We start from the raw sequence: 112902 nt of genomic DNA, 5'->3' as shown, positions 1-112902 counted from the left end.
GTGCGGGCTGGCCACGGAGCGGCCCGCACAGTCGACGGTGCGGCGCTCGCGGGCCGCGGCCTCGGCGTGGCGGAGGACGGCGCCGGGTGCGATGAGGACGCGGTGTCCGGCGGCGTGGGCGCGCCAGCACAGGTCCACGTCGTCGCGCATCAGGGGCAGCCGGCGGTCGAAGCCGCCGAGCTCCTCCCACACGTCGCGGCGGATGAGCATGCCGGCGGAGGAGACGGAAAGGACGGAGCGGACCTGGTCGTGCTGGCCCTGGTCCTGCTCGCGGCGGTCGAGTCCGGTCCAGCGGCGGCCGCTGTTGGCGATGGAGACGCCGGCCTCGAGCAGCTGCTTGCGGTCGTACCAGCCGCGCAGCTTGGGGCCGATGATCACCGCGTGTTCGTCGGAGTCGGCGACGCGCAGCAGTTCGGCGAGGGCGTCGGGGGCGGGCGCGCAGTCGTCGTGGAGCAGCCAGAGCCACTGGACCGGTTCGCCGTAGGGCAGTTCCGGCATGTCGTAGGCCTCGTCGCGCCAGGTCCTGCTCACCGGGTCCCAGCCGCTGGGGCGCTTCAGGTACGGCAGATCGTCGGGGGTGAGGACGGGCGCGGTGCGGGCGGCCTCGTCCACAGCGGCACCGAATCCGGTGCGGCGCGCGAGATGCAGCACCCGGTCGGCGCCGAGCGCCTCGGTGACCAGCCGCGCGGAGTCGTCGGCGCTGCCGGTGTCGGCCGCGACGACGTTCTGCACGGGGCGCTCCTGGCCGAGCAGCCCGGCGAGCGCGTCCGGCAGCCAGCGGGCACCGTCGTGCGAGACGAGGACGGCGGTGACGACGTGCCGCGGGCACTCGGGCGGCGTTGCGGGAACAAACACGGCGGTGGTGGCGGACATTGAGGTACGGGCCCTCCGGCCGGGGTCACCCCGCGAGGGGGCGCTGGAGCGTCTGGGACGGGGCCCCACACTAACGGCTGACAACGGAACGGTCCGCCGCCTGTGGACAGAGCCACGGGCGGCGGACCGCTCTTACGTACGGGTGTGTGCCGTTTGGTACGTACGGGTGGGTGCTGTCCGGCCGGACAGCTCGGTCGTCCGGCCGGAAGCCCGGACGGGCGGCCTGGCCGGAAACGACGGCCGGAAACGAGTGCCGGACAGGCCACCCGGATCAGCCGGATCGGGCAGATCGGGCAGATCGGCTAGCCGCGTGGGCAGCTCGGTCAGACGGCGGCCTTCTTGAGGCGGCGGCGCTCACGCTCGGACAGGCCGCCCCAGATGCCGAATCGCTCGTCGTTGGCGAGGGCGTACTCGAGGCACTCGGAGCGGACTTCGCAGGCGAGGCAGACCTTCTTGGCTTCGCGAGTGGAACCGCCCTTCTCCGGAAAGAAGGACTCGGGGTCGGTCTGGGCGCACAACGCGCGCTCCTGCCAGCCGAGTTCCTCTTCCGCGTCCTCGACCAGCAGTTGCTGGAACAGCTCGGTCATGTGCGCCCCTCGTCTGTCTTTGCGTCCCCGTGGTGTAGCCGTTACCGATTTCGGCCGAACGACACGAGTGAAATTACAAGTGTGTGGATCCGGGCCAGTCAAGCCGAGATCTGCTATTGGGCCCGGTATTCACTCTGCGGGACCAAGGCTATGCGGAAAGTGTTCAAATCATCAAAAACAAGACACATGCCACTGGCCTGTCCGTGCACACCCCACACCCTCCCCCTCCCCCGTCGCGGGGACCGGCGATCACCGGTCCTCACGAGGGAAGGACGCCGCACGGTTCGATCTTGTTGCGATACGGCCGCACAAGCGATCCGGATCACAGTCTGATCACGAGAGCACAACGGCGTTTGAGAGCGCGGTTGCTGCGCGATGTCTCCGGCCGAGCGGCTGCACAAACCTTTCTCCGACCGGAGTAACCGGATGAGGTGAAACATTGACGCCAAACCGGGCATCGAGTTGACATTCGGGACCGCGTTGGCCACCTTGGAAGGCATGCCAGCGACCACAGCGCCTTCCGCGACCCCCCTCCGTGGGTTCCGCAGTGCTGTCCAGGGTCGCTGTTGCTGTTGCTGTTCCAGCTGTTGATGCCGTAGCGCTCCAGCTCTTCCCCCTCCGCCCCTCCGGGCGAGGACTCGCGACACCCCAGCACTGACCTTTCTGTTTCTGCCGAGGAACCACCGCACCCATGAACAGCAGCAGCGACCTCCAGATCGCCGGCGACATCCTCGAGGTCCAGCACCTCCTCCAGCCCGCCAAGGAGCACCCCGCGACCGTGGCCGAGTTCGCCGGTCTCGCCCGCTCCATCGCCGACGACCGCGCCCAGTGGGCGCACCTCGTCCAGTACGACGCCACCTCCCGCTGGTACCACCGGCTGCGCACCGGCCCCGGGTACGAGGTCTGGCTGCTCTCCTGGGTGCCCGGCCAGGGCAGCGGGCTCCACGACCACGGCCCGTCGTCCGGCGTACTCACCGTGCTCGAGGGCGAGTTGACGGAGCGGACGGCCACCGCCGCCCGGTCCCTGACCGCCGGCGCCCAGCGCGTCTTCGCACCCGGATATGTGCACGAGGTGGTCAACGACTCGCTCGAACCGGCCGTGAGCCTGCACATCTACTTCCCGGGCCTGACCGAGATGCCCATGCACGCCTCGCACTGCTCCCCGGCCCGCGAGGACGTCGTCACCGCCTGACGGGCTCGCCCGACCAGCCCGTCCGTCGCCCCGCCCACCGCCCCTCGACGATCGGCCGACGGCTGACAGACTGTCGTTATGCGCATTGTGGTTCTGGCCGGTGGCATCGGCGGTGCTCGTTTTCTGCGTGGCCTCAAGGCGGCCGCCCCCGAAGCCGACATCACGGTCATCGGCAACACCGGTGACGACATCCATCTGTTCGGGCTGAAGGTCTGCCCGGACCTCGACACGGTGATGTACACGCTCGGCGGCGGCATCAACGAGGAGCAGGGCTGGGGACGCACGGACGAGACCTTCCAGGTCAAGAGCGAGCTCGCGGCGTACGGCGTGGGACCGGAGTGGTTCGGGCTCGGCGACCGTGACTTCGCCACCCACATCGTCCGTACGCAGATGCTGGGCGCGGGCTATCCGCTGAGCGCCGTCACCGAGGCGCTGTGCGACCGCTGGCAGCCCGGCGTGCGGCTCATCCCCATGACCGACGACCGCGTCGAGACCCATGTCGCCGTCGACGTCGACGGCGAGCGCAAGGCGATCCACTTCCAGGAGTACTGGGTCAAGCTGCGCGCCTCCGTCGACGCCCATGCCATCGTGCCCGTGGGGGCCGAGCAGGCGAAGCCCGCGCCGGGCGTGCTGGAGGCGATCTCCACCGCCGACGTCATCCTCTTCCCGCCGTCCAACCCCGTGGTGAGCGTGGGCACGATCCTCGCGGTGCCCGGCATCCGGGAGGCGATCGCGGAGGCGGGCGTCCCCGTCGTCGGCCTCTCCCCCATCGTCGGCGACGCGCCGGTGCGGGGCATGGCGGACAAGGTCCTGGCGGCGGTCGGCGTCGAGTCGACGGCAGCGGCCGTGGCGAAGCACTACGGCTCGGGCCTGCTGGACGGCTGGCTCGTGGACACCGTGGACGCGGGTGCGGTGGCCGAGGTCGAGGAGGCGGGGATCCGGTGCAGGGCCGTGCCGCTGATGATGACGGACGTCGAGGCCGCCGCCGCGATGGCGCGCGAGGCGCTGGCGCTCGCGCAGGAGGTACGGGCATGACGGGAGCGGAGAGCCTGACGGGGGCGCCGACCTCGCCGTCGTACCGGGCCTGGGCGCTGCCCGGGCTGCCCGAGGTCCGGCCGGGCGACGACATCGCCAAGCTGATCGCGGCGACCGAACCGGGGCTGGTCGACGGCGACGTCCTGCTGGTCACGTCGAAGATCGTGAGCAAGGCGGAGGGGCGGATCGTCGCGGCCGACGACCGCGAGGGCGCCATCGACGCGGAGACGGTACGGGTCGTGGCACGGCGTGGCGCCCTCCGTATCGTCGAGAACCGGCAGGGCCTCGTCATGGCCGCGGCCGGTGTCGACGCCTCCAATACCCCTGCCGGGACGGTGCTGTTGCTGCCCGAGGACCCGGACGCGTCGGCCGCGCGTATCCGCGAAGGGCTGCGGGACACGCTCGGCGTCGAGGTCGGTGTGGTCGTCACGGACACCTTCGGGCGGCCCTGGCGGACCGGGCTCACCGATGTCGCGATCGGGGCGGCGGGCGTGCGGGTGCTGGACGATCTCCGCGGTGGCGAGGACGCACACGGCAATCCGCTGAGCGCGACCGTCGTCGCCACGGCGGACGAACTGGCCGCGGCCGGCGACCTGGTCAAGGGCAAGGCCGCAGGGCTGCCGGTCGCGGTGGTGCGCGGGCTCGGCCATGTGGTCTCCGCGGAGGCCGAGGGGGCGCGGGCCCTGGTGCGGGTGGCCGAGGACGACATGTTCCGGCTGGGCACCTCGGAGGCCGTACGGGAAGCGGTGACGCTGCGGCGCACGGTGCGGGAGTTCACGGACGAACCGGTGGATCCGGGCGCGGTCCGGCGCGCGGTCGCCGCGGCCGTGACGGCGCCCGCACCCCATCACACGACGCCGTGGCGCTTCGTGCTGCTGGAGTCCGCGGAGTCGCGGATGCGGCTGCTGGACGCGATGCGGGACGCCTGGATCGCGGACCTCCGGCGCGACGGCAGGTCGGAGGAGTCGATCGCCAAGCGGATCAGGCGAGGCGACGTCCTGCGCAACGCGCCCTACCTGGTGGTGCCCTGCCTGGTGATGGACGGCTCGCACACGTACGGGGACGCCCGGCGGGACGCGGCGGAGCGCGAGATGTTCGTGGTCGCCGCGGGCGCGGGCGTACAGAACTTCCTGGTGGCGCTCGCGGGCGAGCGGCTCGGGTCGGCGTGGGTGTCGTCGACGATGTTCTGCCGCGACGTCGTGCGCGAGGTCCTCGGGCTGCCGCAGTCGTGGGACCCGATGGGAGCGGTGGCCGTGGGACGGCCCGCCGCTCCCCCGAAGGACCGGCCGGCGCGGGACGCGTCGGCGTTCATCGAGGTGCGGTGAGCAGGACGCCCGGTCCGCGCTGACACCGGCTCCGGACCGGCGAGCCGGGAGCCGGGCCGGCAGGCGGCCGGATCGGGCGGGTCGGCAGCGACGGACCGGGCTGGTCGGCAGGCCGGGCGTCTCGCCGGACGCATCGCGGGGATCCGCCGGTGCGCGCCCTCCGGGCGGACGGCCGGGGCCAGCCAGTTCCGGCCCGGCTCGCCGATGGCCGGTCGCTCACAGGGCGGCGATGTCGTGACGCGGCATCTTCGGCTGCCGGCGCGCAGGCACTCGTCCGCTCAGCAGGATCAGGCGGGCGGCGCGGTGGCGCTGGCCCGCGTAGGGCTCCAGGAGCTCGAGCATCGCGGCGTCGTCGGCGTTGCGGTCACCGGCGAGGGCGTAGCCGACGATGCCGGGGAGGTGGAGGTCGCCGACGGTCACGGCGTCGGGGGCGCCGTTGCTGCGCTGGACCGTCTCGGCGGAGGTCCAGGGGCCGATGCCGGGGATCAGTTCCAGGCGGGCCTGCGCCGCCTCGGGGTCCATCGCGGCGGCCTCCTCCATGCGGCGGGCGACGCGGACGGCCCGGAGGATCGTGGAGGCCCGCTTGTTGTCGACGCCTGCGCGGTGCCACTCCCAGGAGGGCACGAGGGCCCAGGTCCGGGGCTCGGGCATGACGTACATCCGCTCCGGCGCGGGGCCCGGGGCGGGCTCCCCGTACTTGCGCACGAGCAGCCGCCAGGCGCGGTAGGCCTCGTCCGTGGTGACCTTCTGTTCCAGGATCGACGGGATCAGGGACTCCATGACCAGTCCGGTGCGGGTCAGTCGGAGACCGGGTCGGCGGCGGTGGGTGTCCGCGACAAGGCGGTGGCGGGGCTCGAAGGCATCCGGGTCGTCGGACTCGCCGAGCAGCGCGGGAAGCTGCTCCTGCAGCCACTCGGCGCCGGGGCCCCAGGCCTCGGCGTGCACGGCACCGTCCCGTGCGGCGACACGGAGCGTCCCGGGGCCTGCGGGGGTACGGGTCGCCCGCCACACCGAGCCGTCCGGTGTCGTACGGAACGTGGGGTCCGCGGGCCCGCGCCGCAGCGGCCCCAGCACCAGCCCGAGGTCGAGCGGCCCCGGCGGCACGTACCGCCGTTCCCGGCCCGCGGGCGGACGCGCCGCCGCCCTGGGCGCGGGTACGGGCGCGGGTACGGCGACCTCGCCACCGCGTGTGGTGGTGCGGGTGACGGCGGGGCGGGGTTCGAAGCGTCCGGCCACAGGTGGGGTCCTCGGGGTTCGGGGTCCCTTCGAGGGTAGGGCCCGCACCGCCCGCCCGTGCGGCGAACCCGGCCCCGCGGCCCCGCCCGCCCGTGCGGCGAACCCGGCCCCGCGGCCCCGCCCGCCCGTGCGGCGAACCCGGCCCACCCGCGCGGCAGAACCGGGCCCGAGCGTGACTGTGAGCGCGACTACTGGTCCGACGAGAAGCGGATCGCCCCCGCGGGCAGCGTCGCGTCGCACCACACCCGGACGCCGTCCCGCAGCTCGTTGTCCGGCCCGATCGTCGCCCCGTCGCCGATGACCGCGCCGGAGAGGACCGTGCGCGCGCCGATGCGGGCGCGGGCGCCGATCAGGGAGTCGGTGACGACCGCGCCGGCTTCGACGACCGCGCCGTCCAGGACCGTGCTGCCCGAGACGCGGGCGCCCTCGCCGATCACCGCGCCGGCGCCGACGACCGTGCCCTCCGTCAGCTTGGCGTCGGGGGCGACCGTGGCGGTGGGCAGGACGAGCCGGTCGCCGCAGCGGCCCGGCACCGCCGGGGACGGCGCACGGCCCAGCACGAGGTCGGCGGAGCCGCGGACGAAGGCCTGGGGGGTGCCGAGGTCGAGCCAGTACGTGGAGTCGACCAGGCCCTGCAGATGCGCCCCGGCCGACAGCAGGTCCGGGAAGGTCTCCCGCTCGACCGAGACCGGACGGCCCGCGGGGATGCTGTCGATCACCGAGCGGCGGAAGACGTACGCCCCCGCGTTGATCTGGTCGGTGACGATCTCCTCAGGGGTCTGCGGCTTCTCCAGGAACGCCGTCACCCGCCCGCGCTCGTCCGTCGGGACGAGTCCGAAGGCCCGCGGGTCCTCCACCCGGGTCAGGTGCAGCGACACGTCCGCCCCGGACCGCTCGTGCGTCTCGACCAGGTCGCCGATGTCCAGACCCGTCAGGATGTCCCCGTTGAAGATGAGCACCGGGTCGTCGGGCCCCGACCGCAGCCGCGACGCCACGTTCCGGATCGCCCCACCCGTGCCGAGCGGCTCCTCCTCGGTCACGTACTCCAAGTGCAGCCCCAGCGAGGAACCGTCGCCGAAGTACGGCTCGAAGACCTCCGCGAGGTACGAGGTCGCGAGCACGATGTGCTCGACGCCCGCCGCGCTGGCCCGTGCCAGCTGGTGGGTGAGGAACGGCACGCCCGCCGCGGGGACCATCGGCTTGGGCGTGTTCACGGTGAGCGGCCGCAGCCGCGTGCCCTTGCCACCGACCAGGAGGATCGCTTCTTGGGCCTGAGTCAATGCCATCTCTGCTTCCTGCTGGGGCCGGGCGTTTTCGTGCGTATGACCGGCCAGTGTATGCAGCCTGTTCGTACGTACGTATGCGGCACCGCGGTACGACTTTTCAACGCCCCTGATACTTCGCCGAAGCGCTGCGCGCCACGCCGAGTTTGCTGTAGAGGAGGCTGCCCGGGCAGTCCGTCGCGAATCCGTCGCGGTGCCCGGAGATGACGTTGAGTCTGGCCTTCGTGCCCTTCGTGAACTTGTTGCCGCCGGCGGATGTCAGATAGGTCGTCGTCGTCGGATCCACCCCGTACAGACCCAGCTTCCAGGCGGTGAGCCTGGCCACCGCGGTCACCGCGACGGCCGGCGGGGTGGTCGCACTGTAGGTGCCGATGACCGCGATGCCCATGCTGTTGCTGTTGAAACCGCGTGTGTGGGCACCCAGGACGGCTTTGGCCACGCCCCCCGCGCGCCCTTCGTAGATGTTTCCGCACTTGTCGACGGCGAAGTTGTAGCCGAAGTCGCGCCAGCCGCTGCTCTGTACGTGGTAGCGGTAGATACTGCGGAGGACGGAGGGAGCCTGCTGGCAGGTGTACCGGTTGCCCGTCGCCGTGTGATGGACGAAGGCCGCTTTGACCCCGTTCGTGTAGACGAACTGCTTTTCGCGCAGGTTCTCGTCCGCCCCCCAGCCCTTGCGCGTGATGATCCGCGGCCGGGGACCGACGTACGGCTTCGCGACCCCGTACATCCTCGCTTCCGCCTCCGTCTGGGCCTTGGTCAGGGCGGGGATGACCCCGGCGCCGAGCGGCGCGAGCTCGGCGTTCACGGCGGAGGCGGCCGCGGCCTCCGGCGACAGGGCCGCGGCCTGGGCGTTATCGATGCCGGACTGGGCACCGGCGGCCGGGAGTTCCTCCTCGCCCGACGGCTCAGCCTCGGACTCGGGTACGGACTCCTCGGGTACGGACTCCTCGGGTACGGGCTCCTCCTCCGCCGCCTCGTCCGACACCGGGGCCTCTTCCTCCGCCCGGCCCGGGTCGACGAGCTCCAGCCGCAGCCCGCGCGGCAGCGGCGGGGTCAGCCCGCGGAGCAGCCCGGTCCCGGCGGGTTCCGGCCGTACGCGCACCTCCACGCCGTCCGAGTCGCCGACCCACAGCGGCGCGGTCGAGCCGCGCACCGGGCCGCCCTCGGTCCGCTCGGTCGAGCCGGGGTCGGCGCCGTGCTCGTGGTTGTGGGTCTCCACGTCCTGCCACGCGGACCACCCACCGGAGCCGGTGGCGCGCGTACGGACCTGGACCGTCCCGTGCAGTTCGGCGTCCACGTCGTCCCAGACGACCCCGAGGAGCGAGAACGGGCGGACGTCGCGCCGCGTCAACCCTTGCGCGACCGCCTCGCCGTCCGCCCGCAGCAGCCCGGGGAGCGGAGCCAGCGGCAGGGACTGCGTGGCGCCCGGCACGTCCGGCCCGGCCGGCGCCGCACCGACCGTCGCCGTCGCACCGGCCGGCAGCGCGAGCGCGGGGAGGACGAGCGCTGCGGTGCACGCGGCGCCGATCGAGGATGCAAGCAAGGCACGCATGTGCATGATCCTGGAGAGCCCGGGCGGCGTACGCCCCTCGGAAAAGTGACGGTCCGTCGGTCCGTCCGGGGGATCCGGTCACCGGTACGGACGCGCCCGCGCGGCCCCCGCGGCGTACCCTTGCGCGGGTGAACGCCAGCGACCGCACCCCCGCCGACCTGCTGCGATCCGCGCTCGCCGCGGACCCGGCCCGCCCCTTGGTCACTTTCTACGACGACGCCACCGGCGAGCGAGTCGAATTGTCCGTCGCCACCTTCGCCAATTGGGTGGCCAAGACGGCGAACCTCCTCCAGGACGGGCTGTCCGTCGAGCCGGGCGACCGGCTGGCACTGCTGCTGCCCGCCCACTGGCAGACCGCGGTGTGGCTGCTCGCCTGTTCGTCGGTCGGGGTCGTGGCGGACGTCGGGGGCGACCCGGCGGCCGCGGACCTGGTGGTGAGCGGCCCGGACAGCCTCGATGCGGCCCGCGCCTGCTCCGGGGAGCGGATCGCGCTCGCGCTGCGCCCCCTCGGCGGGCGGTTCCCGCAGCCGCCGGAGGGCTTTGCCGACTACGCCGTGGAGGTCCCGAGCCAGGGCGACCGTTTCTCCCCGTACGTACCGGTCGATCCGCACGCCCCGGCGCTCGGCGTCGCCGGTACGGACCTGACGGGCGCCCAGCTCGTGGAGCGCGCCCGTGCGGACGCCGCCGGACTGGGCCTGGGCGCCGGGTCGCGGCTGCTGTCGGGGCTTCCGTACGACACCTGGGACGGGCTGTCCGCCGGTCTGTACGCACCGCTCGCCTCCGGCGGCTCGGTGGTCCTCTGCCGGAACCTGGACCAACTGTCCCCGGAAGGGCTCGAGAAGCGCGTCGAGAGCGAGCGGGTCACCGGCACCGCGGTATGACGAACAGCTCGGGACGACGGGCGCTCTGAAGTCCACTCATACGGCTCACCGCGGGCCGAGCCCTCGGGCCTGAGGGTCGGCTCCGGGACATCATCGGCGGTACATACATAGACAAACTGCCGCGAGGATGGACCCAGAAGTGACCGACAGCGCTGGCACGCCCGCCGAACCGGACGAACCGGCCGCGCATCCGGCCGCGTCCCCGGCCACGGATCCGGCCGGGGACGCGGGCGACGAGGCGGACGACTGGGCGGCCGGGGACGCGGGCGACGAGGCGGGCGGGAGCGGTGGAACAGCCGGCCCCGGTGGGTCGGCCCCGGGGGGCGTGGTCAAGCGCGGGCGCCGCTGGCAGCGTTGGGCCGCCTGCGGGCTGTCGCTCCTCCTCCTCGCCGTCGCCGGGGTCAGCTGGTGGTTCTACCGCAAGCTCGACAGCAACATCACCACGGACATCACCACCGCCGAGGAACTGGAGCGGTACGACAGGGAGCGCCCGCTGCCCGCCGCCCACGGCGCGCGCAACATCCTCCTCATCGGCTCCGACACCCGCGCCGGATCCGCCAACCGCAAATACGGCCGGGCCAAGGGGCAGCGCTCCGACACCACGATCCTGCTGCACATCGCCGGCAACCGGCGCAGCGCGACCGCGGTGTCCGTGCCGCGCGACCTGATGGTGGACGTCCCCAGCTGCCGTACGGCCAAGGGCACGCGCACCCGGGCGCAGATCGCCCAGTTCAACTACGCCTACTCGTACGGCGGCGCAGCCTGCACGATCCGTACCGTCGAGCGGCTCACCGGGGTCCGGATCAATCACCACATGGTGATCGACTTCCATGGCTTCAAGGGCATGGTCGACGCCGTGGACGGGGTCCAGGTCTGCCTGAAGAGGCCGATCAACGACAAAGAGGCCCATCTCAGCCTGAAGGCGGGCAAACAGACCCTCAACGGCGAGCAGGCCCTCGGCTTCGTCCGTGCCCGCAAGACGCTGGGCAACGGCAGCGACACCGAACGCATGGACCGACAGCAGCAGTTCCTCGGCGCGCTCTTCAAGAAGGTGCAGAGCAACGGCGTCCTGCTCAACCCGACCAAGCTCTACCCGGTCCTCGACGCGGCGACCAGGTCGATCACCACCGACCCCGGCCTGGACTCCCTGAAGGACCTCTACGACCTGACGCGCTCGATGCGGGGCGTGCCGCCGGAGCGCGTGCAGTTCCTCACCGTTCCCCGGAAGCCGTACGCGGCGGACCCGAACCGGGACTCGCTCGTCGAGCCGGCCGCGAGCGAACTCTTCGAGCGGCTGCGCAGGGACGCGCCCGTGATCGTGGTCGCGCCTGATGCGACGCCGAGCACCGGGGCCGACACGGAGGGTGAGGAGAATGCGGGCTCCTCGAACCCGCGCCCGACGCCCACTTTCTCCGGCACGAACGCGGCTTCGGGCATGTGCAAGTAAAGCGATCCCCAAGGTGCGGTCGGCAGTCCATGAAGTTTGCGCGGAATGCCCAGTTGTAAGGCACGTGGAATTTGTCACGGACGTCGCTCGGCGCTGAACTGGGCGGATAGTGTGACGCGATCCGGTACATCCGGCCACGAGGCCGCGCACAACCGGATCGACGAACCGAGCGTCTCCCGGGGGAGAGACGCCTCGCGTGGCACCGACGGAGGACTCAAGCAACCGTGGACGCGCACAGCCGTGGACGGGCGGAGGACATCGACCCCGCCGACCAGTGGGTACTGAACCCGCAGACCGGCAACTACGAACTGCGACTGGACCGCTCCGCTGGGCAGTCGGTCGCAACCCGCTCCGCCGGCGTCTCCCCCTCGAGAACGGCCGGTCGCCGCGGCGCCACCCGGCCCGCGCCGCCGAGGACGGAGGTCCCCGGGCAGCGCACACGCCGCTCGAACCGTAGCGGGAGCGCAGAAGGGGGCGGGCACGACAACCTCACGCCCCCCGGTGGCCCAGGACGCCGTAAGCGCAAGCAGCGGAAGAGCCGCAAGAAGAAGGCGCTGCTGTGGATCGGCGGCACGCTCGCGCTGCTGATGGTCGGCACGGCGGGCGCCGGATACCTCTACTACGAGCACCTGAACTCCAACATCAAGTCCTACTCCGACGACGGAGCGGGCACCGGCGGCTTCAGCACCGACCGGGCGATCAACATCCTGCTGATCGGCACGGACAAGCGCACCGGCAAGGGCAACGGAAGCTACGGCGACAAGAACAGTCCCGGCCATGCGGACACCACGGTGCTGCTGCACGTGTCCAAGGACCGCACGAACGCAACGGCGTTGAGCATTCCCCGCGACCTCATCACGGACATTCCGGACTGTCCGACCGAGCAGGAGGACGGCTCCAGCAAGGTCATCCCGGGATCGCAGGGTGTCCGGTTCAACACGAGCCTCGGCCAGGCGGGCCGTACGCCGAGTTGCACCATGCGCACGGTCAAGGAGCTGACCGGCATCACCATGGACCACTTCATGGTGGCCGACTTCAACGCCGTCAAGACGCTGACGTCGGCCGTCGGCGGCGTACCCATCTGTCTGGACAAGGACATCAAGGACCCGGACTCCAAGCTCGATCTGCCGGAGGGCGAGCACGAGATACAGGGTGAGCAGGCGCTCGCGTTCGTCCGTACCCGGCATGCGGTGGGATTCGGCGGCGACCTCGACCGTATCAAGCTGCAGCAGCAGTTCCTCAGCTCACTCATGCGCAAGCTGAAGTCGAACGACACCCTCACCAGCCCCACCAAGCTGTTCAAGCTGGCGGAGGCCGGAACCCAGGCGCTGACCGTCGACTCCAAGATCAGCGAGATCAGCAAGCTCCGCGACCTCGGCCTGGAGCTCGGCAAGTTCGAGATGAAGAACCTGTCGTTCGCCACGGTGCCCGTCGTGGACAACCCGGCCGAGAAGGTCAAGGCCACGGTCGTTCTCGACGAGTCCAAGGCGGAGGAACTGTTCGCCACGGTCAAGAACGACATCTCGCTCACCGAGGTCGAAGCACAGAAGAAGGCCGCCAAGACCAAGCAGGACGCGCTCCTCAAGGGCTCGCGGGCCGACGCGTCGGACGTACGCGTCGACGTCTTCAACGGTGGCGGCCTGACGGGCTCCGCCCAGAAGACCCTCGACTGGCTGCAGAACTCCCAGGGAGTCCTCAAGTCCAGCAACAAGGGCAACGCCCCGGCCGATGTCGCCAAGACGCAGCTGGAGTACGCGCCCAACCAGGCCGACCAGGCCCGCAAGCTCGCGGATCTGATGGGCCTGCCGGCCTCGGCGCTGAAGCCCGGCACCGAGAACGCCGAAGGTCTGGAGGCGATGACGCTGACCCTCGGTCCCGATTTCAAGGGCGCAGGGGTGCCCATCAGCGGACCGGCGAAGGCGCCGAAGGTGGAGAAGGTCACAGCGGACGAACAAAAGTGCGCCCAGTGACGCCGCGATACGGCTCTCGGGGAGAGCCTGACAACAGGGGGATCTAAGGGTGGCGCAGAACAGCGTGCGTGGGGAGGGGACGCGAGAGCGCGTCCGGCACGCCGGTGAACGAGGCTGGGACGACAGCCTGTACGAGGACCACGGTGACGGCGCGGGCAGCACGGCTCCGGCCACCGCCGCCTCGTCGGGCGGCGGGCAAGGCCACGGGGAGGCCGGACGTCGCCACGGCGGCACGCCGGCCCGGCGCGGCAGGCGGGGCAAGCGGCGGATACTCCGCTGGGTCGCCTCCGTGCTCTCCCTGCTGATACTTGGCACGGCCGGCGCGGGTTACCTCTACTACAAGCACCTGAACAGCAACATCCGCAAGGGCGAGCGCGTCGCCGGTGACAGCAAGGCGCAGAAGTCGCAGCCGAACGCCGCCGGCCAGACGCCGCTCAACGTCCTGCTGATCGGCTCCGACAGCCGCAGCTCGGAGGCGAACCAGCAGCTCGGCGGGGCCCGGGACAAGGCGGACGCCCCGCCGCTGGCCGACGTCCAGATGCTGCTGCACGTCTCCGCGGACCGGAAGAACGCCTCGGTCGTGTCGATCCCCCGTGACACCCGGGTCGAGGTACCCGAGTGCGTGGACCCCGAGACCAAGCAGACGCACAAGGCGACCAGGACGCTGATCAACGAGACCCTGGGACGGGGCGGCCCCGGTTGCACCCTCCTCACCTGGGAGAACCTCACCGGGGTCTACATCGATCACTGGATGATGGTCGACTTCGCCGGTGTGGTGGCCATGTCCGACGCGGTCGGCGGCGCCGAGGTGTGCCTGAATCAGAACGTCTGGGACAAGCCCACCGCCATGGTGAAGGGCGGCTCCGGGCTCAAGCTGGAGCGCGGCCGGCAGACCGTCGAGGGCGAGACCGCCCTCAAGTGGCTGCGCACACGGCACGCCTTCTACAACGACTTCGGCCGGTCCAAGGCCCAGCACATGTACATGAACTCGGTGATCCGCAATCTGAAGGCGCAGAACGCGTTCAGCGACACCGGACAGCTGATGGACCTCGCCGAGACCGCGACCAAGTCCCTTCAGGTCTCGGAGGAGATCGGCACGGTCAGGGAGCTGTTCGATCTGGGCATGCAGCTCAAGGACGTGCCGACGGACCGAATCACGATGCTGACCATGCCGCGCATCGCCGACCCGTACGACAAGGACCGGGTGCTGCCGGCGCCCGGCAAGGCGGACGACCTGTGGCGCATGCTCCGGGACGACATCCCGGTGGACGGCAAGGGCCCCACCTCCAAGCCGAAGCCCGTCGCGGATCCGAACGATCCGGCGGCGCCGGCGAGCGAGATCGGGGTGATGGTGCAGAACGGCACTTACACCGCGCAGCTGGGCTCGGTAGGGGGCCGCGCCGGCGAGATCGCAGACGTCCTGAACGACAAGGGCTACGCCCTGGCCTCGGCGGACCGCACGAGCAACCCCATGGCGCACACTGTCGTCCGCTACCCCAGTGCCGAGCTGGAGGGGGACGCCCACGCGGTCGCCAAGTCGCTGGGAATCCCGGCGAGTTCGGTGAAGAAGTCCACGGACGTGTCGGGTGTGACCCTCGTCGTGGGTGCCGACTGGCGGACGGGTGAGAGCCCCCCGAAGGAGCCGGCGCCGACGGTGTCCAAGGAGGACACCGAAGCCCTCAACGGCGCCGACACCACGGAGTGCATGGACGTCTACGAGCCCTACCGCTGGTAGGGGACGAAGCGCGGCGGCGCGGCCGGTCCTCCTCGGGGGACCGACCGGGCCGCTTGTCCTTCAGGCGGGCCGTCAGGGCCGCCGCCGATGTCCCGCAGGGCGCCGTCCGGGAAGCAATCCGGGCGGCGCTTCCCTTTCCGGACGTGGCCCGTACAGCGGTTACTTCCACTGCGGCTGACCGCACCCTGACGACGTACGGGCTCAGGCCGCCGTCCGCACCGCCGGGCGGCGGCTCGCGATGACCTTCCGCGCGAGCGAGCGCGGGCTGGTCAGGAATCCGAAGCCCCACGACATGTGCATCGTGGCCAGCGCCACCGGGATCTGCAGCCGGGCCTTGAGCGGCAGGCCCTTGCCCGCCGGGACCGAGCCGGCGGTGATCGCGGCGAGATAGCCGGCCGGGATCACGAAACCCAGCGGGGTGACGGCGGCTCCCACGACGATGCCCGCGGTGATCACGCACACGGCGGCCGGCGGGGCGAGATAGCGCAGGTTGATCGAGCCCTGGTGGTAGCGGGCGACGACATGGCGCCAGCGGCCGTAGTCCTTGTACTGCTTGGCGAGCGCCTTCACGGAAGGCCGCGGCCGGTACTGGACCTTGAGCTCGGGCGAGAACCAGATCAGCCCGCCCGCCTCGCGGATCCGGAAGTTCAGCTCCCAGTCCTGGGCGCGGATGAACTCCTCGTTGTAGCCGCCCTGCTGCTCCAGCGCCTCACGGCGGAACACACCCAGGTACACGGTCTCCGCGGGGCCCGCCTGCCCGCCGGTGTGGAAGGCGGCATTGCCCACCCCGATCCTCGAGGTCATCGCGGCGGCGACGGCGTGCTCCCAGTCGTTCTCACCCTCGGCGTGCATGATGCCGCCGACGTTCTGCGCGCCGGTCTCCTCCAGGAGACGGACGGCGGTGGCGATGTAGTTCGCCGACAGCATGCCGTGACCGTCGACCCGTACCACGATCGGATGGCGGGAGGCCTTGATGGCGGCGTTGAGCGCCGCGGGCGTGCGCCCGGTGGGGTTCGGCACGGTGTGGACACGGGGGTCCTCGCGCACGAGCTCGGCAGCGATCTCGTCGGTACGGTCCGTGGACGGGCCGAGCGCGATGACCACCTCCATCTCGCCGTCGTACTCCTGCTCCAGGATGTGACGGACCGAGTCGCGCAGATGCCGCTCCTCGTTGAGGACCGGCATGATCACGGAGACGGCGGGGGCGGTGGGCATGTGTTCCTCGGGAGTCCGGGGTCCGGGGTCGTCCCCCGGAAGATCGGAGCCTCGGGGGCCGGGGGTCGCCCCCCGGGAGCTTGCAGCATCGCCCGCCACGTTACCGCGAACGGGGGACACCGGTGCGCGCCGCCCGGGGCCACAGATCGTATCGCCCTACAGTTCCGGGGATCCCGAATGCCGCCCGCGGAGGTGCCCCCCGTGCCCACACCGCCCCGCTCGCCCCGTCCGAGGCCCGCGGCCCGCGCACAGCCGCCGCGGCGCAGACCTCAGGCCCGGGTCGCGGTCCGGCAGCGGCCGCGCTGGGGGATCCGGATGGCGACGTCGCTGTCGATGCTCGTGCTGGGCGTCGGCGGCATCGGCCATGCGCTGGTGACGGGTCTCGACAGCGGGATCGGCCGGGTCGACCCGTTCAAGGACATGAAGAACCGGCCGGAGTCCGGGAACGGGACGAACATCCTGCTCGTCGGCACCGACGGCCGGGACCGGATCACCCGGGACGAGCGCCGCAAGTACCGGCTCGGCGGCGCACCCTGCCGCTGCACCGACACGATCATGCTGGTGCACCTCTCGGCGGACCGGAAGCGGGCGAGCGTCGTGAGCCTCCCGCGCGACTCGTACGCGGAGATCCCCACGCACACGGACGCGGTGACCGGGAAGCGTCACATGCCCCACCCGGTGAAGCTGAACGCGGCGTACGCGGAGGGCGGACCCGCGCTGACGGTGCGGACCGTCGAGCGCATGACGAAGGTGAAGGTCGACCACTATCTGGAGGTCGACTTCACGAGCTTCATGAAGACGGTGGACGCGGTCGGCGGGGTGCGGATCTGCACGGCCAGACCGATGAAGGACTCGTACACCGGTCTCGATCTCCCGGCGGGCAAGCACGAGCTGGACGGCGGGCGGGCCCTGCAGTACGTACGGTCCCGGCACGTCGACGGAGCGGCCGACCTGGGCCGGATGCAGCGGCAGCAGCGGTTCATGGCGGCGCTCGTCCAGCAGGCGACCGGCAGCGGGGTGCTGCTGAACCCGGTGAAGTTCCGCGAGGTCAGCAACACGGTGCTGAATTCGGTGCGGGCCGACAAGGGGTTCGGGGGCGATCAGATGCTGACGCTCGGGAAGGCGATGCGGGGCATCACGCTCGCGTCGTCGGAGTTCACGTCCGTCCCGGTGAGTGATGTCAGCCATCCGGTCAGGGGCATCGGGTCCACGGTGAAGTGGGACCCGGTGAAGTCCCAGCAGCTCTTCCAGGCGCTGCGCGAGGACCGGCCGCTGTCGCCGGAGCGGCCGAAGAAGCCTGCGCATCGCGGCACGGCAGCGGCTGCGAAGGTCGTCGTCGACGTACCGCCGGGGCAGATCCGGGTCCAGGTCTACAACGGCACCCGCATCGGCGGCCTCGGGGCGCGCGTGGACGCCGAGCTCCGCGCGACCGGTTTCGCGACGACCCGGAGGCCGATGAACAGCGACCGCCGTGACCTGCGCCGCACGGTCATCTCGTACGACCCCCGCTGGGACCGCTCGGCGAAGTCCCTCGCGGCCGCGCTCCCCGGCGCCGAGCTCCGCCCGGTCAAGGGTCTGGGCGCGACCCTCCACGTCAGGACGGGCACGGACTTCACGAAGGTCACCCCGGTCCGCGCGGAGACGCCGCCCAAGGGCAAGGGCAGGTTCGAGGCGATGACGGGGGACGAGGTGGTGTGCCCGTGAGGCCCGCACATTCCGGCCCGTCCGGGGGTCCCCCACGCCGCAGGGCGTAGGGGGAGTTCGAGGACGGACACACCGGCCGCCGCCGCGGTACCGGCCACGCATCCAGCCCGTCTGCCGGCCGCCGCCGCGGTGGGCGGCAGGCCGATGTCATCCACGGTGGTCGGCAAGCCGACATCACCTGCGCGGGGCGGCACGCAGGACCCCCACCCGGGAGCGCGAGGGCGTCAGTCCTCGTACCCCTCCGCCGCGCGCTTCTCGCGGAGCTCCTTGATCGCACGGCGCCGGGCCAGCCGGTGGGTGCGGCGGATTTGGGCCTCCTGGTAGCGGCGCTTGTCGCGTTCCGTCTCCGGTATCACCTGCGGCACGGGGCGGGGCTTGCCGTCCGCGTCGACCGCCGCGAAGACCAGATACGCGGAGCCGACCTGCGTGGCGGGCGTCGACTCGTTCCAGCGCTCGGCCAGGACCCTGACGCCGACCTCCATCGACGACCGTCCGGTCCAGTTGACCTGTGCCTTCACATGGACCAGGTCGCCGACCCTGACCGGCTCCAGGAAGACCATCTCGTCCATGGACGCGGTGACGGCCGGCCCGCCCGAGTGGCGGCCCGCGACCGCGCCCGCCGCGTCGTCCACCAGTTTCATGATCACGCCACCGTGCACCGTCCCGAGGAGGTTGGTGTCGTTGTGGGTCATGATGTGGCTGAGGGTGGTGCGCGACGACGCGGTGGGCTTACCCGGAATGTCGCCCTCCGGGTGCTGGGCCTGATCTGTCATGCCCTCCACCCTATGCGGCGACCTGCGGACCGGTGCATTGCATCAGCTTGGCAACAGCACCGAACCGATTCCCCACCCGCCCTGTCAGCGCCCGCACCCCGGCCTGCACACTGTTCCGCATGAATGAGTGGCCCGATGGATACGGACGTGGCAGCCAGGGTGAGCCCGAGGGCGCTCGCGCCATGCGTCATGTGCAGCAACGCCCGGTGCCCCAGCAGCAGTCGCAGGGGTACGACGACTACGCCCCGTACGACAGCGGCTACAGCACGGGCCAGGTCTACGGCACCCCGTCCGGTGGCGGAGGTCACGGCGGCGGTTACGACGACGACTACGACGAGCCGTACGGCCGCCCCGCACGCAACTGGGGCCGCCGCCTCAAGGTCGGGACGGTCGTCGTCCTCGTCACCGTGCTCGGCGTCTCCATAGGCACGTACTTCTGGGCCGATTCCAAGATGCGTCGCGAGGTCGACCTCTCCAAGGTCATAGACCGGCCCGAGGAGGGCGACTGCACGACGTATCTGATCGTCGGCTCCGACAGCCGCGAGGGCATGTCCGCCGAGGAGAAGAAGAAGCTCCACACCGGCTCCGCCGAGGGCAAGCGGACCGACTCGATGATGATCCTCGCGGCCTGCGGCAGCGGGAACACGATGATCTCGCTGCCCCGCGACTCGGACGTGGAGATACCGACCTTCGTGGGCTCCGAGTCCGGCAAGCGGTTCGAGGGCACGGGCCGCCGGGTCAAGCTCAACGCAGCGTACGCGGAGGACGGCCCCGAGCTGCTCGTCCGCACCGTCGAGCACAACACCGGCCTGCGCATCGACCACTACGCCGAGATCGGCTTCGCCGGCTTCGCGAACATCGTGGACGCCCTCGGCGGCGTCGAGATGGACATCCCGAAGGCCTTCAAGGACAAGAAGTCCGGCGCCGACTTCCAGGCCGGCAAGCAGACCCTGAACGGCGAGCAGGCCCTCGCCTTCGTCCGCACCCGCTACGCCTTCGCGGGCAGCGACCTGGACCGCACGAAGAACCAGCAGAAGTTCCTCGCGGCCCTCGCCAACCAGGCGGCCACCCCGGGGACCATCCTCAACCCGTTCAAGCTCTACCCGACGATGGGCGCGGGCCTGGACACCCTCGTCGTCGACAAGGACATGTCCCTGATCGACCTGGGCCAGATGTTCTTCGCGATGAAGGGCATCAGCGGCGGCACCGGCAAGTCCATGAACATCCCGATCTCGGACAGCCGCGGCGGCAACCTCGTCTGGGACAAGGCCAAGGTCAAGAAGCTCGTCCAGGAGATCAAGAACGACGACCCGGTCACGGTCACGTCCAACCGCTGACCGCCCCGCACACCGAACGGCCCCCGGCGTCGCCGGGGGCCGTGGTGTTTCGTGCGAGCCGGTCGCCTTACGGCAGGTTGCGGGCCATGACTATGCGCTGGACCTGGTTCGTGCCTTCATAAATCTGGGTGATCTTGGCGTCGCGCATCATGCGCTCGACCGGGTAGTCGCGGGTGTAGCCGTAGCCGCCCAGCAGCTGGACCGCGTCCGTGGTGATCTCCATGGCGACGTCGGAGGCGAAGCACTTGGCGGCGGCACCGAAGAAGGTGAGGTCGCCGTCGACGCGCTCGGACTTCGCCGCGGCCGAGTACGTCAGCTGGCGGGCGGCCTCGAGCTTCATGGCCATGTCGGCGAGCATGAACTGGATGCCCTGGAAGTCCGCGATGGCCTTGCCGAACTGCTTGCGCTCCTGGACGTAGCCCTTGGCGTAGTCGAGGGCGCCCTGCGCGATGCCGAGGGCCTGGGCCGCGATGGTGATGCGGGTGTGGTCCAGGGTCTTCATCGCGGTGGCGAAGCCGGTGCCCTCCGCGCCGATCATGCGGTCGGCCGGGATGCGGACGTTGTCGAGGTAGACCTCGCGGGTCGGGGAGCCCTTGATGCCGAGCTTCTTCTCCGGGGCACCGAAGGAGACACCCTCGTCGCCCTTCTCGACGACGAAGGCGCTGATGCCCTTGGAGCGCTTCTCGGGGTCGGTGACGGCCATCACCGTGTAGTACTCGGAGACGCCGGCGTTGGTGATCCAGCGCTTCACACCGTTGAGGATGTAGTGGTCGCCGTCCCGGACCGCCTTGGTCTTCATGCCGGCCGCGTCCGAGCCGGCGTCAGGCTCGGAGAGGCAGTACGAGAACATCGCGTCGCCCTTGGCGAGCGGGCCCAGGTACTTCTTCTTCAGGTCCTCGGAGCCGGAGAGGATGACCGGGAGCGAGCCCAGCTTGTTCACAGCGGGGATCAGCGAGGACGAGGCGCAGACGCGGGCGACCTCCTCGATGACGATGACGGTCGCGAGGGCGTCGGCGCCGGCGCCCCCGTACTCCTCCGGGACGTGCACGGCGTGCAGGTCGGAGGCGACCAGCGCGTCGAGGGCCTCCTGCGGGAAGCGGGCCTCCTCGTCGACCGCGGCCGCGAACGGCGCGATCTTCGCCTCGGCGAGCGAGCGGACCGTCTCGCGGAGCATGTCGTGCTCTTCGGACGGGCGGTACAGGTCGAAGTCAGGCACTGTGCATATCTCCCTTTGGCGCCAAGGTCTCTCGCTCCCCTGAGCGGCCGCTAACTACCGTTAAGTAATACAAATTTTAGTGGCCTGCCCCCGACCGGCATACGTGAGCTATCTGACAGCGGAAAAATGCCCCCGGCGCCACCCGACTATGCTCAGCCCGGCACTCCCCTCGTACCCCCTCAGGAGCACCGCATGGCCCTCAAGATCACCGTGATCGGCACCGGATACCTCGGCGCCACACACGCAGCGGCCATGGCGGAGCTGGGCTTCGAGGTCCTGGGCCTCGATGTCGTGCCCGCGAAGATCGAGATGCTGGCGGCCGGCCGGGTGCCGATGTACGAACCGGGACTCGAGGAGCTGCTGGAGAAGCACGTCGCGGGCATCGCCGGCGCGAGCGGGCGGCTGCGCTTCACGACGTCGTGGGACGAGCTCGAGGAGTTCGGCGGCGATGTGCACTTCGTGTGCGTGAACACCCCGCAGAAGCACGGCGAGTACGCGTGCGACATGTCGTACGTCGACGCCGCCTTCGACTCGCTCGCACCGCGCGTGAAGAGCGGCGCGCTGGTCGTCGGCAAGTCGACCGTGCCGGTCGGGTCGGCGGACCGGCTCGCTCAGGTACTCGCCGAGCGGTCGCCGGAGGGTGTGGAGCTGGCGTGGAACCCGGAGTTCCTGCGCGAGGGCTTCGCCGTCCAGGACACGCTGCACCCGGACCGGATCGTGGTCGGTGTGGCGAGCGAGCGCGCGGAGAAGGTACTGCGCGACGTGTACGCGACGCCGGTCTCGGAGGGGTCGCCGTTCGTGGTGACGGACTTCCCGACGGCGGAGCTGGTGAAGACCTCCGCGAACTCCTTCCTGGCGACGAAGATCTCGTTCATCAACGCGATGGCCGAGGTCTGCGAGGCCGCGGGCGGCGATGTGGCGAAGCTCGCGGAGGCGATCGGCTACGACGAGCGGATCGGCGCGAAGTTCCTGCGGGCCGGGATCGGTTTCGGCGGCGGGTGCCTGCCGAAGGACATCCGGGCGTTCATGGCGCGCGCCGGTGAGCTGGGCGCGGATCAGGCGCTGACGTTCCTGCGCGAGGTCGACTCGATCAACATGCGGCGCCGCGGGCACATGGTGGAACTGGCGCGGGAGGCCGTGGGCGGTGACTCCTTCCTCGGGAAGCGGGTCGCGGTGCTCGGCGCGACCTTCAAGCCGGACTCGGACGACGTACGGGACTCGCCCGCGCTGAACGTCGCCGGGCAGATCCACCTCCAGGGCGGCCAGGTGACGGTGTACGACCCGAAGGGCATGGACAACGCCCGTCAGGTCTTCCCGACGCTCGGGTACGCGGAGAGCGCGCTGGACGCGGTGCGGAGCGCGGACGTGGTGCTGCACCTGACCGAGTGGCGGGAGTTCCGCGAGCTCGACCCGGCGGAGCTGGGCGAGGTGGCGTCGCGCCACATCATGCTGGACGGGCGGAACGCGCTGGACGCGGCGTTGTGGCGCGAGGCCGGGTGGACGTACCGGGCGATGGGCCGGCCTCGCGCCTGAGCCTGCTCGGGTTTGAGCCTGCACGCGTCTGAGCCTGCTCGCGTCTGCTTTCGGGTTTCAGCAGGCGCAGAGGCAGAAGGGGTGGCCCGCCGGGTCCGCATAGACCCGCCAGGTGCGTGAGCGGTCGTCCGTGTCCAGCGGCTTGGCGCCGAGCGCCAGCACCTGAGCCTCGGCCTTGTCCAGGTCCTCGACGGTCAGGTCGAGGTGGAACTGCTGCGAGGCGTCGGGTGCGGGCCACTGCGGCGGTACGTGGCCGGGGGCGGCCTGGAAGGCGAGCCGTGTGCCCTCGTATCCCTTGAGCTGGACCCAGTCGTCGCCGTCGGCCTCCAGTTGGGCGCCGAGGATCTCGGCGTAGAAGGCGGCGAGGGCGCGGGGGTCTGGGCAGTCCAGGACGACGGTTCCCACAGTGGCGATGGCCATGGTGCTTCCTTTCGTACGGCTGCGGTGTTACCGGCTGCGGCTGAGTACCGGTAACGAGTTACCTCATAGTGGTGGCTCGGAGGTAACGTCGCAACCATGAATGACAGGGCGCCCGCACCCGGGGGTCTCGCGCTGATCGAGTCCCTGGTCAACACGCTGAACATCGAGACCGGCGCGGACGCCCTGGACACGGCGGACGGCCGGGTCGCGTTCGGTCTCTCGGAGGACCAGGTCCCCGGGGCCCGGGAGCTCCGCGAGGCGCTGCGCGCCGCGTGCCTGGCGCACGCCGGGCACCGCGCGCCAGGAGACGTGGCCGCGCTGGACCGGCTGCTGACGGGGGCACCGCTGCTGGTGGCCGTGGACGGGGCGGGCGAGGCGGCGCTCCGGCCCGCGGACCCGGCCTCGCTCGTGTCGCGGGTCGCCGCGGCCATCGCGACGGGGGCGGCGGACGGCACCTGGCTGCGGCTGAAGGCGTGCGAGGCCGATGACTGCCGTTGGGCGTACTACGACCGGAGTCCGGCCGGTCGGAGCCGGTGGTGCACGATGTCGGTCTGCGGCAGCCGCGCGAAGATGCGGGCGTACCGGGCCCGGCGGAGCCGGTAGTGCGGTACCGCCGGGGCGGGACGGGACGGGGTTGGCCCCCGGTGCCGCGGCGGCGGGGGGCAGGAGTCTCCCCCGATACCGCGGCGGCACCCGGTGTGTCCGTCCTCAAGCGCCGGAAAGGCCAGGAGTGTGCCCCGGCACCGTGGCGGCAGCCCGCGTGACCGTCCTCAAGCGCCGGACAGGCTCGAAGTGTCCTTCCGCACCGACGCGGTAGCCCCCGTGACCGTCCTCAACGCCGGACGGGCCGAAAGCTGCACCCGCCGCGGAAGCCGGACGGCTGCAAGTGCGCCCCGCACCGGCGCGGCAGCCCCCTCGTCCCTCGTCACACGCCGGACGGGCTGAAAGCTGCACCCGCCGCGGAAGCCGGACGGCTGCGAGTGCGCCCCGCACCGCCGCGGCACCCCCCTCGTCCGTCGTCACACGCCGGACGGGCTGAAAGGGACTCAGGCCAGAGACTCCAGCGTCGCGTTCGACGGGGCACGCGTCGCCTGGAGGTCCCTCGCCACCGATTCCGCGTCCCGGAGGACCCGGACCGCGTTCTGCCAGGTCAGCTTGGCCAGGTCCGTCGTCGACCAGCCGCGCCGCAGCAGCTCCGCGATCAGGTTCGGGTAGCCCGCGACGTCCTCGAGGCCCGCCGGGGTGAAGGCCGTGCCGTCGAAGTCGCCGCCGATGCCGATGTGGTCGATGCCCGCGGCCTCGCGCATGTGGTCGAGGTGGTCCGCGACCGTCGAGGCCGTGGCCATCGGGCGCGGGTTCGCCGCCTCGAAGGCCCGCTGGACCTTCATGCCCGCCTCGGTCGTGTCGAGGGGGTGCAGGCCGTGGGCGCGCATGTTCTCGTCCGCGGCGAGGGTCCAGGCCACCGCCTCGGGCAGGATGAACTTCGGCACGAACGTGGCCATCGCCACGCCACCGTTCGCCGGCAGCCGCTCCAGCACGTCGTCCGGGATGTTCCGCGGATGGTCGCAGATCGCCCGCGCCGAGGAGTGGGAGAAGATCACCGGCGCCGTGGACGTGTCCAGCGCGTCCCGCATCGTCGTCGCGGCGACGTGCGAGAGGTCGACGAGCATGCCGGTGCGGTTCATCTCGCGGACGACCTCGCGGCCGAACGCCGACAGGCCGCCGACCCGCGGCTCGTCGGTCGCCGAGTCCGCCCAGTCGATGTTGTCGTTGTGCGTGAGCGTCATGTAGCGGACGCCCAGCGCGTACAGCGCCCGCAGTGTGGCGAGCGAGTTGTTGATGGAGTGGCCGCCCTCCGCGCCCATCAGCGAGGCGATACGGCCCTCCCGGCGCGCCGCCTCCATGTCGTCGGCGGTCAGGGCGCGCGCCAGGTCCGCCGGGTAGCGGGCGAGCAGCCGGCCGACCACGTCGATCTGCTCCAGCGTTGCGCTGACCGCGTCGTCGCCGGCCATGTCGCTGCGTACGTACACCGACCAGAACTGCGCGCCGACGCCGCCCGCCCGCAGCCGCGGGATGTCGGTGTGCAGGCTGCCCGACTGGTCGGCGGCGATGTCGAGGCGGTCCAGGTCGTAGCGCACCTGCTCGCGCAGGGCCCACGGCAGATCGTTGTGGCCGTCGACGACGGGGTGGGAGGCGAGCAGGGATCGGGCCTCGGCGAGGAAGTCCACCGGTCGCCGCCCTACTTCCCGAAGCCGAAGGCCGCCGCGCCTTCGACCTTCGTACGCAGCCGCTTGCCCTTCTCCGTCGCCTGGTCGTTCAGCTCCTGCTGGAACTCCCGCATCCGGCTCATCAGGTCGGGGTCCTGCGTGGCGAGGATGCGGGCCGCGAGCAGGCCCGCGTTGCGCGCGCCACCGACCGAGACCGTCGCCACGGGCACGCCCGCGGGCATCTGGACGATGGAGAGCAGCGAGTCCATGCCGTCGAGGTACTTCAGCGGGACCGGGACACCGATGACCGGCAGCGGGGTGACCGAGGCCAGCATCCCCGGGAGGTGGGCCGCGCCGCCGGCCCCCGCGATGATCGCCTTCAGACCGCGGCCCTCGGCGTCCTCGCCGTACGCGATCATCTCGCGCGGCATGCGGTGGGCGGAGACGACGTCGACCTCGTACGGGATCTCGAACTCGTCGAGGGCCTGCGCGGCGGCCTCCATGACGGGCCAGTCGGAGTCCGAGCCCATGACGATGCCGATGAGAGGGGCCGAATCGAAGGGGGAGGTCATTCGGTGATCGTTCCTCTGAGGTAGTCGGCTGCGTGACGGGCGCGCTCCAGCACGTCGTCGAGGTCGTCGCCGTAGGTGTTGACGTGCCCCACCTTGCGGCCGGGCTTCACGTCCTTGCCATACATATGGATCTTGAGCTGCGGATCCCGCGCCATGCAGTGCATATATGCCGCATACATATCGGGATAGTCGCCGCCCAGCACGTTGCACATCACGGTCCACTTCGCCCGGGGACGCGGATCGCCGAGCGGCAGGTCCAGCACGGCCCGTACGTGATTGGCGAACTGGGACGTCACCGCACCGTCCTGGGTCCAGTGGCCGGAGTTGTGGGGCCGCATGGCCAGCTCGTTGACGAGGATGCGCCCGTCGGTCGTCTCGAACAGCTCGACCGCGAGGTGTCCGACGACATCGAGCTCCTTCGCGATCCGCAGGGCGAGCTCCTGCGCCTGGCCGGCCAGCTCGGCGTCGAGGTCCGGGGCGGGGGCGATCACGGTGTCGCAGACGCCGTCGACCTGCCGCGACTCCACGACCGGATAGGCGACGGCCTGGCCGTGCGGGGAGCGGACGATGTTCGCCGCCAGCTCACGGCGGAAGTCGACCTTCTCCTCGGCGAGGACCGGGACGCCCGCGCGGAACGGGTCGGCTGCCTCCTCCTCGCTCCGTACGAACCAGACGCCCTTGCCGTCATAGCCGCCGCGCACGGTCTTGAGGATGACGGGGAAGCCGCCGACCTCCGCCGCGAACGCCACCGCGTCCGCCGGGTCGGCGACGATGCGGTGGCGGGGGCAGGGCGCACCGATCTCGTCGAGCCGCGCGCGCATCACCCCCTTGTCCTGGGCGTGCACCAGGGCGTCGAGCCCGGGGCGTACGACGATGCCGTCCGCCTCCAGGGTCCGCAGGTGCTCCGCGGGCACATGCTCGTGATCGAAAGTGATCACGTCGCAGCCGCGCGCGAAGTCACGCAGCGTGTCCAGGTCGCGATAGTCGCCGACGACGACCTCGCTCACCACCTGGGCCGCCGAGTCCTGAGGGGTGTCACTGAGGAGCTTGAATCTGATGCCGAGGGGGATGCCCGCCTCGTGGGTCATACGGGCGAGCTGACCGCCGCCGACCATGCCGACTACCGGGAACGTCACCCTCTCAGGGTATCCGCCAAGCCGGACGGCCCAGCCATCTGGGCGATGTCACAGCCACGCGACACCTTTGCGATTGTCCACAGGCAACTCAGGGGGGTGCTGGTTAGAGTGATGGGGTTGACGTTTCGAGGATGCCGAACGACGCCGAACGGACGGGGCCAGCGATCACCATGAGCGAACGGGGCGCACTGCGTGTGCGACTGGACCGGCTCGCGCGCGAGGTCGCCAAATTCGGCGCTGTCGGCGCGCTGGGTCTGCTCGTCAATATGGCGGTGTTCAACCTGGTGCGGCACACCACCGAGATCCCGGTGGTGCGCGCGAGTCTCCTGGCGACCTTCATCGCCATCCTCTTCAACTATGTGGGCTTCCGCTACTTCACGTACCGGGACCGTGACAAGAGCGGCCGTACGAAGGAGCTGACGCTGTTCCTGCTGTTCAGCGCGGCCGGAGCGGTCATCGAGAACGGTGTGCTGTACACGGCGACGTACGGCTTCGACTGGGACGGCCCGCTGCAGAGCAACTTCTTCAAGTTCTTCGGGATCGGCGTCGCGACGCTGTTCCGCTTCTGGTCGTACCGCACCTGGGTGTTCCGGACGCTGCCCGCGCGCGAGGCCGTGCAGACGGCGGAATCGTTCCTGGAGCAGCGACGGGCGGAGCAGCCGGACCGCGTCGGCAGCTGAGGCAGCGCGGCACGGCCACTCACGGCACCGGGGTCCACGCCCCCTGGGCCCCGGTCCGCTCAGCGGATCGGGCGCTCGTGCTCCCTGGGGCCTTCCTTCAGGCGGCGCGCCTCCCGGCTCAGGAACAGCGCGAAGACCGGCGGCTGCTGCTGGAGCAGCTCCAGCCGGCCGCCGTCGGCCTCCGCCAGATCCCGGGCCACGGCCAGCCCGATGCCCGTCGAGTTCCGGCCGCTGATCGTCCGCTCGAAGATCCGCGCGCCGAGATCGGCCGGTACGCCCGGGCCCTCGTCGGTCACCTCGATGACCGCCTGATTGCCGGTGACGCGGGTGCGCAGGGCGACCGTGCCGCCGCCGTGCATCAGAGAGTTCTCGATCAGCGCGGCCAGTACCTGGGCCACGGCGCCCGGCGTGCCCACGGCCCGCATGCCCTGCTTGCCGGAGCAGACGATCGCCCGTCCCGCACTGCGGTATGCGGGGCGCCACTCCTCGATCTGCTGCTTGACGACCTCGTCGAGGTCGAAGGCGACGGCGGAGCCGGTGCGGGGGTCGCGGGAATTGGTGAGCAGCCGCTCGACGACGTCCGTGAGCCGCTCCACCTGGCCGAGCGCGACGCTCGCCTCCTCCTTCACCGTCTCCGGGTCGTCGGTGGCGGAGATCTCCTCCAGCCGCATGGAGAGCGCGGTCAGGGGCGTACGGAGCTGGTGCGAGGCGTCTGCGGCGAGCCGGCGCTCGGCGGTGAGCATCCGGGCGATCCGCTCCGCGCTGGAGTCCAGGACGTCCGCGACCCGGTCCAGCTCCGGGACGCCGTACCGCCGGTGGCGCGGTCGGGGGTCGCCCGAACCGAGGCGCTCGGCGGTCTCCGCGAGGTCGGTGAGCGGTGAGGCGAGCTTGTTCGCCTGCCGCAGGGCGAGAAGGACCGCGGCGACGACGGCGAGCAGGGCCACCGCGCCGATGATCATCAGCGTACGGCCGACCTCGCGGGTGACGGTGGAGCGGGACTCCTCGACGGAGACGCTCTCGCCCTGCTCCCCGGTGACGGTGGAGTGGATCACACTGCCCGACGGCTGCTCGCCGATCTCGACGGGGCCACTGCCGGGGATGCGGATCAGGGCGTACCGATCGGGCCCCATCTGCTCGGCGAGCGCGCCGGTGTCGACCGGCTCCCGCTCCGCGACCCGCGACTCGACGATGCTGAGCAGGCGCAGCGCCTCGGAGTCCACGCTCTCCTGGGCGCTGTTGCTGATGGTGCGCGTCTCGACGATGACGAGGGAGACCCCGAAGACGGCGATGACGACGAGCACCACGGCGAGTGTGGAACTGATGAGACGGCGGCGCACGGTGCTGCCCTCCGGGCGGGGTGACGCGATGACGAGTGCGACTTCGAGCGTACGGGGCCGTGGGGGGCGGCCCCGGTGTCCGTCCTCGAACGCCGGGTGTCCGTCCTCGAACGCCGGGTGTCCGTCCTGAACGCCCCCTACGCCCTGCGGCGTGGGGGGACCCACAGACGGGCCGTGCGTGTGCCCGGTACCGTCGCGGCGGCCCGCGTGTCCGTCCTCGAACGCCGGAAAGGCCGGGAATTGCGCCCCGCACCCTCGCAGCGGCCCGGATGCCGCCGGGTCAGCTCTTCTCGAAGCGGAAGCCGACGCCTCGCACCGTCGCGATGTAGCGCGGGTTGGCCGCGTCGTCGCCGAGCTTCTTGCGGAGCCAGGAGATGTGCATGTCCAGGGTCTTGGTGGAGGACCACCACGTGGTGTCCCAGACCTCGCGCATCAACTGGTCGCGCGTGACGACCCGGCCCGCGTCCCGCACCAGGACCCGGAGCAGGTCGAACTCCTTGGCCGTGAGCTGGAGCTCCTCGTCGCCCATCCAGGCGCGGTGCGACTCGACGTCGATCCGCACACCGTGCGTCGCGGGCGCGGCGGCCGGCTCCGTGGCGCCGCGGCGGAGCAGGGCGCGGACCCGGGCGAGCAGCTCGGCGAGGCGGAACGGCTTGGTCACGTAGTCGTCGGCGCCGGCGTCCAGGCCGACCACCGTGTCCACCTCGTCGGCGCGGGCGGTCAGCACCAGGATCGGCACGGTGTGCCCGTCGGCACGAAGGCGGCGGGCCACTTCGAGGCCGTCCATTCCGGGCAGCCCGAGGTCCAGTACGACCAGATCGACCCCGCCCTTGAGCCCCGCGTCGAGGGCGGTCGGACCGTCCTCGCGGACCTCGACCTCGTAACCCTCCCGGCGCAGCGCGCGCGCCAGTGGCTCGGAGATGGATGCGTCGTCCTCGGCGAGCAGTACACGGGTCATGGGCTGATGGTAGTCCGCGGGAGGGACGGGCTGGAGGGTGATCCACAAGGCCTGCGGCTGTGGGATGAGATCCTGTGTGGGACCTTCGATTCTGGGCAGACAGTTCCCCCAGAGCCTGTGATCCGCGTCTCAAGCCCTTCCATATCCCCTGGTGTCGTGGCGTATGGTGGCTTAACGCCTTTAGCACTACCCGGGGACCTTTGGCTGCATTCGCACCAAGGGTCTCTTTTCTGCACGGGCCCGGTCACCACCGGGCCCGGAACAGTGAATGACCTATGGGCCGGGCCCTTACGCGCGTCGCCGCGCGGCGGGGCGTGGATCCCGGTGCGAACGTGTCCCTCGCCTTCGTGTGCCAACGAAAGACGGGCCCCTCGGGCGTGGGGCGGGACCGCTCCGAGCCGGTGCCGGCCGCCCCCACCGGGCGCACAGAACCGCGTACGACGCGGCGCGTCCCGAGCAGCAAGGATCGACATGGCGTCCAGCCTGACGAGCGCTTCGACCGGCACCGCCGGCTACGAGAAGGCGTTCCTCGGCCACCCCCGCGGCCTGGCCAACCTGTTCATGACCGAGATGTGGGAGCGCTACAGCTTCTACGGCATGCGGGCCCTGCTCGTGCTCTACCTGGCCACCAACGTGGCCGACGGTGGACTCGGGATGAACGACGCGACGGCCGTCGCGATCTACTCCGTGTACAACGCGATGGTCTACCTGCTCGCCCTGCCGGGCGGCTGGCTCGGCGACCGTCTCTGGGGCGCGCGCAAGGCCGTCGCGGTGGCCGGTGTCATCATCATGACCGGTCACTTCCTGCTGGCGGTCCCGGCGCAGATCTCCTTCTTCATCGGTCTCGCGTTCATCGCGATCGGCTCCGGTGTCCTCAAGGCCAACATCTCCACGATGGTCGGCCACCTGTACCCGGACAAGAACGACTCGCGCCGCGACGGTGGCTTCACGATCTTCTACATGGGCATCAACCTCGGTGCCTTCGTCGCCCCGCTGACCATCGGCTGGGTCGGCCAGAAGGTCAGCTGGCACCTCGGCTTCGCCATGGCCGGTGTCGGCATGGCCATCGGTCTGCTCTTCTACTTCCTCGGCTTCCGCAACCTGAACCCGGAGTCCAGCCGCGTCCCGGCGCCGCTCGACGCCGCCGAGCGCTCCGCCGTGCTGAAGAAGGCCCTGATCTGGCTGGGTGTCGCCGCCGCCGCGTACGCCGTCATCGGCCTGGCCGGCGTCTTCACCATCGACTGGGCGCTGTGGCCGCTGACCATCCTGGGGCTGGGCCTTCCGGCCTGGTACCTGATCCGCGTCAAGCGGGACAAGGACCTCGAAGAGGTCGAGCGCAGCCGGATGTCCGCGTACGTGTGGTTCTTCGTGGCCGCCGCCGCCTTCTGGGCGATCTACGACCAGTCCGGCTCGACCCTGTCGCTGTTCGCCAAGAACAACACCGAGTCCACGCTGTTCGGCTTCTCCTTCCCGGAGAGCTGGTTCCAGTCGCTGAACCCGCTGTTCGTGATGGCTCTCGCCCCGGTCTTCGCCTGGGTGTGGGTGGCGCTGGCGAAGCGCTCCAAGGAGCCGAGCACGCTGACGAAGTTCGCCTTCGGCCTGGTCCTCATCGGCGCCTCCTTCGGCGTCATGATGCTGGCGCAGGGGGCGGCGGGCGACGCCAAGGTGACCCCGATGTGGCTCGTCTCGGTGTACCTCATCCAGACCGTCGGTGAGCTGACGCTCTCCCCGGTCGGCCTGTCGCTGACCACCAAGCTGGCACCGCAGAAGTACGCCTCGCAGATGATGGGCGTCTGGTTCCTCGCGGTGACCGCGGGCAACTCGGTCGTCGCACTGCTTCAGCTGATCGGCACCCCGACCGACACGCAGGGCTGGTTCGCCAGCCTGGGCGCGCTCGCCGCGGTCGCCGGTGTCGCGATCTTCATGTACCGCAAGAAGGTCCAGCCCCTCATGGGCGGCGTGCACTGACGCACTCCCCTTCACGGGACCACGGGACCGGCCCGGCACGCACTCGCGTGCCGGGCCGGTCCCGTTCGCTGAAGCGTGTCGTGAGACCGCCTTCGCCTACCGCGTGCCGCGCAGCCTGCGCCACGGTGTGAACGTGAAGACCGCGCCGCCCAGCAGGATCACCGTGCCCGCCGCGAGGGCGAGGGCGTGGAGGGCCTCGCCGTCCTCGGCGCCGGTGTCGGCCAGGCCGCCGCCCGAGGCGTCGCCGCCGCCCGCCGAGCCGGAGGCGGAGCCGCCCGATGCGCCGCCCGGCTGGGCGGAGGTGTCGAGTTCGAGCGAGACCCCGACATTCGCGGGCGGGGTACAGGTCGTCGTCGTACCGAGGGCCTTGACCGTGAGGACGCCCGGGCTGAGCGTGGACTTTCCACTGGCGCCCGGCTTGTACGTACCCGTCAGGTCGGGGATCTCGATCGGGTCGCCGGCCTTGATCTCCTCCTTGTTCGTGGGGCCCTCGACGTGGACGAAGCCCGTGTCCGCGCCGCCGAGCTTGACCTCCATGGACGGCTTGACCGAGTCGGGCGGGATGGTGGCCGGGCTGTCCATGACGGACTTGGAGAACTTCACGGTGAGGTCGAAGTCGCCGCCGTTCCTCTTGGCGTTGATCTTGACGGGGGACACGGCGTTCTTGTCACCGATGGGGGTCTTGCAGGAGTAGGCGACCTGGACCTCCTTGCCCTCGAAGTCGGTCTGGCCGCCACCGCCGCCGGTGCTGCCGCCGGACGTGCTGCCCCCGGAGTCGCTGCCGCCGGAGCTGCTCGTGCCGCCGGTGTCACTGCCGCCCGAGCTGGTGCCGCCCGCCGTCGAGCCGCCGGAGTCGCTGCCACCGCTGATCAGGCCGCCCGTGGTGGGCAGCCCACCGGTCGTACCGCCGGTCGTCGGCAGACCACCCGTCGTACCGCCGGTCGTGGGCAGACCGCCGGTCGTACCGCCCGTCGTGCCGCCCCCGCCCTCCGTCACCTTGATCGTCGCACCGGGCTGCACCGTCTCCTTCGGCGAGCACTTCGTGTCCGTCGAGATCGGCTTGGAGACGTTGATGTTGTACTTGTCCGGCGTCAGCGTGATCTCACCCGGCGCGGTCAGCTTCAGCTTGCCCTTCATGTCGGGCAGCACCATCGGGCTGTTCTTCGGGATCGGCGGGTTCTGCCGTGGTCCGTCCATCGCCAGGTCCCCGGTCTGCGCCCCGGCGACCTTGATCGTGCCGGTCGGTTTGACCGTGTCCTTCTCCAGGTCGAGGACGTCGGGGTTCTTGGACGCGGCCTCGACGGTCTTCCAGACCACCTCGATCTCGTCGCCGACCTTCGCCTCCGCGGGCGCGGTGATCTGCACCTTGGTGGTGCCCTGGACGGGCGGCAGGCCGGAGATCGCCGGGGGAATGCACTCCGTCTTGTACGACACCTCGGCGGCGTGGGCCGGTCCCGCGGTCAGCAGGATCCCCGCGCCGCAGAGCATGAGCGCGACCCCTGCCGCGCTCATCCTCCGTTGCGTGCTCACGTGTGTCCCTTCGTCGTGGGTCGGTTCTCTGACGGTGCGGAGTCCGGGGTGAACCACGGCAGTGCCACCGTGGTGGTGGGTACGGTCCGGCCGGCCGCCGGTGCCGGGCCCGGGGTGCCGGGCGGTGCGCTCCGGTGGCGGCCGCTGCCCCGGTGCGGCCGTACGCGGTCCACGACCGCCATACCGATCCGGAACAGCGCGGCCGGTACGACGACGGCCAGCAGCAGCCAGAAGAGCGTCACGCCCCACGGGCGGCCCACGCCCCAGGGCTGCTCGGCGAGCACCTTCGAGCCGTACTTCACGGAGACCTGGTAGTCGCCGTGCGCCCCCGCCGACAGCTGGACGGGCAGCTTGACCTGGGCCTTCTTCCCCGGCTGGATGGTGCCGCGCCACTGGCGCTCCTCCCACTGCGGGGCGAACACGCCGTACGCGGTGCCGACCTGGAAGACGGGGTTCTCGACCGGGGCCGAGCCGAGGTTGCCGACGGTGAAGACGAGCTCACGGCTCGGCGGGGCGCCGAACCACACGAGCAGCCCGCTCGAGCCGCGCAGCTCGACGGTCGCGAGCACCGCGAGCTTTCCGCCGCCGGTGGGCTGCGGAAGCGGGGCGGTGGGGTGGCCGGCGACGGTGAACGGAGCGTCCACGGTGGCCTGTTCCCCGGTGACGGTGGCCACGTGCACCACGCAGGGGCAGGGTTTGGGGGGCTCCGCGACCGGCACCTTCTTGCTGAAGGCGCCCTTGGCGTCGGTGGTGACGGCGCGGCCGTCGGCGTTGGCGCAGGAGTTGGTGCCGCCGATCACGCCTCTGTCGGGCGTGGACTGGCCGCAGATCAGCATCATCAGCAGGGCATTGGGGCGCCAGCCGGTGCCCCGGACGGTGATGTCGCCGCCCTTGCCTGCCTGTTGGGCGGAGAGGGTGACGGCGGGCTTGCTCTCGGCCGCGGCGGCGAGCGGAGCGGGGCCGCAGGCGAGGGCGAGCGCCGCGGTGAGGAGCGCGGTGAGCAGCACCGCGAGCGCGCGCAGGGGGCGCCGGCGGCGGGCCCCTCCCCTCCCCGGCCCTTCCCGCAGTGTCGACTTGCGGCTCCGCCGCGTGCGGGGGCAAGCCTCGAGCCCCCCTGAGAACGTGACCGGTACCGCCCGGTCGGCCCGCGTGTCCGTCCTCGGACTCCCCCTACGCCCTGCGGTGTGGGGGGACCCCCAGACGGGCTTGACCACGGGTCGCATGCGTGTGCCGCCGTTCACGGTTGGGCCCCCACCTTCGCCGGTCGCCGTTCGGTGCGCTTCAGTCGCAGGGCCGCCGTCCCGGCCGCCGCCGCGGCGAGGGCGAGCGCCGTGCCCGTCGCCGCGGCCCAGGGGACGTACACCGCGGAGGCCGTCGCCTCGCCGCGGGCGCCGCCCGACGCGGTCACCCGGAGGGTGACGTCGACGGAGTCGAGGGCGGGGGGATCGGGCCAGGGTTCGGTGAGTTCGACGCGCCGGCCGGGGAGGAGCTCCAGGGGCAGCGGGCGGGCCGGGCGCGAGAGCAACTCGCCCGTGAGCCCGTCGGCGCGGACGGCCAGACGCGGGGCGAGGACCGTGTTGCCGCGGTTGACCAGCGCGTAGTGGATGCGTCGGCCGTCCACGCGGACGTCCTCGACGGTGAGCGCGGCGAGCGTCGGGCCCGCGACCCGTACATGGACGCGTACGCCCACCTCGCGGCCGCCCGCCGTCGCGACGATCGCGGCGGGGTGGTCGCCGGGCGTCGCGGAGGCCGGAACGGTCACGGCGAAGGGCACATCGGCGCGGGTGCGCGGCGGCACGGTCACCTGTTCCGCGGCGAGCGCGATCCATCTGCCGGTGCCCGTGCGGGAGGAGGCGTCCACCGCGAACTCACCGTTCTTCGCGTTGTACGCGCCCGCCCCGCGCAGCCGTACGGTCAGCGGCTCGGCACCCCGGTTCGTCACGGACAGTCTGTCCTCCATCACCGTGCCGGGCGAGCCCTCCAGATAGACGTACGGTCTGCCGCCCGTCGCGGGCTCCGCCGTCCAGCCGGGCCCGGCGCCGGGCGCGGCGGACACGGGCGCGGGCGCGGGCGCAGGCGCTGTCGCTGTCGCTGTCGCGGACAGCACGCCCAGCAGAGCTGCGGCGGCAACAGTGATCACGGCTCCTCCGCGGTCAGCTCACGGACCGTGCGCCGCGACGGGTCAGCCACAGCACACCCGCCACACCGGAGAGCAGCACGGTGCCGCCGAGCGTGCCGAGCGCGACCGCCGAATCGAGCGGACCGGTCCTGGGCAGCTCGCCGGAGCCCGAGGCCGACTGCGCACCGCCCGCGCCGCCCGAGGCCTGGACGTCGAGTTCGAGCGACGGCTTCGGGTTGTTCCTGGGCGTGCACGTGGTGGTCGTACCGAGCGCCTTGATGGTCAGCACGCCCGCGGTGAAGGTGACCTTGCCCGTCTTCTTCGGGGTGTACGTACCCGTCAGGTCACTGATCTTGATGGGGGTGTTGGCGGGGATCGCCGCGGGGTTCGCGGGCCCGGACACCTTCACCGTTCCCTCGTCCGCACCGCCCAGCTTGATCAGCGCGCTCGGGTTCATCGCGCCCTTGCCGAGCTCGACCGGGCTGGACGAGACGCCCTTCTCGAACGTCATCGTGAGCTTGTAGTCGCCACCGCTCTTGACGGCCTTGATGTCGATCGGCGACACGGCACCCTTCGGTCCGATCGGCGTCTGACACTGGTAGTCCACGTCCACGACATCGGCATGGGCGACGGGGGCGGCCATCAGCACCACCGAGCCCGCCACCGCCGCTGCCAGCGTGAGAGCTGTCCGCTTCTGGTACGACACCTCGAGTTCCCCTCATGCCGGAAAGCCGCCTCACGTTACTGACGACACATCAGATCGGGCGCTCAAGGTACGCCTGGGCCCTGATGGAGGGAAGACAAAGAGCACGGCGGATCGCCGTGCTCTCACAACAGCTTCAAATACCGGTTCGAAGCGCGGCGTTACGGCCGCTACGAGGGAGCCGCCAGCTCCGCCCACACCGTCTTGCCGGGCAGCCCGGCGGTGCGCAGCACTCCCCAGTCCAGACACAGCCGCTGCACGATGAACATCCCGTGCCCGCCGGGCCGCCCCGCACGGTGCGGGGTGCGCGGCGCCGGCTGCCCGGTGCCGCGGTCGGAGACCTCGAGGCGCAGCACCTTCGCGTCGCTGGAGACCCGCAGCTCCTCCGGCCCCTCCGCGTGCAGACAGGCGTTGGTGACCAGCTCCGACACGACGAGCAGGACGTCCTCGGCGGCGGCTCTGCGGTCGGCGGACGCGGCCGGCAGCCAGCCCCAGTCGTAGAGGGCCTGCCGGGTGAAGTCGCGCGCGAGCGGCACGATGCCGCTGGCGCTGCCCAGGGGAAGAGTGCGCACCCGGCCGTGGGGCCCGCGGGACGGGGCCTCGACGGCGCTCGGCTCCGGGCCCTCGCCGTCCGACTCGTGGCCGCGGTCGCCCGGCGGATGCTGCCGGGTCGTGCTCATCAGCGCTTCACCTCACCGATTCACCGGTTCGCGATGGTTTCAGTACACAGAGTGCAGGAACCTGCACAGTCCGCGGGGGTCTTCTGCCCGGCCGTATCGCGACAACACCCGTCACGTGGCCCTCGGCGGTGATCAGTCGGTCAGTGCCGCTCCGAGCGAGTCATGGACGGTGAAGACCGCCTCGGCGCCGGTGATCTCGAAAACCCTGGCCACCACGGGAAGCATCCCTGCGAGGTGGACGCCGCCACCCGCCGCCTCGGCCTTCAGCCGGGCACCGAGGAGCACATTGAGTCCGGTGGAGTCGCAGAATTCGAGATGTGAGCAGTCCACCACCAGGCGTGTGCGACCTTGCTCCAGCGCTTCCTCGAGTGGCGCACGCAACAAATCGGCCGTGTGGTGATCGAGCTCACCTGCCGGTGTCACGACCTCACTCCGACCCTCGGTGCGAACTTCGACCCGAAGTCGGCCCCGATTCGCGCTGCCGACCGTCCCGCGGTCCATGAACGTCCTCTTCGCCGATGCCGTTGACGTTCGGAAAACATTACGCCTTCTCTACAGCCCATCGGTACCCGAACTCCCCCATAAACCAGACATATATGACATTTGACACTTGCAACCTTCGGCAAAGAGCGGGTAGGGCTAGTACGGACACCACCAACACGGCCGGCTTTGGAGGCGCCGCACACCGCAGCGACACGTACGGCATCGGCAGCCTTATGCCGACAACGATGGAGGACACCCATGTCACCCCGGCTCGACGAAACGCGTACCCCCCACGCGCCGTCGAAACGCCCGAAGCTTGACCCGGCAGAACCCACGCATCTCGAGCACGACGCGCACACCACGCACGCCGACCCCCTGGACGATCTCGAACTCCCGGCGATCCCGCCCTTCGACGAAGTCGGACCGGTGGACGCGCGGGCCCTCTCGAAGACGCTCTTCGCCCGCCTCGAAGTCCTCGAGGAAGGGACCCACGAGTACGCGTACGTCCGCAACACCCTCGTCGAACTCAACCTGGCCCTGGTCAAGTTCGCTGCCTCCCGGTTCCGGTCCCGCAGCGAGCCGATGGAGGACATCATCCAGGTGGGCACGATCGGCCTCATCAAGGCCATCGACCGCTTCGAGCTCAGCCGGGGCGTCGAGTTCCCGACCTTCGCGATGCCGACCATCGTCGGCGAGATCAAGCGCTTCTTCCGGGACACGTCATGGTCGGTCCGCGTCCCGCGGCGACTCCAGGAGCTCCGCCTCGATCTCGCGAAGGCCGGTGACGAACTGGCCCAGCAGCTCGACCGGTCCCCCACGGTCGGGGAGCTCGCCGACAGGCTCGGCATCAGCAACGACGAGGTCGTCGAGGGCATGGCGGCGAGCAACGCGTACACCGCGAGCTCACTGGACGCCCAGCCGGAGGAGGACGAGACCGAGGGCGCCCTCGCGGACCGCATCGGCTACGAGGACCACGGCCTCGAGGGAATCGAGTACATCGAGTCCCTCAAGCCGCTCATCGCCTCGCTGCCGTCGCGCGATCGCAAGATCCTCTCCCTCCGCTTCGTGGCGGGCATGACCCAGTCGGAGATCGGGGACGAGCTCGGCATCTCGCAGATGCACGTGTCGCGGCTGCTGTCGCGGACGCTGCGCAGGCTGCGCAAGGGCCTCACGGTCGAGGAGTGACCGCTGGGCCACCCCAGCGCACCGCACCCCTTCCGAAGGGCCCATTCCGTCAAGGGATGGGCCCTTCCGCCTTATTGACGGTGCGGTCCGGTATGGGCCACATTGAGCCCCGGGGCTCTGGGGGGACGACATGGCTTTTGGGGTGGGGTTACCGGCGCTGGAAGCGCGGATGCGCGAACGGCTCGGCAGGGAGTGTCTGTACGTGCCGTCGTGCCGTCTCGGGCTGTACGTGGCGCTGCGCCACTGGTGCCGGCCGGGCGGCCGGGTGCTGATGTCCCCGGTCAACGACGACGTCATCTTCTTCGTGGTGCTCGCCGCCGGGCTCCGTCCCGTCCAGGCACCGCTCGACCCACGGGACGGTTCCCTCGATACGGCAGCCGTCCCCGCATCCGTGTGGCGCGGACTGTCCGCGGTCCTCACCACGAATCTGTACGGGAATCCCGACCCGGCACCCGAACTGCGCGCCCGCTGCGATGCGTTGGGCATCCCCCTGCTGGAGGACGCGGCGCACGCGATCGGGTCGCGGGTCGGCGGCCGGCCGGTCGGAGCCTACGGAGACGCGTCGGTCTTCAGCCTCTCCAAGCACACGGCGGCGAAGACCGGCGGCTTCCTGGCCGTCGCCGACCCGGCGCTGCGGGGCGCGCTGGCGGAGGCGCGCGACGACCTGCTCGTACCATCGCGGCTCTCGTCCGAACTCGCCTATGCGTTACGGCCGTACGCGGAGGCAGGCGTGCGCGGCCTGCGGCTCGTGCGGGCCGCGCGGGCGGTGATGCGGCTGCTCGGGATGGAGGAGCGCGAGGAGATCCGCATGCCGCTGCGGGCGGGTGAGCTGAAGCAGGCGGTGCCGCAGGCGCCCGCGCTCGGGCCGTTCCACTCCTGGGTACGGGTCGACATGCACGACTACCGGATCGCTCCGGGACCCGCACGGCACAGACGCACCGCCCGGCTGCTGTACCGGCTCGACGACCGTCTCGCGGCCCATCTCGCCGGTACGGAACGGCTGGTGGCGAGCCCCTGGGGCGTACGCCGACCCGAAGCCGGCCCCACCCAGCCGCTGTTCCGCGTCCCCCTCCTCGTCGAGGACCGCGACGCCGCGATCGCCGCGCTGGCCCGCCACCGCATCACCACCGGCTACCTGTACGACCCGCCCCTCGACGACTACGCGTCCGAGCTCTTCACGGACCTGTCCCCGTCACCCGAACCGGCCCGCTGGTTCGCCCGCCACGCCCTGCCCGCGGACCCCCTCGATGCGGACCGGATCATCGCGGTGCTGCAGGAGTCGCGAGCGCGGCCGGCCGAGATCCCCTCCGCCTTCGGCGTCGCCGGGCCGACCGGTGGCTGATACGGCCCGGCTGCGCAGTCCGCAGGAGCTCGGGGAGGCACCGGCCGCACCGGAGACGGGCAGCGCGGGCAGCGGCGGGGACTCGATGTTCCGCAACGCCTACGCGCTGATGCTGTCGACCGGGGTGTCGGCCGCACTGGGGCTCGGGTTCTGGCTGGTGGCCGCCCGCTACTACACCGAGGAGGCCGTCGGGCAGGGCTCGGCGGCCATCGCCGCGATGAGGCTGCTCGCCTCGATCACGGCGACGACGATGATCGGCGCGGTGGTGCGGTACGTGCCGCGGGCCGGGCGGGCGACCGGACCGCTCGTGTGGCGGGCGTACGCGGCCAGTTCGGCCGTCGTGTGCGTCGCGTGCGCGGTCTTCCTGGTCACGCTGGACCTCTGGGGGCCCTCGTACGCCCCGCTGCGCGGACTCACCGCCGGGCTCGTCTTCACCGCCGCCTGTGTGGCCTGGGCGCTGCTGACCTTGCAGGACGGAGTGCTGACCGGGCTGCGCAAGGCGGTCTGGGTGCCCGCCGGCAACGCCGTGTTCTCGATAGGCAAGCTGCTGCTGCTCGCCGCGTTCGCCACCGCCATGCCCGTCCTGGGCGTCTTCGTCTCCTGGGCCGCGGCCATCGCCCTGTCCGTGCTCCCGCTCGGCTGGCTGGTCTTCCGCCGGCTCATTCCCCGCCAGGCCGCCGCCGACCGGGACCGTGAGCCGCCGCGGATGCGGGACATAGGGCGGTTCCTGGCCGGGGACTCGGTCGGGGCGCTGTTCTCGCTGGCGATGATCAACCTGCTGCCGGTGATGGTCGCCGTCCGTTTCGACGCCGCCCACAACGGCTTCTTCTACATCGCGTACACCGTCGGCGGGACCATGGAGTTCATGGCCATCAACATGGCCTCCTCGCTCACCGCGCACGCCTCGCACAGCCCGGAGACCCTCGCCGGGGGCGTGCGCGGGGCGCTGCGGCGGATGGTGATCCTGCTGGTGCCCGTCGTCCTGGTCCTCGTCGTGTTCGCACCGCAGATCCTCGCCCCGTTCGGCCCGGACTACGCCGACCACGGCGCGACCGTCCTGCGGCTGCTGGCCGCCGCCGCGCTGCCCCGCGTCGTCGTCGAGCTGTACATCGGGGTGCTCCGCGTCCAGGGGCGCACGGGTGTGCTGGCCGTGCTCCAGGGCGCGATGTGCACGCTGGTGCTGGGCAGCGCGGCGGTGCTGCTCGGGCCCGCCGGGATCTCCGGGGCGGGGCTGGCGATGGCGCTGTCGATGACGGTGATGGCCGTCGTGTCCGCACCGGGGATCAGGGCGGCGCTGGCGGGGCACGCCCCGGGGCCTTCCCGGACGGGCCGGATGTTCGCGCGGCGGCGCCCCGCTCCCGAGTACGGCACGACCTGGGCCCGCCGGGCCGCCGAGCGGCGGGTGGCCGTGGCCTCGGCCTCCGCCGCGGCCGCGGAGACCGGCGGATACGACGCGGAGTGGACGCGGGAGACCGTGTACCTGCGGGGCGTCCACGAGACGGCGACTTTGGCGTTCGGGATCCCCGTGCACGTGGCGGAACAGCCCTGTGATCCCGCCGGGCAGGCGGCGCGCGGAGACGAGTCCTGGCTCGCGACCTGGCTGTGGCTGCTTCTCGGGCTCGCCGCCGGGCTGTTCTGGATCCCGCTGCTGCGGGCCGACGACGTCACCGCCGGGCGGCTGTCCGGCACCGAACTGCTCCACGCTCTGCCCCCGGTCACCGTCACCGCAGGGGTCCTGCTGATCGTCGTCCACTGCGCCGCGGTGTCGCTGCAGCGGCTGCGGCCCGTGCTGCTCACCGCCGGCCTGCTGGCCACCGTCGCGGCGCTCCACAGCGCGCCGCTGCTGCTCGGCATCCGGCCCGAACCGGCCGGCGGGGCCTGGCTCGGGGCGCTCGCGGACCTGCTCGCGGACGTGGCCGGGCTGGACAGCCCGAAGGGCGTCCTGGCCGTCCTGCCGGCCGTGCTCCAGCTCCTGTGCCTGGCGCTCGCCGCCGTGTCGATGCACGCCGTCGGCGCACCGGAACGGCTCACGGCGGGCGCCATGTGGGTGCTGGCGGTGGCGGGCTGGGCGGCGCAGGACGCCGTCGCGGCGGCCGCGCTGCCGGTGTTCACCAGCTCCGTCGCGACGGCCGTCGCTTCGCTTGCGTACCGGCGCTTCAGCGGGTGGGGACGGGCTGCTCGAAATAGGGGTCCCGGCCGGCCGCGCGGTAACCCTCCAGGCCCGGGCCGCCGTTGACCGTCAGATCGCAGCCCGGGCCAGGCACCGCACGGTTCCAGTGCACCAGTGCCCGCACCCGCGGCAGGGTCGGGACGACCTCGGGGATACGGGCGTACCAGTCGCGCTGGCGCTGCGGCTGCGTCGGGTCGGGGGCGGTGGCGAACTCCGCCAGCATGACGGGCTTGCGGTCCGAGATGTTGGCACGCAGCCAGTCGTGGGAGGGGCGCTGGCTGCGGTCGAAGTCGAGCCAGTTCGGCGACTTGTGGCAGAGGTAGTAGTTGTACTGGTCCATGCCGATCCAGTCGACGTACTCGTCCCCCGGGTAGAGCTGCTTCATCAGCTCCGCGTTGCCGAGGTAGCCGGATACCGTCCACACCCACACCACGTTGTCGACGCCCAGCTCCTCGAACCGGTCGTGGAGGTGGCGGTAGGCGGCGACGAACTCCTCGGGGGTGCCCGCGCCCTCCTTGATGCGGAAGTCCGTCTCCTGGTCGAAGGAGACGAAGATGCGCTTGCCGTACGCCTTCAGTCGGCGGGCCTGCGGGTCGATGATGTCGCGGTCGTACTTCCCCGACGCGATGTTCTTCCAGCCGAGCTGGGTCTCGGTCCAGCCGTCGTGGTGCGGTTCCGTCCACACGGTGGACTCCCAGGCCAGCATCAGCAGCCGGTCCCGGCCGAGCTCCTGCTCGTCGGCGGTGAGCAGCTCTCCGTCGAGCGAGCTGTTCGACATGTCGTGGTAGTTGTAGACGAGATCGAGCTTGCGGCCGATCTTCTGCTCGAACGCGTGGACGGCTTCGGTGAGCGAGCCGCTCCGCGCGTACGGGACGTACGCCCCCCACCAGGCCCCGCACCGCGGCTCCAGCGTCTCCGTGGGGGCGCAGTCACCCTCCGGGAGCGTCCCCGAGGCCGCGTTGCCGGGCAGTCCATGGCCGCCCGGGGGCCCGGCATCGTCCTCCTTTCCGCCCCCGTCGGTCCGGGCGATCCAGACGCCGAGCCCGGCGAGCAACGCCCCGACGGCGGCCAGGACGAGCGCCGTGTACGTACTTCGGGACACCGTGGCGTGCCGCCCCGTCATCGGCCCCTCCAGGGGCCGGGCCGAGCACGCTCGGCCGCCCCTCTGGTGGCCGCGGGCAGCGGCACGCCGGGCAGCGCGGCGGCCACCGTCGCGAACGCGGCCAGCGACACCAGGAAGAGCGTCGCGGAGAACGCGTCCACCAGGAGCAGCGAGGTGGCGGTGAGCACCCCGAGCGACAGGCTGAGGGGCGCGCCCAGCGCCAGCGCCTCCAGCCGGGCGCCCGGGCGCAGCTCGCGCGGCTGCGGGAGCAGCAGCGCGAGCCCGGGTCCGAGGACGACGAACGCCAGCACCGGGATCCAGCGCAGCGGCGATCCGCCGGGCAGCGCGGTCGCGGCGAGTGCGACCCAGCCGGACGCGGCGAGCGCGGCTCTGGTCCATAGGTGGTTCGGCTGCATGGCGACCTCCACGTCACCGGGCGGATGCGGACGCAGGTACGTACTCGAGGACGAGCCCGTGCTCGCTCTCCTCCACCACGCGGAAGAGGGGGGACGCCTTCAGGCGGGCCGTGAGCGTGTCGAAGCCACCGGGGGGCAGATAGCCCTCGCCGGTGACCGCCTTCTCCTGGGTCGGGGTCAGGATCACGTACGCGATCCGGCCCTCGGGGATGCCGCGTGCCAGATAGCCCGCCGGGTCCTCGAGCATGCGCAGGTTCTCGGGCACGCCCTGCTCGGTGAAGAACCAGCGCTCGTAGTGGTCGTAGCGGTAGTACGCGCCCGGGAACGAGCCCGTCGTCGCGAGGACCAGCGCCCCGTCCGGGGCCCGGTCGTACGCCCGCTGCGTGAACGCGAGTTCCGCGGGCGGGGCGTAGTGCATGCCCTCCTTGCCGTAGTACGACGGCAGGAAGCCGGCCAGCAGGGCGGTGAGCGCGACGGGCAGGGCGACGACGGAGACCCGGCGCGCGGCCTTCAGGCCCCGCCCCGCGCCGCCGACCGCGGGGACGAGTGCGGCCGCCGCGAAGAACGCGGTCCCCGGCAGCCCGAAGAGGTAGACGCGGAAGAGCATTTCGCCGCCGTAGTCGTTGACGGCGAACATCGGGACTGGCGCGGCCACGGCCAGGAGCAGCGGCAGCGCGCTGCGGGTCAGCCGGCGCCGCAGCAGCACGGCCGAGCCGGCGAGCACGGCGAGCGCCACCACCATCAGGATGTTGGCGGTGCCGACGAGCTCGGGCCCGGGACCCGTCGGCTCGCCCGCGTACCCGGCACGGGAGTTGGAGAGCAGATCGCCCGCCGAGTCGCGCAGGGTGCCGAGCGTCTCCAGGAACAGCACCCGGCCCATCGTGAGGTCCCAGACCAGCATGATCAGTCCGGCGACGACGAGCAGCCCCCAGTTCCGGTAGCGGCGCGTGAGGCAGAGCGCGAAGAGCGTCGCGCACAGCATCACCGGTGTGAGCTGGTGCGAGGCGTTGATCGCGCCGATCAGCGGGGCGATGATCACGACCGCGACGGCTCGCTGCCGGGTGCCGGTGGGCGGTGGCACGGCGGCCGCGGCGGAGTCGAGCCTGCCGCGGTTGCGCAGCGGGCCCGCCGATCCGGGCCGGACGAAGTGCCGCACCACGACCGCGATCACGGTCAGGTAGAGCAGGTACGAGAAGCCCTGCGGGGAGAGATAGTCCTGGCCCACCCAGTTGGCGAGCTGGAAGATCCAGACGGCCGTCCACACGAGCCGCCAGTCGTCGCTGAAGGTGCGGTAGATCAGCACGAGCACCGGCAGGGTGAGCACGCCGAGCACGATGGGCGCCCAGTTGATGTACGAGGCGGCCCCCTCGACCCCGAAGGCCTTCACCAGGGCGGCGTTGAGGGAGAAGAAGCCCGGCCACTGGTCGTACGCGGACATGCCGCCGGACAGCTCGGCGCCCGGGTGGACCGCGCCCTCGGTGAGCAGCCGGGTGATCACCTCGTCGTGCTTGGAAGCCCAGGCGTAGCGCACGGAGTCGTACAGCACCGCGGGCGGTGCCTTGAGCGCGACGAGCATCGCGACGCAGTACGTGACCGGCCACCAGGGTGCGGTGCCGGCGCGCCTCAGGGCGACGAGGAAGCCGGCGGTGAGGAGGGCGAGCGCCAGATGGAAGGTGATCGGGAACCGGTCCAGCAGACCGTAGTCACCGATGTCGCGGAAGCCGATGCGGGGGACGGCGTGCAGCCACAGCCCCGCGGCCACGACCAGTGGCAGCCAGCTGAACAGGGTCTGCGGGCCGAACAGGTGGAGCCGTCTTCGGGCGGGCGGCGTGGGCGGCGCCCCGGTCGCGGTGTCGTCGTCCCGTTCGGCGGGGGGCAGCACGCTGCTCCCGGTGACCGGTGTGGGCACGCGTTGCTGCACGGTGCGACTCCCCCCACAGATGTGGTCGCGGCCGTCACGCCGCTGTCCCCTTCAGCGAAGTATAGGAACCTGGTTCGGTTTTGGGTGGCTCTCGCACATCTTCACCCGGCGAATTCCGGGCCCTTCACGGCCGCCCGCGCCCTCCGGTACAGCCGCCAGCCCATCGTCGGCAGCGAGTCCGGATACGGGGCGACACGCGCGCCCTCGCCGTCCATCCATGCCTCGACGTCGGCGACGGTGTGGCCGCGGCGCAGGATCAGCCGTGCGATGCGGTACGCCTCGTCCGTTTCCGAGCTGAGCGCGTGCCGCACGGCCACGGCGGACTCGTAGCCGGCGGCATGGGCGGCTCGGCGCACGGCCCGGCTGTTGTAGCCGTGCGGATAGGCCAGATGCCGCACCTCGTGGCCGAGGGTGTCCTCCAGGACCGCCTTGGAGTGGCGGAGCTCGTAGCGCAGCCGCCGTGCGCCGAGCGTGTCCAGCTGCGGATGCGTGACCGTGTGCCCGCCGACCTCCATGCCGTACTGCTCCAGCAGCGGTGCCTGCGCGAGCGTCATCATCGGCGCGGGTGGCAGCAGACTGCGCGGGCCGGGCGTGATGGCGCCGGTGGTGAGGTACGCGGTGGCGGGCAGCCCGCGTGATGCGAGTGCCTCGGCGGTGGGTCCCGGGAGATCGGCGAAGCCGTCGTCGAAGGTGAGCACGACGGGCCGGGGCGGCAGTTCGCCTCTCCCGGCGAGATGGTCGGCAAGCGCGCTGATCCTGACCGGGGTGCGGCCGCTCGCGACGATCGCGTCGAGCTGGGCGCCGAACTCCTTGGGGCCGACCGTGAATTCGGCGATCCAGTCGGGCGGGTCGTCCATGACGGCGTGGTAGAGGAGGACGGGGATGCACGGTGTCCGGCGGGTGGTTCGGCGTATGGTCATCGGCCCTCCCAGGGAAGCGGTGTGCCGCGTACCCGGCGCCGTGCCTTCACGTACCCGATCGGCCCGTACAGCATTCCCCGCCGCTCCAGGCGGGAGAGGCTGCGCGGCCAGGGGTGGCCGTGGGTGCCGTGCTCGCCGGGCACGCCGTCGCCGGCTTCACGGTGGGCGGTCATCGCCCGGGCGTGGGCGAGGCCGCGCGGGACCCGGGCGATGAGCGCCGGGAGCAGGGCGGGCCTGCGGGCGAGGAGCGCGGTGAGGTACGCGGTGAGCCCGGCGCCGTAGCCGTACGCCTGGTTCCGCAGGTCCTGCGGGGTCTCGCGGTGGTGGTGCCAGACGAGCGCGTCCGGGGTGTAGCGGAGCCGGTGCCCGGCGGCGAGGATCCGGACGAACGCGTACAGGTCGTCGCCCCCGCGGGCGGGCGTGCCGGTGCCGGTGGCGGGGTCGAAGCCGCCGACGGCCTTGAGCGCGCTCGTGCGGAACGCCATGTTGGCGCCGGAGCCGAAGCGGCCCGCGGTGAACGGGAACAGCGGCTCGTCGGCGGGCGGGCGCGCCGGATCGTAGGTGCGGGGCGCGAAGCCCTTGGCGAAGCCGCCGTGGCTCTCCAGCAGGATCTGCGCGGGCGTGGTGAGCCGCGCGGGGAGGATCAGGCCGGTGACGCAGCCGATGCGCGAGTCCTCGGCGAAGGCCGCGCTGAGCGCGGTGAGCCAGTGCGGATCGGCGATGACGTCGTCGTCGGTGAAGGCGATCACCGGGCCGCCGGCGGCTGCGATGCCCCGGTTGTGCGCGGCGGCGAGGCCGGGTACGGGTTCGCGCACGTAGCGGACCTGGTCGACGTACTTGTGCTCGACGAGGTCCCGGGTGGCGTCGGTGACGGGCGCGTTGTCGACGACGACGATCTCGAAGTCCGGGTGGTCCTGGGCGAGGAGGGAGTCGAGGGCGCGGGCGAGCTGCCCGGCGCGCTCACGCGTGGCGACGACGACGCTCGCGCGGGGCGGATCGCCGTACCACTCGGGCGCGGGCGCCCGCGTCCCGGCCAGCCGCTCCCGGGCGAGCGCGGCGAGCACATCGGCGGGGTCGGCGCCCTCGGGGACGGTGGCGGTGAAAGTGGCGACGGGCCGGCCGCGACGGCGCACGAGCACGAACGTGTCCCCGGCACCGAGCGGCGGCCCACCGGGCGCGGGCCGCAGCGCGAGCACATCATGGTCGGGCCGGCGGGCGGCCGTGCCCGCGACGGCGTCGGCGTCCGCGTCCGGGTCGGGCTCGCCGACGGCGTCGGCGCTCCGGGCTCCGCCTGTGCCGTGCGCGGCGGGCACGCCGGCCGGGCCGGCCTGCGTGGCCGTGGTGGCGTCGAGCGTGTCGAGGTCGAGTTCGGCGACCTGCATGCTGCGGAGTCCGTGCGGTCGGTGCGGGCTGTGCGGCATGTGCGTCCCCCCGATGCCGAGATGTGGATGCCGGTCAGCGGGCCCGCAGGCGGCCGACCTGGTTCAGCGTCTTCTGCGCGTAACCGGCGAGCCGTGGCCGGTTCCGTACGTAGCTGTGGGCGCGGCGGGCGGGCTCGCGGCTCAGCCAGTAGAGCGCCGCCCTGGCCCCGGGGCGCGTCGACGAGCCCTCGTGGACGCGGAGTTCGCCGGTCTTGAGAGATTCCTTGTACTCGGCGGCCCCCCGGCCGAGGTCGAGCATGCCGATGCCCTCGGCCGCGGCGGCCTCGGCCATCCGCAGATGCAGGACCAGCCCCGGCGAGTACTTGGCGAACTCGGTGTCGTACGACGGGAACCAGCAGCTCAGCACGGTGCGCGAGCGCAGCCCGAAGTGCGCGGCGACGGGCCGGTCCGCGGCGTACAGCACGGACAGCACTCCGGAGCAGCCGGGCGTCCGGGTCGCGTGGAGCCGCCGCACCAGCGTGCTGATCCACTCCTGCGCGAAGCGGTCGCGGCGGCCGGTCCTGCGGTACTGCGCGGACTTCCACTCCATGAGCGTCCGCAGCGCGGCCGGATCGCGCTCGTCGAAGACGAACCGCGTCTCCCCCGCCTGACGCCCGAGCTTGCGCTCCTTGGCGGTGGTCGTCCGGTGGAACTTGGGCGACTGGGCGCGCAGCCGCTCCTCGTACGCCGCGTACCCCTCACCGACGTCGATCACCGGAGAGGCGAACTCCTCGACGCCGTCCGGCACGAAGAGGGTCTGCCCCGCCTCCAGGTTGTCGAACTCCCACGCGGACAGCGCGCACGCGCGGAGCAGATCACGGGAGGCCAGCCGCAGCCCGGGACGCAGCACCGCGCCCTGGCAGTCGGACACGCCGAGCCCGATGGCCCGGCCGTGCCCGAACGGCCCTCTCTCGTAGGGGAAGAACCCGGCCGGCCCCCCGTCATCCGTGATGACCGCGACCCGCGCCCCGGGCCGTACACCCGCGACCGCCAGGGTGAACTCCGGCTCCATGAACGGATTGGCGGGGGACCCGGACTTGGCGCGCAGCTCGCGCCAGGACTCGATCTCCCCCTCGTCCAGCTCCCCGGGCTTCACGACACGAATGTGCACACCGCTCAACACGACCCCCCGGCCCCCGGTCTTCCCCCTTGAGCTTCCCCGGACAGGACGGTACCGGCCGAAATCCCCCTGGGATAGGGAGAGAAGGTCAAGCCGTGACCAAGCCGTGAAGCAATGTGAAGCTCTGTGAAAGGTGGGGCGAACGGGACGGAGTGCACGGGGTGCGGCTCACGCCCCCAGCGCCGCCCGCACGGCCGCCTCCGCATGCAGCCGGGTCGTCGCGAAGACCGGAACGGGACTGTCCTCGGGGCGGATCAGCAGCTCGATCTCGGTGCAGCCGAGGACGACCCCTTCGGCGCCACGGTCCACCAACTCGCCGATGACCCGCTGGTACGCGCGTCGCGACTCCTCCCGTACGACTCCGAGGCACAGCTCCTCGTAGATGACGCGGTGCACCTCGGCGCGGCCCGCCGCGTCCGGGGTGAGCACCTCGAGTCCGTGCCCGGCCAGCCGGTCCCGGTAGAAGTCCTGCTCCATGGTGAACGCCGTCCCGAGCAAACCCACCCGCTCGATCCCCGCACCCTTCACCGCCTCGGCGGTCGCGTCACCGAGGTGCAGCAGGGGAACGTCCACGGCGTCCGCGACCTGGCCGGCGACCTTGTGCATGGTGTTCGTACAGATGAGCAGCAGCTCCGCGCCGGCGGCCTCGAGCCCGCGGGCGGCCTCGGCGAGGATCTCCCCGGCCTTCTCCCACTCTCCCGCGACCTGCAGTTGTTCGATGTCGGCGAAGTCGACGGAGTGCAGGATGCAGCGGGCGGAGTGCAGCCCGCCGACCCGCTCGCGCACGAGCTCGTTGAGGAGGCGGTAGTACTCGGCGCTGGACTCCCAGCTCATGCCGCCGATCAGGCCTATGGTCTTCATGGCCTCACCCGATGTCCATCGTGAAGGTCGACGTGCTGCCGTCCTCGGCGGTCAACGTGACCGGCCCGAACGTGATGACCGGGATCGAGCTGCCACCCGACCCCCGGTAGAAGCCCGCGGCCTTGGTGATCCTGACGGCCAGAGCGGCGAGCGTCGCCGCCTGCTGCTCGTCGGCGTCGACCTTCGGCTCGGTGAGAGCGAGATGGCCGTGAGCCTCCGCCCAGTCGCGGACGGCGCGGGCGTCGCGGCTCATCTCGGGGAGGACGCTCTGGTTGGCCCATGCCCAGAGCCACGAGCCCGCCGCGGGGTTGTAACTGCCGAGGATCTGCGCCGGCGCGGTCGCGACCTTGTCGGGGAACGTCCAGGTGATGACACCGGTCCGCTGATCAAGCCCCCACCGGTCCGCCGAACCGAGCCCCCAGGACATGTGGGCGCGGGCCAGCTGCTCGATCATGTCCTCGCCCTGCAGGAGCAGGGTGGTCAGGTCTGCCTGATCGACCTGATCGACACTTGTCGCGGTGCTCTCCGGTTCCGGCTTGCGGGCTCGCTTGAACATTCCCATGCCGCGGAGTCTGCCAGGTCCCGCAGACGATCAAGGTCCAGTACCTCACACAACGTCGAACCACGGCTTGTTCGCGGCCCAGTGCCTGACCCACCCGGGGTCACCGGTGGTGGACCCGAACTCCGCTCCGAACGGCACAGCGCCCTCACCGCAGATGTTCCAGATGTGTCCTCGATGCGGTCCGGTCACGATGCGGTGCCAGTACATCCCGCAGCCATCGGTGCCGAGCACGACCGACCCGTGTCGAAGACCTGGTCGAGGACCGGCTCGATCTCCTCGAACGGCCGGGAGTCCTCCTCCCACAGCCACGCCTCGGTCAGCGGGAACGGCCGGCTCAGGTCACGCGCCGGACGGTCGTCTCCCCAGTCGTCCGGCAACTCGGCCAAGGCCACCAGGCCGTAATCGGGCGGCCCCGAACAGGACCCGTCGGTTATCTCCGCCACGAACGTCCGGTACGGCCCGGGCAGGACGACGCCGTGCTCGGCCTCGAAGGCGTGCACCGCCTCCCAGCCCAGCGCCGACTCCCCACCGTCGTCAACGCCGACGGCGGCGCGCAGCGCAGCAAGACCCTCAGGGGAAGCGTCGACCGGCCGGCGCGGACGAGCAGGTGAGGATGTCCCGTCCAACGAGAAGGAGAAACAACGCCTCGTGCCGGGCCGAGGCCGGTAAGCGGAACGGCCGGGGGTGGAGCTCTCACCCCCGGACCGTCAGCCCCTCTTCGTCAGAAGCTCGTTCGCCTTGGCGAGCGCCGACTTCCAGGTGTCACGGGCCGCGGACAGCGCCGTGACGTTCTTCTCGATGAGCTTGTTCTGGTGCTCGGCCTCCACCGCCGAGTGGACACCGACGTAGTCCACCCGTTGCTTGCACTTCACATCCGTGGAAGCGACGGTGATCTCCCGCGGCTTCGCCGTTCCCGCGGCGTCGCTGTCCTTGCTTCCCCCGCCCCCCTCGCCGGCCGTCCACGCCGGATCGCCGGCGGCCGCCAGCGGGTCCTTGTAGTGGTAGCCCGACTCCTTCATGCAAGCGGCCCAGCGCTGGTTGAGGCTGCTGACCCGGGGGTCGTTGGCCGCCTGCTGCGAGGCCTGGAGGTTCACCTTGTTCAAGGTGGAGTCGAGGGTGGCGGCATCACCCAGGCCCAGCTTCCGGCGCGTCTCACCGAGACATCCGCCCTGGGGGACGTTCTTGCCGTTCACCGACGCTGGGCCTTCGCCCTTGTAGAGCGTCATCGCGGCGGGCGAGACGTTCTCGTAGTGCGCGCGCTGCCTCACGGTCTCCTGCTCGGCCTGGCGGGCCGTCATCCCCTTGGGAAGCGGGGGATGGTAGCCGAAGACGGCCACCGACTCGGGGTCGGTCACCCCGTAGAGGCGGGCGTTGGAGTTCAGGTTCCGGGGGGTCGGCGGCAGTGGCGCCGGCCAGTCGAAGCCGTACTCCTTCATGCAGTCGCCCGCCAGGGTGGCGACGGCCTGGCTGAGCGCCTCCCGCTCCTGCGCGGTGACGGTGTACGAGTCCACGGGGAGGCTGATGGCGACGCCGCCCCAGGTCTTCGACGCCTGCAGCTTGTAGGGCTGCGCATCGGCGGCGGGAACCTGGGGCTTCTCGCTGGACGAGCACCCCACGGCCGTCCAGGTGAGAGCGGCGACGAGCAGCAGTCCGCCCGTTCTGGTGCGTGTGATCATCATCCGGGGCAGTAGGCGTTGTTCTCGAAGCAGTGGGAGGAGATCGCGTTGTCGTCGCCGAAGACCGCCATGTTCTCCAGGTCCAGGCCGGGGTCGGCATGCGTCCGAGCGCCCGTGTAGTTCTGGCCGGTGTAGACGTCGATCGCGTTGACGTAGTCGCGGTTCTTGACCGACGAGATCGTGTTGTCGATCAGCACCGAGGTGCCGTAGTAGGTGGAGCCGGGGTAGCTGGTCTTGCTGTAGAGCGTGTCGTAGATGCCGCCGCCGAAGTCGGCGTAGCGGTAGAGACAGATCTCGCCGCCGTTGCTGCTCTCGCAGGAGCCGTTGTAGCTGCCGGCGCTGGCGGTCCCGGTGGCGCCGACGACCAGCGCGCCCGCGGCGGCCAGGACCGCGGCGACCCTCTTGAAGTTCGTCATGGTGGATTCCTCCTCGGTCAGGCGGGTCAGGACGGGCAGTAGGCGTTGCTGCTGAAGCAGTGCGACGAGATCGCGTTGTCGGTGGCGCCGTCCCAGAAGACCGCCATGTCCCACAGGTCCAGGCCCGGGTCGGCGTGCACGCGCAGGCCGGTGTAGTTCTGGCCGGTCCAGACCTCGATGGAGTTGACGTAGTCGCGGTTCTTGACCGAGGAGACTGTGTTGTCGATCAGCACCGAGGTGCCGTAGTAGGTGGAGCCGGGGTAGCTGGTCTTGCTGTAGATCGTGTCGTAGATGCCGCCGCCGTAGTTCGCGTAGCGGTATAGGCATATCTCGCCGCCGGCGCTCTCGCAGGAGCCGTTGTAGCTGCCGGCGCTGGCGGTCCCGGTGGCGCCGACGACCAGCGCGCCCGCGGCGGCCAGGACCGCGGCGGCCTTCTTGAGGTTCTTCATGGTGGATTCCTTCGGTTGGATCGGTCAGATCGGGCAGTAGGCGTTGCTGCTGAAGCAGTGCGACGAGGCGATGTCATCGCCGTAGCGGAGCCACAGGCCGGCCGGGAGGTACTCCAGCGTTCCCGTGTAGTTCTTGCCGGCGTAGAACCCGACGTTGTTGACGGTGTCCATGTTCTTGGCCGACGACATGGTGTTGTCGATCAGCGTGGACGTGCCGTAGTAGGTCGAGCCGTCGTAGTTCGTCTTGCTGTAGAGCGTGTCGTACAGACCGCCGGCGAACTCGTAGTTGCGGTACAGGCAGATCTCGCCGCCGTTGCTGCTCTCACAGGAGCTGTTGTAGCTGCCGGCGTTGGCGGTCCCGGCGGCGCCGGCGACCAGCGCGCCCGCGGCGGCCAGGACGGCGGCAGCCTTCTTGAAGTTCTTCACGGTGGATTCCCTGGCTAAAACAGGCAGTAGGTGTTGCTGCTGAAGCAGTGCGACGAGGCGAGGGCGATGCTTCACACCTTTGGCATGAACTTGATCCTCTTAACGTCGGCGGTCGAGTAGACCAGTCGACAAACACATCTCTCAAGGGTGACTTTAAGCCAAAGTGGCGGGAAATAAACGACGTTGACGATCTTCGGAACGTGATGTTTCACTGATGGGTACTCATGCCGCTGATCGGCGGCTCATCCACGGTCAACGGCGGGGAGACGGTGTGTCGGACGAAGGTCGGCGAGGCGGTATCGCACGTCGGCGCAGGGCAGTGACCATCCTGGCCGTGGGCGCGTTCGCGCTCTCCGGTGCCGGCCTGTGGGGTGCCTCCCTCGTGCAGTCGCCGGCGCAGGCCGCGGCGGAAGCCGCGCCTCCCGTGCCCGATGTCCTGACCGCGCCCGTCGAACGCCGGATCGTCTCCGACACCGTGGTGACCCGGGGAACTGTCTCCGCCTCGCAGACCGTCGACATCGCCCCCGCGGCCTCCGCGGCCGAGGGCGGCAAGCCGGTCGTCACCAAGCTTCTGGTTCAGGCCGGCAAGACCTTCAAGGCGGGCCAGGTCCTCATGGAGATATCCGGCCGGCCCGTGTTCGTGCTGACCGGCACACTGCCTGTGTACCGGGACCTCAAGCCCGGTGCCCACGGGGAAGACGTTCGGCAGTTGCAGAAGGCCCTGGCCGGCCTCGGGCACAGCACGGGCGGCGACAGGAAGGGCGTGTACGGCCCCGGGACGAAGGCCGCGGTGGCCGCCTTCTACGCCTCCGTCGGCTACGACCCCGTACTCGTCGGTGGCGAGAGCGGCCCGGGCGGCGAGGGAGGCGATCCGGTCGAGGCGGCCCGCGACCAGGTGAAGGCCGCCGAACGCGCGCTCGCCAGGCTGACGTCGGGCAAGGCGGAGGGGGAGGCATCGGGCGACGATCTGAAGTACGCCCGCGAGGACCTCGCCGAGGCGCGGAAGAAACTGACCGACGCGGAAGCCGTGTCGGGCCCCATGGTCCCCGCGTCCGAGGTGGCCTACCTGTCCGGCTTCCCGGCCCGGGTCGACGTGGTCAACGCCAAGGTCGGCGGCGACGTCGGCGAGAAGCCCATGACCGTCTCGGCGGGCCGGCTCGTGGTGAAGGGCTCTCTCGCCGCCCACGAGAAAGGCCTGGTGAGGGCCGGGCAGAAGGTACGAATCCTCTCCGAGACCACCGGTCAGGAGGCCACCGGCGTCGTCGCCTCGGTCTCCGAGGAGCCCGCGGCAGCCGCCCCCGAAGGCGGACCCGCCGGCGACGCGGTGCAGGGGCAGGGGTACACCCTCGAGGTGCGCCCCGACAAGGACCTGCCGGCGACCCTCGCGGGCCAGGACGTACGGCTCACCGTCGAAGCGGCGACCTCGGTCGGCAAGGTGCTCGTGGTCCCCGTCTCCGCGGTCTCGGCCGGCGCCGACTCCCGGACCACCGTGACCGTCCTCCAGAACGATGGCGCGCGCCGCCGCGTCGAGGTCCGCCCGGGCACCTCGGGCGACGGATACGTACAGGTCACGCCCGTGGGCGGGACGCTCTCCGAGCAGGAGCGCGTGATCGTCGGCGTGGGTGCGGGGGCCGGTGCGGGAGCCGGTGACGGCGGCCTCGGGGCCGGCGGCGCTCCGGAGGTCCCGGGAGCCCAGAGGTGACCGATACCTCGAAGGGCGCCGCCGCGGACGCGGATCCCACCGCCGCCGACGTCCCCGTCATCGACTTCAGGGGCGTGACCCTCACCTACCCCGGAACGCCTCCGGTCGAGGCGCTGCGCCCTTTCGACCTCACGATCCACCGCGGTGACTACCTGACGGTCGTCGGGCCGTCCGGCTCGGGCAAGTCGACGTTCCTCAACATCGCCGGACTCCTCGACCGGCCGAGCGGGGGAACCTACCGGCTCGACGGTATCGACACCGCCGGGCTCAGGGAGAGCGAGCGCACCGGACTGCGCGGCAGTCGCATCGGCTTCGTCTTCCAGAGCTTCCATCTACTGCCCCACCGCTCCTCGCTGGAGAACGTCATGCTGGCCATGACGTACAACGGCATACCGCGAGCCGAGCGTGTCACCCGGGCGCGCGAGGCACTCCACCGAGTCGGTCTCGGCCACCGCGTCGACTCCGTCCCCACCCGGATGTCCGGCGGTGAGCGGCAACGCGTCGCCATCGCACGGGCGTTGGTGAGCCGACCGTCGCTGCTGCTGTGCGACGAGCCGACCGGAAACCTCGACACGACCACCGCGCAGCAGATTCTCGGACTGCTCGATGAACTCCACGCGGACGGCATCACCCTGATCGTCATCACCCACGATCCCGAGGTGGCCGCCCGGGGCAGGCGCACCCTGACCATCCGGGACGGCCTGTTGCACGAACGGATACCGGCATGAGGCGCCCCGCCCGCTCCGCGCTCCCGGGGCTCCGTCGGAAGCGCGCCACCGCGGTCCGTACTTCGCGGCTCTCCCCGCGCGACCTGCTGGCCGAGGCGACGGCCGGGATGCTTCAGCGCCCCGGCCGCTCGGCCCTGACCGCGCTCGGCACCGTCCTGGGCGTGGGTACCTTCGTCGCCGTGCTGGGCCTGACCTCCACCACCTCCCAGCAGATCGACGAGCGTTTCAACGCACTGACCGCGACCGAGGTGACAGTCGAGGACACCGGCGGTGAGCAGCCGGAGTACGTGCAGAACGCTTTCCCGGCCGACGCGGACGCCCGCATCGAGCGGCTGAACGGGGTGCGCGACGCGGGTGTCTACTGGTCGGTGCGGCTGCCGGAGGGGCGGGGGGTACGGTCCGCGCCCGTCGGCGAGGCCGGCGAGGAGACCCAGAGCCAGATCGTCGCGGCCTCACCCGGCGTCCTGGCCGCCGCGGGCCCGCACCTCCAACAGGGCAGGATCTTCGACGCGTACCACGACCGGGAGGCGCAGCAGGTCGCCGTGATCGGTTCCGGCATGGCGGCCCGGCTCGGCATCACCACCCTGGAGACGGCCCCCGCGATCTTCATCGGCGGAGACGCCTTCACGGTGATCGGCATCGTCGAGGAGGTCGACCGGAAGTCGGACGTGCTGCTCTCCGTCGTGGTCCCGCGCACCACCGCCGAGCGTGTCTGGGGCGGGCCCAGGAGCGGCAACCGCGCCAAGATGCTGATCTCCACGGAGCTCGGCGCCGCCCAGCAGGTCGCCGGCGAGACGGCCCTCGCACTCGATCCCGCACACCCCGACTACTTCCAGGCCGTTCCGCCACCCGACCCCAGGGGTCTCAGGACGGCGGTCACGTCGGACCTCGACCAGCTCTTTCTGCTCCTTGCGGCCATCTGTCTGCTGATCGGCGCGGTGGGCATCGCCAACACCACTCTGGTGGCCGTGCTCGAACGCACCGGAGAGATCGGCCTGCGCCGCGCACTGGGCGCCCGCGGTCGCCACATCACCCTCCAGTTCTTGGCCGAGTCGGGAGCGCTGGGCACCCTCGGCGGACTGGTCGGCACCAGCCTCGGCACCTTCGCCGTCATCGGCACCGCGATGGCGCGCGAATGGACCCCGGTCATTCATCCCGCCACTGTCGTGGCGGCCCCCGCCATCGGCCTGCTGACCGGGGTTGTCGCCGGGCTCTATCCGGCCTGGCGGGCCAGCCGTATCCAGCCGGTGGAAGCGCTGCGGCGCTAGGTCGGAGCCGGAGCGCCGGTGGACAGAGCTGGACAGAGCGCAGCCCCGAGTATCACGTCGGGGCTCCGTTCCGGTGGCGCGGGGTCAGCCGGGGCCGAACTCCGCTTCCCCCGGCTCCGTAGGTGACCGCCCGGACACGTACTAGCGGGTGCGCCGGACCACCTGAACGCCGCGGCGCCACACCTCCGTGACCAGGGGCACGCCGGGGCGGTACGCCAGGTGGACGTGCGACGGGGCGTCGAGGAGGGCGAGGTCGGCGCGGGTGCCCGGGGCGATGCGGCCGATGTCCGTGCGGCGGAGGGCCGCCGCGCCGCCGGCCGTGGCGGACCAGAGCGCCTCGTCCGGCGTCATCCCCATGTCGCGTACCGCGAGCGCGATGCAGAACGGCATGGAGGACGTGAAGGACGAACCCGGGTTGCAGTCGGTGGAGAGCGCCACCGTGACGCCCGCATCGAGGAGGCGACGGGCGTCGGGCCATTCGGCGCGGGTGGAGAACTCGGCGCCGGGGAGGAGCGTGGCCACGGTGTTGCCGCTCGCGAGGGCGTCGACGTCCTGCTGGGTGAGGTGGGTGCAGTGGTCGGCGCTGGCCGCGTCCAGCTCGACGGCGAGCTGCACTCCGGGGCCGTACGTCAGCTGGTTGGCGTGGACGCGCGGGGTCAGGCCCTTCGCCATGCCGGCGGTGAGCACCGCACGGGCCTGGTCCCCGTCGAACGCGCCCTTCTCGCAGAAGACGTCGACCCAACGGGCGTGGGGCGCGCAGGCGTCGAGCATCTCGCCGGTGACGAGGGCGACGTAGGCCGCCGGATCCTCGGCGTAGTCCGGGGACACGACGTGGGCGCCGAGATACGTCACCTCGTCCGTGTGCCGGGCGGCGATCCGGAGGGCGCGGGCCTCGTCCTCGACGGTGAGCCCGTATCCGGACTTGGTCTCGAACGTCGTCGTGCCCTGGCGCAGCGCCTCGTCGAGGTAGCGGACGAGGTTCGCCTCCAGCTCCTCGTCGGTGGCGGCGCGGGTCGCGGCGACGGTGGTGCGGATGCCTCCCGCGGAGTAGGCCCGGCCGGACATGCGGGCGTTGAACTCCTGGGTGCGGTCGCCGGCGAAGACGAGGTGGGAGTGGGAGTCCACGAACCCGGGGACGACGGCGCGGCCGCCGGCGTCGTACGACTCGTCGGCCTGAGGGGCATCGGCGGCGCGGCCCACCCAGGCGACGGTTTCACCGTCGAGCAGCAGCGCCGCGTCCTCGATGAGGCCGAGAGGGCTGCCGTCGCCGACGGTGGGGTCGTTGGTGACGAGGCTGCCGATGTTGCTGACGAGGGTGGTCTTCGTGGTGCTCATGGGTTCCTCTCCGTGCGGGCCGCGGGGTGGTTCCTTCCCCCACCCCGCCCCTTCCCGGCTGTGTTGATTTGCAGCTCCGCCGCGGGGGGCTTCGCCCCCGGACCCCCAGTCCTCAATCGCCGGACGGGCTCGTTCTGAGCCCGTCCGGCGATGGTGAGGCTCGCCGGGGTTGACCGTCACGACCGCAGTGCCGCGATCGCCTCCGTCAAAGCCGACGGCACGTCCGGGACCAGGGTGTGGACGCCGTCGCGGACCACGTGGCGGCCCCCCACGACGGTGTGCCGCACGTCCGCCGCCGTCGCCGCGAACACCGCCACCTCCGCGCCCAGCCTCGGCACCGGCCCCGCCGTCCGCACCGAGTCCAGCGCGACGGTCGTGAAGTCGGCGAGGGCACCCGTCTCCAGGCGGCCCGCCTCGTCCCAGCCCAGCGCCGCGTGGCCGTCCGCCGACGCGGCGCGCAGCAGGGCCGCCGCCGTCCAGTGGCCGCGGGTGCGCGAGCGCAGGCGCTCGTTCAGCTCCATCGCCCGCGCCTCCTCCAGGAGGTCGATCACCGCATGGCTGTCGCTGCCCAGCGAGAGCGGTGAGCCCGCCCGCTGCAGGGCGACCGCGGGGCCGATCCCGTCGGCCAGGTCCCGCTCGGTCGTCGGGCACATGCAGGTGCCGGTCCCGCTGCCGCCGATCAGCGCGATGTCCTCGTCCGTGAGATGCGTGTTGTGGATACCGGTCGTCCGCGGACCGAGCACGCCGTGGTCGGCGAGCAGCCGCGTGGGGGTGCAGCCGTGCGCGGCGAGGCAGGCGTCGTTCTCCGCCGTCTGCTCGGAGAGATGGACATGGAGAGGGGCGTTCCGGGAGGACGCCCACGCGGCGACCGTCGACAGCTGCGCAGCCGGTACCGCCCGTACGGAGTGGATCGCCGCGCCGATGCGCACCCCGTCCCGCTCCTTGAGCAGCGACACCCGCTCGGCCCATGCCTCGGCAGTGCCGTCGGAGAAACGGAGCTGGTGGTGGTTCGGGGGCTCACCGAAGCCTGACGACAGATACGCGGTGTCGAGGAGCGTGATCCGGATGCCCGCGCCCTCCGCCGCCGCGATCAGCGCCTCGCCCATGGCGTTGGGGTCGGCGTAGCGGGCGCCTCCCGGCGCGTGGTGCACGTAGTGGAACTCGCCGACCGCCGTGACCCCGGCCAGCGCCATCTCCGCGTACACGGCCCGCGCCAGCGCGTGGTACGACTCCGGCGTCAGCTGCGACGCGGCCTGGTACATGAACTCGCGCCAGGTCCAGAAGGTCCCCGATCCGACCTGGACGAGGCCGCGCAGCGCACGGTGGAAGGCGTGCGAGTGGGCGTTCGCCAGACCGGGGAGCGTGAGGCCGCGCAGCACCACGGCTCCCGGCTCCGGGGTCTCCACCCCGGTCCGTAGCGCCGCGGTCCGGCCCGCGGACACATCGAGGGCCACGCCCGGCTCGACGTGCGTGCCGAGCCATGCGTGTTCCAGCCAGTACGTGGTCACCTGCACGCGAGACCCTCCAGTACGTCGGCGAGTGCGAGGACCCCGGCGACGCAGTCGTCCTCGGCCGCGTACTCGGCCGGGGAGTGCGAGACGCCCGTCGGGTTCCGTACGAACAGCATGGCGGTCGGGACGGAGCCGGACAGGATTCCCGCGTCGTGTCCCGCTCCGGTGCCGAGCACGGGGACCTTGCCGCCGAGGATCCGGTTCAGCTCGTCGCGCAGCGCGTGGGCGAACTCGACGACCGGGGTGAACGACTCCCGTACGACCGCGAGGTCCACGCCGTCCCGCTGCGCGTGCTCCTTCGCGGCCTGCTCGATCGCGGCGACGACCGTGTCGAGGGTCGCCTGGTCGGCGGCGCGCGAGTCGAGCCAGCCGCGAACGAGGGACGGGATGGCGTTGACGCCGTTCGGCTCGACGGAGATCTTGCCGAAGGTGGCCACGGCACCCGCGAGTTCCGCCTCGCGGCGGGCGGCGACGACGGTCTCCGCGTACGTCAGCATCGGGTCGCGGCGGTCGACGAGACGGGTGGTTCCGGCGTGGTTGGCCTCACCGTGGAAGTCGAACCGCCAGCGGCCGTGGGGCCAGATGGCGCTCGCGAGCCCGACGGCGTCCCCCGACAGGTCGAGGGCCCGGCCCTGCTCGACATGCAGCTCGACGAACGCGCCGATCCGGGCCAGGCGCTCGTGGTCAGGGCCGATGGCGTCCGGGTCGTAGCCGGCCGCCTCCATGGCCTCGGGCAGCGAGATGCCGTCGGCGTCGCGGAGCTCGTACGCCTTCTCCTTGGTCAGCTGCCCGGCGGTGAGCCGGGAGCCGACGCAGGCGAGGCCGAAGCGGGCGCCCTCCTCGTCACCGAAGTTGGTGATGGCGACGGGCTTGGTGAACTCCGCTCCTCTGCGGCGGAGTTCATCGAGCGCGGCGAAGGCCGAGACGACGCCGAGGGGGCCGTCGAAGGCGCCGCCGTCGGGCACGGAGTCGAGGTGGGAGCCGGCGACGACGGCGTCCCCGGCGGTGGGGTCGCCGAGCCACGCCCACTGGTTTCCGTTGCGGTCGGTCTCGTACGTGAGGCCGCGGGCCTCGGCCTGCTCCTGGAACCAGGTGCGGCAGTCGGCGTCGGCGCCGGACCAGGCGAAGCGGCGGTAGCCGTTGGTGTCCGGGTTGCGCCCGACGGGCGCGAGGTCCGCCCACATGCGGTGGAAGGAGTCCCCGGCCCGGGGGCCGGGCGCAGCCCCGGCACGCGGGGCGCGCCCCGGGCCGGGGTCGCCGGAGGCGGTCACTGTTCCTCCCGCATCGGGATGCGGACACCCTTGGCCTCGGAGACCGACTCCGCGATGTCGTAGCCCGCGTCGACGTGCCGGATCACACCCATGCCCGGGTCGTTCGTCAGCACGCGCCGGATCTTCTCGCCGGCCAGCTTCGTCCCGTCCGCCACCGTCACCTGGCCCGCGTGGATGGAACGGCCCATCCCGACGCCGCCGCCGTGGTGGATCGACACCCACGACGCGCCGGAGGCGACGTTCACCATCGCGTTCAGCAGCGGCCAGTCGGCGATCGCGTCCGAGCCGTCGAGCATCGCCTCGGTCTCGCGGTACGGGGACGCGACGGAGCCGCAGTCCAGGTGGTCGCGGCCGATGGCCAGCGGGGCCGCGAGCTCCCCGCTCGCCACCATGTCGTTGAAGCGCTCGCCGGCGCGGTCGCGCTCGCCGTAGCCCAGCCAGCAGATGCGCGCCGGGAGGCCCTGGAAGTGGACGCGCTCGCCCGCCATCTTGATCCAGCGGGCCAGGGACTCGTTCTCCGGGAAGAGGTCGAGCATCGCGCGGTCGGTCTTCGCGATGTCGGCGGGGTCGCCGGACAGCGCCGCCCAGCGGAAGGGGCCCTTGCCCTCGCAGAACAGCGGCCGGATGTACGCCGGCACGAAGCCGGGGAAGGCGAACGCCCGGTCGTAGCCGGCCAGCTGCGCCTCGCCGCGGATCGAGTTGCCGTAGTCGAAGACCTCGGCGCCCGCGTCCATGAAGCCGACCATGGCCTCGACGTGCCTGGCCATCGACTCGCGGGCGCGGGTGGTGAAGCCCGCCGGGTCCTTCGCCGCGTACGACGCCATGTCGTCGAAGTCGACGCCCACCGGCAGGTACGAGAGCGGGTCGTGGGCCGAGGTCTGGTCGGTCACGATGTCGATCGGGGCGCCCTCGGCGAGCATCTGCGGCAGCAGCTCCGCCGCGTTGCCGAGCAGACCGATCGAGAGCGGGCGGCGGGCGTCCCGGGCCTCCACCGCGAGGTGGAGGGCGTGGGCGAGGTTGTCGGCCTTCACGTCCAGGTAGCGGTGCTCGATCCGGCGCTCGATCGCGCGCGGGTCGACGTCGATGCAGATCGCGACGCCGTCGTTCATGGTCACGGCGAGCGGCTGGGCGCCGCCCATACCGCCGAGGCCGGCGGTCAGCGTGATCGTCCCGGCGAGGGTGCCGTTGAACTTCTTGGCCGCGACCGCCGCGAAGGTCTCGTACGTGCCCTGCAGGATGCCCTGCGTGCCGATGTAGATCCACGAGCCGGCCGTCATCTGGCCGTACATGGTGAGTCCCAGGGCCTCCAGGCGCCGGAACTCCTCCCAGTTCGCCCAGTCGCCGACCAGGTTGGAGTTGGCGATGAGCACGCGCGGCGCCCACTCGTGGGTCTGCATCACGCCGACCGGGCGGCCGGACTGGACGAGCATCGTCTCGTCCTGCTTCAGGGTCTTCAGCGTGCGCACCATCGCGTCGAAGGAGCGCCAGTCCCGGGCCGCCTTGCCCGTGCCGCCGTAGACGACGAGCTTGTCGGGATGCTCGGCGACCTCCGGGTCGAGGTTGTTCTGGAGCATGCGCAGCGCGGCTTCCTGCTGCCACCCGAGGGCGTTCAGTTCCGTGCCACGCGGTGCCCGTACCGGGCGGGGTCCAGACATGCCGATGCCTCCTCCGACGTTGATTCTTCTATTCACATCCTTACGTGCTGAATAATTTCAGTCAACCACTGCGGCGGACGACTCCGGATGATTGGCTGGTTCACATGGCTTCAGACCGTCGCGATCAGGCCGTACGCGCGGCCGTGGAACAGGGCCTGCTCACCGAGACCGAGCCCGTCACCGCCCTGCTGGACGTCGCCGGCATCCGCGCCTCCGCCGCCGCACTGAGGGCCGTCTTCCAGGAGATCACCGATGCCCCGGTGCTGCACGCCTTCGCCGTGAAGGCCACCCCGCTGGTGCCCGTCCTCCGGCTCCTCCACGAGGAGGGCATCGGCGCGGAGGTCGCGAGCCCCGGCGAGCTGGCGCTGGCCCGCGCCGCCGGCGTACCGCCGGGGCGGACCGTGTTCGACTCCCCCGCCAAGACGCACGCCGAGCTGCACGCGGCCCTGACCCTCGGGATCGCCGTCAACGCCGACAACCCGCAGGAACTCGCCCGGATCGACGCCCTCGTCCAGGCCATGCCGCCCGGGAACGTCCGGTCCCCCATCGGTCTGCGCGTGAACGCACAGATCGGCGCCGGCGCCATCGGGGCCCTGTCCACCGCCACCGCGACCTCGAAGTTCGGGCTCGCGCTGCGTGACGAGGGCGCCCGCGACCGGGTCGTCCGCGCCTGTCTGGACCGGCCCTGGCTGACCCGGCTGCACACCCACTCCGGCTCGCAGGGGCTGCCGCTGGGCCTCCTGACCCAGGGCGTACGGGCCGTGTACGAGCTCGCCGAGGAGATCAACGCGGCCGCCGGGCGGCAGCAGATCGACACGCTCGACATCGGCGGCGGGCTGCCCGTGAACTTCGCGTCCGACGAGGAGACCCCCACCTTCGCCGACTACGCCCGGCTGCTGAGCCGGGAGGTCCCCGGGCTGTTCGACGGGCGGTACGGCCTGGTCACCGAGTTCGGCCGGTCGCTGCTCGCCAAGCACGGCACGCTCCTCGCGCGCGTCGAGTACACCAAGTCGGCGGGGTCCCGGCCCATCGCCGTCACCCACGCAGGCGCCCAGGTGGCGACCCGCACGGTGTACAACCCCGCCTCGTGGCCCCTCCGGATCGTCGCGTACGACGCCAAGGGTCGCCCCAGGACCGGGCAGGACATCGTCCAGGACATCGCGGGACCCGCCTGTTTCGCGGGCGATCTGCTCGCCGAGGCCCGGGGCCTCCCGCGGCTGGAGCAGGGCGACGTGGTGGCGGTGCTGGACACCGGCGCGTACTACTTCACCAACCACTACGCCTACAACAGCCTCGCCCGCCCCGCGGTGCACGGCTTCCGCACCGGCCCCGACGGGGTCGCCTTCGCGACCGTGCGGGACGCGCAGACCGTGGACGAGATCGTCGCCGAGTCCGGCGGGGCCCACTCGGAGGCACTGCTGTAGCGGGCGGCAGCCGGACCCCGGTGGTTCGATGGAGCCATGGCCAGCAGAACTGTCGTCGTCGAGCGCAGGATCGCCGCGTCCCAGGGGCGCATCTGGGAAGTCCTGACCGACCTTCAGGACGGGGAGCGCGTGCTCAGCGGCGTGACGAGGATCGAGGTGCTCACCGACGGGGGCTTCGACGTCGGCACGCGCTGGCGCGAGACCCGCCGGATGTTCGGCAGGGAGGCCACCGAGGAGCTGTACGTGACGGCGAGCGAGCCGCCCGAGCGCTATGTGGTGGAGGCCGACAGCCAGGGCACCCACTATGTGTCCGAGTTCGTACTGAGGCCCGACGGACCCGAGACGACGACGGTCCGGATGACGTTCTCGGCCGTGCCGCCCGGAGGCGTGGCGGGGCTGCTCGCCAAGGTGCTCGGCGGCATCGGCGCGCGGGCCGTCGCCAAGGCGATCGAGCGCGACCTCGCCGATGTGGCCCGCGCGGTGGAGTACCGCGGCGGCTGACCGCGCGCACGCGTGCGCACCGCAGGCGCTCGTACGCCCTCGTACGGCTGAACACGGCCGGCCCGTACGCATCCCGTCACAACGGCCGGGCAGGGGTGTCACATGGCGACCACATCCACTTCCACGGAACCACCGGACCACCAGCCGTCGCTCAAACGGGCCATCGGACCGAAGCTGATGCTCCTCTTCGTCATCGGCGACATCCTGGGCACCGGCATCTACGCCACGACGGGCAAGGTCGCGGGCAAGGTGGGCGGCGCGCTGTGGCTGCCGTTCGCGATCGGCTTCGTCGTGGCGCTCCTGACGGCAGCGTCGTACGTCGAGCTCGTCGGCAAGTACCCGAAGGCGGCCGGCGCCGCGCTCTACACCCAGAAGGCGTTCAAGGTCCCCTTCCTGACGTTCATCATCGCCTTCATGGTGATGTGCTCCGGGCTGTCGTCCGCGAGCGCCGCGGCCCGCGCCTTCGGCGGGGACTACTTCCAGGAGTTCACGGACGCCATCCCGACGACCGCCATCGCGATCGCCTTCATCCTCGTCCTCGCCGCGATCGCCCTGCGGGGCGTTTCCGAGTCCGTGAAGACCAACATGGTGCTGACGCTCGTCGAGCTGTCGGGGCTGCTCGTGGTCCTCGGCATCGGGGCGTGGGCCGTAATGACCGGCGGCGGAGAGCCGACGCGGCTGGGCGAGTTCCAGGCGGAGGGCACCGGATACGCCCTGCTGACCAGCGTGCTGGGCGCCACGGCGCTCGGTTTCTTCGCCTTCGTCGGCTTCGAGGACTCGGTCAACATGGCGGAGGAGACCAAGGATCCGGCCCGCACCTTCCCCCGCGCGATCTTCACCGGTGTCGCCGTCACCGGCACGATCTACGTGCTGGTGGCGCTGGTGTCCTCGCTGCTCGTCGACTACCGGGTGCTGCAGACGTCGAGCGGCCCGCTGCTGGAGGTCGTCAAGGCGGGCGGCGTCGCCTTCCCGCCGAAGCTCTTCGCGGCCATCGCGCTCTTCGCGGTCACCAACTCGGCGCTGATCAACATCATGATGGCGTCGCGGCTCTGCTACGGCCTGGCCAACGAGAAGGTCCTGCCGCGCGGCATGGGCCGCGTCCTGCGCCAGCGCCGTACGCCCGTCACCGGCATCGTCTTCGTCACCGTGATCGCCATCGGCCTGGTGTCCACGGGCGAGATCGAGGGGCTCGGCGACACCACGGCCTTCCTGCTGCTCTGCGTCTTCGCCGTGGTCAACGTGGCGGTGCTGGTGCTGCGCAAGGACCGCGTCGACCACCCCCACTTCCGTACGCCGACGGCGCTGCCGGTGCTCGGGGCGATCGCGTCGGTCATCCTGGCGAGCCCGCTGTCCGACCGGGCGGCGGACGTCTACATCCGGGCCGGAGTGCTGCTGGCGATCGGCATCGTCCTGTGGGCGGTCAACAAGCTGTGGATGAAGCTCCGCCACGAGGAGGAAGCAGCCAGAGGCTGAGCAACCGCCGGGGCCCCGCATCAGGGGTCGTCGGGGTGCGAACCCTATCGGAGCGGAGGCATGTTCCGGTGGAAAATGCCAGAACTTCCACCAGGCACCACTCCGGTGCGTAACCTCACGACTACGGACGTACGTCCGAACCGTTCGCACACGTGCCGGAGGGGGATTTCCGCGTGCCCGGAATCGACGAGTGTCTGCTCCACGCCATGCGGCTGCCCGGAGCTCGCGGCGCCGCACTCGTCGACTGGACCAGCGGACTCGCCCTCGGCACGGTCGGCGACGCGGCGGGCGACGACCACGAGACGGCGGCCACCGAGACCGCCGAGCTCGCGCGGATGGCGGCGGAGCACCCCACCTTCGCCCCGGCGCCGGGCGGGGAGGACACCGACGGGGCCTCGAAGAGCCCTCCCGTCGAGGACCTCGTCGTCACCACCCGCACGTGTTACCACGTCCTGCGCTTCGTCGAGACGAGCTTCGACAGCAGCGTCCTGATGCATTTGTGGCTCGACCGCGCGGAGGGCAACCTCGCGCTCGCGCGGCTGCGGATGCGGGACCTGACCGAGCGGCTGGTGCTGGAGTGACGGTTCCGGCCGGTGCAACAGGCTCGACCGGTGCAACAGGCTCGACGGATGCGACCAGCTCGACGGGTTCGGCCCTTCCGGGACGTTCGAGTCGTACGACGGTCTCACCCATGCTGCTGCGGCTCGCCGCTGAGCGGGCCACCGGAGCACTGTTACGGGACCGGGGAACGCTCTATCTCGTCGACGGGCAGGTCGTGCACGCCGAGAGCCCGGCCGCTCCGGGGATCGACGTCCTGCTGACCGCGGCCGGCCGGCTGCGGTCCGACAGCTGGCAGGGGGCGCTCCGCGAGGCAGGGGCGGACGGCAGGGTCGGCCGGCATCTCGTCGACAGCGGCCGGCTCTCCGGCGGCGAGCTGGAGATCTGCCACCTCGGGGCGCTGTTCGACGCCGCGTTCTTCGCGCTCGCCCCCAGCAGCGGCCCCGCGCGGTTCCGTTACGGGGTCGCCCACTGGATCGGGGCCGTGCGGCCCGTACCGGCGGAGACCGTCCAGCGCGAGACCCTGCGCCGCAGGGCACTGCTCGACCGGCTCTGGGCGCACCCGGAGACCGACACCGCGCCCGTCGTCCCCGCCACCCGGCGCCCCGGCGCCCGGGCCTCCCCGCGCCAGCGCGCCGTGCTCGAACTGGCGGACGGCACGCGGACCCCGGGCGACATCGCCCGCGCCCTGGGCAGGCCCGCCTTCCACACCCTCGTCGACGTACGCCGACTGGCCGCGGCCGGGCTCGTCGAGACCCCCGCCACCGCCGCCCCGCCCGAACCGCCACCCGAAGTCGTACGGGTCATGGAGATGTCCGCGGACCCGGACGTCGCCCTGCTCCGCCGACTGCGTGACGCCCTGGAGGCAACGCTGTGATGCGCACGCTGAGGCAGCGCGCCGAGAGGAGACAGCTGATGACCGCGAGCACCGGAGTCCTCGACGAACTCAAGCGGCTGAGGTCCCGGCTACCGCAGCTCACCGGTGCCTTCGCGGCCAGCGTGGACGGCCTCGTCCTGGCCCGGGACACCCCCGACGCGGAGGCGGAGACCGTCGCCGCGCTCACCGCGGCGGCCCTCGGCGTGGCCGTGCGGCTCACCGAGGCCACCGGCCAGGGCGGGTTCCGCGAACTGCTCGTGCGCGGCGACAGCGGATACGTGGCGACGTACGCGGCGGGTTCCTCGGCCGTCCTCACCGTCACCGCGGAGCCCCGCGTCAACGTCGGGCGGCTGCACCTCGAAGCCCGCCGCGCCGGGACCCGCATCGGCGAACTCGTCGAGAGCGCGCTCGACCGCCACGACCGCCATGACCGCCATGACCGCCACGACCCGAACACCACACAACCCAGATGAGTCCATCGAAAAGGAAAGGCACCACCATGGCCAACACCGAAACCGCCCTCAAGGAAGCGATGACCTCGATCGAGGGCGTCATCGGCGTCGCGCTCGTCGACTACACGAGCGGCATGGCGCTCGGCACGCTGGGCGGCGGCAAGCAACTCGACCTGACCGTGGCCGCCGCGGGCAACACCGACGTGGTGCGGGCGAAGCTGCGCGCCATGGAGATGCTCGGCATCCAGGACCAGATCGAGGACATCCTCATCACGCTCGGCACGCAGTACCACCTGATCCGCCTCCTCAAGGCGCGGGGCGGCAACGGGCTGTTCCTGTACCTGGCCCTGGACACCAAGCGCGCGAACCTGGCGATGGCCCGCCACCAGCTGAAGAGGATCGAGGCGGAGCTGGAGGTCTGAGGCAGGTGGGCCGGGGGTCCGTGGCGGTGTCACTCCTCGGGCTCTCCGGCCCGCACCTCGAAACACCAGGCGGTGCCGCCGACCGTGCCGAGCACCACGGGCACGACCCGGCCGGGGCCCCTGAGCAGTCCGGAGATCTGCGCCACGTCGTCGGCCGATGCCGCCTCGCAGAAGACGAACTCGACGCCATCGGCGCTCTCTTCGCCGCGCCGCCGGACAACCTCGTCCACGCCAGGTGGCGGCCGCGCCGGCCGCGATGACGGGTTATGCGGGACCCCGGCCCGGCTCGTCCAGCAGATCCTCCTCGGTGAACAGCGTCAGCATCGAGGGAACCTCCGCGATGTGGAGGTAGGCCCCAGCGCCCGGTAGCGGCCACGGCGGACCGTCGCCACGACGGCCGCGGCGACGAGGAACAGCGCGGCCCCCGCGTACAGTCCGACCCGACGCCCCGTCAGGCCCTGCGGCACCAGGCCGATTCCCGTGGCGAGGATGCCCGGCCACAGCATCGGGGCCGCCCCGGCCCGCACGATCACCGCCACCCGCGCCAGTGTCCGGCCTGCGCGCCCCACGTCCGTCTCCCCTCGCACCCACGGTCCTTCGGGCGCGGAGAACAGTGGGAATTCCTGAGGATCGGATGAGAAGGCGCAGCCCAGGATTCAGTCCACGAACAGGCCGCGCTCCGCCGCCCGTGCGTCGAACTCCTCCAGCCGCGCCTGCGCGTCCGGCAGGTCGTCGCACATCGCCTCCAGCAGGACCCGCCCGAGCAGCATCGGCGCGCAGGCCGTGTCGAAGGCGAGGCCCGTGCCGACCGCTGCCGGGATCAGCAGGTCGCTGTGGGCGGCGACCGGGGCGAAGGCGGAGTCGGCGACCGTGACGACGGTCAGCCCGGACTCGTGGGCGTACGCCAGCGCCTCCACGACCTCCTTCGGGTGGCGCGGCAGGGCGAAGCAGATGAGCGCGCTCGCGCCCGCGCGGCGGGCGGCGTCGATGCGGTCGGCGAGCATCGTGCCGCCCTCGTCGAGGAGGCGTACGTCCGGGTGGACCTTGGCCGCGAAGTACGCGAAGCCGCGGGCCTGGGAGGAGGCGGCGCGCAGGCCGAGGACCGGGAGGGGGCGCGAGGCGGCGAGGACCCGGCCGGCCTCTTCGACGGGGCTCGGGTCGGCGAGCATCTCGGCGAGGTGCCGCAGGTTCTCGATCTCGGCCTGGACGGCCTGCTGGTACTCGTTGACCGTGTCCTTGCCCGCGGCCGGTTCGGCGGGCGTGATCTCGCGCAGATGGCGGCGCAGCGCCGGGTAGCCGTCGAAGCCGAGCGCGACGGCGAACCGGGTGACGGAGGGCTGGCTGACCCCGGCCAGCTCGGCCAGTTCGACGCTGGACAGGAACGGCACGTCGCTCGCGCGGCGCACCATGGAATGGGCGATGCGGCGCTGGGTGGGGGTGAGCCGGTGCCCCTCGAACAGCTGCTGCAGCCGTGCGGCAGGGCTGTTGTGGTTCTCGCTCATACCATCCCCCTTGTCAGTCCTGTCAGTTCACCGAACGTCATCGCACCGAACGTGTCGAGCAGTGCGGCCGCCGACATCACATCATCGGTCAGCGGCCGGTCGGCGTGCTCCACGTCGAGCACCGCCTCGGCCAGCGCGAAGGCGCGCCCCACGGGCAGTTCGGGATCGGGGCGCAGATCGCGCTGGCGCAGGGCCCGTACGGCGGCGACGAGTTCGCAGCCGACGACGAGCCGGTAGGGCTCGCTCGACCGCAGGGTCTGGCGGGCGGCGAGCGAGGCGAAGCTGGCCTGTTCCTCGACGCCACGGGACAGTACCGCGTGGCCGAGCGAGGCGGGGGCCGAGCAGGCACGGAGATCGCCGAGGGCGGCCCCGGCCGCGTACTCGAGGATCATGACCCCGGAGGATGCGGGCTCGGCGTCCGCGAGGAAGGGCCGCAGGCGGGTGTAGGCGGGCTCGTTGAGGGCGGCGAGCCGGGAGGTGGAGAGCCGCGCGACCTGGGTGAGCGAGAGCCTCAAGTGGTCGAGCGCGAGGGCGAGTCCGGCGAGGTAGAAGCCGCCGTGGTGGTAGGCGGCCAGGTCGTCGGGGCAGATCAGCGGGTTCTCGGCGGCCGCGTTGATCTCGACGGTGAGCACGCGCTCCAGCGCGTCCGCCGCGTCGTGCGCCGGCCCGTGTATCTGCGGCAGGCAGCGGAAGCCGTACGGGTCCTGGATCCGGCCCAGCGGTGGCGTCGGCCGGGCGGGCGCGCCGAGCAGCTCGCGCATCCGCGCGGCGACGCCGGTCGTGCCGGGGTGCGGACGGGCGGCGTGGACGGGCTCCGCGTACGCCTCGTACGAGCCGTCGACGGCGAGGAGCGAGAGCCCGGCGACGAGTTCGGTGGCGGCGACGAGGCGGCGCAGATCGTCGAGTGCGAGGGCGGCCTGGCCGAGGGTGAGCGCATTGCTGCTGATCAGTGCCAGGGCGTCGTTGTTGTCGAGGTCCTGGGGAGCCGGTGCGGGGCCCGCGCCCTGCCAGCGGTGCTCGCCGGCGAGGGCGAGGCCCAGCTGGGCGAGCGCGGCGATGTCGCCGGTGCCGACGGAGCCGTATTCGTGGACGACGGGGTACGCGCCCGCCACCAGCGCCTCGCACAGTGCGGTGACCACCGTGGGGCGCAGTCCGGCGCCGCCCGCGAGCAGCTGGTTGGCGCGGACGGCGAGCATGGCGCGGACCTCGCGGGCGGGGAGCGGTTCTCCTATGGCCCCGGCGTGGCTGCGGAGCAGCCGCAGGCCGTGGCCGGCGGCCGCCTCGGTGGGGATGTCCTCGCTCCGGTTGGCGCCGACGCCGGTGGAGCGGCCGTAGACCCGTCCGGAGGCGGCGAGCTCGCGGGCGGTGTTCCAGGAGTGCTTGACGCGCTTCATCGCGTCTGCGGCGGGGACGGGGCGGACGGCTCCGTCGGCGAGCCGGACGATGTCGGCGACCGGGAGGCTCTGCCCGTCGAGGACGACGACGTCCGTGGGCACGGACGACGGTGTGTCCACCATGTGGGACGACATCATGCGCGAACGCCTCCTTATCCGGACACCCCGTCTTGCTGTGCGGCCATCCGTAACCAGCGTTTTACCCCGGGGCATTGACAACCTATTCAGGTACCAAGAACTCTGCATGACTATATGCAGGCCGGGCAAGGGACGACTGATGATCAAATTCGATGCAGTGAACAAGCGCTTCCCCAACGGCACCACGGCGGTTCAGGACCTCAGCCTGGAGATGCCGGAGGGCGGGATCACCGTCCTCGTCGGCTCCTCGGGATGCGGTAAGACCACCACCCTCCGCATGATCAACCGCATGGTGGAACCGACCTCCGGGACCATCCTCGTCGGCGGTGCGGATGTGCAGCGGCAGGACGCGGCGGAGCTGCGGCGCTCCATCGGGTACGTGATCCAGCAGGCGGGGCTCTTCCCGCACCGCACGATCCTCGACAACATCGCGACGGTGCCGCTGCTCCTCGGTTGGGGCCGCCGCAAGGCCCGCGCGCGGGCGGCCGAGCTCCTGGAGACCGTGGGCCTCGCCCCGGAGACCGCCAAGCGCTACCCGCACCAGCTCTCCGGCGGGCAGCAGCAGCGGGTCGGCGTGGCGAGGGCGCTCGCCGCGGATCCTCCGGTGCTGCTGATGGACGAGCCCTTCGGCGCGGTCGACCCCGTCGTACGGACCCAGCTCCAGGACGAGCTGATCCGCCTCCAGCGCGAGCTGAACAAGACCATCGTCTTCGTCACCCACGACATCGACGAGGCGGTCCGTCTCGGCGACCGCATCGCCGTCTTCCGCACGGGCGGCCACCTCGTGCAGTACGCCGAGCCCGCCGAGCTGCTGGCCCGCCCGGCGGACGATTTCGTCGCGGACTTCCTCGGCGCGGAGCGGGGCCTGAAGCTCCTGTCGCTGAGCACGCTCGCCGACGTACCGCAGGCCCCGGCCCCGGAGGGCGACCGCTGGCAGCTCGTCCTGGACGAGGCGCGCGCACCCCTCGGCTGGCGTGACAACGATGCCACCGAGGACGCCCCGCTGCGCCCCGTACGGCCGCTGCGCGACGGCGACTCGCTGCTGTCCGCACTGAACGAGTCGGTCGCGTCCCCGGCGGGCCTCGTCGCCCGCGTCGACGCGAACGGCGTCCTCACCGGGGTCACGTCCCGCGACGACATCCACACCCACGCGGGAGCGGCCCACGCGACGGCGGCGGTCGCCGTATGAGCATCGACTGGAGCTGGCTCGCCGATCACACCGGCGATCTCACCGCGCTCACCCTCTCCCATCTGCAGGCAGCCCTGGCCGCCGTGGCGCTCGGGCTCGTCATCTCCCTGCCGCTCGCGGTCGTCGCGCACCGGATACGGCCGCTGCGCGGCTTCCTCCTCGGGCTGTCGAACGTCCTGTTCACGATCCCGTCCATCGCCGTGTTCGTCCTGCTGCTGCCGGTCTCCGGACTCACCCGCACCACCACCGTCATCGGCCTGACGATCTACACCCTCGTCGTCCTGCTGCGGAACACGGTCGAGGGCCTCGACTCGGTCCCCGCCCGGACCAAGGAGGCCGCCAAGGCCATGGGCACGCGGCCGCTGCGCACCTTGCTCACCGTGGAGCTGCCGCTCGCGCTGCCCGTGATCATGGCGGGGGTGCGGATCGCGACGGTCATGTCGATCTCGCTCGTCAGCGTGGCCACGTACATCGGCGACGGCGGCCTCGGACAGCTGTTCACCGACGGCTTCCAGCGCGGCTTCCCCACCCCCGTCATCGCCGGAGTCGTCCTCACCCTCCTGCTCGCGCTGGCCGCCGACGCGCTGCTGGTCACCGTGCAGTACGCGCTCACCCCGTGGCGAAGGAAGCGAGCCTGACATGTACGAACTCATCAGGGACCTGGGGGCCTGGCTCACCAGCGGCACCCAGTGGTCCGGCTCCGACGGCATCGGACACCGGCTCGCCGAGCACCTCCAGTACTCACTCCTCGCGACACTCATCGCCGCCGTGATCGCCCTCCCCGTCGGGCTGCTCATCGGGCACACCGGCCGTGGCGCCTTCCTCGCCATCAACCTCGCGTCGTTCGGCCGTGCCCTGCCCACCGTCGGGCTCGTCGTGCTGGTCTTCCTGGCCGGCGGCCTGTCGATGACTCCGGTGTACGTGGCGCTGGTGGCCCTCGCCGTGCCCGCCATCGTCACCAACACCTACGCCGGGATGACCGCCGTCGACCCGGAGGTCAAGGACGCGGCACGCGGCCAGGGCATGCGCGGCCACCAGGTGCTCCTCCAGGTGGAGATCCCGCTCGCGCTCCCGCTGATCATGACCGGTCTGCGCCTCGCCCTCATCCAGGTCGTGGCGACCGCCACCATCGCCGCGTACGTCAGCTTCGGCGGCCTCGGGCGGTACGTCTTCGACGGCCTCGCCCAGCGCGACCTCGTCCAGGTGCTGGGCGGGGCCGTACTCGTCGCGGTCGTCGCCGTCGTACTCGACCTGGCACTCGCCGCCCTGCACCGCGCCCTCTTCCGGCACCGCCCCGCGTAATGCGCTCGCGTAAGGACTTGACCATGAACCGACGCACTCTGCTCGGCGGACTCCTCGCCGCCGCCTCCGTGCCCACGCTCGCCGCCTGCAGCAGCGGCATCACCTCCCTCGAAGGCCAGGGCGGCGGTCTCTCAGGGGGCGGATCCAGCAATGACGGCCTCACCATCGGCACCGCCAACTTCACCGAGAACCAGATCCTCGGGTACCTCTACGCCGCCGTCCTCGGCGCCGCCGGAGTGAAGACGACCGTGCGCCCCAACCTCGGCACCCGCGAGATCCTCATCCCCGCCCTCAAGGGCGGCGACATCGACCTCCTCCCCGAGTACCAGGGCGCACTGCTCCACTACCTCGACCCCAAAGCGGAGGCCACCGAGGAGGGCGAGATGCAGAACGCCCTCGCCGTCGCGCTGCCCGCGGGCCTCCAGGTCCTCCCGTACGGCGCCGCGGAGGACTCCGACGCGTTCGCCGTCACCCGCGCGACCGCCGGGAAGTACGGCCTGAAGACCCTCGCCGACCTGGCGAAGCAGAACGGCAAGCTGGTCATCGGCGCCGCGCCCGAGGTGAAGAAGCGCGTCGTCGGGGTCGTCGGACTGAAGGACGAATACGGCGTCGAGTTCAAGGAGTTCAAGTCCCTCGACTCCTCGGGCCCGCTGGTCAAGGGCGCTCTGAAGAAGGGCGACGTGGACGTCGCCAACCTCTTCACCACGGACACCGACATCAAGGCCGAGGGCTGGGTCGTCCTGGAGGACCCCAAGAACCTCATCCCCGGCCAGCACATCGTCCCCCTGATCGCCGACCGCAAGGCGGACTCCACCGTCCGCAAGGCCCTCGCCCGCCTCGGCAACGCCCTGACCACCGAAGCCCTCACCGAGCTCAACCGCCAGGTCGACAAGGACAAGAAGGACCCGGAGGACGTCGCGAACGCCTGGGCGGCGGCGAACGGACTCACCACGTGACACGAGCGGAGGGGACCAGGTCCGGGTAACAGGGGGGCTAGCCCCACTGACACCCTGCTGGCCGCTCCCTACCGTGGACCGCATGGAAGCCCGCGACCACGAGCTCACGAAGGAGCTCGACGCCACCCTGCACGCCCGGCGCGAACTGGGCACGGAGTACGAGTCCGCGCTGATCGAGTCCTTCCTGGAGAAGATCGAGCAGCGCATGGACGCCACGGTGGACCGTCGTGTGCGGCGCCATCTGGCCGAGCAGCAGACGGCCGCCGCCCGGGGCGTGCGCCCCGGGCGGCCGGGGGACGGCTTCGGGAGCTTCGCCGAGCGGTTCGGCTTCGCGATGTTCTCCACCGTCCTCGCGATCCCGCTGTCGGCGATCGCCGTGGTCAACGCCGGCCTCGAGGGCCTGGTCGTCACCTGGGCCGGCATCGTCGGGGTGAACGCGGTGCACGCCTTCCGCGACCGGGTACGGCTCGAGCGCCGTACGAAACCCGATGCGGAGTGGGAGGACTGAGGGGGCTCAGAACCCCTTCAGGGTCCGCCCGGCGACCCCGACCAGCTGCTGGTCGTCCCTACGCCGGAGCCGGGCTCGCCCACGGCGGAGCGGCCGGCGCCGCCCGTCTCGGCCGCGGCTTCGCACAAGTGGTACGAGCGCGACACGTTGGCGCAGCACCCGCTTAACACGCGTACGGCACATTGAGGGGTGTCGGCGTCAAGGACCTCCGGAGCGGCTCCCGGACCTCCATGGACGCCCGGACGCGGAGTCGGCCCTGACCCGGACCGCGTCCATCGCGGGGACCGCCGTCGTCCCGCCCCCCGGGTCACCCGGGGGTGCGGCGGTCCCCGCGCACCACATCTCCCGCGGCGCGGTTACTTGGTCCCGGCCCTGGCCAGGAACGACAGCAGGTCCTGACGGCTCACGACGCCCGTGGGCTTGCCCTCGACGAGCACGATCGCCGCGTCCGCCTGACCGAGCACCGACATCAGGTCGCCGACCGGCTCACCGGAGCCGACCTGCGGCAGCGGCGGGCTCATGTGCTTCTCCAGCGGGTCGTTCAGCGACGCACGCTGCGTGAACAGCGCGTCCAGCAGCTCCCGCTCCACGACCGAGCCGATGACCTCGGCGGCCATGACGTCCGGGTGGCCGGCGCCCGGCTTGACGATCGGCATCTGCGAGACGCCGTACTCGCGCAGGACGTCGATGGCCTGGCCGACGGTCTCCTCGGGGTGCATGTGCACCAGCGAGGGCAGCGCGCCCTCCTTGTGCTGCAGCACCTCGCCGACCCGCGGCTCGTCGCCGGCCTGCTCCAGGAAGCCGTAGTCGTTCATCCACTCGTCGTTGAAGATCTTCGACAGATAGCCGCGGCCGCTGTCCGGGAGCAGCACGACCACGACGTCGTCCGGACCGAGCCCCTCGGCCACGCGCAGCGCCGCGACGACCGCCATGCCGCAGGAGCCGCCGACCAGCAGGCCCTCCTCCTTGGCGAGGCGGCGGGTCATCTGGAAGGAGTCCTTGTCGGACACGGCGACGATCTCGTCGGTGACGGTCTGGTCGTAGGCGGTGGGCCAGAAGTCCTCACCGACGCCCTCGACGAGGTACGGCCGGCCGGAGCCGCCGGAGTACACGGACCCCTCGGGGTCGGCGCCGACGATGCGCACCGTGCCGCCGCTGACCTCCTTCAGATAGCGACCCGTGCCGGAGATCGTGCCGCCGGTGCCGACGCCTGCGACGAAATGGGTGATTTTTCCCTCAGTCTGTTCCCACAGTTCGGGACCGGTGGTCTCGTAATGCGAACGCGGGTTGTTGGGGTTGGAGTACTGGTCGGGCTTCCACGCGCCCGGCGTCTCACGTACGAGGCGGTCGGAGACGTTGTAGTACGAGTCCGGGTGCTCCGGGTCGACCGCCGTCGGGCAGACGACGACCTCGGCGCCGTACGCGCGCAGCACGTTGATCTTGTCCGTGGACACCTTGTCCGGGCAGACGAAGATGCACTTGTAGCCCTTCTGCTGGGCCACGATGGCCAGGCCAACGCCCGTGTTGCCGCTCGTCGGTTCGACGATCGTGCCGCCCGGCTTGAGCTCGCCGCTCTGCTCGGCCGCCTCGATCATGCGCAGGGCGATGCGGTCCTTCACCGAGCCGCCGGGGTTGAAGTACTCGACCTTGGCGAGGACCGTCGCCTGAATGCCCGCGGTCACGCTGTTGAGCTTCACCAGCGGGGTATTGCCAACCAGACTGATCATCGAGTCGTGGAATTGCACCGTAAGTCTCCGGGATCTCCGTAGTGGTTCCGTCAGCGTATGCCGTACCGGGACGAGATTGGGCGACGGCCGTTACGGGGCAGTTAGCTCTTGGACGACTGCACGGCTACGCGGAGGTGGCTGGGACTGTGTCGAGGGCGAGGGTGGCGCGGCGCATCGCGGCCGGTGCGGCATACGGCGGCGGCGGAATCGGACTGCTCGGAGTGGCGGCCGTGGGTGTGGTGCTGGCCGAGGTGCAGCTGGCGAAGAGGTCGGTCGGCGGGGGTACGGCGCCGCTGCCGCCCGCCCCGGACGGGCTGTACGGGACGGCGTCGTACGGCCCGTCGGAACCGCTGCGGCTCGTCCTCCTCGGGGACTCGACGGCGGTCGGCCAGGGGGTACGGCGAGCCGGGCAGACACCAGGGGCACTGCTGGCCTCGGGGCTCGCGGCGGTGGCGGAGCAGCCGGTGGAGCTGCGGATCGTGGCGGAGCCCGGGGCCAGGTCGGACGACCTGGAGCGGCAGGTGGGGCTGGCCCTGCTGGATCAGGCGCGGGCGGCGGACGTCTGCGTGATCATGGTCGGCGCGAACGACGTCACGCACCGGATGCCGCCGACGCAGTCGGTGCGCTATCTGTCCGCGGCGGTGCGCAGGCTGCGCACGGCGGGCGCGGAGGTGGTGGTGGGCACCTGCCCTGATCTCGGCACGATCGAGCCGGTGTATCAACCGCTGCGCTGGCTGGCCCGCCGCGCGTCACGGCAGCTCGCGGCGGCACAGACGATCGGGGCGGTGGAACAGGGCGGCCGTACGGTGTCGCTCGGCGACCTGCTGGGCCCGGAGTTCGAGGCGAACCCGCGTGAGATGTTCGGCGTGGACAACTACCACCCCTCGGCGGAGGGCTATGCGACGGCGGCGATGGCGGTCCTGCCGACGCTGTGCGCGGCGCTCGGGCTGTGGCCGGAGACGGACCGGCTGGACGCCGACCGCGACGAGGGCATGCTGCCGGTGGCGAAGGCGGCGGCGGAGGCGGCCGCGGAGGCCGGTACCGAGGTGACGGGCGCCCGGGCGCCCTGGGCCCTCCTCAAGCACCGCAGGCGGCGCCGCCTGCCGGCACCGGTGGCGCCGGAGCCGGCGCCCTCGACGGGCGAGCGGGCCGAGGTCCACGGGTCGGACTGACCGGCCCCAGGGGCGGGGGCGCCCGCACCGTCCCGGCGACCGGGTGTCCGGCCTCGAAAGCCGGACCCGCTTGATGCGTGCCCCGCACCGCCCGGCAGCTCCGGACATCCGGTCCCCGGAACGCCGGACCGGCTTGATGGGCGCCCGCACCGCCCGGAGACCAGGTGTCCACCCTCGAACGCCGGACCGGCTTGATGCGTGCCCCCGCACCGCCCGGCAGTTCCGGACATCCGCCCTCGGAACGCCGGACGGGCTTGATGCGTGCCCGCACCGGTGGGAGGCTCGTAAGCGAGCGCTTAGAAAAGAGGTCCGCATCACACGGTCCGTACGGTGACCCGAGCGATACGTAGGGGTAACTTCCAGACAGTCCTCCCTGACCGCCGCACTCCCCTCTGGAGCCGTGATGCCCGAAGCCGTGATCGTCTCTGCCGCCCGCTCCCCCATCGGCCGGGCCTTCAAGGGCTCGCTGAAGGACCTGCGGCCGGACGACCTGACCGCGACCATCGTCCAGGCCGCGCTCGCCAAGATCCCCGAGCTCGACCCGAAGGACATCGACGACCTGATGCTCGGCTGCGGTCTGCCCGGCGGCGAGCAGGGGCACAACCTGGGCCGCATCGTCGCCGTGCAGATGGGAATGGACCACCTCCCCGGCTGCACGATCACGCGCTACTGCTCCTCCTCCCTCCAGACCTCCCGCATGGCACTGCACGCCATCAAGGCCGGCGAGGGCGACGTCTTCATCTCGGCCGGTGTCGAGATGGTGTCCCGCTCCGTGAAGGGCTCCTCCGACGGCCTGCCCGACACCCACAACCCCCTCTTCGCCGAGGCCGAGGCGCGCACCGCCGCCGTCGCCGCGAGCGAGGGCGCGAGCTGGCACGACCCGCGCGAGGACGGCCTGATCCCGGACGCGTACATCGCGATGGGCCAGACCGCCGAGAACCTGGCCCGGCTCAAGGGCGTCACCCGCCAGGACATGGACGAGTTCGGCGTACGGTCCCAGAACCTCGCCGAGGAGGCCATCAAGAACGGCTTCTGGGAGCGCGAGATCACCCCCGTGACGCTCCCGGACGGCACGGTCGTCAGCAAGGACGACGGCCCGCGCGCCGGCGTCACCCTGGAGGGCGTCCAGGGCCTGAAGCCAGTCTTCCGCCCCGACGGCCTGGTCACCGCCGGCAACTGCTGCCCGCTCAACGACGGCGCGGCCGCCCTCGTGATCATGTCCGACACCAAGGCGCGGGAGCTGGGCCTGACCCCGCTGGCCCGGATCGTCTCCACCGGCGTCTCCGGCCTCTCCCCCGAGATCATGGGCTACGGCCCGGTCGAGGCGAGCAAGCAGGCGCTGCGGCGCGCCGGGCTCACCATCGGCGACATCGACCTGGTCGAGATCAACGAGGCGTTCGCGGCCCAGGTCATCCCGTCCTACCGCGACCTGGACATCCCGCTGGAGAAGCTGAACGTCAACGGCGGCGCCATCGCCGTGGGCCACCCCTTCGGCATGACCGGCGCCCGCATCACCGGCACGCTGATCAACAGCCTGCAGTTCCACGACAAGCAGTTCGGTCTGGAGACCATGTGCGTCGGCGGCGGCCAGGGCATGGCCATGGTGATCGAGCGCCTCAGCTGACGCCGGGACCCCCGGCCCCGGCCGGGACGCCCACAGGGCCCCGACCACGGCGTCGGGGCCGCTGACCTGCCCGGTCGGGCGGATCGCCATCCCTCCGCAAGGGCTTTCTCAACCCCCTCGCGTCCCAGCCGTGACCGAATCTCCCCCAGGATGTGACCTATCTCCTGGGGGAGATACGTTTTCCCAGGTCAGGTGCGGTCTGGGGCTAAACATTCCACCTAAAGTCCTGTCCATTTCGTGACGTAATGCACTGACACCAGGCACCGGCTCACGACAAGCTGATGTAGTAAGTCGGGGAATCCTTTGAAACCGGGAGTATGTCAGTGAGCGCCATGTCCCTCGCCCTGCTGCTGACGACGGCCGCCGCCGCGGCCGTCGGCGCCGCTGCCCTGCACGCCGCTCACGGGCTGCGCAAGCAGGTCACGGCCCTGCGTACGGAGCTGGCCGCCGCCGTCGGCGCCGGTACCGGCTCCTTCGCGGCAGCCATCCCGCAGGCCCGCACCGCCCCCGCCGACGAGATACGCGCCGCCGTCGCCGAGGCCCTCGCCGAGGAGCGCGAGCGCGAGCTGGCCGAGGCGCGAGCCTTCTGGGCCGCGCAGGAGGCCCGCGACGCCGCGGACGCACCGACGCTGCTCGGCGGCTCGGGCGGTCTCGGCGACGACCTGCCTCCGCTGTACATCCCGCGCCAGGCGGACTTCGCCGGGCTCGACGCGATGGACCTGGAGGCCGTCGAGGCCCTCGACGAGCTCGACAGGCTGGCCGGTCTGGCCGAGCTCGCGGAGCCGCCGGCCGAGTTCGCCGACGACTCCCCGGAGCTCGCCGCCGCCCGCCGCCGGCACCCCTCGCACCCGGACTTCGTCCCGGTCCAGACACCCGTGGTCACCGACCATGAGCGTACCGTGGCCCGCCTGGAAGAGCTCGCCGAGAGCGGCACGGCCCTCTCCGACGTACGGCCGGGCCCGCTGGGCACCCTCGACGTGTACGTCTTCGCCGACGGAACGACGCTCTGCATGACCCCCGGCCACCGGGAGACCGCCGAGCGGCTCGCCGAGGCGCTGCGGGGCGGCCACGCGCCGGTCCTGCTGGGCGGCTCGGGTGTGTCGGGCGCGTACGCCCTGACCTTCTCGTGCGGCTCCGGTGAGAACGTCTACATCCTCGCGGACCGCGTCATCGCCTCGCTCTAGGCGCAGCACGCGCCCAGGGCGTGTCGGAGCGTCGTCCCTGCGACGCTCCCAGGGGACGCCCCCGTACGCTCCAAGGCGCCCCCAGGCGCCTTGAGGACCCGCCGCAGAGACCCGCCGCAGAGACGCGCTGACGGGCTACAGAGACGCCCTCAGCCGCTGTCCCGCCTCCTCCACGAACCTCACGGCCTCGCCCAGCTCCTCCGGCGAGGCCGTCGTCATGCGCAAGGCCTCGGCCAAATCCGTCCCCGCGACCATCAGTTGGTCCGCGACCGCGAAGATGCCCGCGTCGGGCATGTTCCGCGGCTCGTCGTCCGGGGTCTCGATCCGCTGGGCCCGCAGCGCCAATTCCCTGGCCAGCGCCAGCCCTTCGGCCGCCGCGCCACGCTGCAGCCGGCTCTGCGGGGCGGCCCGCAACCGGTCGGCGATCCGCTCCACCGCGGCGGTCAGAGGTGTCGTATCAAGCACGCCGCGACCCTACGCGCCGTTGCGGGACTGTTGCCAATACGCGAACGCTCAGGCACGGTGACGTGAAGGACCACACGCGCAAAGCGTCCGGAGGCGCCGATGTCCCAAGTCTTCTCCGAAGAGACCCACCGCAATCTGCTCTCCCGCATCCCCCATTGCACCGGTCGTGAAGTGGCCGACTGGCTGCGCACCGTAGAGGAAGGCCCCGCTCTCTTCCGCTTCGAGGAGAAGGTCAGCTGGCTCCGGAGCGAACACAACCTCGCGTACGGACATGCGAAAGCGATCATCCATGAGTACGACCTGAGGCGGGCAGCGCGCAAGCTGCTCTGAGGACGTGCATCCGACAACGGGAAGGGCCCGCCCGGCAGTGCCGGAACGGGCCCTTCGTCGTCTTCAGTCGTCGGTCACGACCGGTGCAGGCGTCAGTCGTCACCCTGCAGGATCGACAGCAGACGCAGCATCTCCAGGTAGATCCACACCAGGGTCATGGTGAGGCCGAAGGCCGCCAGCCAGGACTCCTCGCGCGGAGCGCCGTAGGCGATGCCGTCCTCGACCTGCTTGAAGTCCAGGGCGAGGAAGCAGGCGCCGAGGATGACGCCGATGACGCCGAAGAGGATGCCGAGGCCACCGCTGCGGAAGCCGAGGCCGTCACCGCCGCCGAAGACGGCGAACAGCAGGTTGACCGCCATCAGCAGCAGGAAGCCCATGGCCGCGGCCATCACGAAGCCGTAGAAACGGCGCGTGACGCGGATCCAGCGCATCTTGTACGCGATCAGCACGCCGGCGAAGACCGCCATGGTGCCGAGCACGGCCTGGGCGACCACGCCGTCGGCGATGTACGTCGAGACGGCGCTGGAGATGACACCGAGGAAGACGCCCTCGAACGCGGCGTACGCCAGGATCAGCGCGGGCGAGGCCTTGCGCTTGAACGACTGGACGAGCGCCAGCACGAACGCCACCAGCGCGGCGCCGACGGCGATGCCGTACGACTTGCCGATGTTCGCCGGGTCGACGGGCAGGAGCACCCACGACAGGATCGCCGTGAGCACGACCGTACCGAGCGTCATGGCGGTGCGCGCCACGACGTCGTCGATCGTCATCACGTTGGTGCGGGCGGGCGCCTGCGGCGGGGCACCCAGCTGGGCGTCCGCCGGAGCGTACGGGTTGGTGGCGTACGGGTTGCCGGCGCCCTGGGCGTACGGGTTGGTTCCGACGGCGGGGCCCCCGGCCTGCGGCGCGGTGTTGAAGCCCGCGTAGCCGTTGTCGCGGCTGAACCCCCGTCGCGAGAAGACCGGGTTGCTGCTCCTCATCTCACTCCTCCATGGCCACCCTGCGCGGCCTTGACACAAGAGTAATGCGAGGGCAAAGAGATCCGCCTAGTGCTGAGGGAGGATCTTTCCTCGATCGTGACGGGCCGGTCACCCTCCCGCACCTGGCGATCCCTCCCGCGGACACCCGTCCCGCCCGGCGTGGCGTCCGTGGACCAGCAGGCTCCCCAGAGCCGTGCGCCGGTGCAGGACAGCCCGTCCCGCGCGGACCGTGCCGATCAGGCCCGCCCCGCGCAGCGCGGCGGTGTGGGCGGAGACGGTGGCGTTGCTGACGCCGAGGCGGCGGGCGAGCCGGCTGGTGGTGTGCTCCTCCGTAAGCAGGAGCAGGAGCTCGAAGCGGGTCCGCCCGAGCACTCCGGCGAGCGCGTCGTCCGTGCCGCCCGCCGCAGCCGGTGTGAGTGGCAGGCCCGGGCCCGCCGGGTACGTCAGGACCAAGGGGCGATCGGGCAGGTCGGAGACGAGGGGGTGACCGGTCCAGTGGACGGTGGGCAGGAGCAGCACGCCGCGCCCGCGCAAGCGTTCAAGTATTCAATGATCTACCGCTCGCGCCACCGGCCGCAGACGTGCCCGGAGCCGGACTCGAACCGGCACGGCCCGAAGGCCAGCGAGGTTTAAGCTCGCCGTGTCTGCATTCCACCATCCGGGCGTGGCGCGCGGCTCCGCGTTGGCACCTGAGCCTATCCGGGCAGGTCCCCCGAACAGCGGTACACCGACCCGATGTTGTCTTATTTTATTGACGTCTGAGGGTGTGTCAGCCCAGGTAACCGGCAGTTTGCACCTGGCGTTCCCGGCCCGTGCCCGACCGGCCCCGCGCCAGGGAATGACGGAAAGTCGCCGCCCCTCAGGGGGCCGTCATACCAAAGGAGGACGGGCGGGCATCGCCGTCAGACCCAAGAGGGCCCCGGGAACGGGCAATGGGACGGACGATCCGGCGGCGGACGAGCAGCACGATGGGGTGGTCCCCGAAAACGCCGTGACAGGAGAGTCGTCTCGTGACCACCACCCCCACCGCCCACCGCGCCACCGCGGTGGCTGCCCGCGCCATGGATCTGTCCAAGGTCTACGGACAGGGCGAGACCCAGGTGGTCGCCCTCGACCGCGTCACCGTGGACTTCCGGCAGGGTGAGTTCACCGCGATCATGGGGCCGTCGGGCTCCGGCAAGTCCACGCTGATGCACTGCGTCGCCGGTCTCGACAGCTTCAGCAGCGGCTCCGTACGCATCGGGGAGACCGAGCTCGGCTCGCTCAAGGACAAGCAGCTGACGCAGCTGCGCCGGGACAAGATCGGGTTCATCTTCCAGGCGTACAACCTGCTGCCGACGCTGACGGCGCTGGAGAACATCACGCTGCCGATGGACATCGCGGGCCGCAAGCCCGACAAGCAGTGGCTGCAGCAGGTCATCGACATGGTCGGGCTTTCCGCGCGGCTCGGCCACCGGCCGGCCCAGCTGTCCGGCGGTCAGCAGCAGCGCGTCGCCGTCGCCCGGGCGCTCGCCTCGCAGCCCGAGATCATCTTCGGTGACGAGCCGACCGGAAACCTGGACTCCCGCTCCGGCGCCGAAGTCCTGGGCTTCCTGCGCAACTCGGTACGGGAGCTGGGGCAGACCGTCGTCATGGTGACGCACGACCCCGTGGCCGCCTCGTACGCGGACCGCGTCGTCTTCCTCGCCGACGGCCGGATCGTGGACGAGATGCCCGCCCCGACGGCGGACGGCGTACTGGACCGCATGAAGGCGTTCGACGCCAAGGGCCGCACCAGCTGATCCACGGCTCCACCGCAGACTTCCGGCCCTCACCTCAGGACTGATCACACCATGTTCCGTACCGCCTTGCGCAATGTGCTCGCGCACAAGGCCAGGCTGCTGATGACCGTACTCGCCGTGGTTCTCGGCGTGGCGTTCGTCTCCGGCACCCTGGTCTTCACCGACACGCTCTCCAACGCCTTCCGCAACCAGTCGGCGAAGAGCTACGAGGACGTCGCCGTCGCCGTGACCTCGTACGCCGACGAGAACGACCCCAAGGCCGAGCCCGGCATCTCCCAGCAGACCCTGGACAAGGTGCGCGGCGTGGACGGCGTCGCCGCCGCGTACGGCCGTGTCGACGGCTTCGCCGGGGTCGCCGACCCGGACGGCAAGCTGATCGGCGTCGGCTGGTCCAACAAGGGCTCCAACTTCGCCCCCGGCGAGGACGGCAAGGACCCCGCCTACACGTTCACCAACGGCTCGGGCCCGCTGAAGGCCGATCAGATCGCCCTGGACGAGGACTCCGCGACCACGGGCAAGTACGAGGTCGGCGACCGCGTACGGGTCGCGACCAACGGGCCGGTGAAGGAGTACACCCTCAGCGGCATCTTCACCACCGAGGACGGCGCCGTGAACGCCGGCGGCAGCCTCGTGCTCTTCGAGACGTCCGTCGCCCAGAAGCAGTACCTCAAGCCGGGCTACTACCGGGAGCTCGCCGTCACCGCCGCCCCCGGCGCCGACGACGCGTCGCTCCTCGACGCGGTCGAGCCGCTGCTGCCGAAGGGCGCCGAGGCCACGACCGGCCGGGCGCTCGCCGACGAGCAGGCGAAGCAGATCGAGGAGGGCCTGAGCGCCCTCAAGCAGGTCCTGCTGGGCTTCGCCGCGATCGCGCTCTTCGTCGGCATCTTCCTGATCTCCAACACCTTCTCGATGCTCGTCGCGCAGCGCACCAAGGAGCTCGCGCTGATGCGCGCCGTCGGCGCCTCGCGCAAGCAGATCACCCGCTCGGTGCTCATCGAGGCCGCGGTGGTCGGCGCGGTCGCCTCGGCGATCGGCTTCGCGCTCGGCATCGGCCTGGCAGTCGGACTGCGCTCGGGCATGGCCGCGTTCGGCATGAAGATGCCGGCCGGGCCGCTGGTGCTGTCGGTGACGCCGGTGCTCGCCGCGCTCGCCGTCGGCGTGCTGATCACGATGTTCGCCGCCTGGCTGCCGGGCCGCAGGGCCGCGAAGATCCCGCCGGTGGCGGCGATGAGCAGCGTCCACGCGGTGGCCACCACCAAGTCGCTGGTGCTGCGGAACTCCATCGGCGCGGTCATCACGGCGATCGGCGCGGCCGGCATCGTCGCGGGCGCCCAGGTCGCCGGTGACGAGGGCCGGGTCCTGATCGGGGCCGGCGCGTTCTTCGCCCTGATCGGCGTCATCATCCTGATCCCGCTGCTGTCCCGGCCCGTCATCGCGGTCATCCGGCCCGTGCTCGTCGGCCCCTTCGGGGTCGCCGGCAAGCTGGCGGGACAGAACGCGGTCCGCAACCCGCGCCGCACCGGCGCCACCGCCTCGGCGCTGGCGATCGGCCTCACCCTGGTCACCGGCCTGTCGGTGCTCGGTGTCACGGTCGGCGCGGCGCTCGACAAGATGACCACGGACCACATCAGGGCCGACTACATGGTCTCGATGGCGAACGGCGGCGGCCTCGACCAGTCCGCGCTCACCGCCCTGGAGAAGGCCGGCAGCGCCTCCGCGGTCTCGCCGCAGCAGGCCGTGTACTTCGAGATCGACGGCCGCTTCGCGTCGGCGTCCGCCGTGAACGCGGGCGCCATCGAGAAGGTGCTGAACGTCGAGGTCGTCAGCGGCAGCATCGGCTCGCTCGCCGACGGGCGGATCGCCATCGCGGAGAAGACGGCGAAGAACCGGGGCTGGAAGGTCGGCGAGAGCCTGCCCGTCACCTTCAGCGACAAGAAGAAGGGCACCCTGACGGTCGGCGCGGTCTACAAGGACAGCGAGTTCCTCTCCCCCGTCCTGGTGGACACGAAGATCGCCAATCCGCACGAGGTCAGGCCGTTCATCCCGGAGATCTGGGTGAAGATGACCGGCGGCCAGACCGAGGCGAACGAGAAGGCGCTGGTCAGCGCCCTCGGTGAGAACCCGGCCATCAAGGTGATGGACCAGCAGGACATCCGCGACGAGTTCGGCGGCATGATCAACACGCTGCTGAACATCATGTACGGCCTGCTCGCGATGGCCCTCATCATCGCGGTCCTCGGTGTGGTCAACACCCTCGCGATGTCGGTGTTCGAGCGGAAGCACGAGATCGGCATGCTGCGCGCGATCGGCCTGGACCGGCGCCGGGTGAAGCGGATGGTCCGCCTCGAGGCCGTGGTCATCTCCCTCTTCGGCGCGGTGATCGGCATCGGTCTCGGCTCGTTCCTCGGCTGGGCCATCGGGGAGTCCATCAGGAGCAGCATCCCCGGCTACGCGCTGGTCCTGCCGTGGGACCGGATCGGGATCTTCCTGGCGCTGGCGGGACTGGTCGGCGTGCTGGCCGCGATGTGGCCGGCCCGCAGCGCCGCGAGGCTGAACATGCTGAACGCGATCAAGGCCGAGTAGCCCGCACGGCCGCGCATCGAACGGTCGTGCATCGAACAGCCGGACAACGAAGGACCGGACAACGAAGGACCGGACAGCGAAGGGCCGGACAGCGAAGGGCCGGACAGCGAAGGGCCGGGCTTCCCGCAACGGGGAAGTCCGGCCCTTCGTCCCGGTTCGCCCGGGATCAACGACGCGCGGGCTCACCCCACTTGCGCGCCCGCAGGGGCATCCCGGAGACGCCGCCTTCCGGCGTCTTCACCGCCAGGATCTGGTTGACCCCGATCCTGTTCCGCTCGAAGGACACGGCGGACGCGGCCATGTACAGCCGCCAGACCCGCGCCCGTCCCGGCGAGACCTGCCGCACCGCGCGCTGCCATGCGGACTCCAGGTTGGTCACCCACGCCCGCAGGGTGCCGGCGTAGTGCTCGCGGATCGACTCGACGTCCCGGGCCTCGAAACCGGCCTCCTCCAGGATCGACAGGGTCCTGCCCAGCGGCGCGAGTTCCCCGTCCGGGAAGACATACGCGTCGATGAAGTCGTCCACGCGGTAGGCCTCCTCGTCCGGCGCGGGGCGGCGGGCGATCTGGTGGTTCAGCAGCCTGCCGCCGGGCTTGAGGAGCCCGTACAGGACGTCGGCGTACTCCCGGTACCGCTCGGAGCCGACGTGCTCGGCCATACCGATGGACGAAATCGTGTCGTACGGCCCGTCCTTGACGTCCCGGTAGTCCTGGACGCGGAGGTCGATGAGGTCGGTCAGGCCCTCCTGGGCGACGCGCTTGCGGGCGTACGCGGCCTGCTCGCGCGACAGGGTGATGCCGGTGACCTGGGCGCCGTACTCCTTGGCCGCGTGGATCGCCATCGAGCCCCAGCCGCAGCCGACGTCCAGCAGCCGGTCGCCCTCCTTCAGCGCGAGCTTGCGGCAGACGAGGTCGAGCTTGTCACGCTGCGCGTCCTCCAGGGTGCCGCCGGCCCCGCCGTCCCCGCCGTCCTCGTCGTCCCAGTAGGCGCACGAGTAGACCATGGACGGACCGAGCACCAGCTCGTAGAAGTCGTTGCCCACGTCGTAGTGGTGACTGATCGCCTGCCGGTCCCGGACCTTGGTGTGCAGGGGACCGTGGCGTCTGCGGACCTCCTCGCCGGGCGGGGGCAGCGGCAGCCAGACCCGCGGTCCGGCCAGCTGGAGCAGCTCCCTCGCGGCGGCGCGCAGCTGTGGATCGCGTACGGGATGGAACCCTGGCCCGTCGTCGGGGCCACGGTCCCAGATCAGCCCGGCGAGCCGGTCGAGGGCCTCGTACAGATCCCCCTCGACGTCGATCTCCCCGGCCACCCAGGCCCGGGCCAGCCCGAGTTCACCGGGTTTCCAGAGCAGCCGGCGAAGGGCGCGCCGGTGCCGGACGACGAGGACGGGGGCATCGGGAGGTCCTGCTTCGCTTCCGTCCCAGGCGCGGATACGGACCGGGGGCGGCGCCCCCAGCAGGGTCTCGGCGAGAGTGGTGAGCCGCGAAGCGGCATCGGCCATGGCGCACACCTCCGTATGACGGTTTCCGGAAATGCCCAACACCACGTAAACACCGTCGGCGTTCCGATGCAGTCCCCTGAGCACGCAAATGGACGGCAAAGTGGATGTCTTCACCATCTTTCATGGCCTGCCGCGCCCTCCCAGGGCCCTTCTCCCGTGTACGGGAACGCCGAAGGGGCCGTCCGCACCACGGATGGCGGACGGCCCCTTCGGGGTACTGCGGGATGCTGCTACAGCCGGGTCAGGAGGCCTTGGCCTTCTCCGGGGCGGGCTTGGCCGCCGCCGGGGCCGGCTTCGCGGCCTCGTAGAACTCCTCGCGCGGCGACTCGATCGCACCGAGCGAGACGACCTCGCGCTTGAGGAACATCGCGAGCGTCCAGTCGGCGAAGACGCGGATCTTGCGGTTCCAGGTCGGCATGGCCATGCCGTGGTAGCTACGGTGCATGTACCAGGCGAGCCGGCCCTTGAGCTTGATCTTCACCTTGCCCATGACGATCATCGCGACGCCCTTGTGCAGGCCGAGACCGGCGACCGCACCCGAGTTGGCGTGGCTGTACTCCTTCTGCGGGAAGCCCCGCATACCGGAGATGACGTTGTCGCCGAGGACCTTCGCCTGGCGCAGCGCGTGCTGGGCGTTCGGCGGGCACCAGGCGTTCTCGACGCCCGCGCGGCGCGAGGCCATGTCCGGGACCTGGGCGTTGTCGCCCGCGGCCCAGATGTAGTCGGTGCCCTGCACCTGGAGGGTGGCGGCGGTGTCCACGTGGCCGCGCGGGCCGAGCGGCAGACCGTAGCGGGCGAGCGCCGGGTTCGGCTTCACACCGGCGGTCCACACGATGGTGTTGGAGTCGACCTCCAGGCCGTTCTTCAGCACCACGTGGCCCTCGACGCAGGAGTCCATCGAGGTGTTGAGGTAGATCTCGATGCCCCGGGCCTCGAGGTGCTCCTTGCCGTACTTGCCGAGCTTCGGGCCGACCTCGGGAAGGATCTTGTCGGCGGCGTCGACGAGGACGAAGCGCATGTCCTCGCGCTTGATGCTCTTGTAGTACTTGACCGCGTCGCGGGCCAGGTCCTCGACCTCACCGATGGTCTCCGCGCCGGCGAAGCCGCCGCCCACGAAGACGAAGGTCAGCGCCTTGCGGCGGACCTCCTCATCGGTCGTCGAGTCGGCCTTGTCGAGCTGCTCGAGGACGTGGTTGCGGAGGCCGATGGCCTCCTCGATGCCCTTCATGCCGATGCCCTGCTCGGCGAGGCCGGGGATCGGGAAGGTGCGGGAGACCGCGCCGAGCGCGATCACCAGGTAGTCGAAGGGCAGCTCATAGGCCTCGCCGACGAGCGGCGCAACCGTGGCGACCTTGCGGTCCTGGTCGATGGTGGTGACCCGGCCGGTGAGTACCTCGGCCTTGGGCAGCACGCGTCGCAGCGGGACGACGACGTGCCGCGGCGAGATGCTGCCGGCGGCGGCTTCGGGGAGGAAGGGCTGGTAGGTCATGTACGACCGCGGGTCGACGACCGTGACGGTCGCCTCCCCGTACCGCATCTTCTTCAGAATGCGACGAGCTGCGTACAGGCCTACGTACCCACCGCCTACTACGAGGATCCTGGGACGCTCCGTGGTGCTCATGGCATCGAGTATCCACCCCCCTCAGAGGGGTCGCTCGTGAGCCCCTTCACAAGCACCCTCGGACCCTCTGCTACACTCCGCCGCCCACGTGACCGAGGTCATGACCCCGCCAGGGAACCACGATGTAACGGGGAACGTTGTCAAGGCCGCCTGAGCTGGCCCCATCCGGCCAGAAGAAGGTGAACCACTGCCCCGTTTCATATGTACGCAACGCGGCCGACACATGCCGGACCGAGGGCGCTCAGGCCGAGTTGGACACAAAAGCAGGCCCGGAGGGCCGTCGAAGGGCACTTTCGACGGCCGACCGGGCCCTTTTCCTTGTGAAGAACTTCACGAAGTTTTTTGCCGCGGGACCGCGCTAGGCGATCGACCAGGCGATTCCGTCCAGAATGTCGTGCTCGCTGACCACGACCTCATCGATGCCGATGCGCTCCATGATCTCCAGCAGGACGAGCGCCCCGGCGGCGATCACGTCCACCCGGCCGGGGTGGATCACGGGGATCGCGGCACGCTCGTCGTGCGTGGACGAGAGCAGCCGGTGGGTCACCTCGGCGACCTGCTCGCGGGAGATCCGCGCGTGGTGGATGGCGGAGGAGTCGTACTCCTCGAGGCCCAGCGCCACAGCGGCGACGGTGGTCACCGAACCGGCCAGACCGACGAGGGTCTGCGCCTCGCGGATCGGCACGGTCTCCTCGGCGAGGTCCAGCGCGGCGGCGATGTCGGCGCGGACGGCGGTGACCTCGGCGGGCGCCGGCGGATCGCTGTGGATGTGCCGCTCGGTCAGCCGTACGCAGCCGATGTCCACGGAGCGGGCGGCCTCGACGTGTTCGTGACCGACGACGAACTCGGTCGAGCCGCCGCCGATGTCCACGACGAGGCGCTCCTCGTGGCCGGGCAGCTCCTTGGTGGCGCCGCTGAAGGAGAACTCGGCCTCCTGGTCCCCGCTGATCACCTCCGGCTCCACGCCCAGGATGTCGAGGACGCCGCGCGCGAAGTCGTCGCGGTTCTCGGCGTCGCGGGACGCGGAGGTGGCGACGAAGCGGATCCTCTCGGCGCCGTGCGCCTTGATGGCCTCGGCGTACTCGCGGCAGGCGGCGAAGGTCCGCTCCAGCGCCTCGGGGGCGAGGCGGCCGGTGCGGTCGACGCCCTGGCCAAGGCGGACGATGGTCATCCGGCGGTCGAGCTCGGTCAGCTCGCCGGTGGCGGGGTCGGTGTCGGCGACGAGCAGGCGGATGGAGTTGGTGCCGCAGTCGACGGCGGCGACGCGGGTCATGGTGGCTCCTTGGTGTGGTGACCGGTACCGTCCGGGCGGCCCGGGTGCCGTCCTCGAACGCCGGACGGGAGCTGGAAGCGTGCCCGGCACGGCGAGGGACGGGAAACTTCAGGCTTCGTCGAGGGAGGGGCTGACGCACGGCCCCTTCGCCCACCACTCCGGCAGCATCGCGATCGCCTCGTCGCCGAGAGGGTTCACCCCCGGCCCCGCGGCCAGGGAGTGGCCGACCAGGACGTGCAGGCACTTCACACGGTCCGGCATGCCGCCCGCGCTCGGGAAGCCCTTCAGCTCCTCGATCGCGTCGCGCCGCGCGATGTAGTCCTCGTGCGCCGCCCGGTACGCCGCCGCCAGCTCGGGGTCGGTCTGCAGGCGCTCGGTCATCTCCTTCATGACGCCGTTCGCCTCCAGCGTGCCGATCGCGGACGCAGCCCGCGGGCAGGTCAGGTAGTACAGCGTCGGGAACGGCGTGCCGTCCTCCAGCCGCGGGGCCGTCTCGACCACGTCCGGATTGCCGCAGGGGCAGCGGTGGGCGATCGCTCGCAGGCCACGCGGCGGGCGGCCGAGCTGCTCCTGGAACGCGGCGATGTCCGCCTCGGTGGGCGGGGTGTGCTCGGTCGAGGGAGGGGGCGTGTCCATATATATGTGTCCGTACGTCTCTTCGTTCGTTTTCGTGACTTCGCTAGCGGCGCGCGTCGGCGTGGTCGACGCCGTCCCACACGTTCGAGTACCAGGGCCGGCCGGCGCCGTCCTCCTCGGAGCGTGGCTGCTCGCCGGCCCTCGGGTCGATCACGGTGTAGGCCGTCTCGCCCGGCAGGACCATGTGCAGATGCTCGCGCGCCAGGCGCTTGATGTACGCGTCGTCCTGGAGCCGCGCCTTCTCGTCGCGCAGCCGCTCCACGCGTTCGCGGGCCGCGTCGGCGAGCCGCTCCTGCTCGGCGATGTCGTTCCGCTGCGACACGTACTGCCGCATCGGGTACGCGAGCGCGACGATCAGCGAGCAGACCACCAGGGCGAGGAAGGCGGCCCGGCCGGTGAGCCGGGAGCGGCGGGCCTGACGGCGGTTCTGCGAGCGGTAGACGCGGGCGGCGGTCTGCTCTCCGAGCAGCCGCAGTCGGGTCGCGGTGGAGAACCGGTCCCGGGCCATGTGCGCGCCTCCCCTTTACGTACGTACGTCCCCGCACACGGTACGGGACCGCGTGCGGGGACGTACGTAAGCGGGGGTGTCAGCCCTTGAACCGCGGGAACGCCGAGCGGCCCGCGTACACCGCGGCGTCGTCGAGGATCTCCTCGATGCGCAGCAGCTGGTTGTACTTGGCGACGCGCTCGGAGCGGGCCGGGGCACCGGTCTTGATCTGGCCGCAGTTGGTGGCGACGGCCAGGTCGGCGATGGTGACGTCCTCGGTCTCGCCGGAGCGGTGGGACATCATGCACTTGAAGCCGTTGCGCTGGGCCAGCTCGACGGCGTCCAGGGTCTCGGTCAGCGAACCGATCTGGTTGACCTTGACCAGCAGCGCGTTCGCGGCGCCGTCCTCGATGCCGCGGGCGAGGCGCTCCGGGTTGGTGACGAACAGGTCGTCGCCGACCAGCTGCACCTTGGCGCCGAGCTTGTCGGTGATGACCTTCCAGCCGGCCCAGTCGTCCTCGAACAGCGGGTCCTCGATGGAGACGAGCGGATACGCGGCGACGAGCTCCTCGTAGTACTCGGTCATCTCGGCGGCCGAGCGCTCCTTGCCCTCGAAGAGGTACGTGCCGTCCTTGTAGAACTCGGAGGCGGCGACGTCGAGCGCGAGGGCGATGTCCTTGCCGGGCGCGTAGCCGGCCTGCTTGATGGCCTCGAGGATGAGGTCGAGGGCATCGCGGTTGGAGTTCAGGTTCGGGGCGAAGCCGCCCTCGTCGCCGAGACCCGTGGAGAGTCCGCGCTCCTTCAGGACCTTCTTGAGGGTGTGGTAGACCTCGGTGCCCCAGCGCAGCGCCTCGGAGAAGGACTCCGCGCCGATCGGGGCGATCATGAACTCCTGGATGTCCACGTTGGAGTCGGCGTGCGAGCCGCCGTTCAGGATGTTCATCATCGGCACCGGCAGGAGGTGCGCGTTCGGGCCGCCCAGGTAGCGGAAGAGGGGCAGGTCCGAGGCCTCGGACGCGGCGTGGGCGACGGCCAGGGAGACGCCGAGGATCGCGTTGGCGCCGAGGGACCCCTTGTTGTCGGTGGCGTCCAGGTCGAACATCGCCTGGTCGATCAGGCGCTGCTCGGTGGCGTCGTAGCCGACGAGCTCGGGGCCGATCTGCTCGATGACGGCGAGGACGGCCTTCTCCACGCCCTTGCCCATGTAGCGGTTCTGGTCTCCGTCACGGAGTTCAATGGCCTCGAACGCACCGGTGGAGGCGCCGGAGGGCACGGCAGCACGGCCGGTGCTGCCGTCGTCGAGGCCGACCTCGACCTCGACCGTGGGGTTGCCTCGGGAGTCCAGGATTTCCCGGGCTACGACGACGTCGATGGACGGCACGAGCATCTCCTTCTGGGATGTGACGCTGGTTGTGCAGGGTCGCTTTGGCCTTGCGACATGAGCCTATCCGGCCCAGGGGCATCGGTCGGCCGGTGCCCGCCCCGTGGGACGAAAAAGGGCACGAAGCAGACAGAAACCCCGGCCCGGCGCGTACGGGGGAAGGCGCGCCGGACCGGGGGGCTCGGGGGACGGGGGTGCGTGCGTCCGGTGGTCCGCCGGGTCCACCGGGTCACGGGAGCCCGTGGGGAGCGACTACGGGAGTCCTGGGGGCCGGGTCGGGGAGCCCCGGTCCCGGGACCGTTCCCGGAGTCGGGCCGTCAGCTCAGGTGGAGCTTCTGGCCGGGGTGGATGACGTCCGCGTCGTCGATGACGTCCTTGTTCAGGTCGAACAGCTTCTTCCAGCCGCCCTTGACCTTCTCGGCCTCGGCGATCTTGCCGAGGGTGTCACCGGCCTTGACCGTGTACTCGCCGTCGCCCTTCTTGACCGGGGCGGCCGGGCGCGCGGAGCGGGTGGTCGGGGCCTCGGCACGCTTCGGCGCCGGGGCGGGGGTCTCGGCCTTGGGGGCGGCGGGCTTCGGGGCGGCCTCGGCGGCGCCACCGGTGTACGCGGCATTGGACAGGCCCACGCCGCAGTGCGGCCACGCGCCCTTGCCCTGGCCGGCCAGGACCTTCTCGGCGATCGTGATCTGCTGGGCCTTCGTGGCCCGGTCGGCGGTGGCGGCATACGCCGTGCCGCCGTACGCGGCCCAGGTGGAGGCCGAGAACTGCAGGCCGCCGTAGAAGCCGTTGCCCGTGTTGATGGACCAGTTGCCGCCGGACTCGCACTGGGCGACCGTGTCCCACTCGGAGGCGGTGGCGGCGGACGCCGTGCCGGCGACCACGAGCGGCGCGGCTATCGCGGCACCAGCGACACCGGCGAGCGTGACGATACGGGCGGACCGCTGGAGAACGGTCGGGCGACGGTGCTTGACCTTGCCGGAGTGCAGCATGGAGATTCCCCTCACCGACGCCTGCGAGGTGAGCTGTCGGGTTCGGGCCGATGGGGTGTCCCCGGTTCCGCCAGGAACCAGAGGACGAGTTGCCCGGCCGCGCGATCCTGCGCGCGGCTTCACCCCAAGCCGTGACCGTCCCTCATCGGGCGGACGCGGCACTTACCTTGGGTCCCCCGCTCCTGCCTACGGCGCTTGACGCGTCGACTGTTCCCTTCGACCGACGGCAGGATTCGGCGTGACGGTCGAGGGGGCCCGCGGTGGCGAGCGGTTCAGACCGTAAACGCACTTCTCCCCGATGTTCAAAGACGAACATCGGGGAGAAATCGCCCGTAACCACCTCGGACAGATGTCCGTTTTCGCAGGTGAGAGGCGGGATGACCGGACTTGACAGGCGCAACACGCCAGTTGACCGGAAGAGACCCATGTCTCACTTGCGCGGAAGGGGACATAAGTGCTCGAAATACAGCTGGCGCCAGCCCGGACTACTTCTCCAACTTCCCCTTCTCCAGGCCCAGATCGAGGCTCTGGCCAGGAAGGATGAGGTCGGGGTCGGAGCCGACGGTCTCCTGGTTCGCCTCGTACAGCGCGGGCCAGCCGCCGGGCAGCTCGTTCGCATCCGCTATCGCCCACAGGTTGTCGCCGGGGCGGACGGTGTACTCATCTGCCGCCGTGGCGCCGCCTCGTGCCGATGCGTCATCTCGTGAGGCATGACGACCAGAATCACGGTCATTGCCCGAATTGCCCGCCTCTTCCTCATTGGTGGCGGGGGTGCCGCGGTGCTTCCCGGAGCCGCCTTCGGCGTCGGCACCGGTGCCGCTGGTCACATCCTGGGTGGGGGCGGTCGACTCGGGAGTGGCGGACGGCTCGCCCGCGCCCTGCCCGGACCCCTTCGACTGCCCGGGCGCGGGCGAGGCCGAAGGAGACGTCACGGCGTCGGCCCCGTCGCCGAACGACGGCGGATCCACCTCGTCGTCCTGCGAGCCGGCCGTGTCGCTCTTGGCGGTGCCGGGCGTCACGCCCGGGTCGACCTTGGCCTTGGACCCACCGGTCGCGAGGCCGGTGATCACGGCGCAGCTCGGCCACGCCGTCGGACCCTGCGCGGCGAGGACCTTCTCGGCGACCGCGATCTGCTGCGAGCGGCTGGCGAGGTCGGCGCGCGGCGCGTACGCCGTACCGCCGAACTCCTCCCAGGCGTCCTGGGAGAGCTGCAGTCCGCCGTAGTAGCCGTTGCCGAGGTCGGCACTCCACATGCCGCCGCTCTCGCAGTCGGCGACGCGGTCCCAGGTGGCGGCGTCCGCGGCGGAAGCGGAACCCGCGCCGAGCAGCGGGATGGCGATGGCCGAGCCGGTCACGCCTGCTGCGACGACGAGGGCGGGAGCCTGGCGGGGGCGGCGGTGGCGACCGTTCCCGGAGAGCATGCGGTTGACCTTCCGTGTGACTGCAGGGGACCTGTGAGTCCCCAGGGGACCGAGGAGTCCCGAGTTGACCGTGAACGTAGCGGCATTCGAACGTCAGTCACAAGTCGATGCAGCGGAGATCACGTGAAAGTCACAGACTTGATGAACCGTCAGCTGATTTCGGAAGGGAACTGAACGGGCAGAGTGCGCAATCCACGCATGATGAGCCCCCCACGCCACCGCAATTCGGACGGATCCACCGCAAGTTGCAAGTCGGGCAGACGGGTCAGCAGCGTGGCGAGCGCGGTCTGTCCCTCCAGGCGCGCGAGCGGCGCGCCGAGGCAGTAGTGGATGCCGTGCCCGTACCCGAGGTGCTGGTTGTCCCGGCGGGCGAGGTCGAGGACGTCCGGCTCGGGGAACCGGTCCGGGTCGCGGTCGGCCGCCGCGAGGACGACGAGGACGGGGTCGCCGACGGCGATGTCCTGCCCGCCCAGGGTGAGCGGTTCGGTGGCGAACCGCCACGTCGCCAGCTCCACGGGACCGTCGAAGCGGAGGAGCTCCTCGACGCCGGTCTCGAGGAGCGCGGTGTCGCCCGCGGCGAGGGACGCCTGGAGGCGTGCGCGCTGCTCCGGATGCCGCAGCAGCGCGTACACACCGTTGCCGATGAGATTGACGGTGGTCTCGAAGCCGGCGAAGAGAAGGATGAAGGCCATGGCGGCGGCCTCGTTCTCGGTGAGGTGCTCGCCGTGGTCGGAGGCCTTGATGAGCCCGGAGATGAGGTCGTCCCCCGGCTCCTCCCGCTTGCGGTGGATCAGCTCGGCCAGATAGCCGCGCATCTTCTTCACCGAGCGTGCGACCCCGCCTCGGGGACCGCCGCCGTGACGGATCATCATCCCCGCCCAGTCCCGGAAGTCGTCCTGGTCCTCGAGCGGGACGCCGAGCATGTCGCAGATCGCATAGATGGGGAGCGGGAAGGCGAACTCATGGATGAGATCGGCCTGTCCGTTCTCCGCGAAGTTGTCGATCAGCCGGTCGGTCAGCTCCTGCACGCGCGGCGCGAACTCGGCGACCCGGCGCGGGGTGAACGCCTTCGACACCAGCCGGCGCAGCCGGGTGTGGTCGGGCGGGTCGATGTTCAGCAGATGCGTCATCAGCTCCGCCTTGCGCTCGCCCGGGATCCCCGTCTTCCCCTTCGCGTGCGCCGGCTCGTCGTGATGCGCGGGATTCTTGCTGAGCCGCTGGTCCGCGAGCGCCTGCCGCGCATCGCCGTACCGGGTCACCAGCCAGGCCTCGACCCCGCTGGGCAGCCGGGTCCTGTGCACGGGCGCGTGCTCGCGCAGCCAGGCATAGGCGGGGTACGGGTCGGTGGCGAACTCCCAGGTGAAGAGTTCGGGGGCGGGTGCGGCGTCGTTCACCCCTCGACGTTAGCCCGGTCCTCCTCGACGGCCCGGATCGCGTCGCGGTACGCACGGGCCGCGGCGCGGAGGGCGGCCTCCGGGTCGTGACCCTCGGCCTCGGCCCGTACGGCCATGGCGAGCAACTCGTACCCGATGCCGCAGTCGCGGCGGTCGCCGTCCCCGGTCGGCAGCTCGACGTCGAGCCCGGCCGTCCGGACACGGCTCGCCAGCTTCGCGGCCAGGGCGAGGCCGGGCTGGCCGAGCGGGATTCCGTCGGTCACGGAGTCGCGCTGCTTCTCGATGGCCTTCGTGCGGAGCCAGTGCTCCTTGACGTCCTCGGGGGTCTCGGCGTGCGCGTCTCCGAAGACGTGCGGGTGGCGGTGGATGAGCTTGTCCACGATGGTGGCCGCGACGTCGTCGATGGAGAACGGCTCTGCGCCGTCCTCCTCGCGGCCTTCCTGCGCGATGCGCGCGTGGAAGACGACCTGGAGCAGGACGTCGCCGAGCTCCTCGCGCAGCTCGTCGCGGTCGCCGTCCTCGATGGCCTCGACGAGTTCGTACGCCTCCTCGATGCCGTACTTGGCGAGACCCTTGTGGGTCTGCTGCGAGGACCAGGGGCACTCGCGGCGGATCCGGTCCATGACCTGGACGAGGTCGAGGAGACGGGCGCCGGGCAGGTCGTACGAGCCGGGGAGCAGCTCCAGGTCGGGCATCTGGATGCGGCCGGAGCCCGCCATGCGGGCGAGGCCGTCGGTGAGGGCCTGGTCGCCCTCGCCGCCCGGGAGGACGACGACGGTCCTGCCGCCTGCGGTGGCGTCGACGAGCTCCTGGGCGGTCGGCGCGGCGATCTCCACGGCGACCCCCGCCTCCCTCAGGTACGGGAGCTGCGGGTGGCCGCCGTCCGCGCACAGCACCCGGTCGGCGGCGTGCAGCGTCTGCCACGCGGGCCAGGACAGCAGTCCGGGTGCCACGCGGTGGCTGGCGGTGAGCAGGACAATACGGCCGGGCTCGACGGGGGTCTCAGCGTTCACCCCTCGACCTTACGTCTCGGTGCCTACGTCTCCGTGCGGGCGGTCAGGCCCCGGCCTGGACGGCCTGCGGCTCCTTGGTGACCTGGGTGATCCAGGGGGCCTTGTACTCACCCAGCTGGATCTTCGTGTCGTCCCAGGCGCCGTAGCGCGGGTTCACATCGATGTCGAGGGCCTTCGACGCGGCAGTGAGCGTGGCGCCGACCTTCTGCTGGCCCTGCGGGGTGCCGAGGTCGGCGCCGAGCGCCTGGGCCAGCTTGTTCATGAGGATCTCTCTACGGATGGCCCCGTCGATCTGTCCGGGCGCGAGCCCGGCCTGCTCGAGCGCCTCCGCTTCGAACCGCTTCTCGCCCCCTCGCTGCTGCGCGACCTGGGCCCGCGTTTCCTGGAGCTCCTTGCGCGAGACGGTGACGCCGGCCTCGTCCGCGGCGTGCTCGAGAACCCGGTCGAAGATCATGTTGCCCAGCTTGATCTGGCCCAGCCGTCCGGTGTTCTTGATCAGCTGCGCGGCCTCCGGGGATTCCTCCTGCGCCGCCCGTACGTCCTTCACCTGCGACTGGAGCGCGGCCACCTCGATCCGTTCCCCGCCGACCACGGCCGCGGCCCCGGGGCGCGCCTCGCTCCCGCAGGCGGCCAGCAGGGGGGCCGCTGCGACGAGCGCGGCGGACAGGGCGAGCGCGGTGCGACGGCGGCGGTGCAAAGGGGCCTCCCGGCGTGCGGTGGTTTGTGCGAACAGTGGGTGCGGCGCGCAGCGCCTCGTTGAGGGGTGGTGGTCGGGTGACGGGCGGGATCACAAAGACCTTGCGGTGATCGATGGTAGGCAGTCGGAGTGGCGTGGGCCACTACTTCGGTGCACCGATTCGGACAACGATCCGGGAGGGCGTGGGGGTGTGCGGCACGGTCGGGACCTGGCGGTCCGCCGCGACCCGTCGATGCGGGCCGGCCCGACGCGCCTGATCGTCGCAGGCGCGGGCATCCGTAGGGCAGGGAGGGACCGCGATGAGCGCTCGGAAAGCTGTGTCCTGGTGGGTCAAGGCAGGGGTCGGCGTCGTCCTCGCTGCCGCGCTGGTGCTGATGGGCTTGCAGTTGAGCGTGCTGCCCGGGCTCGGCGGCCTGTTCGGCGAGGAGACACGCGACCGTTCGGGACCCGCGCTGCTCGGATCCATCCAGGACATCAGCCGGTACGAGGCGGCCACGGGCCACTTCCAGGTCGTCGTGGATCTGGAGAAGGACACCGCGTACCTGCCGGACGCGGTGCGGGGCACCAGGGTGCTGTATGTGGGCGCCGGCACCGTGGACGCGTACGTCGACATGGGGATGCTCGACGGGAAGGACGTCACCGTGAACAAGGAGCGCACCGCCGCGACGATCAGGCTTCCGCACGCCGTCCTCGGCAAGCCCGCCCTCGACCCCGACCGCTCCTATGCCGTCTCGAAGCAGCGCGGCCTGCTGGACCGGCTCGGTGACCTCTTCTCCGACAACCCCAACAACGAACAGGCGGTCCAGCAGCTGGCGGTGCGGCACATCGCGACCGCGGCGAAGGACAGCCGGCTGACGGCGCAGGCCGAACAGAACACGACGAGGATGCTGGAGGGGCTCCTGCATTCGCTCGGGTTCACCGAGGTCCGGGTCGTGTACGGCCCATGAGACGTGCGCGGGTCAGCCGACCGGCGAGCGCTCCGGGCCCGGCGCGCGGACCGGCTCGGGCCGGAGCATGATCGTGCGGGAGACCACGAACGTGATCGGGATCGCCGCGGCGGCCGCCACGAGCGGGGACCATCGGTCGCTGAGGCCCCCCACGTCGACCAGCAGATAGACGCCACCGGTGGTGATCACGAAGTTGGCCGCGTTGGTGAGCGGGAAGAGCAGGAACTTCCGCCACGTCGGACGCGTGCGGTAGGTGAAGTGCGAGTTCAGGAAGAACGAGCCCGTCATGCTGAGCCCGAACGCGAGGACGTGCGCGGCGATGTACGGCAGCCAGGTCAGCAGGACCAGATAACAGCCGTAGTACGTACCCGTGTTGACGACGCCGACCAGGGCGAAGCGGAACATCTGCCACTGGACCGTCATCGCCGTACGAGCTTCCCCTGCTCTTCTTCTCGCTCGGCCCTGCCGCGCTGCTGTCGTGGCACACCGGCGTTGGTCGCCGCCACCAGGTAGTGCGGGCGGCGCTTCACCTCGTAGTAGATACGGCCGACGTACTCACCGACCACGCCCAGCATCACCATCTGGACGCCGGCGAGCGCGACCACCGTCACCAGGAGGGTGACATAGCCGGGCGTGTCCACACCATTGACCAGCGCGGTCCCGACGATCCAGGCGGCGTACGCCATGGCGATCGAGAGCAGCAGGAGGCCGAGGTAAACGGCTGCCCGAAGCGGCTTGTTGTTGAAGGAGAGCAGCCCGTCGAGACCGTAATTGAGCAGCTTGCCGAAGCTCCACTTGGAACGGCCCTGCTCACGCACCGCATTCTCGTACTCGAAGGTCGTGGTGCTGAATCCCACCCAGGCGAAGAGGCCCTTGGAGAACCGGTTGTACTCGCTCAGTCCGAGGATCGCGTCGACCGTGCGGCGTGACAGCAGCCGGAAGTCGCCGACGCCGTCGACGAGCTCCACGTCCACCAGCCGGTTGATCAGCCAGTAGTAGGCGCGCGCCGTGACGGTGCGGGTGACCCGGTCGCCCTTGCGCGTGCGGCGGGCGATGACCTGGTCGAATCCCTCCTCGTGGAGGCGGACCATGCGGTGCACCAGCTCGGGCGGGTGCTGGAGATCGGCGTCCATGATGACCACCGCGTCGCCGCCGGCGTGCTGGAGTCCGGCCAGCATCGCGGCCTCCTTGCCGAAGTTCCGGCTGAAGGAGACGTAGCGGGTACGGGAATCGGCCGCGGCGATCTCCTCGAGGAGAACGAGCGTACGGTCGCGACTTCCGTCGTCCACATAGACCAGTTCGAATTCCTGGTCGAGGAGCGCGAGTTCCTTGGTCACGTGTTCATGGAAGCGGTTGATGATCTCCTCTTCGTTGAAGCACGGGACCACAATCGAGATCAGCACGGGAAGACCTTAGGCGGCGCCGTATGTCCGTCGTGGATTCGTCACATGGCGGACAGGCGACCATTACGTGAACTGGCCTCGCACAGGCCGAATTCACGTCCTCTCATGGCATATTCGATGAATCATGCCGACCTTGGTCCTCGCGCGGAACATCGCTGCCCGCAGCCGCGTGAACACAAACCAGCGGCGGGCGACCTCCCTGCGCGCATCCGCCCTCGCCGCACTCGTCACCACCGTGGCCGTGTGCGCCGGCGACGCTGTCGCCCGCAGTTTCCCCTTCGGCCCGAAGACGCGCAGCGTCAACGATCTGGGGAATCAGTTCGTCCCGTTCCACGCCCATTTGTGGGACCTGCTGCACGGGCGGGCCGGGGGCGGGCTGCTGCTCAACTGGCAGTCCGGGTACGGCACCAGCTTCCTTCCCGACCTCGGGACCTATCTGACCAGCCCCTTCTCGGTACTCGTCGGACTCTTCCCGCGCGAGGACATCGACCTCGCGGTGTACGTGATCACCGTGCTGAAGATGGCGGCGGCCGCGGCGGCCATGACCTGGCTGCTGCTGACCCTGCACCGCGGCGCGGGACGCCGGTGGATGGCCTCGGTGCTCGGCGCCTCGTACGCGCTCTGCGGCTGGTCCGTCATCGAGGCCACGTACAACACGATGTGGCTGGACGGGCTGATCGCCTTCCCGCTGCTCTGCCTGGTCGGCGAGTGGGCGCGGGGCCGGCGGCGGCCCGTCCTCGGCCCGCTGGTCGTCGCGGTGGCGTGGATCGCGAACTTCTACACCGCCTACATGGCGACGCTCGGCGCCGCACTGGTGGTGGCCCTTCGGCTGCTCCTGGACGAGGAGACGGGCGTACGGGACCGGGTCAGGGTGCTGGTCCGGGCCGCCTCGACCACACTGCTCGGGATCGCGCTCGCCGCGCCCGTGCTGCTGCCCGTCTTCCTCGGCTCGAAGCACGCCTACCCGGGCGTGGTCCGGGAGTTCGAGCCCGCGGGCTGGAGGGACGTGTTCGCCCGTACGCTCCCGGCGACGTACAGCTTCTCCACCCCGGCCCTGTTCCTCGGCACGGGCGCACTGCTGCTCGCCTGCGCGCTGCTCTTCCACCGCGGCGTGCCGCGGCGCGAGCGCCGCTGGTGGACGGCGCTGGCGGTGGTGGTCGCCGTGTCGTTCCAGTGGAAGCCGACCCATCTGGCTTGGCATGTCTTCGCCACGCCCAACGGCAGCCCGTACCGGCAGACCTTCGTCCTCGCCGGGATCGTGGTGATCGCGGCGTGGGTGTGTGTCGCCCGTGCGTGGCCGGGGCGGCCGGCGCTGCTCGCCGGCACGGGGGTCCTGACGGTGATCGCGCTGGGCGCGGCGACCAGCGACCTGGTGACCGGGTGGACGTTCCCCCTGTTCCTGGCCGGACTGGCCGCGGCGGGCGGCGGGCTGGTGCTGGCGGAGCGTTCCGCACGCCGGCGTCCGCGGTCGCGGTACGTCGTCGTGGCCGCCGTGCTGCTGTCCGGCGCCCTGGTCGGACAGGCGGCCGCGACCACCGCGTACACCGACCGGCAGCGGCTCGGGCGGCTCGACGACTATCCGGCCTGGGGCGGGGACCACAGCGCCCGGGCCGCAGCCGTCGCCGGCGCCGACGGCTGGCCCCGCTACCGGACCGACCCCGGGCGCGAGCAGCTCACCGGCAACGACCCGATGCTGGTGGGCGGCGAAGGCGGCGGCTACTACAGCAGCCACACGCCCGACGTGTTCACCCGCACCATGACGGCGCTCGGCACCGGGTGGACCTCGCGGGGCCGCAGTGTGCAGAGCCTGGACAACCCGGTCACGGACGCGGTCTTCTCGGTGGGGGCGCGGGTGCGCTCGGACTCACCGGACTCACCGGGCGCGGCTCCGCGGGTGGTGCGGGCCGCCGAGGTGCTGCCGCTCGTCACCGTGAGGCCGCCGGGGCCCGAGCCCCGCTACGGCGACTCGCCCTTCCGCAACCAGGAGCTGCTCCTCGGGGCCTCGGTGTACGAGCGGCCCGTGGACGGCGTCTGCCCGGCCGGTACCGATGTCTTCCTCTGGGCACCCGACTATGCGGGGACGGCCCGTCTCGGCAGCGCTGAACCGGTGAGGCTGATCGGCCGACCGCCCAAGCGCCGTGCGCCGATGACCCTGCTCGGCACGTCGGCGGGGCCGGGGTCGCGGATCGTCTTCGGCAAGGGCGGACCGCCGCTCGACTGGAGCGCGGGCTGCCTCGACCGCGGCAGGCTCGCCGTGGCGGTCGGCAGGCTGAAGTCCACGGGTGCGGTCTCCGTCGACGTCCGCGACGACGGCGTACGGGCCGAACTGCCCCCGGGCTCGACCGGCACGGCCGTGCTCGCCGCCCCGCGCATCGCCGGCTGGAGCTGCAACGGTGCACCGGCCGGCGAGCACTTGGGGCTGGTCGCCGTCCCGCTCGACGGGAGGACGACGGTCGTCGACTGCTCGTTCCGGCCGCCGGGGCTGCGCGCGGGTGCGGCGATCGGTGGAGCGGCTCTGCTCGTCCTGGTGCTGCTGGGTGTGCTGCGCGCGGCACGGGGAAGGGGTACGGGCCGGGGTCAGGGTCCGGTTCGGGGTCCGGTTCCGGCAGGGGGTCCGGCACGGGCGTCTGTTCGGGCGACGGTTCGAGCACGTGAGCGTCAGCGGGCGGCTACCAAGACTTCACCCGCACAGCACCCGTTGGTGGCCCCCCGAGCATGAAGCGCGGCGTACGCTCCCGGCCATGCCCTCCCTCCTGAGCAACCGGCTGGCCAAGCGCGTGCTGCGCCCCGCGTTCACGCTGGTCGAGCAGCGCCTGGAGCGCGCCACCAACGCCCTCCAGGCCGATGTCGACGCCCTCCACCACGAAGTGGCCGATCTGCGGCGTCAGAGCTACGGACTCGGGCTGCTGCTCGACCACGCCGGGCGGGACGCACACCGGATGCCCACCGCCACCCAGCTGGACACGCTGGTGCGCGAGGTGAGCGCGGCGACGGGGGCGGCCGACGGCCATGCGCGCCGCGATCTGACGGTCGCCTACCGCACGGTGGTGGCGCTGGAGGCGCTCGGCGTGGGCCGGATCGCGGGCTCCACGTCCGATGTGTGCGGCAAGCTGGCGACGGTTCCGCTGCTGGCCCCGCCGAACGAGGACGTGCTGGAGATCGGCACCCGGCACGGGCTGTTCGCGACCGCGCTGCTGCGCATGCTCCACCGCGCGGGCGGCGAGCCGCGGCTGACCATCGTCGACCCGCTCACGGGTGTCGATCCGCTGTCGGGCGAGGACCCGTTGGTGCGCGAGGACGTCGTACGCGCCAACCTGGCGCTGTGCGGCAGCCGTTCCGGCGCCCGGGCCCGTATCCAGCAGGGTGCCCCGGGCGACCCTGACGTCCGCGGCGCCGTCTCCGACCGCCGCTACGGAGTGATCGTCATCGCCGGTGACCCCTCCGTGCGGGGAGTCCTGGCCGACCTGGAGTGGGCCGGGGAACTCGCCGCCGAGGGCGCGGTCGTCGTCCTCGACGGCCACGGCGACGACTCCCGCCCGGGGGTGGGCGAGGCCCTGGCGAAGCACCTCGCGAACGGCACCCGGCTCACCCTCGCCGGGCAGGTCGCGGGCACGGCGTTCCTGCGGGCGGGCTGAAAGGCACCGCCCGTCGAGCGGGGCGGAGTCAGGCCGGGCGGAACTGACGCCGGCGCTCCAGCGCCCGCCGGAGCTCGATGGCCTTCGGGTGGCCGGGCCCGTACAGCCGTTCCGTGTCGTGGAGCAGGCTCTGGAGCTGCTGGTGGCCCGCCGTGTGGTCGCCCATGGCGAGGAGCAGATGGCCGATGCGGTGGCGGATGTCGAAGGCGCGGGCCGGGTCGGCAGCGGTCGCCTGCTGGTTCTCGTAGTACGGCAGGACCGCGCGGTACTCGGCGAGCGCGGCGGCCGGCTCGCCCAGCTGCTCCAGGCACATCGCCGCGTCGTAGCGGAACTGGAGCGTCTGCGGATCCCCCATGCCCGCCTCGGCGGCCCGGTCGTCGGCCAGCCGGCGCAGCTCGGGCAGGGCACGGCGGTACTGCCCGTCGTCCATCAGCGTCGTCGCGTACTGCTTGCGCAGGATCCGGACGACCGGTGAGTGCTCGCCGTGCTCGGCGGCAGCGGCCGGGAGGATGCCGCCGAGGATGTCCACGGCCCGGGTGATGCTGCCCTCGCCGAGGAGGCGCTTGACCTCGTCGACGGCCGCGGCGACGTCCGGGCGCTCCACCACGACGGGCGCCGGAGGCTGATGCGGCACCTGAGCGGGCGCGCCCACACGGTCGGGCCAGGGGGCGTGCGGGCGGAGGAAGGGGCGCGTCGGGTCGAGCGGGCCGGTCGGGGTGCCGCGGCTGGGCAGCAGCGGGGCCAGGTGCTCGTACACCTCCTGCGCACCGGCCGGGCGGTGCTGCGGGTCCTTGGCGAGGAGTCTCAGCACGAGCGCTTCGAGCTGCTCGGGCACCTCGGGCCGCAGCTGCCGGACGGGGACCGGCGGCTCGTACAGATGGCGGTGCAGCACTCCGAGCGCGGTGGAGCCCGCGAACGGCACGTTACCGCTGAGCAGTTCGTGCAGCAGCACCCCGAGTGCGTACAGATCGGTGTACGGGCCGACGGCTCCGCCCATCGCCTGCTCGGGCGCCATGTACGCGGGGCTGCCGATCGGGGAGCCGGTGTGGGTGAGCCGGGTCGTGTCGGTGTCGAGTACGGAGGCGACGCCGAGGTCGAGGACGGTGACCGTGCCGTCGGGCTTCACCATCACGTTCCGCGGTTTGAGGTCGCGGTGCACGATCGGCACGGCGTGCACCGCGCCGAGCACCGCGCACAGCTGGGCGGCGATCGAGACGGCCCACTCCCAGGGATACGGATCGTGCTCGGCCAGATGGTCGGCGAGGTCCGCGCCCTCGACGTACTGCATGACGAGGAACAGGTCGTCGCCGTCGCTGCCCGCGTCATGGACGGTGACGAGGCCCGGGTGGGAGACCTGGGCGGTGACCCGGCATTCGCGCACGAAGCGGCGGCGCATCTCGTCGGCGGCGGTCGCGGCGGCCATGTGGTCGGGGCGGAGCAGCTTCACGGCGACGCGGCGGTCGAGGCGCTGGTCGTACCCGGTCCAGACCTGGCCCATGCCGCCCTGGCCGATGACCGTCGAGAGCTCGTAACGGCCGGCGATGACGCGTCCGCTCACCGACCGGGCTCCCCACGGTCCTGACGCAGATATGCACTGAGCTCGTCCAGCTCGGCACGGACCTGGTCGATGCGGGGCGGGGGCTGCACGGGCTGCGGCTGGGCCTGCGGCGGCTGCACGGGCTGCAGCGGCTGGACCGGCTGCGGCTGGGGCTGGGGCTGGGGCTGGGGCTGGGGCTGCGGGGGCTGTTGTACGGGCTGTGGCGGCGGGTAGCCGTACCCCGGGGTCGGCGGCATCTGCGGCTGTCCGTACTGCGTGCCGTACGGGGGAACGGGCGGCATGAGCCCGCCCGGTACCGCGCCCGGTGTCGCGGCCGGTATCGCGTACGGACGCTGGTGGAAGTGGATGTCGACGATCACGTAGTAGACGGTCACGACGGCCATCTGCACCAGCAGCAGCGCCATGCCGACGTTCGATATCCAATGGTCCGCCAGACGCTGCTCCAGGGTCGCCATGCAGGCGATGTTCAACACCAACTGCGCCCAGAACAGCCCCCAGTCCCGGCCCCTGCGCCGCATGATCGCGATACGGAGCATGGCCACCCACGCGAGGAACCCGAGGCTCAGCACGATCAGGATGCAGATGATCACGCGCACGGCGATCACGCCCGCCGTCACGGCGGGGCGCGGTGGCGTCATGGGCGCATGACCGTGCATGTGTCGCTCCCAGGTGGCATGTGGACTCAAGGAGTTAGAGCGTATACAGCGACACCGACACCCGGCTCAGGGTTGTGCACAACTGCTGTTGCGCTGATCACTCCGCCTGTTCCTGTGCCGGCACGGCGCCCCGCACCGCCCCCGCTCCGCGCTCACTCAGGGAGCACGGTCCCGTCCGCGAGCCCGTCGTACAGCCCCTGCGCCAGCTGTCCGCCGAGCCGGCTCGCGAGGCGGAGCGCGTCCTCGAACTCGGCGAGGGCGCGGAACCGCTCGCCGTACCGCTGCTGTTCGGCGAGCGGCAGCCGGGGCAGCTGGATCCGCCGTACGTCGAGCCGGGTGGCCGTGGAGGCGTAGCTGCTGGCCTGCCGGGTGTTCGCCGTCCCGCGCAGGAAACCGGCCAGGAACCAGGGGTCGAGGGCCGCCGGGTCGGGCCGCAGCAGCTGCAGGTTGCGACCGAGCCCGGCGCCCGCGGTGGCGGCGTCGACGACGCGCGCGACGGCTCCGCCGCCCACGATCGGGACGACGACGTCGCCTTCCTCGGTAAGCACCGGCTCCTCTTCGGGTCCGGGGCCCGCCGGGAGAGTGCCGGACGGCGCGGACCCCGCGTACACGTCGTGCTCGGTGAGAACGGGAACCGCCGGTCCGCCGGAGGGTGAGTTCCCGGCGCCGCCCGTGCGCAGCCGGAGCGCCCCGGCACGGGAGAGTTCACCGACGGTGGTGAGCGTGCGGGCGCCCGCGGGCCGCGCGGGTGCGCCCGGCGCGGGTGTCAGCTCCATGGTGCGGCGCAGGGAGCCGTCCAGACGGCGGCGCACGGACTCCAGCTCGGCCGCCGAGCCGCCCCCGGCCGGGACCGACAGATGCCGGGCGGGGGCGAGATCGACGTCGTCGTCGAGGAGTTCGATGACGGGTACGGTCCGGCTGACTCCGGGCTGCTCCTCGCCGCCCTGCCAGGCGTCGAGCACGGCGTTCCGCACGGCGGCCCACGGCAGCTGCGCCTTGTCGCGGCCGCCGTCCGCGTGGACGAGCCCCGTGGTGTCGACGAACAGCAGCTCGGGGTCGGGACGCTGGTCGGTGCCGGGCCTGCACAGCACCCACAGGTGCAGCGGAATGCCGTACGGGGGCGCGGCCCCGGCCGGCAGCGCGATCACGGCGCGCAGCGCGCCGCGGCGCAGCAGATCGGCGCGGACGCGGCGCCCGGAGCGGCGGGAGGCCACGGCCGGGGGCATCAGCAGGACGGCGGTGCCGCGCTCGCGGAGGCGGGCCAGGGCGTGCTGCACCCACGCGAGTTCGGACTCCGTACGCGCGGGGAGGCCGTACTCCCAGCGCGGGTCGTAGGCGAGCTCGTCGTGCCCCCAGTTGCGCTCGTTGAACGGCGGGTGGCAGAGCACGGCGTCGGCCGTGAGCCCGGGGAAGGCGTCGTCGCGCAGCGTGTCGCCCGCGGCCGCGCGGATGTCGGCGTCACCGTGCAGCGCGAGGCGCAGTGCGGTGAGCGCGGCCAGCTCGGGGTCGGCGTCCTGGGCGTAGAGGGCTGCGGGGTTGCGTACGGCCCGCAGCAGACCGCCGGTGCCGGACGCCGGGTCGAGAACGGTCCTGGCGGTCCCGTCGGCCCCCGCGAGGGCGGCCATCAGCTCGGCGGGTCCTGGTGGAGTCAGCGTGTACTGCCGGGGGTTGGCGTCCAGATGCCGCCCGAGGAGGAACTCGAACGCCTGGCGCGCGCCGAGTTCGGCGGCGAGCTCGGCGGCCCCGCGCAGCAGCGGTACGGACGGGGCGAGCGCGGCGGCCGAGGGGGAGGACACGGCGGCGCGCTGCTCACCGAAGCGGGCGGCGAGCACATGGTCCAGGGCGGTGGGGAGCATCTCGACGAGCCGCTCGTCGGAGGTGGCGGCCAGCTCCAGCCAGGCGGTGGGCCTGTCCCGTTCGAGGAGCAGGACGCATCCGGCGTGGACGAGCGCGGTGACCGCGCCCGCGGGGTGGCCGGTGACCTGCTGCCAGACCCGTTCACGGCGCGGTACCTCGGCGAGTTTGCCCTGATCGCGCAGCCACTGCTCGACCTCGGCGAGCGCGAAGGAGGGGCTGGTCTCGGTGCCGCCGACGGGCTTCGGGAAGTCGGCGTGCCGGCGCCGCCAGTTGCTGACCGCGGCGCGTCCCACTCCCGCGAGCCGGGCGATCCCGGCGGCGGTGACCTCTGCTGTGCGCTCGTCCGGCACCTGACCGTCTCCCTCGTCGCCTCGTCCGCGCTGTGAACACCGAGCATACCGAGCGGATCGATTCACAGCGTGAGCCGAATCAAAACCTGTGAACTCTGTTGACTCGGTTCACAGGCTCTGGTCTTATTGGCCCATCGGAACACGCAGTCCCAACAGCGCCCGGGAAGGTGCCACAGCCATGTCTCAGCCCACGTACGCCCCGCAGCAGCCGCAGCAGAAGCGCAACTGGTTCGCCCGCCACAAGGTGCTCACCGGTCTCGGCGCGGTCGTCGTCGTCATCGCGATCGCTTCCGCGGCCGGCGGGGGCGACGGAACCGAGCCGACCGCCAAGGGCAAGCAGGAGCAGCCCGCCAAGCAGGCGGGAGGGAAGCAGGAAGGGAAGCAGGAGAAGAAGAAGGCCGCGGCGATCTCCGGCGACGGCGACTTCGAGGTCGGCAAGGACATCCAGCCCGGCCTGTACCGCACCAGCGGAAACGACGACGGCATGTGCTACTGGGAGCGCGCCAAGGACTCTTCGGGCGAGATGGACTCGCTCCTCGCCAACGACAACGTCACCGGCACGAGCTATGTGACCGTGAAGGCGAGCGACAAGGTCTTCAAGTCCTCCGACTGCAAGGACTGGGAGGCCGTCGACGAGAAGGCCAAGGGCAGCCCGAAGTCCGAGATGAAGGGCGACGGCGGCATGTTCAAGGTCGGCGCGGACATCGCCCCGGGCACGTACAAGTCCACCGGCAACGACGACATGTGCTACTGGGAGCGCTCGAAGGACGCGAGCCACAGCACGGACGCGATCATCGCGAACGAGAACGCGAAGGGTGCGGCGATCGTGAAGATCGCGCCGGGGGACGCGTACTTCAAGACGACGGGCTGCAAGGACTGGACGAAGACGGGCTGACCTCGCGGCGGGCCGGCGACCGGTCGCTCTGCCTGCGGAATGCCGGCAGAGCGACCAGTCTTGTTGCATGGCGACCCTGTATGTGCGAGACCTGTCCGAGGAAGCGCTCACCGAGCTGGTGATAAGAGCCGCCCGCAACAGGCAGTCCCTGCAGGCCTACGCACGAACGCTGCTGGAGCAGGAAGCGGCGACGCCCGCCCTGGAGGATGTGATCACCCGTATCCGGGAACGGGTCACGGCTCACCTCTCCACTGACGACGTGCTGCGCGACATCGACCGGGGAGGGCGCCACGAGTGATCGTCATGGACGCCGGAGCGCTCGTGATGCTGCTCGCCGATGCAGGCCCGGTCGGTGAAGCCGTACGCGACCGGGTGGCCGGCGAGCGCCTGCTCGCCCCCCACCTCGTCGACGTCGCGGTGGCGTCGGCGCTGCTCGGACGCCACCGCGGCAAGAAGTTGACCGACATGGAGCTGGACGACGCGTGGTCCGCGTTCGCGATACTCCCCGTCCGACGACAGGAGCATCTGCCGTTCCTTCCCCGAGTCCGCGAACTCCACGCCAACCTGACGGCATACGACGCGACCTACGTGGCCCTTGCGGAGGGTTTCCAGCTCACCTTGGTGACGAGCGACGGACGGATCAGGGACGGCGCTCGGTCGGCGCGGGCGAAGTGTGTGGTCGAGGTCTTCAACGAAAAGAGCGTCACGTCAGGTCCCTGAATACTGAACTGCTGCGGGTGACACTCCGCGGACGCCCCAGGCCTCGCTCCCGGCCGTCCTGACCTTCGACAGCTTGTGCTTGGCGATCTGCTCGTCGAACGTGGCCGTGAGGCCGTCCGCGTCGCTCGCTCCGGCCCGCAGCCAGTCCAGCCATTCCTCGGTGCTCGCCCATCCGTCGGGAGCTTCTCGCTTCGTGACTGGTTTGGTGGTCGTCTCGGGCTGAGTTGATCTGCGGGCCTGGATTGTTGATCATTGGGGATCGTGTCCGAGACCCCGTCGCTGCCGAGCTATGCGGAACTGGCTGTGCTCGTGGGTGAGTTGCGGGAAGAGTTGGCTGCGGCCCGGGCCGAGATCGCGGAGCTGAGGGCGGAGAACGCCGAGCTCAGGCGCCGTCTGGGGATGAACTCGAGGAACTCTTCGAAGCCGCCGTCGAGTGACGGCCTGGCCAAGCCGAAGTCGCTGCGCAAGCCGTCCGGGCGGGGGCCGGGCAAGCCCAAGGGAGCCGCGGGCGGTGCCCTGCTGCAGGTCGCCGAGCCGGACGAGACCGCCGTTCATGTTCCGGCCGCGTGCTCCTCCTGTGCGGCGGACCTGTCAGGGGCCGAGGTGGTCTCGGTGGAGAAGCGGCAGGTGTTCGACCTGCCCGAGATCCGGCTGCGCGTGGTCGAGCACCGGCTCGAGCGCCGCCGCTGCGGCTGCGGGCAGGTCACCGCCGCGTCCCCGCCGGCCCCGGTGGCCTCCCCGGCCCAGTACGGGCCGCGCCTGAAGGCCCTCGCGGTGTACCT

Annotated in this window: 103 protein-coding genes, 1 tRNA gene, 2 pseudogenes and 1 riboswitch (1 of these 107 only partly in view); of the genes and pseudogenes, 44 read left to right on the top strand and 62 right to left on the bottom strand. The window is 71.4% G+C overall.

The window, feature by feature from the left end; translation table 11 throughout:
• Together ACFV9O_RS14195 and ACFV9O_RS14190 are read right to left on the bottom strand one after the other, a co-directional pair.
• A protein-coding gene (locus ACFV9O_RS14195; RefSeq protein WP_385416842.1) for a glycosyltransferase crosses the window boundary here: on the bottom strand, positions 1-873 show its 5' portion. Its footprint begins 2841 nt before the window's first position; the window shows 873 of its 3714 coding nt (coding positions 1-873); its start codon is at positions 871-873; the stop codon falls past the left edge of the window.
• Between the two features lie 323 nt (positions 874-1196).
• The gene (locus tag ACFV9O_RS14190) at positions 1197-1460 is read right to left on the bottom strand and encodes a WhiB family transcriptional regulator (protein ID WP_077974550.1); all 264 of its coding nucleotides are present in this window, start codon (positions 1458-1460) and stop codon (positions 1197-1199) included.
• A 691-nt stretch (positions 1461-2151) separates the two neighbouring features.
• Here ACFV9O_RS14190 and ACFV9O_RS14185 point away from each other — a divergent pair.
• The 3 genes from ACFV9O_RS14185 (at position 2152) to ACFV9O_RS14175 (ending at position 5012) form a co-directional block, all read left to right on the top strand.
• Complete coding sequence (locus tag ACFV9O_RS14185) at positions 2152-2652, top strand: cysteine dioxygenase (protein ID WP_385416840.1); 501 nt, start codon at positions 2152-2154, stop codon at positions 2650-2652.
• Positions 2653-2730: 78 nt separating this feature from the next.
• Positions 2731-3687: a 2-phospho-L-lactate transferase gene (cofD, locus tag ACFV9O_RS14180; protein ID WP_385416837.1), complete on the top strand. Its 957-nt coding sequence runs from the start codon at positions 2731-2733 to the stop codon at positions 3685-3687.
• Complete coding sequence (locus ACFV9O_RS14175) at positions 3684-5012, top strand: coenzyme F420-0:L-glutamate ligase (RefSeq protein WP_385416835.1); 1329 nt, start codon at positions 3684-3686, stop codon at positions 5010-5012. The genes cofD and ACFV9O_RS14175 overlap by 4 nt, the downstream gene beginning before the upstream one ends.
• 216 nt (positions 5013-5228) lie before the next feature.
• Here the strand turns inward: ACFV9O_RS14175 and ACFV9O_RS14170 are convergent, their stop codons facing one another.
• From ACFV9O_RS14170 to ACFV9O_RS14160, 3 genes are all read right to left on the bottom strand, one after another.
• Entirely contained in the window at positions 5229-6248 is a 1020-nt protein-coding gene (locus ACFV9O_RS14170) for a DNA-3-methyladenine glycosylase family protein (protein ID WP_385416832.1), read from the bottom strand.
• Positions 6249-6436: 188 nt separating this feature from the next.
• Entirely contained in the window at positions 6437-7528 is a 1092-nt protein-coding gene (locus tag ACFV9O_RS14165) for a sugar phosphate nucleotidyltransferase (protein ID WP_385416904.1), read from the bottom strand.
• Between the two features lie 103 nt (positions 7529-7631).
• A complete protein-coding gene (locus ACFV9O_RS14160; RefSeq protein WP_385416829.1) occupies positions 7632-9083 on the bottom strand; it encodes a peptidoglycan recognition protein in 1452 nt (483 codons plus the stop codon).
• A gap of 128 nt (positions 9084-9211) precedes the next feature.
• Here ACFV9O_RS14160 and ACFV9O_RS14155 point away from each other — a divergent pair, with 128 nt between their 5' ends.
• The 4 genes from ACFV9O_RS14155 (at position 9212) to ACFV9O_RS14140 (ending at position 15116) form a co-directional block, all read left to right on the top strand.
• On the top strand, positions 9212-9964 hold the full coding sequence (locus ACFV9O_RS14155; RefSeq protein WP_385416827.1) for a TIGR03089 family protein: 753 nt from the start codon (positions 9212-9214) through the stop codon (positions 9962-9964).
• 139 nt (positions 9965-10103) lie between these two features.
• A complete protein-coding gene (locus tag ACFV9O_RS14150) occupies positions 10104-11411 on the top strand; it encodes an LCP family protein (protein WP_385416824.1) in 1308 nt (435 codons plus the stop codon).
• Positions 11412-11635: 224 nt separating this feature from the next.
• A complete protein-coding gene (locus tag ACFV9O_RS14145; protein ID WP_385416822.1) occupies positions 11636-13381 on the top strand; it encodes an LCP family protein in 1746 nt (581 codons plus the stop codon).
• A 49-nt stretch (positions 13382-13430) separates the two neighbouring features.
• Positions 13431-15116, top strand: a complete 1686-nt coding sequence (locus tag ACFV9O_RS14140; protein WP_385416820.1) for an LCP family protein — start codon at positions 13431-13433, stop codon at positions 15114-15116.
• A 201-nt stretch (positions 15117-15317) separates the two neighbouring features.
• Here ACFV9O_RS14140 and ACFV9O_RS14135 read toward each other — a convergent pair whose 3' ends face one another.
• Entirely contained in the window at positions 15318-16331 is a 1014-nt protein-coding gene (locus ACFV9O_RS14135; RefSeq protein ID WP_385416817.1) for a glycosyltransferase family 2 protein, read from the bottom strand.
• A gap of 309 nt (positions 16332-16640) precedes the next feature.
• Between ACFV9O_RS14135 and ACFV9O_RS14130 the strand changes: the two genes are divergently transcribed.
• Positions 16641-18035 carry an LCP family protein gene (locus tag ACFV9O_RS14130; RefSeq protein WP_385416900.1) on the top strand — a complete coding sequence of 465 codons (1395 nt, stop codon included), beginning with the start codon at positions 16641-16643 and terminating at the stop codon, positions 18033-18035.
• A 224-nt stretch (positions 18036-18259) separates the two neighbouring features.
• On the opposite strand, the gene ACFV9O_RS14125 is transcribed toward ACFV9O_RS14130, so the two are convergent.
• Positions 18260-18808, bottom strand: coding sequence for an acyl-CoA thioesterase (locus ACFV9O_RS14125; protein WP_385416814.1), 549 nt, complete (start codon positions 18806-18808; stop codon positions 18260-18262).
• Between the two features lie 119 nt (positions 18809-18927).
• On the opposite strand from ACFV9O_RS14125, the gene ACFV9O_RS14120 reads away from it, so the two are divergent.
• On the top strand, positions 18928-20145 hold the full coding sequence (locus ACFV9O_RS14120) for an LCP family protein (protein ID WP_385416811.1): 1218 nt from the start codon (positions 18928-18930) through the stop codon (positions 20143-20145).
• A gap of 67 nt (positions 20146-20212) precedes the next feature.
• Here ACFV9O_RS14120 and ACFV9O_RS14115 read toward each other — a convergent pair whose 3' ends face one another.
• Positions 20213-21370 (bottom strand): acyl-CoA dehydrogenase, encoded by a 1158-nt coding sequence (locus tag ACFV9O_RS14115; RefSeq protein ID WP_385416897.1) that lies wholly within the window; start codon positions 21368-21370, stop codon positions 20213-20215.
• A gap of 183 nt (positions 21371-21553) precedes the next feature.
• On the opposite strand from ACFV9O_RS14115, the gene ACFV9O_RS14110 reads away from it, so the two are divergent.
• On the top strand, positions 21554-22894 hold the full coding sequence (locus ACFV9O_RS14110) for a UDP-glucose dehydrogenase family protein (protein WP_385416808.1): 1341 nt from the start codon (positions 21554-21556) through the stop codon (positions 22892-22894).
• Positions 22895-22951: 57 nt separating this feature from the next.
• Here ACFV9O_RS14110 and ACFV9O_RS14105 read toward each other — a convergent pair whose 3' ends face one another.
• A complete protein-coding gene (locus ACFV9O_RS14105; protein ID WP_385416805.1) occupies positions 22952-23314 on the bottom strand; it encodes a VOC family protein in 363 nt (120 codons plus the stop codon).
• A gap of 96 nt (positions 23315-23410) precedes the next feature.
• Between ACFV9O_RS14105 and ACFV9O_RS14100 the strand changes: the two genes are divergently transcribed.
• Complete coding sequence (locus tag ACFV9O_RS14100; protein ID WP_385416802.1) at positions 23411-23917, top strand: CGNR zinc finger domain-containing protein; 507 nt, start codon at positions 23411-23413, stop codon at positions 23915-23917.
• A 443-nt stretch (positions 23918-24360) separates the two neighbouring features.
• Here the strand turns inward: ACFV9O_RS14100 and ACFV9O_RS14095 are convergent, their stop codons facing one another.
• From ACFV9O_RS14095 to ACFV9O_RS14085, 3 genes are read right to left on the bottom strand one after another with little or no spacing between them, the layout of a single operon-like run.
• Entirely contained in the window at positions 24361-25542 is a 1182-nt protein-coding gene (locus tag ACFV9O_RS14095; RefSeq protein WP_385416800.1) for a dipeptidase, read from the bottom strand.
• A gap of 11 nt (positions 25543-25553) precedes the next feature.
• Entirely contained in the window at positions 25554-26093 is a 540-nt protein-coding gene (gene purE, locus ACFV9O_RS14090) for a 5-(carboxyamino)imidazole ribonucleotide mutase (RefSeq protein WP_385416797.1), read from the bottom strand.
• Positions 26090-27229, bottom strand: coding sequence for a 5-(carboxyamino)imidazole ribonucleotide synthase (locus ACFV9O_RS14085; RefSeq protein ID WP_385416794.1), 1140 nt, complete (start codon positions 27227-27229; stop codon positions 26090-26092). Before ACFV9O_RS14085 ends, purE begins: the two co-directional genes overlap by 4 nt.
• 170 nt (positions 27230-27399) lie before the next feature.
• Between ACFV9O_RS14085 and ACFV9O_RS14080 the strand changes: the two genes are divergently transcribed.
• Positions 27400-27909 (top strand): GtrA family protein, encoded by a 510-nt coding sequence (locus ACFV9O_RS14080; protein ID WP_385416894.1) that lies wholly within the window; start codon positions 27400-27402, stop codon positions 27907-27909.
• Positions 27910-27968: 59 nt separating this feature from the next.
• Here ACFV9O_RS14080 and ACFV9O_RS14075 read toward each other — a convergent pair whose 3' ends face one another.
• Together ACFV9O_RS14075 and ACFV9O_RS14070 are read right to left on the bottom strand one after the other, a co-directional pair.
• Positions 27969-29246, bottom strand: a complete 1278-nt coding sequence (locus ACFV9O_RS14075) for an ATP-binding protein (protein WP_385416891.1) — start codon at positions 29244-29246, stop codon at positions 27969-27971.
• A 280-nt stretch (positions 29247-29526) separates the two neighbouring features.
• Positions 29527-30204: a response regulator transcription factor gene (locus ACFV9O_RS14070; RefSeq protein ID WP_385416791.1), complete on the bottom strand. Its 678-nt coding sequence runs from the start codon at positions 30202-30204 to the stop codon at positions 29527-29529.
• Between the two features lie 471 nt (positions 30205-30675).
• Here ACFV9O_RS14070 and ACFV9O_RS14065 point away from each other — a divergent pair, with 471 nt between their 5' ends.
• Entirely contained in the window at positions 30676-32172 is a 1497-nt protein-coding gene (locus ACFV9O_RS14065) for a peptide MFS transporter (RefSeq protein WP_385416789.1), read from the top strand.
• A gap of 96 nt (positions 32173-32268) precedes the next feature.
• Here the strand turns inward: ACFV9O_RS14065 and ACFV9O_RS14060 are convergent, their stop codons facing one another.
• From ACFV9O_RS14060 to ACFV9O_RS14035, 6 genes are all read right to left on the bottom strand, one after another.
• A complete protein-coding gene (locus tag ACFV9O_RS14060) occupies positions 32269-33684 on the bottom strand; it encodes a hypothetical protein (protein ID WP_385416786.1) in 1416 nt (471 codons plus the stop codon).
• Positions 33685-33698: 14 nt separating this feature from the next.
• Positions 33699-34769, bottom strand: a complete 1071-nt coding sequence (locus tag ACFV9O_RS14055) for a hypothetical protein (RefSeq protein WP_385416888.1) — start codon at positions 34767-34769, stop codon at positions 33699-33701.
• A gap of 170 nt (positions 34770-34939) precedes the next feature.
• Positions 34940-35842, bottom strand: a complete 903-nt coding sequence (locus tag ACFV9O_RS14050) for a hypothetical protein (protein WP_385416784.1) — start codon at positions 35840-35842, stop codon at positions 34940-34942.
• Positions 35843-35855: 13 nt separating this feature from the next.
• Positions 35856-36527, bottom strand: a complete 672-nt coding sequence (locus tag ACFV9O_RS14045; protein WP_385416781.1) for a peptidase — start codon at positions 36525-36527, stop codon at positions 35856-35858.
• A 167-nt stretch (positions 36528-36694) separates the two neighbouring features.
• Positions 36695-37204: an ATP-binding protein gene (locus ACFV9O_RS14040; protein WP_385416778.1), complete on the bottom strand. Its 510-nt coding sequence runs from the start codon at positions 37202-37204 to the stop codon at positions 36695-36697.
• Between the two features lie 132 nt (positions 37205-37336).
• On the bottom strand, positions 37337-37705 hold the full coding sequence (locus ACFV9O_RS14035) for an STAS domain-containing protein (protein ID WP_385416775.1): 369 nt from the start codon (positions 37703-37705) through the stop codon (positions 37337-37339).
• A 240-nt stretch (positions 37706-37945) separates the two neighbouring features.
• Between ACFV9O_RS14035 and ACFV9O_RS14030 the strand changes: the two genes are divergently transcribed.
• The 3 genes from ACFV9O_RS14030 to ACFV9O_RS14020 all read left to right on the top strand — a co-directional run bounded on the left by ACFV9O_RS14030 (position 37946) and on the right by ACFV9O_RS14020 (position 42450).
• Positions 37946-38872, top strand: coding sequence for an RNA polymerase sigma factor SigF (locus tag ACFV9O_RS14030; RefSeq protein ID WP_385416772.1), 927 nt, complete (start codon positions 37946-37948; stop codon positions 38870-38872).
• 130 nt (positions 38873-39002) lie between these two features.
• Positions 39003-40214 carry a DegT/DnrJ/EryC1/StrS family aminotransferase gene (locus ACFV9O_RS14025; RefSeq protein ID WP_385416769.1) on the top strand — a complete coding sequence of 404 codons (1212 nt, stop codon included), beginning with the start codon at positions 39003-39005 and terminating at the stop codon, positions 40212-40214.
• Entirely contained in the window at positions 40120-42450 is a 2331-nt protein-coding gene (locus ACFV9O_RS14020) for a lipopolysaccharide biosynthesis protein (RefSeq protein ID WP_385416767.1), read from the top strand. The genes ACFV9O_RS14025 and ACFV9O_RS14020 overlap by 95 nt, the downstream gene beginning before the upstream one ends.
• Here ACFV9O_RS14020 and ACFV9O_RS14015 read toward each other — a convergent pair.
• From ACFV9O_RS14015 to ACFV9O_RS13955, 13 genes and pseudogenes are all read right to left on the bottom strand, one after another.
• The gene (locus tag ACFV9O_RS14015) at positions 42371-43507 is read right to left on the bottom strand and encodes a glycoside hydrolase family 26 protein (protein WP_385416765.1); all 1137 of its coding nucleotides are present in this window, start codon (positions 43505-43507) and stop codon (positions 42371-42373) included. The two genes, ACFV9O_RS14020 and ACFV9O_RS14015, sit on opposite strands and share 80 nt — an antisense overlap.
• Positions 43504-43902, bottom strand: a complete 399-nt coding sequence (locus ACFV9O_RS14010) for a hypothetical protein (RefSeq protein ID WP_385416762.1) — start codon at positions 43900-43902, stop codon at positions 43504-43506. Before ACFV9O_RS14010 ends, ACFV9O_RS14015 begins: the two co-directional genes overlap by 4 nt.
• A gap of 13 nt (positions 43903-43915) precedes the next feature.
• Entirely contained in the window at positions 43916-45823 is a 1908-nt protein-coding gene (locus ACFV9O_RS14005; protein ID WP_385416760.1) for a hypothetical protein, read from the bottom strand.
• Positions 45824-45924: 101 nt separating this feature from the next.
• Positions 45925-46743 (bottom strand): polysaccharide deacetylase family protein, encoded by an 819-nt coding sequence (locus tag ACFV9O_RS14000; RefSeq protein ID WP_385416758.1) that lies wholly within the window; start codon positions 46741-46743, stop codon positions 45925-45927.
• Positions 46740-48125: a glycosyltransferase family 2 protein gene (locus ACFV9O_RS13995; RefSeq protein WP_385416755.1), complete on the bottom strand. Its 1386-nt coding sequence runs from the start codon at positions 48123-48125 to the stop codon at positions 46740-46742. Before ACFV9O_RS13995 ends, ACFV9O_RS14000 begins: the two co-directional genes overlap by 4 nt.
• Positions 48126-48198: 73 nt before the next feature.
• Entirely contained in the window at positions 48199-49275 is a 1077-nt protein-coding gene (locus ACFV9O_RS13990; RefSeq protein WP_385416752.1) for a GNAT family N-acetyltransferase, read from the bottom strand.
• 177 nt (positions 49276-49452) lie between these two features.
• A complete protein-coding gene (locus tag ACFV9O_RS13985) occupies positions 49453-50145 on the bottom strand; it encodes an aspartate/glutamate racemase family protein (RefSeq protein WP_385416749.1) in 693 nt (230 codons plus the stop codon).
• A gap of 4 nt (positions 50146-50149) precedes the next feature.
• Positions 50150-50707, bottom strand: a complete 558-nt coding sequence (locus tag ACFV9O_RS13980) for a DUF6882 domain-containing protein (RefSeq protein WP_385416747.1) — start codon at positions 50705-50707, stop codon at positions 50150-50152.
• A 45-nt stretch (positions 50708-50752) separates the two neighbouring features.
• A pseudogene (locus ACFV9O_RS13975) lies at positions 50753-51333 on the bottom strand (SMI1/KNR4 family protein).
• A gap of 81 nt (positions 51334-51414) precedes the next feature.
• Positions 51415-52386, bottom strand: coding sequence for a hypothetical protein (locus ACFV9O_RS13970; RefSeq protein WP_385416744.1), 972 nt, complete (start codon positions 52384-52386; stop codon positions 51415-51417).
• Positions 52383-52799 (bottom strand): peptidase inhibitor family I36 protein, encoded by a 417-nt coding sequence (locus ACFV9O_RS13965; RefSeq protein WP_385416740.1) that lies wholly within the window; start codon positions 52797-52799, stop codon positions 52383-52385. Before ACFV9O_RS13965 ends, ACFV9O_RS13970 begins: the two co-directional genes overlap by 4 nt.
• A gap of 26 nt (positions 52800-52825) precedes the next feature.
• Positions 52826-53248 carry a peptidase inhibitor family I36 protein gene (locus ACFV9O_RS13960; RefSeq protein ID WP_385416738.1) on the bottom strand — a complete coding sequence of 141 codons (423 nt, stop codon included), beginning with the start codon at positions 53246-53248 and terminating at the stop codon, positions 52826-52828.
• A gap of 24 nt (positions 53249-53272) precedes the next feature.
• On the bottom strand, positions 53273-53674 hold the full coding sequence (locus tag ACFV9O_RS13955; RefSeq protein WP_385416735.1) for a peptidase inhibitor family I36 protein: 402 nt from the start codon (positions 53672-53674) through the stop codon (positions 53273-53275).
• A gap of 334 nt (positions 53675-54008) precedes the next feature.
• On the opposite strand from ACFV9O_RS13955, the gene ACFV9O_RS13950 reads away from it, so the two are divergent.
• The 3 genes from ACFV9O_RS13950 to ACFV9O_RS13940 are packed head-to-tail and all read left to right on the top strand — an operon-like array spanning position 54009 to position 57372.
• Positions 54009-55376, top strand: a complete 1368-nt coding sequence (locus tag ACFV9O_RS13950; protein WP_385416733.1) for a peptidoglycan-binding protein — start codon at positions 54009-54011, stop codon at positions 55374-55376.
• The gene (locus tag ACFV9O_RS13945; RefSeq protein WP_385416731.1) at positions 55373-56104 is read left to right on the top strand and encodes an ABC transporter ATP-binding protein; all 732 of its coding nucleotides are present in this window, start codon (positions 55373-55375) and stop codon (positions 56102-56104) included. Before ACFV9O_RS13950 ends, ACFV9O_RS13945 begins: the two co-directional genes overlap by 4 nt.
• Positions 56101-57372: an ABC transporter permease gene (locus tag ACFV9O_RS13940; protein WP_385416729.1), complete on the top strand. Its 1272-nt coding sequence runs from the start codon at positions 56101-56103 to the stop codon at positions 57370-57372. The genes ACFV9O_RS13945 and ACFV9O_RS13940 overlap by 4 nt, the downstream gene beginning before the upstream one ends.
• Positions 57373-57513: 141 nt before the next feature.
• Here ACFV9O_RS13940 and hutI read toward each other — a convergent pair whose 3' ends face one another.
• From hutI to hutU, 4 genes are all read right to left on the bottom strand, one after another.
• On the bottom strand, positions 57514-58707 hold the full coding sequence (gene hutI, locus ACFV9O_RS13935) for an imidazolonepropionase (RefSeq protein WP_385416726.1): 1194 nt from the start codon (positions 58705-58707) through the stop codon (positions 57514-57516).
• A 176-nt stretch (positions 58708-58883) separates the two neighbouring features.
• Complete coding sequence (locus ACFV9O_RS13930; protein WP_385416724.1) at positions 58884-60221, bottom strand: formimidoylglutamate deiminase; 1338 nt, start codon at positions 60219-60221, stop codon at positions 58884-58886.
• Positions 60212-61402, bottom strand: coding sequence for an allantoate amidohydrolase (locus ACFV9O_RS13925; protein WP_385416885.1), 1191 nt, complete (start codon positions 61400-61402; stop codon positions 60212-60214). The genes ACFV9O_RS13930 and ACFV9O_RS13925 overlap by 10 nt, the downstream gene beginning before the upstream one ends.
• A gap of 83 nt (positions 61403-61485) precedes the next feature.
• Entirely contained in the window at positions 61486-63144 is a 1659-nt protein-coding gene (gene hutU / locus ACFV9O_RS13920) for a urocanate hydratase (protein WP_385416722.1), read from the bottom strand.
• 104 nt (positions 63145-63248) lie between these two features.
• Here hutU and ACFV9O_RS13915 point away from each other — a divergent pair, with 104 nt between their 5' ends.
• The 7 genes from ACFV9O_RS13915 to ACFV9O_RS13885 all read left to right on the top strand — a co-directional run bounded on the left by ACFV9O_RS13915 (position 63249) and on the right by ACFV9O_RS13885 (position 68851).
• On the top strand, positions 63249-64568 hold the full coding sequence (locus ACFV9O_RS13915; protein ID WP_385416719.1) for a diaminopimelate decarboxylase: 1320 nt from the start codon (positions 63249-63251) through the stop codon (positions 64566-64568).
• 36 nt (positions 64569-64604) lie between these two features.
• On the top strand, positions 64605-65069 hold the full coding sequence (locus ACFV9O_RS13910; protein ID WP_385416718.1) for an SRPBCC family protein: 465 nt from the start codon (positions 64605-64607) through the stop codon (positions 65067-65069).
• Between the two features lie 102 nt (positions 65070-65171).
• Positions 65172-66542 (top strand): APC family permease, encoded by a 1371-nt coding sequence (locus ACFV9O_RS13905; protein WP_385416717.1) that lies wholly within the window; start codon positions 65172-65174, stop codon positions 66540-66542.
• A gap of 173 nt (positions 66543-66715) precedes the next feature.
• A complete protein-coding gene (locus ACFV9O_RS13900) occupies positions 66716-67123 on the top strand; it encodes a hypothetical protein (protein WP_385416715.1) in 408 nt (135 codons plus the stop codon).
• A gap of 110 nt (positions 67124-67233) precedes the next feature.
• The gene (locus ACFV9O_RS13895; RefSeq protein ID WP_385416714.1) at positions 67234-67977 is read left to right on the top strand and encodes a transcriptional regulator; all 744 of its coding nucleotides are present in this window, start codon (positions 67234-67236) and stop codon (positions 67975-67977) included.
• A gap of 38 nt (positions 67978-68015) precedes the next feature.
• On the top strand, positions 68016-68450 hold the full coding sequence (locus tag ACFV9O_RS13890) for a roadblock/LC7 domain-containing protein (RefSeq protein WP_385416712.1): 435 nt from the start codon (positions 68016-68018) through the stop codon (positions 68448-68450).
• Between the two features lie 26 nt (positions 68451-68476).
• The gene (locus tag ACFV9O_RS13885) at positions 68477-68851 is read left to right on the top strand and encodes a hypothetical protein (RefSeq protein ID WP_385416710.1); all 375 of its coding nucleotides are present in this window, start codon (positions 68477-68479) and stop codon (positions 68849-68851) included.
• 29 nt (positions 68852-68880) lie between these two features.
• Here the strand turns inward: ACFV9O_RS13885 and ACFV9O_RS13880 are convergent, their stop codons facing one another.
• The 4 genes and pseudogenes from ACFV9O_RS13880 to ACFV9O_RS13865 form a co-directional block, all read right to left on the bottom strand.
• Positions 68881-69081, bottom strand: a complete 201-nt coding sequence (locus ACFV9O_RS13880) for a hypothetical protein (protein WP_385416707.1) — start codon at positions 69079-69081, stop codon at positions 68881-68883.
• A gap of 111 nt (positions 69082-69192) precedes the next feature.
• Positions 69193-69390 (bottom strand): annotated as a pseudogene (locus ACFV9O_RS13875) (hypothetical protein); the annotation flags it as partial.
• A gap of 117 nt (positions 69391-69507) precedes the next feature.
• Positions 69508-70353, bottom strand: coding sequence for a MurR/RpiR family transcriptional regulator (locus ACFV9O_RS13870; protein WP_385416705.1), 846 nt, complete (start codon positions 70351-70353; stop codon positions 69508-69510).
• Entirely contained in the window at positions 70350-71882 is a 1533-nt protein-coding gene (locus ACFV9O_RS13865; protein WP_385416883.1) for an aromatic amino acid ammonia-lyase, read from the bottom strand. Before ACFV9O_RS13865 ends, ACFV9O_RS13870 begins: the two co-directional genes overlap by 4 nt.
• Positions 71883-72024: 142 nt before the next feature.
• Between ACFV9O_RS13865 and ACFV9O_RS13860 the strand changes: the two genes are divergently transcribed.
• The 5 genes from ACFV9O_RS13860 to ACFV9O_RS13840 all read left to right on the top strand — a co-directional run bounded on the left by ACFV9O_RS13860 (position 72025) and on the right by ACFV9O_RS13840 (position 75840).
• Entirely contained in the window at positions 72025-73074 is a 1050-nt protein-coding gene (locus tag ACFV9O_RS13860; RefSeq protein ID WP_385416703.1) for an ABC transporter ATP-binding protein, read from the top strand.
• Complete coding sequence (locus ACFV9O_RS13855; protein WP_385416700.1) at positions 73071-73712, top strand: ABC transporter permease; 642 nt, start codon at positions 73071-73073, stop codon at positions 73710-73712. Before ACFV9O_RS13860 ends, ACFV9O_RS13855 begins: the two co-directional genes overlap by 4 nt.
• Before the next feature lies 1 nt (position 73713).
• A complete protein-coding gene (locus tag ACFV9O_RS13850; RefSeq protein WP_385416697.1) occupies positions 73714-74376 on the top strand; it encodes an ABC transporter permease in 663 nt (220 codons plus the stop codon).
• Between the two features lie 23 nt (positions 74377-74399).
• On the top strand, positions 74400-75332 hold the full coding sequence (locus ACFV9O_RS13845; RefSeq protein WP_385416695.1) for an ABC transporter substrate-binding protein: 933 nt from the start codon (positions 74400-74402) through the stop codon (positions 75330-75332).
• Positions 75333-75414: 82 nt separating this feature from the next.
• The gene (locus tag ACFV9O_RS13840; protein WP_385416693.1) at positions 75415-75840 is read left to right on the top strand and encodes a hypothetical protein; all 426 of its coding nucleotides are present in this window, start codon (positions 75415-75417) and stop codon (positions 75838-75840) included.
• 356 nt (positions 75841-76196) lie between these two features.
• Here ACFV9O_RS13840 and ACFV9O_RS13835 read toward each other — a convergent pair whose 3' ends face one another.
• On the bottom strand, positions 76197-77585 hold the full coding sequence (locus ACFV9O_RS13835) for a cystathionine beta-synthase (protein ID WP_385416690.1): 1389 nt from the start codon (positions 77583-77585) through the stop codon (positions 76197-76199).
• A gap of 143 nt (positions 77586-77728) precedes the next feature.
• Here ACFV9O_RS13835 and ACFV9O_RS13830 point away from each other — a divergent pair, with 143 nt between their 5' ends.
• The 3 genes from ACFV9O_RS13830 to ACFV9O_RS13820 all read left to right on the top strand — a co-directional run bounded on the left by ACFV9O_RS13830 (position 77729) and on the right by ACFV9O_RS13820 (position 81547).
• Positions 77729-78739, top strand: a complete 1011-nt coding sequence (locus tag ACFV9O_RS13830; RefSeq protein ID WP_385416880.1) for an SGNH/GDSL hydrolase family protein — start codon at positions 77729-77731, stop codon at positions 78737-78739.
• A 403-nt stretch (positions 78740-79142) separates the two neighbouring features.
• Positions 79143-80363, top strand: coding sequence for an acetyl-CoA C-acetyltransferase (locus ACFV9O_RS13825; protein WP_385416687.1), 1221 nt, complete (start codon positions 79143-79145; stop codon positions 80361-80363).
• A gap of 317 nt (positions 80364-80680) precedes the next feature.
• Positions 80681-81547, top strand: a complete 867-nt coding sequence (locus ACFV9O_RS13820; protein WP_385416685.1) for a hypothetical protein — start codon at positions 80681-80683, stop codon at positions 81545-81547.
• A gap of 135 nt (positions 81548-81682) precedes the next feature.
• Here ACFV9O_RS13820 and ACFV9O_RS13815 read toward each other — a convergent pair whose 3' ends face one another.
• Positions 81683-82012, bottom strand: coding sequence for a hypothetical protein (locus ACFV9O_RS13815; RefSeq protein ID WP_385416683.1), 330 nt, complete (start codon positions 82010-82012; stop codon positions 81683-81685).
• A gap of 99 nt (positions 82013-82111) precedes the next feature.
• Between ACFV9O_RS13815 and ACFV9O_RS13810 the strand changes: the two genes are divergently transcribed.
• Positions 82112-82342, top strand: coding sequence for a DUF4287 domain-containing protein (locus ACFV9O_RS13810; protein ID WP_385416680.1), 231 nt, complete (start codon positions 82112-82114; stop codon positions 82340-82342).
• Between the two features lie 92 nt (positions 82343-82434).
• Here ACFV9O_RS13810 and ACFV9O_RS13805 read toward each other — a convergent pair whose 3' ends face one another.
• The 3 genes from ACFV9O_RS13805 to ACFV9O_RS13795 form a co-directional block, all read right to left on the bottom strand.
• Positions 82435-83322: a Bax inhibitor-1/YccA family protein gene (locus tag ACFV9O_RS13805; RefSeq protein ID WP_385416678.1), complete on the bottom strand. Its 888-nt coding sequence runs from the start codon at positions 83320-83322 to the stop codon at positions 82435-82437.
• Between the two features lie 108 nt (positions 83323-83430).
• Positions 83431-83856, bottom strand: a complete 426-nt coding sequence (locus ACFV9O_RS13800; RefSeq protein WP_385416676.1) for an ArsR/SmtB family transcription factor — start codon at positions 83854-83856, stop codon at positions 83431-83433.
• A 48-nt stretch (positions 83857-83904) separates the two neighbouring features.
• A tRNA-Leu gene (locus tag ACFV9O_RS13795) sits at positions 83905-83986 on the bottom strand.
• A 346-nt stretch (positions 83987-84332) separates the two neighbouring features.
• Here ACFV9O_RS13795 and ACFV9O_RS13790 point away from each other — a divergent pair.
• Positions 84333-85103 carry an ABC transporter ATP-binding protein gene (locus ACFV9O_RS13790; protein ID WP_385416673.1) on the top strand — a complete coding sequence of 257 codons (771 nt, stop codon included), beginning with the start codon at positions 84333-84335 and terminating at the stop codon, positions 85101-85103.
• Positions 85104-85154: 51 nt separating this feature from the next.
• The gene (locus ACFV9O_RS13785) at positions 85155-87686 is read left to right on the top strand and encodes an ABC transporter permease (RefSeq protein ID WP_385416671.1); all 2532 of its coding nucleotides are present in this window, start codon (positions 85155-85157) and stop codon (positions 87684-87686) included.
• A gap of 166 nt (positions 87687-87852) precedes the next feature.
• Here ACFV9O_RS13785 and ACFV9O_RS13780 read toward each other — a convergent pair whose 3' ends face one another.
• The 11 genes from ACFV9O_RS13780 to ACFV9O_RS13730 form a co-directional block, all read right to left on the bottom strand.
• Positions 87853-89187, bottom strand: coding sequence for a class I SAM-dependent methyltransferase (locus tag ACFV9O_RS13780; protein WP_385416668.1), 1335 nt, complete (start codon positions 89185-89187; stop codon positions 87853-87855).
• 241 nt (positions 89188-89428) lie between these two features.
• Complete coding sequence (locus tag ACFV9O_RS13775; protein WP_385416665.1) at positions 89429-90808, bottom strand: NAD(P)/FAD-dependent oxidoreductase; 1380 nt, start codon at positions 90806-90808, stop codon at positions 89429-89431.
• A 358-nt stretch (positions 90809-91166) separates the two neighbouring features.
• Positions 91167-92081, bottom strand: a complete 915-nt coding sequence (locus ACFV9O_RS13770) for an exopolyphosphatase (RefSeq protein WP_385416662.1) — start codon at positions 92079-92081, stop codon at positions 91167-91169.
• A gap of 108 nt (positions 92082-92189) precedes the next feature.
• Positions 92190-92717 carry a DUF501 domain-containing protein gene (locus ACFV9O_RS13765; protein WP_385416659.1) on the bottom strand — a complete coding sequence of 176 codons (528 nt, stop codon included), beginning with the start codon at positions 92715-92717 and terminating at the stop codon, positions 92190-92192.
• A 43-nt stretch (positions 92718-92760) separates the two neighbouring features.
• The gene (locus tag ACFV9O_RS13760; RefSeq protein WP_385416657.1) at positions 92761-93225 is read right to left on the bottom strand and encodes a septum formation initiator family protein; all 465 of its coding nucleotides are present in this window, start codon (positions 93223-93225) and stop codon (positions 92761-92763) included.
• A 79-nt stretch (positions 93226-93304) separates the two neighbouring features.
• Positions 93305-94591 (bottom strand): phosphopyruvate hydratase, encoded by a 1287-nt coding sequence (eno, locus tag ACFV9O_RS13755; protein WP_385416655.1) that lies wholly within the window; start codon positions 94589-94591, stop codon positions 93305-93307.
• 311 nt (positions 94592-94902) lie between these two features.
• Positions 94903-95574: a transglycosylase family protein gene (locus tag ACFV9O_RS13750; protein ID WP_385416651.1), complete on the bottom strand. Its 672-nt coding sequence runs from the start codon at positions 95572-95574 to the stop codon at positions 94903-94905.
• A gap of 3 nt (positions 95575-95577) precedes the next feature.
• Positions 95578-95778, bottom strand: a riboswitch (cyclic di-AMP (ydaO/yuaA leader).
• Positions 95779-96059: 281 nt separating this feature from the next.
• Positions 96060-96995 carry a transglycosylase family protein gene (locus ACFV9O_RS13745; protein ID WP_385416648.1) on the bottom strand — a complete coding sequence of 312 codons (936 nt, stop codon included), beginning with the start codon at positions 96993-96995 and terminating at the stop codon, positions 96060-96062.
• 149 nt (positions 96996-97144) lie between these two features.
• Positions 97145-98389 carry a cytochrome P450 gene (locus ACFV9O_RS13740; RefSeq protein ID WP_385416646.1) on the bottom strand — a complete coding sequence of 415 codons (1245 nt, stop codon included), beginning with the start codon at positions 98387-98389 and terminating at the stop codon, positions 97145-97147.
• Positions 98386-99402: a nucleoside triphosphate pyrophosphohydrolase gene (locus tag ACFV9O_RS13735; protein ID WP_385416644.1), complete on the bottom strand. Its 1017-nt coding sequence runs from the start codon at positions 99400-99402 to the stop codon at positions 98386-98388. The genes ACFV9O_RS13740 and ACFV9O_RS13735 overlap by 4 nt, the downstream gene beginning before the upstream one ends.
• 43 nt (positions 99403-99445) lie before the next feature.
• The gene (locus ACFV9O_RS13730; RefSeq protein ID WP_385416641.1) at positions 99446-100099 is read right to left on the bottom strand and encodes a SurA N-terminal domain-containing protein; all 654 of its coding nucleotides are present in this window, start codon (positions 100097-100099) and stop codon (positions 99446-99448) included.
• Positions 100100-100398: 299 nt separating this feature from the next.
• Between ACFV9O_RS13730 and ACFV9O_RS13725 the strand changes: the two genes are divergently transcribed.
• A complete protein-coding gene (locus ACFV9O_RS13725; RefSeq protein ID WP_385416639.1) occupies positions 100399-101046 on the top strand; it encodes a DUF4230 domain-containing protein in 648 nt (215 codons plus the stop codon).
• Between the two features lie 12 nt (positions 101047-101058).
• On the opposite strand, the gene ACFV9O_RS13720 is transcribed toward ACFV9O_RS13725, so the two are convergent.
• Positions 101059-101469 carry a GtrA family protein gene (locus ACFV9O_RS13720; protein ID WP_385416637.1) on the bottom strand — a complete coding sequence of 137 codons (411 nt, stop codon included), beginning with the start codon at positions 101467-101469 and terminating at the stop codon, positions 101059-101061.
• Entirely contained in the window at positions 101466-102449 is a 984-nt protein-coding gene (locus ACFV9O_RS13715) for a glycosyltransferase family 2 protein (RefSeq protein WP_385416634.1), read from the bottom strand. The genes ACFV9O_RS13720 and ACFV9O_RS13715 overlap by 4 nt, the downstream gene beginning before the upstream one ends.
• A gap of 124 nt (positions 102450-102573) precedes the next feature.
• Here ACFV9O_RS13715 and ACFV9O_RS13710 point away from each other — a divergent pair, with 124 nt between their 5' ends.
• Positions 102574-105168 (top strand): YfhO family protein, encoded by a 2595-nt coding sequence (locus tag ACFV9O_RS13710; RefSeq protein WP_385416631.1) that lies wholly within the window; start codon positions 102574-102576, stop codon positions 105166-105168.
• A gap of 22 nt (positions 105169-105190) precedes the next feature.
• On the top strand, positions 105191-106084 hold the full coding sequence (locus tag ACFV9O_RS13705) for a class I SAM-dependent methyltransferase (protein ID WP_385416629.1): 894 nt from the start codon (positions 105191-105193) through the stop codon (positions 106082-106084).
• Between the two features lie 28 nt (positions 106085-106112).
• On the opposite strand, the gene ACFV9O_RS13700 is transcribed toward ACFV9O_RS13705, so the two are convergent.
• From ACFV9O_RS13700 to ACFV9O_RS13690, 3 genes are all read right to left on the bottom strand, one after another.
• On the bottom strand, positions 106113-107642 hold the full coding sequence (locus tag ACFV9O_RS13700; RefSeq protein WP_385416626.1) for a protein kinase: 1530 nt from the start codon (positions 107640-107642) through the stop codon (positions 106113-106115).
• Positions 107639-108280 carry a hypothetical protein gene (locus ACFV9O_RS13695; protein WP_385416624.1) on the bottom strand — a complete coding sequence of 214 codons (642 nt, stop codon included), beginning with the start codon at positions 108278-108280 and terminating at the stop codon, positions 107639-107641. The genes ACFV9O_RS13700 and ACFV9O_RS13695 overlap by 4 nt, the downstream gene beginning before the upstream one ends.
• Before the next feature lie 170 nt (positions 108281-108450).
• Positions 108451-110505 (bottom strand): N-6 DNA methylase, encoded by a 2055-nt coding sequence (locus tag ACFV9O_RS13690; protein ID WP_385416621.1) that lies wholly within the window; start codon positions 110503-110505, stop codon positions 108451-108453.
• Positions 110506-110683: 178 nt separating this feature from the next.
• Here ACFV9O_RS13690 and ACFV9O_RS13685 point away from each other — a divergent pair, with 178 nt between their 5' ends.
• The 4 genes from ACFV9O_RS13685 to ACFV9O_RS13670 all read left to right on the top strand — a co-directional run.
• Positions 110684-111400, top strand: coding sequence for a hypothetical protein (locus tag ACFV9O_RS13685; protein ID WP_385416619.1), 717 nt, complete (start codon positions 110684-110686; stop codon positions 111398-111400).
• 67 nt (positions 111401-111467) lie between these two features.
• A complete protein-coding gene (locus ACFV9O_RS13680; protein ID WP_385416617.1) occupies positions 111468-111698 on the top strand; it encodes an antitoxin in 231 nt (76 codons plus the stop codon).
• Positions 111699-111703: 5 nt separating this feature from the next.
• Complete coding sequence (locus ACFV9O_RS13675) at positions 111704-112120, top strand: type II toxin-antitoxin system VapC family toxin (protein WP_385416878.1); 417 nt, start codon at positions 111704-111706, stop codon at positions 112118-112120.
• Positions 112121-112381: 261 nt separating this feature from the next.
• Positions 112382-112902 (top strand): DUF6444 domain-containing protein (locus tag ACFV9O_RS13670; protein ID WP_385416614.1); only part of this gene is annotated, 521 nt, incomplete at its 3' end.

Source organism: Streptomyces sp. NPDC059909 (assembly GCF_042730885.1).
GTDB lineage: Bacteria > Actinomycetota > Actinomycetes > Streptomycetales > Streptomycetaceae > Streptomyces.
The sequence above is the reverse complement of the archived record's forward strand: the minus strand, read 5'-3'. Positions and strand labels throughout refer to the sequence as shown.

What these genes read in the sequence shown, in the direction of transcription:
- ACFV9O_RS13885 (WP_385416710.1), top strand. Translation starts at nt 68,477, where the DNA reads ATGGCCAACACCGAAACCGCCCTCAAGGAAGCGATGACCTCGATCGAG.
- ACFV9O_RS13760 (WP_385416657.1), bottom strand. Translation starts at nt 93,225, where the DNA reads ATGGCCCGGGACCGGTTCTCCACCGCGACCCGACTGCGGCTGCTCGGA.
- ACFV9O_RS13820 (WP_385416685.1), top strand. Translation starts at nt 80,681, where the DNA reads ATGTCAGTGAGCGCCATGTCCCTCGCCCTGCTGCTGACGACGGCCGCC.
- ACFV9O_RS13750 (WP_385416651.1), bottom strand. Translation starts at nt 95,574, where the DNA reads ATGCTGCACTCCGGCAAGGTCAAGCACCGTCGCCCGACCGTTCTCCAG.
- ACFV9O_RS14070 (WP_385416791.1), bottom strand. Translation starts at nt 30,204, where the DNA reads ATGACCCGTGTACTGCTCGCCGAGGACGACGCATCCATCTCCGAGCCA.
- ACFV9O_RS14040 (WP_385416778.1), bottom strand. Translation starts at nt 37,204, where the DNA reads ATGAGCACGACCCGGCAGCATCCGCCGGGCGACCGCGGCCACGAGTCG.
- ACFV9O_RS13870 (WP_385416705.1), bottom strand. Translation starts at nt 70,353, where the DNA reads ATGAGCGAGAACCACAACAGCCCTGCCGCACGGCTGCAGCAGCTGTTC.
- ACFV9O_RS13995 (WP_385416755.1), bottom strand. Translation starts at nt 48,125, where the DNA reads ATGCAGGTCGCCGAACTCGACCTCGACACGCTCGACGCCACCACGGCC.
- ACFV9O_RS14060 (WP_385416786.1), bottom strand. Translation starts at nt 33,684, where the DNA reads ATGAGCGCGGCAGGGGTCGCGCTCATGCTCTGCGGCGCGGGGATCCTG.
- ACFV9O_RS14000 (WP_385416758.1), bottom strand. Translation starts at nt 46,743, where the DNA reads ATGACCATACGCCGAACCACCCGCCGGACACCGTGCATCCCCGTCCTC.
- ACFV9O_RS13780 (WP_385416668.1), bottom strand. Translation starts at nt 89,187, where the DNA reads ATGGCCGATGCCGCTTCGCGGCTCACCACTCTCGCCGAGACCCTGCTG.
- ACFV9O_RS13765 (WP_385416659.1), bottom strand. Translation starts at nt 92,717, where the DNA reads ATGGACACGCCCCCTCCCTCGACCGAGCACACCCCGCCCACCGAGGCG.
- ACFV9O_RS13705 (WP_385416629.1), top strand. Translation starts at nt 105,191, where the DNA reads ATGCCCTCCCTCCTGAGCAACCGGCTGGCCAAGCGCGTGCTGCGCCCC.
- ACFV9O_RS13905 (WP_385416717.1), top strand. Translation starts at nt 65,172, where the DNA reads ATGGCGACCACATCCACTTCCACGGAACCACCGGACCACCAGCCGTCG.
- ACFV9O_RS14100 (WP_385416802.1), top strand. Translation starts at nt 23,411, where the DNA reads ATGAATGACAGGGCGCCCGCACCCGGGGGTCTCGCGCTGATCGAGTCC.
- ACFV9O_RS14185 (WP_385416840.1), top strand. Translation starts at nt 2,152, where the DNA reads ATGAACAGCAGCAGCGACCTCCAGATCGCCGGCGACATCCTCGAGGTC.
- ACFV9O_RS13725 (WP_385416639.1), top strand. Translation starts at nt 100,399, where the DNA reads ATGAGCGCTCGGAAAGCTGTGTCCTGGTGGGTCAAGGCAGGGGTCGGC.
- ACFV9O_RS13985 (WP_385416749.1), bottom strand. Translation starts at nt 50,145, where the DNA reads ATGAAGACCATAGGCCTGATCGGCGGCATGAGCTGGGAGTCCAGCGCC.
- ACFV9O_RS13685 (WP_385416619.1), top strand. Translation starts at nt 110,684, where the DNA reads ATGTCTCAGCCCACGTACGCCCCGCAGCAGCCGCAGCAGAAGCGCAAC.
- ACFV9O_RS14160 (WP_385416829.1), bottom strand. Translation starts at nt 9,083, where the DNA reads ATGCGTGCCTTGCTTGCATCCTCGATCGGCGCCGCGTGCACCGCAGCG.
- ACFV9O_RS13710 (WP_385416631.1), top strand. Translation starts at nt 102,574, where the DNA reads ATGCCGACCTTGGTCCTCGCGCGGAACATCGCTGCCCGCAGCCGCGTG.
- ACFV9O_RS13825 (WP_385416687.1), top strand. Translation starts at nt 79,143, where the DNA reads ATGCCCGAAGCCGTGATCGTCTCTGCCGCCCGCTCCCCCATCGGCCGG.
- ACFV9O_RS13965 (WP_385416740.1), bottom strand. Translation starts at nt 52,799, where the DNA reads ATGACGAACTTCAAGAGGGTCGCCGCGGTCCTGGCCGCCGCGGGCGCG.
- ACFV9O_RS14110 (WP_385416808.1), top strand. Translation starts at nt 21,554, where the DNA reads ATGGCCCTCAAGATCACCGTGATCGGCACCGGATACCTCGGCGCCACA.
- ACFV9O_RS13895 (WP_385416714.1), top strand. Translation starts at nt 67,234, where the DNA reads ATGCTGCTGCGGCTCGCCGCTGAGCGGGCCACCGGAGCACTGTTACGG.
- ACFV9O_RS14030 (WP_385416772.1), top strand. Translation starts at nt 37,946, where the DNA reads ATGTCACCCCGGCTCGACGAAACGCGTACCCCCCACGCGCCGTCGAAA.
- ACFV9O_RS13890 (WP_385416712.1), top strand. Translation starts at nt 68,016, where the DNA reads ATGACCGCGAGCACCGGAGTCCTCGACGAACTCAAGCGGCTGAGGTCC.
- ACFV9O_RS14010 (WP_385416762.1), bottom strand. Translation starts at nt 43,902, where the DNA reads ATGCAGCCGAACCACCTATGGACCAGAGCCGCGCTCGCCGCGTCCGGC.
- ACFV9O_RS14025 (WP_385416769.1), top strand. Translation starts at nt 39,003, where the DNA reads ATGGCTTTTGGGGTGGGGTTACCGGCGCTGGAAGCGCGGATGCGCGAA.
- ACFV9O_RS13850 (WP_385416697.1), top strand. Translation starts at nt 73,714, where the DNA reads ATGTACGAACTCATCAGGGACCTGGGGGCCTGGCTCACCAGCGGCACC.
- ACFV9O_RS13855 (WP_385416700.1), top strand. Translation starts at nt 73,071, where the DNA reads ATGAGCATCGACTGGAGCTGGCTCGCCGATCACACCGGCGATCTCACC.
- ACFV9O_RS13810 (WP_385416680.1), top strand. Translation starts at nt 82,112, where the DNA reads ATGTCCCAAGTCTTCTCCGAAGAGACCCACCGCAATCTGCTCTCCCGC.
- ACFV9O_RS13680 (WP_385416617.1), top strand. Translation starts at nt 111,468, where the DNA reads ATGGCGACCCTGTATGTGCGAGACCTGTCCGAGGAAGCGCTCACCGAG.
- ACFV9O_RS13970 (WP_385416744.1), bottom strand. Translation starts at nt 52,386, where the DNA reads ATGATGATCACACGCACCAGAACGGGCGGACTGCTGCTCGTCGCCGCT.
- hutI (WP_385416726.1), bottom strand. Translation starts at nt 58,707, where the DNA reads ATGAGCACCACGAAGACCACCCTCGTCAGCAACATCGGCAGCCTCGTC.
- ACFV9O_RS14065 (WP_385416789.1), top strand. Translation starts at nt 30,676, where the DNA reads ATGGCGTCCAGCCTGACGAGCGCTTCGACCGGCACCGCCGGCTACGAG.
- ACFV9O_RS13915 (WP_385416719.1), top strand. Translation starts at nt 63,249, where the DNA reads ATGGCTTCAGACCGTCGCGATCAGGCCGTACGCGCGGCCGTGGAACAG.
- ACFV9O_RS14080 (WP_385416894.1), top strand. Translation starts at nt 27,400, where the DNA reads ATGAGCGAACGGGGCGCACTGCGTGTGCGACTGGACCGGCTCGCGCGC.
- ACFV9O_RS14105 (WP_385416805.1), bottom strand. Translation starts at nt 23,314, where the DNA reads ATGGCCATCGCCACTGTGGGAACCGTCGTCCTGGACTGCCCAGACCCC.
- purE (WP_385416797.1), bottom strand. Translation starts at nt 26,093, where the DNA reads ATGACCTCCCCCTTCGATTCGGCCCCTCTCATCGGCATCGTCATGGGC.
- ACFV9O_RS14035 (WP_385416775.1), bottom strand. Translation starts at nt 37,705, where the DNA reads ATGGACCGCGGGACGGTCGGCAGCGCGAATCGGGGCCGACTTCGGGTC.
- ACFV9O_RS14020 (WP_385416767.1), top strand. Translation starts at nt 40,120, where the DNA reads ATGCGGACCGGATCATCGCGGTGCTGCAGGAGTCGCGAGCGCGGCCGG.
- ACFV9O_RS14135 (WP_385416817.1), bottom strand. Translation starts at nt 16,331, where the DNA reads ATGCCCACCGCCCCCGCCGTCTCCGTGATCATGCCGGTCCTCAACGAG.
- ACFV9O_RS13785 (WP_385416671.1), top strand. Translation starts at nt 85,155, where the DNA reads ATGTTCCGTACCGCCTTGCGCAATGTGCTCGCGCACAAGGCCAGGCTG.
- ACFV9O_RS13845 (WP_385416695.1), top strand. Translation starts at nt 74,400, where the DNA reads ATGAACCGACGCACTCTGCTCGGCGGACTCCTCGCCGCCGCCTCCGTG.
- hutU (WP_385416722.1), bottom strand. Translation starts at nt 63,144, where the DNA reads ATGTCTGGACCCCGCCCGGTACGGGCACCGCGTGGCACGGAACTGAAC.
- ACFV9O_RS14175 (WP_385416835.1), top strand. Translation starts at nt 3,684, where the DNA reads ATGACGGGAGCGGAGAGCCTGACGGGGGCGCCGACCTCGCCGTCGTAC.
- ACFV9O_RS13775 (WP_385416665.1), bottom strand. Translation starts at nt 90,808, where the DNA reads ATGAGCACCACGGAGCGTCCCAGGATCCTCGTAGTAGGCGGTGGGTAC.
- ACFV9O_RS13865 (WP_385416883.1), bottom strand. Translation starts at nt 71,882, where the DNA reads ATGTCGTCCCACATGGTGGACACACCGTCGTCCGTGCCCACGGACGTC.
- ACFV9O_RS13805 (WP_385416678.1), bottom strand. Translation starts at nt 83,322, where the DNA reads ATGAGGAGCAGCAACCCGGTCTTCTCGCGACGGGGGTTCAGCCGCGAC.
- ACFV9O_RS14190 (WP_077974550.1), bottom strand. Translation starts at nt 1,460, where the DNA reads ATGACCGAGCTGTTCCAGCAACTGCTGGTCGAGGACGCGGAAGAGGAA.
- ACFV9O_RS14120 (WP_385416811.1), top strand. Translation starts at nt 18,928, where the DNA reads ATGAATGAGTGGCCCGATGGATACGGACGTGGCAGCCAGGGTGAGCCC.
- ACFV9O_RS13925 (WP_385416885.1), bottom strand. Translation starts at nt 61,402, where the DNA reads ATGTGGGCGGACCTCGCGCCCGTCGGGCGCAACCCGGACACCAACGGC.
- ACFV9O_RS13720 (WP_385416637.1), bottom strand. Translation starts at nt 101,469, where the DNA reads ATGACGGTCCAGTGGCAGATGTTCCGCTTCGCCCTGGTCGGCGTCGTC.
- ACFV9O_RS13770 (WP_385416662.1), bottom strand. Translation starts at nt 92,081, where the DNA reads ATGACCCGCGTCGCCGCCGTCGACTGCGGCACCAACTCCATCCGCCTG.
- ACFV9O_RS13910 (WP_385416718.1), top strand. Translation starts at nt 64,605, where the DNA reads ATGGCCAGCAGAACTGTCGTCGTCGAGCGCAGGATCGCCGCGTCCCAG.
- ACFV9O_RS13675 (WP_385416878.1), top strand. Translation starts at nt 111,704, where the DNA reads ATGGACGCCGGAGCGCTCGTGATGCTGCTCGCCGATGCAGGCCCGGTC.
- ACFV9O_RS13980 (WP_385416747.1), bottom strand. Translation starts at nt 50,707, where the DNA reads ATGGGAATGTTCAAGCGAGCCCGCAAGCCGGAACCGGAGAGCACCGCG.
- ACFV9O_RS13960 (WP_385416738.1), bottom strand. Translation starts at nt 53,248, where the DNA reads ATGAAGAACCTCAAGAAGGCCGCCGCGGTCCTGGCCGCCGCGGGCGCG.
- cofD (WP_385416837.1), top strand. Translation starts at nt 2,731, where the DNA reads ATGCGCATTGTGGTTCTGGCCGGTGGCATCGGCGGTGCTCGTTTTCTG.
- eno (WP_385416655.1), bottom strand. Translation starts at nt 94,591, where the DNA reads ATGCTCGTGCCGTCCATCGACGTCGTCGTAGCCCGGGAAATCCTGGAC.
- ACFV9O_RS13940 (WP_385416729.1), top strand. Translation starts at nt 56,101, where the DNA reads ATGAGGCGCCCCGCCCGCTCCGCGCTCCCGGGGCTCCGTCGGAAGCGC.
- ACFV9O_RS13695 (WP_385416624.1), bottom strand. Translation starts at nt 108,280, where the DNA reads ATGACGCCACCGCGCCCCGCCGTGACGGCGGGCGTGATCGCCGTGCGC.
- ACFV9O_RS13840 (WP_385416693.1), top strand. Translation starts at nt 75,415, where the DNA reads ATGGAAGCCCGCGACCACGAGCTCACGAAGGAGCTCGACGCCACCCTG.
- ACFV9O_RS14125 (WP_385416814.1), bottom strand. Translation starts at nt 18,808, where the DNA reads ATGACAGATCAGGCCCAGCACCCGGAGGGCGACATTCCGGGTAAGCCC.
- ACFV9O_RS14015 (WP_385416765.1), bottom strand. Translation starts at nt 43,507, where the DNA reads ATGACGGGGCGGCACGCCACGGTGTCCCGAAGTACGTACACGGCGCTC.
- ACFV9O_RS13745 (WP_385416648.1), bottom strand. Translation starts at nt 96,995, where the DNA reads ATGCTCTCCGGGAACGGTCGCCACCGCCGCCCCCGCCAGGCTCCCGCC.
- ACFV9O_RS13860 (WP_385416703.1), top strand. Translation starts at nt 72,025, where the DNA reads ATGATCAAATTCGATGCAGTGAACAAGCGCTTCCCCAACGGCACCACG.